The sequence below is a fragment of the Alteromonas sp. NFXS44 genome (assembly GCF_040148705.1).
GTDB lineage: Bacteria > Pseudomonadota > Gammaproteobacteria > Enterobacterales > Alteromonadaceae > Alteromonas.
On the sequence record NZ_JAGDEA010000008.1, the window covers coordinates 173,015 to 288,357 of the forward strand.

95 protein-coding genes (2 of these 95 running past the window's edge) are annotated in these 115,343 nt (G+C 49.2%); 49 read left to right on the forward strand and 46 right to left on the reverse strand.

Annotated features, from left to right (window positions below; translation table 11 throughout):
• Nucleotides 1–1,414: the 3' portion of a TonB-dependent receptor gene (locus J3369_RS11840; protein WP_349587030.1), read on the forward strand. The gene continues 1,280 nt to the left of window position 1, outside the view; 1,414 of the gene's 2,694 nt are visible here — the last part of the coding sequence; the start codon falls outside the window, past its left edge; the stop codon is at nucleotides 1,412–1,414.
• Nucleotides 1,415–1,494: 80 nt separating this feature from the next.
• Nucleotides 1,495–3,372 (forward strand): phytase, encoded by a 1,878-nt coding sequence (locus J3369_RS11845; RefSeq protein WP_349587033.1) that lies wholly within the window; start codon nucleotides 1,495–1,497, stop codon nucleotides 3,370–3,372.
• An 88-nt stretch (nucleotides 3,373–3,460) separates the two neighbouring features.
• Here J3369_RS11845 and J3369_RS11850 read toward each other — a convergent pair whose 3' ends face one another.
• Both J3369_RS11850 and J3369_RS11855 read right to left on the reverse strand, forming a co-directional pair.
• Nucleotides 3,461–3,883: a CBS domain-containing protein gene (locus J3369_RS11850; RefSeq protein ID WP_119501554.1), complete on the reverse strand. Its 423-nt coding sequence runs from the start codon at nucleotides 3,881–3,883 to the stop codon at nucleotides 3,461–3,463.
• Nucleotides 3,884–3,982: 99 nt separating this feature from the next.
• The gene (locus J3369_RS11855; protein WP_349587036.1) at nucleotides 3,983–4,999 is read right to left on the reverse strand and encodes an isoaspartyl peptidase/L-asparaginase family protein; all 1,017 of its coding nucleotides are present in this window, start codon (nucleotides 4,997–4,999) and stop codon (nucleotides 3,983–3,985) included.
• 130 nt (nucleotides 5,000–5,129) lie between these two features.
• Between J3369_RS11855 and sbcB the strand changes: the two genes are divergently transcribed.
• Entirely contained in the window at nucleotides 5,130–6,560 is a 1,431-nt protein-coding gene (sbcB, locus tag J3369_RS11860; RefSeq protein WP_349587039.1) for an exodeoxyribonuclease I, read from the forward strand.
• 87 nt (nucleotides 6,561–6,647) lie between these two features.
• Nucleotides 6,648–8,309 (forward strand): flagellar assembly protein A, encoded by a 1,662-nt coding sequence (locus tag J3369_RS11865; RefSeq protein WP_349587042.1) that lies wholly within the window; start codon nucleotides 6,648–6,650, stop codon nucleotides 8,307–8,309.
• Between the two features lie 14 nt (nucleotides 8,310–8,323).
• On the opposite strand, the gene J3369_RS11870 is transcribed toward J3369_RS11865, so the two are convergent.
• The 4 genes from J3369_RS11870 to J3369_RS11885 form a co-directional block, all read right to left on the reverse strand.
• The gene (locus J3369_RS11870; protein ID WP_349587045.1) at nucleotides 8,324–9,718 is read right to left on the reverse strand and encodes a transporter substrate-binding domain-containing protein; all 1,395 of its coding nucleotides are present in this window, start codon (nucleotides 9,716–9,718) and stop codon (nucleotides 8,324–8,326) included.
• A 253-nt stretch (nucleotides 9,719–9,971) separates the two neighbouring features.
• Nucleotides 9,972–10,505 carry a PEP-CTERM sorting domain-containing protein gene (locus J3369_RS11875; RefSeq protein ID WP_349587048.1) on the reverse strand — a complete coding sequence of 178 codons (534 nt, stop codon included), beginning with the start codon at nucleotides 10,503–10,505 and terminating at the stop codon, nucleotides 9,972–9,974.
• 61 nt (nucleotides 10,506–10,566) lie between these two features.
• Complete coding sequence (locus J3369_RS11880) at nucleotides 10,567–13,719, reverse strand: S8 family serine peptidase (RefSeq protein ID WP_349587051.1); 3,153 nt, start codon at nucleotides 13,717–13,719, stop codon at nucleotides 10,567–10,569.
• Nucleotides 13,720–14,116: 397 nt separating this feature from the next.
• Nucleotides 14,117–15,292: a thiolase family protein gene (locus J3369_RS11885; RefSeq protein ID WP_349587054.1), complete on the reverse strand. Its 1,176-nt coding sequence runs from the start codon at nucleotides 15,290–15,292 to the stop codon at nucleotides 14,117–14,119.
• A gap of 239 nt (nucleotides 15,293–15,531) precedes the next feature.
• On the opposite strand from J3369_RS11885, the gene J3369_RS11890 reads away from it, so the two are divergent.
• The 6 genes from J3369_RS11890 to J3369_RS11915 are packed head-to-tail and all read left to right on the forward strand — an operon-like array spanning nucleotide 15,532 to nucleotide 22,427.
• Nucleotides 15,532–15,939 (forward strand): MerR family transcriptional regulator, encoded by a 408-nt coding sequence (locus tag J3369_RS11890; RefSeq protein WP_119501562.1) that lies wholly within the window; start codon nucleotides 15,532–15,534, stop codon nucleotides 15,937–15,939.
• The gene (locus tag J3369_RS11895) at nucleotides 15,936–17,105 is read left to right on the forward strand and encodes an isovaleryl-CoA dehydrogenase (RefSeq protein WP_349587057.1); all 1,170 of its coding nucleotides are present in this window, start codon (nucleotides 15,936–15,938) and stop codon (nucleotides 17,103–17,105) included. The genes J3369_RS11890 and J3369_RS11895 overlap by 4 nt, the downstream gene beginning before the upstream one ends.
• A gap of 13 nt (nucleotides 17,106–17,118) precedes the next feature.
• Complete coding sequence (locus tag J3369_RS11900) at nucleotides 17,119–18,726, forward strand: carboxyl transferase domain-containing protein (RefSeq protein ID WP_349587060.1); 1,608 nt, start codon at nucleotides 17,119–17,121, stop codon at nucleotides 18,724–18,726.
• 12 nt (nucleotides 18,727–18,738) lie between these two features.
• Nucleotides 18,739–19,545: an enoyl-CoA hydratase/isomerase family protein gene (locus J3369_RS11905; protein ID WP_349587062.1), complete on the forward strand. Its 807-nt coding sequence runs from the start codon at nucleotides 18,739–18,741 to the stop codon at nucleotides 19,543–19,545.
• Complete coding sequence (locus tag J3369_RS11910) at nucleotides 19,538–21,520, forward strand: acetyl/propionyl/methylcrotonyl-CoA carboxylase subunit alpha (protein WP_349587065.1); 1,983 nt, start codon at nucleotides 19,538–19,540, stop codon at nucleotides 21,518–21,520. The genes J3369_RS11905 and J3369_RS11910 overlap by 8 nt, the downstream gene beginning before the upstream one ends.
• Nucleotides 21,510–22,427 carry a hydroxymethylglutaryl-CoA lyase gene (locus J3369_RS11915; RefSeq protein ID WP_349587068.1) on the forward strand — a complete coding sequence of 306 codons (918 nt, stop codon included), beginning with the start codon at nucleotides 21,510–21,512 and terminating at the stop codon, nucleotides 22,425–22,427. Before J3369_RS11910 ends, J3369_RS11915 begins: the two co-directional genes overlap by 11 nt.
• 1 nt (nucleotide 22,428) lies before the next feature.
• Here J3369_RS11915 and J3369_RS11920 read toward each other — a convergent pair whose 3' ends face one another.
• The 3 genes from J3369_RS11920 to J3369_RS11930 all read right to left on the reverse strand — a co-directional run bounded on the left by J3369_RS11920 (nucleotide 22,429) and on the right by J3369_RS11930 (nucleotide 25,275).
• Nucleotides 22,429–23,637: an MFS transporter gene (locus J3369_RS11920; protein ID WP_349587071.1), complete on the reverse strand. Its 1,209-nt coding sequence runs from the start codon at nucleotides 23,635–23,637 to the stop codon at nucleotides 22,429–22,431.
• A 79-nt stretch (nucleotides 23,638–23,716) separates the two neighbouring features.
• Nucleotides 23,717–24,250, reverse strand: a complete 534-nt coding sequence (locus J3369_RS11925; protein ID WP_349587074.1) for an SRPBCC family protein — start codon at nucleotides 24,248–24,250, stop codon at nucleotides 23,717–23,719.
• Nucleotides 24,251–24,291: 41 nt separating this feature from the next.
• Entirely contained in the window at nucleotides 24,292–25,275 is a 984-nt protein-coding gene (locus J3369_RS11930; RefSeq protein WP_349587077.1) for a nucleoside hydrolase, read from the reverse strand.
• A 136-nt stretch (nucleotides 25,276–25,411) separates the two neighbouring features.
• Here J3369_RS11930 and glgC point away from each other — a divergent pair, with 136 nt between their 5' ends.
• Nucleotides 25,412–26,683, forward strand: a complete 1,272-nt coding sequence (glgC, locus tag J3369_RS11935; protein ID WP_119501571.1) for a glucose-1-phosphate adenylyltransferase — start codon at nucleotides 25,412–25,414, stop codon at nucleotides 26,681–26,683.
• On the opposite strand, the gene J3369_RS11940 is transcribed toward glgC, so the two are convergent.
• The gene (locus J3369_RS11940) at nucleotides 26,680–27,471 is read right to left on the reverse strand and encodes an alpha/beta fold hydrolase (protein WP_349587080.1); all 792 of its coding nucleotides are present in this window, start codon (nucleotides 27,469–27,471) and stop codon (nucleotides 26,680–26,682) included. The genes glgC and J3369_RS11940 overlap by 4 nt on opposite strands.
• A gap of 90 nt (nucleotides 27,472–27,561) precedes the next feature.
• Between J3369_RS11940 and J3369_RS11945 the strand changes: the two genes are divergently transcribed.
• Entirely contained in the window at nucleotides 27,562–28,377 is an 816-nt protein-coding gene (locus J3369_RS11945; RefSeq protein ID WP_349587082.1) for an acyl-CoA thioesterase, read from the forward strand.
• A gap of 30 nt (nucleotides 28,378–28,407) precedes the next feature.
• On the opposite strand, the gene J3369_RS11950 is transcribed toward J3369_RS11945, so the two are convergent.
• On the reverse strand, nucleotides 28,408–29,253 hold the full coding sequence (locus J3369_RS11950; RefSeq protein ID WP_349587644.1) for an HDOD domain-containing protein: 846 nt from the start codon (nucleotides 29,251–29,253) through the stop codon (nucleotides 28,408–28,410).
• A 263-nt stretch (nucleotides 29,254–29,516) separates the two neighbouring features.
• Between J3369_RS11950 and J3369_RS11955 the strand changes: the two genes are divergently transcribed.
• The gene (locus J3369_RS11955) at nucleotides 29,517–30,770 is read left to right on the forward strand and encodes a glycosyltransferase (protein ID WP_349587085.1); all 1,254 of its coding nucleotides are present in this window, start codon (nucleotides 29,517–29,519) and stop codon (nucleotides 30,768–30,770) included.
• 38 nt (nucleotides 30,771–30,808) lie between these two features.
• Nucleotides 30,809–31,231, forward strand: coding sequence for a hypothetical protein (locus tag J3369_RS11960; protein ID WP_349587088.1), 423 nt, complete (start codon nucleotides 30,809–30,811; stop codon nucleotides 31,229–31,231).
• Here the strand turns inward: J3369_RS11960 and J3369_RS11965 are convergent.
• Together J3369_RS11965 and J3369_RS11970 are read right to left on the reverse strand one after the other, a co-directional pair.
• Nucleotides 31,224–31,607 (reverse strand): SufE family protein, encoded by a 384-nt coding sequence (locus J3369_RS11965; RefSeq protein ID WP_349587091.1) that lies wholly within the window; start codon nucleotides 31,605–31,607, stop codon nucleotides 31,224–31,226. The two genes, J3369_RS11960 and J3369_RS11965, sit on opposite strands and share 8 nt — an antisense overlap.
• Before the next feature lies 1 nt (nucleotide 31,608).
• Nucleotides 31,609–32,010 (reverse strand): DUF2750 domain-containing protein, encoded by a 402-nt coding sequence (locus J3369_RS11970; RefSeq protein WP_349587094.1) that lies wholly within the window; start codon nucleotides 32,008–32,010, stop codon nucleotides 31,609–31,611.
• Nucleotides 32,011–32,186: 176 nt separating this feature from the next.
• On the opposite strand from J3369_RS11970, the gene J3369_RS11975 reads away from it, so the two are divergent.
• Nucleotides 32,187–32,987: a hypothetical protein gene (locus J3369_RS11975; RefSeq protein ID WP_349587097.1), complete on the forward strand. Its 801-nt coding sequence runs from the start codon at nucleotides 32,187–32,189 to the stop codon at nucleotides 32,985–32,987.
• 11 nt (nucleotides 32,988–32,998) lie between these two features.
• On the forward strand, nucleotides 32,999–33,469 hold the full coding sequence (locus tag J3369_RS11980; RefSeq protein WP_349587100.1) for a hypothetical protein: 471 nt from the start codon (nucleotides 32,999–33,001) through the stop codon (nucleotides 33,467–33,469).
• Between the two features lie 5 nt (nucleotides 33,470–33,474).
• Here the strand turns inward: J3369_RS11980 and J3369_RS11985 are convergent, their stop codons facing one another.
• Both J3369_RS11985 and J3369_RS11990 read right to left on the reverse strand, forming a co-directional pair.
• Nucleotides 33,475–35,589, reverse strand: a complete 2,115-nt coding sequence (locus J3369_RS11985) for a two-component system response regulator (protein WP_349587103.1) — start codon at nucleotides 35,587–35,589, stop codon at nucleotides 33,475–33,477.
• A 99-nt stretch (nucleotides 35,590–35,688) separates the two neighbouring features.
• Nucleotides 35,689–38,241: an HWE histidine kinase domain-containing protein gene (locus J3369_RS11990; protein ID WP_349587106.1), complete on the reverse strand. Its 2,553-nt coding sequence runs from the start codon at nucleotides 38,239–38,241 to the stop codon at nucleotides 35,689–35,691.
• Between the two features lie 84 nt (nucleotides 38,242–38,325).
• Between J3369_RS11990 and J3369_RS11995 the strand changes: the two genes are divergently transcribed.
• From J3369_RS11995 to J3369_RS12010, 4 genes are all read left to right on the forward strand, one after another.
• Nucleotides 38,326–38,907 carry a biliverdin-producing heme oxygenase gene (locus J3369_RS11995; RefSeq protein ID WP_349587109.1) on the forward strand — a complete coding sequence of 194 codons (582 nt, stop codon included), beginning with the start codon at nucleotides 38,326–38,328 and terminating at the stop codon, nucleotides 38,905–38,907.
• A gap of 88 nt (nucleotides 38,908–38,995) precedes the next feature.
• Nucleotides 38,996–39,805 carry an exodeoxyribonuclease III gene (gene xthA / locus J3369_RS12000; protein ID WP_349587112.1) on the forward strand — a complete coding sequence of 270 codons (810 nt, stop codon included), beginning with the start codon at nucleotides 38,996–38,998 and terminating at the stop codon, nucleotides 39,803–39,805.
• A gap of 15 nt (nucleotides 39,806–39,820) precedes the next feature.
• Nucleotides 39,821–40,465 (forward strand): energy-coupling factor ABC transporter permease, encoded by a 645-nt coding sequence (locus tag J3369_RS12005; RefSeq protein WP_349587115.1) that lies wholly within the window; start codon nucleotides 39,821–39,823, stop codon nucleotides 40,463–40,465.
• The gene (locus J3369_RS12010; RefSeq protein ID WP_349587118.1) at nucleotides 40,437–41,060 is read left to right on the forward strand and encodes a DJ-1/PfpI family protein; all 624 of its coding nucleotides are present in this window, start codon (nucleotides 40,437–40,439) and stop codon (nucleotides 41,058–41,060) included. The genes J3369_RS12005 and J3369_RS12010 overlap by 29 nt, the downstream gene beginning before the upstream one ends.
• Nucleotides 41,061–41,087: 27 nt before the next feature.
• Here the strand turns inward: J3369_RS12010 and J3369_RS12015 are convergent, their stop codons facing one another.
• A complete protein-coding gene (locus J3369_RS12015) occupies nucleotides 41,088–41,654 on the reverse strand; it encodes a phosphoribosyltransferase (protein ID WP_119501586.1) in 567 nt (188 codons plus the stop codon).
• Between the two features lie 99 nt (nucleotides 41,655–41,753).
• Nucleotides 41,754–42,950 (reverse strand): lipoprotein-releasing ABC transporter permease subunit, encoded by a 1,197-nt coding sequence (locus J3369_RS12020; RefSeq protein ID WP_349587121.1) that lies wholly within the window; start codon nucleotides 42,948–42,950, stop codon nucleotides 41,754–41,756.
• 111 nt (nucleotides 42,951–43,061) lie between these two features.
• On the opposite strand from J3369_RS12020, the gene J3369_RS12025 reads away from it, so the two are divergent.
• The 3 genes from J3369_RS12025 to J3369_RS12035 are packed head-to-tail and all read left to right on the forward strand — an operon-like array spanning nucleotide 43,062 to nucleotide 48,633.
• Entirely contained in the window at nucleotides 43,062–43,655 is a 594-nt protein-coding gene (locus tag J3369_RS12025; RefSeq protein ID WP_349587123.1) for a PilZ domain-containing protein, read from the forward strand.
• 50 nt (nucleotides 43,656–43,705) lie between these two features.
• Nucleotides 43,706–47,197, forward strand: a complete 3,492-nt coding sequence (gene mfd / locus J3369_RS12030) for a transcription-repair coupling factor (protein ID WP_349587126.1) — start codon at nucleotides 43,706–43,708, stop codon at nucleotides 47,195–47,197.
• Between the two features lie 2 nt (nucleotides 47,198–47,199).
• Complete coding sequence (locus J3369_RS12035; RefSeq protein ID WP_349587128.1) at nucleotides 47,200–48,633, forward strand: CsiV family protein; 1,434 nt, start codon at nucleotides 47,200–47,202, stop codon at nucleotides 48,631–48,633.
• A 20-nt stretch (nucleotides 48,634–48,653) separates the two neighbouring features.
• On the opposite strand, the gene J3369_RS12040 is transcribed toward J3369_RS12035, so the two are convergent.
• On the reverse strand, nucleotides 48,654–50,024 hold the full coding sequence (locus tag J3369_RS12040) for an SLC13 family permease (RefSeq protein ID WP_303573999.1): 1,371 nt from the start codon (nucleotides 50,022–50,024) through the stop codon (nucleotides 48,654–48,656).
• Between the two features lie 199 nt (nucleotides 50,025–50,223).
• Here J3369_RS12040 and ybaK point away from each other — a divergent pair, with 199 nt between their 5' ends.
• Nucleotides 50,224–50,709 (forward strand): Cys-tRNA(Pro) deacylase, encoded by a 486-nt coding sequence (ybaK, locus tag J3369_RS12045; RefSeq protein ID WP_349587130.1) that lies wholly within the window; start codon nucleotides 50,224–50,226, stop codon nucleotides 50,707–50,709.
• Between the two features lie 11 nt (nucleotides 50,710–50,720).
• Here the strand turns inward: ybaK and J3369_RS12050 are convergent, their stop codons facing one another.
• From J3369_RS12050 to pheS, 4 genes are all read right to left on the reverse strand, one after another.
• Nucleotides 50,721–51,299 (reverse strand): hypothetical protein, encoded by a 579-nt coding sequence (locus J3369_RS12050; protein WP_349587132.1) that lies wholly within the window; start codon nucleotides 51,297–51,299, stop codon nucleotides 50,721–50,723.
• 121 nt (nucleotides 51,300–51,420) lie between these two features.
• Nucleotides 51,421–51,720: an integration host factor subunit alpha gene (gene ihfA / locus J3369_RS12055; protein ID WP_303574002.1), complete on the reverse strand. Its 300-nt coding sequence runs from the start codon at nucleotides 51,718–51,720 to the stop codon at nucleotides 51,421–51,423.
• A 3-nt stretch (nucleotides 51,721–51,723) separates the two neighbouring features.
• Nucleotides 51,724–54,111 carry a phenylalanine--tRNA ligase subunit beta gene (gene pheT, locus J3369_RS12060; protein WP_349587134.1) on the reverse strand — a complete coding sequence of 796 codons (2,388 nt, stop codon included), beginning with the start codon at nucleotides 54,109–54,111 and terminating at the stop codon, nucleotides 51,724–51,726.
• Nucleotides 54,112–54,123: 12 nt separating this feature from the next.
• Nucleotides 54,124–55,104: a phenylalanine--tRNA ligase subunit alpha gene (gene pheS / locus J3369_RS12065; protein WP_119501595.1), complete on the reverse strand. Its 981-nt coding sequence runs from the start codon at nucleotides 55,102–55,104 to the stop codon at nucleotides 54,124–54,126.
• Nucleotides 55,105–55,243: 139 nt separating this feature from the next.
• Here pheS and J3369_RS12070 point away from each other — a divergent pair, with 139 nt between their 5' ends.
• The gene (locus tag J3369_RS12070; protein ID WP_303574005.1) at nucleotides 55,244–55,372 is read left to right on the forward strand and encodes a hypothetical protein; all 129 of its coding nucleotides are present in this window, start codon (nucleotides 55,244–55,246) and stop codon (nucleotides 55,370–55,372) included.
• Here J3369_RS12070 and rplT read toward each other — a convergent pair.
• The 4 genes from rplT to thrS form a co-directional block, all read right to left on the reverse strand.
• The gene (gene rplT, locus J3369_RS12075) at nucleotides 55,369–55,725 is read right to left on the reverse strand and encodes a 50S ribosomal protein L20 (RefSeq protein ID WP_070123306.1); all 357 of its coding nucleotides are present in this window, start codon (nucleotides 55,723–55,725) and stop codon (nucleotides 55,369–55,371) included. The two genes, J3369_RS12070 and rplT, sit on opposite strands and share 4 nt — an antisense overlap.
• 18 nt (nucleotides 55,726–55,743) lie before the next feature.
• A complete protein-coding gene (rpmI, locus tag J3369_RS12080; protein ID WP_012518091.1) occupies nucleotides 55,744–55,941 on the reverse strand; it encodes a 50S ribosomal protein L35 in 198 nt (65 codons plus the stop codon).
• A 116-nt stretch (nucleotides 55,942–56,057) separates the two neighbouring features.
• Nucleotides 56,058–56,597 carry a translation initiation factor IF-3 gene (infC, locus tag J3369_RS12085; RefSeq protein ID WP_083272839.1) on the reverse strand — a complete coding sequence of 180 codons (540 nt, stop codon included), beginning with the start codon at nucleotides 56,595–56,597 and terminating at the stop codon, nucleotides 56,058–56,060.
• Nucleotides 56,598–56,674: 77 nt separating this feature from the next.
• Nucleotides 56,675–58,591, reverse strand: coding sequence for a threonine--tRNA ligase (gene thrS, locus J3369_RS12090; RefSeq protein WP_349587141.1), 1,917 nt, complete (start codon nucleotides 58,589–58,591; stop codon nucleotides 56,675–56,677).
• Nucleotides 58,592–58,798: 207 nt separating this feature from the next.
• Here thrS and J3369_RS12095 point away from each other — a divergent pair, with 207 nt between their 5' ends.
• Together J3369_RS12095 and J3369_RS12100 are read left to right on the forward strand one after the other, a co-directional pair.
• Nucleotides 58,799–59,734: a fructosamine kinase family protein gene (locus J3369_RS12095; RefSeq protein ID WP_349587144.1), complete on the forward strand. Its 936-nt coding sequence runs from the start codon at nucleotides 58,799–58,801 to the stop codon at nucleotides 59,732–59,734.
• On the forward strand, nucleotides 59,734–60,768 hold the full coding sequence (locus tag J3369_RS12100) for a DUF3080 family protein (RefSeq protein ID WP_349587147.1): 1,035 nt from the start codon (nucleotides 59,734–59,736) through the stop codon (nucleotides 60,766–60,768). The genes J3369_RS12095 and J3369_RS12100 overlap by 1 nt, the downstream gene beginning before the upstream one ends.
• A 26-nt stretch (nucleotides 60,769–60,794) precedes the next feature.
• Here J3369_RS12100 and J3369_RS12105 read toward each other — a convergent pair whose 3' ends face one another.
• From J3369_RS12105 to J3369_RS12115, 3 genes are all read right to left on the reverse strand, one after another.
• Nucleotides 60,795–61,415, reverse strand: coding sequence for a CAP domain-containing protein (locus tag J3369_RS12105; protein ID WP_349587149.1), 621 nt, complete (start codon nucleotides 61,413–61,415; stop codon nucleotides 60,795–60,797).
• A gap of 134 nt (nucleotides 61,416–61,549) precedes the next feature.
• Entirely contained in the window at nucleotides 61,550–62,098 is a 549-nt protein-coding gene (locus J3369_RS12110; protein ID WP_303574010.1) for a YaeQ family protein, read from the reverse strand.
• Between the two features lie 114 nt (nucleotides 62,099–62,212).
• Nucleotides 62,213–62,839, reverse strand: coding sequence for a CPBP family intramembrane glutamic endopeptidase (locus J3369_RS12115; RefSeq protein ID WP_303574011.1), 627 nt, complete (start codon nucleotides 62,837–62,839; stop codon nucleotides 62,213–62,215).
• A 259-nt stretch (nucleotides 62,840–63,098) separates the two neighbouring features.
• Between J3369_RS12115 and J3369_RS12120 the strand changes: the two genes are divergently transcribed.
• Nucleotides 63,099–63,917, forward strand: a complete 819-nt coding sequence (locus tag J3369_RS12120) for a MurR/RpiR family transcriptional regulator (protein WP_349587152.1) — start codon at nucleotides 63,099–63,101, stop codon at nucleotides 63,915–63,917.
• Between the two features lie 189 nt (nucleotides 63,918–64,106).
• A complete protein-coding gene (locus J3369_RS12125) occupies nucleotides 64,107–64,670 on the forward strand; it encodes a DUF924 family protein (RefSeq protein WP_349587155.1) in 564 nt (187 codons plus the stop codon).
• Between the two features lie 52 nt (nucleotides 64,671–64,722).
• Here J3369_RS12125 and J3369_RS12130 read toward each other — a convergent pair whose 3' ends face one another.
• On the reverse strand, nucleotides 64,723–65,118 hold the full coding sequence (locus J3369_RS12130; RefSeq protein WP_349587157.1) for a rhodanese-like domain-containing protein: 396 nt from the start codon (nucleotides 65,116–65,118) through the stop codon (nucleotides 64,723–64,725).
• A 353-nt stretch (nucleotides 65,119–65,471) separates the two neighbouring features.
• Here J3369_RS12130 and J3369_RS12135 point away from each other — a divergent pair, with 353 nt between their 5' ends.
• The 10 genes from J3369_RS12135 (at nucleotide 65,472) to J3369_RS12180 (ending at nucleotide 78,791) form a co-directional block, all read left to right on the forward strand.
• A complete protein-coding gene (locus J3369_RS12135; protein WP_502877439.1) occupies nucleotides 65,472–66,536 on the forward strand; it encodes an amidase in 1,065 nt (354 codons plus the stop codon).
• Nucleotides 66,536–68,149 (forward strand): gamma-glutamyltransferase family protein, encoded by a 1,614-nt coding sequence (locus J3369_RS12140; RefSeq protein ID WP_349587160.1) that lies wholly within the window; start codon nucleotides 66,536–66,538, stop codon nucleotides 68,147–68,149. The genes J3369_RS12135 and J3369_RS12140 overlap by 1 nt, the downstream gene beginning before the upstream one ends.
• A gap of 2 nt (nucleotides 68,150–68,151) precedes the next feature.
• Nucleotides 68,152–68,982 carry a sulfite exporter TauE/SafE family protein gene (locus tag J3369_RS12145; protein WP_349587162.1) on the forward strand — a complete coding sequence of 277 codons (831 nt, stop codon included), beginning with the start codon at nucleotides 68,152–68,154 and terminating at the stop codon, nucleotides 68,980–68,982.
• On the forward strand, nucleotides 68,979–70,205 hold the full coding sequence (locus J3369_RS12150) for a pyridoxal-phosphate-dependent aminotransferase family protein (RefSeq protein ID WP_349587165.1): 1,227 nt from the start codon (nucleotides 68,979–68,981) through the stop codon (nucleotides 70,203–70,205). The genes J3369_RS12145 and J3369_RS12150 overlap by 4 nt, the downstream gene beginning before the upstream one ends.
• Nucleotides 70,198–71,427 (forward strand): allantoate amidohydrolase, encoded by a 1,230-nt coding sequence (locus tag J3369_RS12155; protein WP_349587168.1) that lies wholly within the window; start codon nucleotides 70,198–70,200, stop codon nucleotides 71,425–71,427. The genes J3369_RS12150 and J3369_RS12155 overlap by 8 nt, the downstream gene beginning before the upstream one ends.
• 33 nt (nucleotides 71,428–71,460) lie before the next feature.
• A complete protein-coding gene (locus J3369_RS12160) occupies nucleotides 71,461–71,826 on the forward strand; it encodes an AraC family ligand binding domain-containing protein (RefSeq protein WP_119501609.1) in 366 nt (121 codons plus the stop codon).
• Between the two features lie 276 nt (nucleotides 71,827–72,102).
• Nucleotides 72,103–73,575 (forward strand): adenosine deaminase family protein, encoded by a 1,473-nt coding sequence (locus tag J3369_RS12165; protein ID WP_349587171.1) that lies wholly within the window; start codon nucleotides 72,103–72,105, stop codon nucleotides 73,573–73,575.
• Entirely contained in the window at nucleotides 73,559–74,995 is a 1,437-nt protein-coding gene (locus tag J3369_RS12170; protein ID WP_349587173.1) for a uracil-xanthine permease family protein, read from the forward strand. Before J3369_RS12165 ends, J3369_RS12170 begins: the two co-directional genes overlap by 17 nt.
• Before the next feature lie 195 nt (nucleotides 74,996–75,190).
• Complete coding sequence (locus tag J3369_RS12175; RefSeq protein WP_349587176.1) at nucleotides 75,191–77,626, forward strand: TonB-dependent siderophore receptor; 2,436 nt, start codon at nucleotides 75,191–75,193, stop codon at nucleotides 77,624–77,626.
• A 106-nt stretch (nucleotides 77,627–77,732) separates the two neighbouring features.
• Nucleotides 77,733–78,791: a purine nucleoside permease gene (locus tag J3369_RS12180; RefSeq protein WP_349587178.1), complete on the forward strand. Its 1,059-nt coding sequence runs from the start codon at nucleotides 77,733–77,735 to the stop codon at nucleotides 78,789–78,791.
• Between the two features lie 91 nt (nucleotides 78,792–78,882).
• On the opposite strand, the gene J3369_RS12185 is transcribed toward J3369_RS12180, so the two are convergent.
• Nucleotides 78,883–79,884: an adenosine deaminase gene (locus J3369_RS12185; RefSeq protein ID WP_349587181.1), complete on the reverse strand. Its 1,002-nt coding sequence runs from the start codon at nucleotides 79,882–79,884 to the stop codon at nucleotides 78,883–78,885.
• Between the two features lie 357 nt (nucleotides 79,885–80,241).
• Between J3369_RS12185 and J3369_RS12190 the strand changes: the two genes are divergently transcribed.
• Complete coding sequence (locus tag J3369_RS12190; RefSeq protein WP_349587184.1) at nucleotides 80,242–81,573, forward strand: NCS2 family permease; 1,332 nt, start codon at nucleotides 80,242–80,244, stop codon at nucleotides 81,571–81,573.
• A gap of 64 nt (nucleotides 81,574–81,637) precedes the next feature.
• On the opposite strand, the gene J3369_RS12195 is transcribed toward J3369_RS12190, so the two are convergent.
• Nucleotides 81,638–82,081, reverse strand: a complete 444-nt coding sequence (locus J3369_RS12195; protein ID WP_303574025.1) for a RidA family protein — start codon at nucleotides 82,079–82,081, stop codon at nucleotides 81,638–81,640.
• A gap of 135 nt (nucleotides 82,082–82,216) precedes the next feature.
• On the opposite strand from J3369_RS12195, the gene J3369_RS12200 reads away from it, so the two are divergent.
• Nucleotides 82,217–85,804, forward strand: a complete 3,588-nt coding sequence (locus tag J3369_RS12200; RefSeq protein ID WP_349587187.1) for a transporter substrate-binding domain-containing protein — start codon at nucleotides 82,217–82,219, stop codon at nucleotides 85,802–85,804.
• Between the two features lie 33 nt (nucleotides 85,805–85,837).
• Here the strand turns inward: J3369_RS12200 and puuE are convergent, their stop codons facing one another.
• From puuE to J3369_RS12215, 3 genes are read right to left on the reverse strand one after another with little or no spacing between them, the layout of a single operon-like run.
• Entirely contained in the window at nucleotides 85,838–86,758 is a 921-nt protein-coding gene (gene puuE, locus J3369_RS12205) for an allantoinase PuuE (protein WP_349587189.1), read from the reverse strand.
• Nucleotides 86,755–87,408 (reverse strand): TetR family transcriptional regulator C-terminal domain-containing protein, encoded by a 654-nt coding sequence (locus J3369_RS12210; protein WP_349587191.1) that lies wholly within the window; start codon nucleotides 87,406–87,408, stop codon nucleotides 86,755–86,757. The genes puuE and J3369_RS12210 overlap by 4 nt, the downstream gene beginning before the upstream one ends.
• A 37-nt stretch (nucleotides 87,409–87,445) precedes the next feature.
• Nucleotides 87,446–87,604, reverse strand: coding sequence for a hypothetical protein (locus tag J3369_RS12215; RefSeq protein WP_349587193.1), 159 nt, complete (start codon nucleotides 87,602–87,604; stop codon nucleotides 87,446–87,448).
• A 260-nt stretch (nucleotides 87,605–87,864) separates the two neighbouring features.
• Here J3369_RS12215 and xdhA point away from each other — a divergent pair, with 260 nt between their 5' ends.
• From xdhA to J3369_RS12250, 7 genes are read left to right on the forward strand one after another with little or no spacing between them, the layout of a single operon-like run.
• The gene (xdhA, locus tag J3369_RS12220; RefSeq protein ID WP_349587195.1) at nucleotides 87,865–89,304 is read left to right on the forward strand and encodes a xanthine dehydrogenase small subunit; all 1,440 of its coding nucleotides are present in this window, start codon (nucleotides 87,865–87,867) and stop codon (nucleotides 89,302–89,304) included.
• Nucleotides 89,297–91,654 (forward strand): xanthine dehydrogenase molybdopterin binding subunit, encoded by a 2,358-nt coding sequence (gene xdhB, locus J3369_RS12225; RefSeq protein WP_349587197.1) that lies wholly within the window; start codon nucleotides 89,297–89,299, stop codon nucleotides 91,652–91,654. Before xdhA ends, xdhB begins: the two co-directional genes overlap by 8 nt.
• Nucleotides 91,651–92,502, forward strand: coding sequence for a xanthine dehydrogenase accessory protein XdhC (xdhC, locus tag J3369_RS12230; RefSeq protein ID WP_349587199.1), 852 nt, complete (start codon nucleotides 91,651–91,653; stop codon nucleotides 92,500–92,502). The genes xdhB and xdhC overlap by 4 nt, the downstream gene beginning before the upstream one ends.
• Nucleotides 92,499–93,005, forward strand: coding sequence for a 2-oxo-4-hydroxy-4-carboxy-5-ureidoimidazoline decarboxylase (uraD, locus tag J3369_RS12235; RefSeq protein WP_349587201.1), 507 nt, complete (start codon nucleotides 92,499–92,501; stop codon nucleotides 93,003–93,005). Before xdhC ends, uraD begins: the two co-directional genes overlap by 4 nt.
• Before the next feature lie 9 nt (nucleotides 93,006–93,014).
• On the forward strand, nucleotides 93,015–93,338 hold the full coding sequence (gene uraH, locus J3369_RS12240; RefSeq protein ID WP_349587203.1) for a hydroxyisourate hydrolase: 324 nt from the start codon (nucleotides 93,015–93,017) through the stop codon (nucleotides 93,336–93,338).
• An 11-nt stretch (nucleotides 93,339–93,349) separates the two neighbouring features.
• Nucleotides 93,350–94,642 (forward strand): guanine deaminase, encoded by a 1,293-nt coding sequence (gene guaD, locus J3369_RS12245; RefSeq protein ID WP_349587651.1) that lies wholly within the window; start codon nucleotides 93,350–93,352, stop codon nucleotides 94,640–94,642.
• Nucleotides 94,643–94,644: 2 nt separating this feature from the next.
• The gene (locus J3369_RS12250; protein WP_349587205.1) at nucleotides 94,645–95,853 is read left to right on the forward strand and encodes a urate hydroxylase PuuD; all 1,209 of its coding nucleotides are present in this window, start codon (nucleotides 94,645–94,647) and stop codon (nucleotides 95,851–95,853) included.
• A gap of 35 nt (nucleotides 95,854–95,888) precedes the next feature.
• On the opposite strand, the gene J3369_RS12255 is transcribed toward J3369_RS12250, so the two are convergent.
• The 8 genes from J3369_RS12255 to J3369_RS12290 all read right to left on the reverse strand — a co-directional run bounded on the left by J3369_RS12255 (nucleotide 95,889) and on the right by J3369_RS12290 (nucleotide 111,385).
• The gene (locus J3369_RS12255; protein WP_349587207.1) at nucleotides 95,889–98,156 is read right to left on the reverse strand and encodes a xanthine dehydrogenase family protein molybdopterin-binding subunit; all 2,268 of its coding nucleotides are present in this window, start codon (nucleotides 98,154–98,156) and stop codon (nucleotides 95,889–95,891) included.
• Between the two features lie 10 nt (nucleotides 98,157–98,166).
• On the reverse strand, nucleotides 98,167–98,622 hold the full coding sequence (locus J3369_RS12260; RefSeq protein WP_349587209.1) for a (2Fe-2S)-binding protein: 456 nt from the start codon (nucleotides 98,620–98,622) through the stop codon (nucleotides 98,167–98,169).
• Between the two features lie 382 nt (nucleotides 98,623–99,004).
• A complete protein-coding gene (locus tag J3369_RS12265; RefSeq protein ID WP_349587211.1) occupies nucleotides 99,005–99,898 on the reverse strand; it encodes a LysR family transcriptional regulator in 894 nt (297 codons plus the stop codon).
• Nucleotides 99,899–99,976: 78 nt separating this feature from the next.
• Nucleotides 99,977–101,257: a GDSL-type esterase/lipase family protein gene (locus J3369_RS12270; RefSeq protein ID WP_349587213.1), complete on the reverse strand. Its 1,281-nt coding sequence runs from the start codon at nucleotides 101,255–101,257 to the stop codon at nucleotides 99,977–99,979.
• A 2-nt stretch (nucleotides 101,258–101,259) separates the two neighbouring features.
• Nucleotides 101,260–104,184 carry a glycoside hydrolase family 31 protein gene (locus tag J3369_RS12275; protein ID WP_349587215.1) on the reverse strand — a complete coding sequence of 975 codons (2,925 nt, stop codon included), beginning with the start codon at nucleotides 104,182–104,184 and terminating at the stop codon, nucleotides 101,260–101,262.
• Nucleotides 104,185–104,224: 40 nt separating this feature from the next.
• Nucleotides 104,225–105,919, reverse strand: a complete 1,695-nt coding sequence (locus J3369_RS12280) for a DUF5597 domain-containing protein (protein ID WP_349587217.1) — start codon at nucleotides 105,917–105,919, stop codon at nucleotides 104,225–104,227.
• Nucleotides 105,920–106,014: 95 nt separating this feature from the next.
• The gene (locus tag J3369_RS12285; RefSeq protein ID WP_349587219.1) at nucleotides 106,015–108,873 is read right to left on the reverse strand and encodes a TonB-dependent receptor; all 2,859 of its coding nucleotides are present in this window, start codon (nucleotides 108,871–108,873) and stop codon (nucleotides 106,015–106,017) included.
• 61 nt (nucleotides 108,874–108,934) lie between these two features.
• Nucleotides 108,935–111,385 carry a glycoside hydrolase family 95 protein gene (locus J3369_RS12290; RefSeq protein WP_349587221.1) on the reverse strand — a complete coding sequence of 817 codons (2,451 nt, stop codon included), beginning with the start codon at nucleotides 111,383–111,385 and terminating at the stop codon, nucleotides 108,935–108,937.
• A 321-nt stretch (nucleotides 111,386–111,706) separates the two neighbouring features.
• Here J3369_RS12290 and J3369_RS12295 point away from each other — a divergent pair, with 321 nt between their 5' ends.
• A complete protein-coding gene (locus J3369_RS12295) occupies nucleotides 111,707–112,888 on the forward strand; it encodes a helix-turn-helix domain-containing protein (RefSeq protein WP_349587224.1) in 1,182 nt (393 codons plus the stop codon).
• Nucleotides 112,889–112,913: 25 nt separating this feature from the next.
• Here J3369_RS12295 and J3369_RS12300 read toward each other — a convergent pair whose 3' ends face one another.
• From J3369_RS12300 to J3369_RS12310, 3 genes are all read right to left on the reverse strand, one after another.
• Nucleotides 112,914–113,996 carry a GDSL-type esterase/lipase family protein gene (locus tag J3369_RS12300; protein ID WP_349587226.1) on the reverse strand — a complete coding sequence of 361 codons (1,083 nt, stop codon included), beginning with the start codon at nucleotides 113,994–113,996 and terminating at the stop codon, nucleotides 112,914–112,916.
• Nucleotides 113,997–114,099: 103 nt separating this feature from the next.
• Entirely contained in the window at nucleotides 114,100–115,230 is a 1,131-nt protein-coding gene (locus J3369_RS12305) for an efflux RND transporter periplasmic adaptor subunit (protein ID WP_349587229.1), read from the reverse strand.
• 38 nt (nucleotides 115,231–115,268) lie between these two features.
• Nucleotides 115,269–115,343, reverse strand: the end of a protein-coding gene (locus tag J3369_RS12310; RefSeq protein ID WP_349587231.1) for an efflux RND transporter permease subunit. It continues 3,084 nt past the right edge of the window; 75 of the gene's 3,159 nt are visible here — the last part of the coding sequence; its start codon lies beyond the right edge, outside the window; the stop codon is at nucleotides 115,269–115,271.

Below are 115,343 nucleotides of genomic sequence, written 5' to 3' on the forward strand. Positions count from 1 at the left end.
CACCCGCATTCCGCAGCTCACCCAGAATGCAGAAGCCATGCAACTGGCCAATTATGATTTAGACGAAATCAGCTTTGAAGATAACTATATGAAGGATAGCGAGACGAGTGCAAAAATTGACTTTGTCCGCGGTATTACCTTAGGCGATTATCAGGGCGAGTTTAAATTTGGTAGCAAATACCGCAGCCGTGAAAAAGTGAATACAAGCCAGATATCCATTTATGATGGTGACTTTGATGGCATCACAGGTGAAGGATTTGCAGCAGCTTCTCCGGATTGGAATCCAGGTGATTTTGGCGACGGACTGGACAGAAACGCACTGCGAAATAACTTCAACAGTAACCGCAGTGCTCTTGAGCTGGCCGAACTGGACTCAGAAGTTGAGTCTAACGGGGCGTCTTATGTCAACAATGAAGATATCTTCGCGGCCTACGCCATGGTAACAGCCGACATTGATGCCCTCCGGGTAGTTGCCGGTTTACGTTATGAGCGCACGGACTTCAGCACTGACGGTATGCGGGTTGAACTGGTCGAAAATGAAGAAACGGACGTTGAAGAAGTGATCAACACCGCCTGGAATGCGGATCGTGATTACGATAACTGGCTTCCAAGTGTTAACCTCAGATACGACCTGAATGACAAAGTCGTGTTGCGCGGTGCATTTACACAAACTATCGCCAGACCTAAGTTTGAAGATGTAGCGGCATACCAGATCATCGAGAGCAAAACAGAAGAAGACGGCGACAGCTTTGTCACCGCACGGGAGGCCGAAGTGGGTAACCCGCAACTTAAGCCTTACGAATCTACCAACGTAGACCTGTCTGTTGAGTATTATCCCGGCGCAATCGGTGTGCTGTCTGCCGGTTACTTCTATAAAGACATAGATAATTTTGTCGTATATGCAGACGTAGCCGGTACAGAAGACTGGCAGGGCTATGACGAAGTGGTACAGCCTGTTAACGGTGAGTCTGCAAGCTTACACGGGCTTGAGCTGTCGTGGGTAAAAGCCTTTGATAACGGCTTTTTAATGTCAGCGAACGGTACGTTCTCGTCCTCTGATGCCACGACCCTGCTTGACGGTGAAACATTTGAAACAAGTCTGCCCAACCAGTCAGACACGGTGGGTAACCTTACGTTAGGCTACGAAAACAACCTGGTCAGCCTGCGTCTTACTATGACGTACAAGAGCGAGAACCTGGAAGAAATCGATGGCGATATGCTTCGTATGGAAGACGATCACCACCAGCTTGATTTCTCAGGCAAGTATTACATCAATGATGACATGTTGATTTATTTCAACGGCATTAACCTGAGCGACGAGCCTTACTACCACTATTTCGACCAGCGAAACCGCAATGCGCAGTACGAAGAATACGGCCGTACATTTGAACTTGGATTTACCTGGCAAATGTAACCTGCAGACACCGTGGTGCGGCTCATGCTGCACCTCGATTTTCTTCCCTCATACTGCTAACGATTTCAATGAGATTTAATGTGAAAAAACAACATACTCCCCTCGCCTTTCTGTTTGCCTCTCTGCTTATTGCGCCGGGAAAGGTAGTGGCCGATCCTGTCACCATTGATGCAAAGGCCTTTTCAATTAAAGGTAATCAGTTAACCCCGCTGGTCATTAACAATCAATTGCATTATCTGGTTACCAGCGAAACCCGGGGCCTGATTCTGACCGGTAAAGATCAGAATATAATCAGCACACTGCCCGGTCACTTCAGTCAATCCGATATTCTGCAGCATAACGGCACCCTGACCGTTGCGGCGCTTAACAACGATACCTATGGTGTTGAGCTGTACCGCTACAACACCGGTACTGACGAGTTTGAAAAACAGCAATCGCTGCAGGCAGATCTGGCTGACATTGAAGCGCTGTGTTTATCTGTTTCCGGTGAACATCTGACGCTGACCACAGCAGACGCCACAGGACAAATGAAGCAGCACTGGCTGACTGACGATCACTTTGTGGAAGTACGGACCGTTAACACGGGCCCGGGCATTAAAAGTTGCCAGGCTGATGTTCAAAACGGCTATGTGTATCTGGCTGATGAAAACACCGGATTGTGGCAATACGACCATCACGCCGAAGCCGGTGATGGCCGCTCCCTTATTCTGACGCAACAGCACGGCGTAACAAGCGAAGGCGTTGAAGGTGTCGGCCAGGCAGCCGGACTGACAGTGTTCGTTTCCCCCGACGCCCCGGTGATGAATGTTTTCCACAATGACAGCATCAGTGAATTTAAAATAAACGGAGAACATAAATGGGAAGCAGTAAGAGCTGCCCCGTTTAACAAAAAGACTGTACTCGGCCTTTATGACGATGACAGCGAAAACCTGTTTACCGCTGTATTACCGGTTTCAGCTTCGCAAACGACGACCCGCCGCACACAATCAGCAGATGGACATTTAACCGCATTCGCGGAAACCGATCCCGTTGCCCGCTTTGGTGATGCCGCTGACGATCCGGCTATCTGGTACAACGATAAAACCCCGGAATCCTCTGTGATAATCGGTACAGACAAAAAGTCGGGGCTGGACTTGTATGATCTTTCAGGCAAGCGACTTCAACATCTGAATGCAGGCAGGCTAAATAACGTCGATGTGCGATCCCGCTGGCAGGTAGCCGGACAGGAACTTGCCATTGCGGCAGCGTCAAACCGCACTACCCGCACGGTGGACATATTCCTGCTGGCTCCGGCAACCAGAAACGCTGTGCCTGCCGGTAAGCTGTCCTCGCAATTAAACGATCTTTATGGTCTGTGCCTGTATCAACATACAAATGGTGTTGACGTGCTGGTGAACGATACGGATGGCAGTTACGAGCGGCATCGCCTGTCATTTGAAAAAGACAAAGTAACGGGCAAGGTCATCGACCGGTTTACCGTTCCTTCACAGCCTGAGGGCTGCGTGGCAGACGATGAAAACGCCATGTTGTATTACGGCGAAGAAGATGCCGGCGTCTGGAAGCGTAGCCTGGATATCAGTAGCCCTGAACCGTCACTGATTGCAAAAGCAGACGGTGCGGTAAAAGACGATATTGAAGGTATGGGCCTGTTTGACGTGGACGGGGAACGTTATCTGATAGTGTCCAGCCAGGGCAATCACCGCTATGCCGTTTACGCCACATCGGATAACCACTTACTGGGCACGTTTGATATTGTGCCTGATCTTAAAAAAGGCATCGACGGGGTTTCAGAAACAGACGGTCTGGAAACCATGTCTCTGCCCTTCGGCGAAAACCTGCCTGATGGCTTGCTGGTTGTCCAGGATGGACACAACGTGATGCCCTCTCAGCAACAAAACTTCAAGCTGGTTTCAGGTTCATCGCTGGCAGAATTTATCCGCCAGCACCGCCGGAAATAACAGCTCACTGCAAAACGGAGAGCGGGCCCTTGCTATGGTTGGTAGCAAGGGTTTCTCTTATTGATTGTCCACTGTCGTTAGCGCTGATTTAAACAGCCATTTTGTCGTAGCCCGACTGAAGCTGCTTATCAATGGCTTTTAGCACAGCGGCACGGTTTATTACGCCAACGAGAGCACCGTCATCGTCAATAACAGGAAAAACCCTCGGGCGTTCGTTAATCAATCGCTGCGCCACTTCCAGTACAGAATTCCAGGGTTTCACCGCACTGACGGTAGTTTGCATAATGTCTTTCACCCGACACACTTGCTCACGATAATAACTCGACTCAATCATCATCTTCAGACAATCCTGTTCGGATAAGAATCCCGTCACCTGCCCCCGTGCGTTTTGGACAGCGCCACCAGTCTGGTTATTTGCCAGCAGTCTTTCAACGGCTTCGGCAACGGTCATGTCTTCGGTTAATTTCACCGGATGATGATTCATATAGTCGCTTACTTGCAAAGATTCCATGTTTAGCCTCCAGTACGTCACCATGACGTGTCGTTACTTTCAGCCTAGACCCTCCGTGTCCCGGACGCGAATAATTTCAGCCGGATTTGTACATAATTTTTACAATGTTTCCCACTGCTCAAAAATGCCCACGGAAAGGACCCCTTTACCGTCAATTTTCGCTCTGTACATGCCCGCTGAGTTAAACGGTGCTGCAATGTTGCCTTCTTTATCAATGGCAATAATGCCGCCGTCACCGCCCACCGGTTTGAGCACATCAAAAATAACTGTATCAGACGCCTCTTTTAACGTTGTGCCCTGATATTTCATACGGGTACAAATATCTGCTGCAACATGATAACGGATGAAAAACTCACCATGCCCCGTTGCCGACACCGCACAACTGTCGTTGTCAGCCCAGGTTCCGGCACCAATTACAGGCGAATCGCCGATGCGGCCATAACGCTTGGCAGTCATTCCGCCGGTTGAAGTACCTGCTACCAGATTGCCTTCACGGTCGAGCACAACCGCGCCTACTGTACCGAAACGTTCATTGCCTTTCTGACCGCCGTACAAACCAGCACTTTCCATACGGGCTTTCACTTTTTTGAGTGATTCAAGGCGTCTTTCAGTGTCAAAGATATGGTTATCCACCAGCGTCAGTCCCTGCTCTTCTGCAAAAGCTTCTGCCCCTTCACCGGATAGCATGACATGAGGAGATAGATGCATAACAGCCGATGCTGCTGCGATAGGACTGCGGATGGTTTTTACGCCCGCCACCGCACCGGCGTTATGAGTGCCGCCATGCATTAGTGAGGCATCCAGTTCGTGTTCACCTTCCCATGTATACACAGCCCCGATGCCGGCATTAAACAGCGGTGAGGTTTCCAGAATTTGAATGGCTGCAATTACTGCCTTTTCACCGGGTTCGCCCTGCTCAAGCAACGCGTAGCCTGCTTTTGCTGCTTCGCTGAGGGTATCTTTGTAGGCTTTTTCCAGTTCCGGCGTGAAATTCTTCTTTAGTATGGTTCCGGCGCCGCCGTGGATAACGATTGCCACCGGTTTTTCTTCAGCCGCCACTAACTGCGAACTTAATGTCAAAGCGCTGCACATCACAGCTGCGAGAAACTTTTTCATTCCTTTTCCTTGTTGTTGTTCGTGTTTTACATCGTCCGGAGGATCAGTTCATCAGCCGCAAACTGGCTTGCACCCTGCTGCGCTGGTATAGTGCCCCGCGTAACGTTTTTCTAATGGATTTTATTTACCAATGACACAATATGCGCCATCAATGCTATGGCACGATTACGAGACCTGGGGCGCTAACCCGCTCAAAGATACCCCTTCTCAATTTGCTGCCATCCGTACCGATGCAGAATTAAATGTTATTGGAAAGCCCGTTAATATCATGGCGCAAATTGCCAATGATGCATTGCCCCACCCTCAGGCTTGCCTGATCACCGGCATCACACCGCAGCAATCGCTGCGTGACGGTATGATTGAGGCTGATTTCGCCAGACGTATCCATGAAGAAATGAGCCAGCCAAACACCTGCGTGGTTGGTTATAACAGCATTCGCTTTGATGATGAAGTCAGCCGCACCCTCTTTTATCGCAACTTTTATGACCCTTATGGCAGAGAGTGGCGAAACGGCAATTCCCGCTGGGATATTATTGATCTCGCCAGAGCTTGCTATGCCCTGCGTCCTGAGGGTATTAACTGGCCGGTGAGAGACGATGACACACCGGTATTCAAATTAGAAGAACTGGCTAAAGCCAATGAACTGGAACATGGTCAGGCTCACGATGCACTTTCGGATGTCCGCGCTACTATCGCGCTGGCAAAATTGATACGGCAACATCAACCAAAACTTTATGACTATGCATTTTCATTGCGCAGTAAACATGCCGTGTTAAAGCAGATTAATCTGCAGCAACCTTCTGTGCTGTTGCATATTTCATCTAAAATTCCCGCCAGTCAGGGTTGTTGTACCTGGGTAATGCCAATTTCCATGCACCCCGTTAACAGTAATGCCATTATCGCCGTCGATTTGTCTCAGCCCATAGAACCGCTGCTAAACGATGATGCAGATACCATCCGGGAAAAGTTGTACACACCGGCGTCAGAGCTGGGGGATGAACCCCGTCCCGGTCTAAAGCTTATTCACATCAACCGGTCCCCTTTTGTCACAACGGCGAAAGCCATGACGGAAGAAAATGCTGAACGGCTGGGGCTGAACAGAGAGCAGTGCCTGGAAAATTACAAGCGTTTAGCGGCCAGCGATATCACACAAAAGTTGTCTGATGTATATAACACGCCTTATGATGACGCTGATAATGATGCCGATCATTCCCTTTACAGTGGTGGATTTTTATCAGATGAAGAGCGCCGCTGGTGTGAGCAGGTGCATGCCAGCGCACCGGAAGCGCTTGACCGGCTGGCATCACAAACACAGAACCAGACCTTAAAAACCCTGCTGTTCCGTTATCGTGCACGTAATTATCCTTACACGCTGAACGCTGATGAAATGCACCGCTGGCAGGCACACAGACAATACAGGCTGACTGATAAAGATTCGCCCGCCACGGTTACCCTCGAACTGTTTATGATGGAACTGGAAACGCTGGCGCATGAGCATCAGAACGATCCAAACAGACAAGCTATACTCAGGGCGCTATATCAATACGCTCAAAACCTTTGACCTCATCGCAACTGTCACTATAAAGTAGACTAAAGACGTAGTAGCAGTTTGCCGATATGGTATTGGCGTAGTCTCATGGAACAGAAGATGAAAGGTATTTCTTTCAGTTACAACAGCGATACTCAGTTTGTCACCCTTAGCTTACTTCCTGCCGAAATGGAAAAGGAAGCAGATCTGAGCACCATTAAATCTGAAATAGCCAGTGGTGCTTACAGCGATTTCTATCTGTCAGAAAAAGCCCTGAAATCAGCCTGTGACAAAGCAAACCTCTATCATAAAACCGGCGACAAGACGCCGGTTACCGCAGACATTGCTGAATTGCGCCATGCAGAAGTCGACTTTGTTGTCAGTGAAGATAACATGCATGCCACTTTGCGGCTTACCGCTCCCTACGGCGGCAGAATGCCTAATGCCATCACTATCCGTAACCTCGCCTGGAAACAGCGCATACGCCGTGGCGTGGGCATGCGCCACATTAATATGCTATTGAAAGAAGCGGAAAAAGCAGAACCCGGCCAGGTGCTCAAGGCTGTAGTGGCCAAGGGACTCCCTCCCAGAAACGGAAAGGGTTCAAGATTTATTCCGCTGGTCCCGAATGCACTTGAGCGGGTCCTCAAGCCTCAGACCAATGAGGGCGAAAAAGCGGATCTCCGGAATCTTGGCGACGTCATCTGTGTGAAAACCGGCACACCAGTAGTGCGCAGAACAGCACCGACTCAAGGCCGTAAAGGCTATGACGTTAAAGACACGGTACTTTACCCCAAGCCCGGTGAATGGCTGGAATTTAAAATGGGTTCCGGTACCGCCGTCAGTAATGAAGATGAGAACATGCTGGTAGCGACGATTTCCGGCATGCCGAAATACCATGAACACCGCATGAATATTGACGACACGTTTATTTGCAATGGTGTCAATGTGGGCAGCGGACATGTCACCTATGACGGTGCTGTTCTTGTGAATGGTGATGTTGCAGAGAAAATGAAAATCAAAGCAACCAAAGACATCACGATTAACGGCTTTGTTGAATCTGCAATCATTGAAGCCGGCGGCGATATCATCATCACTGAAGGTGCAATGGGTAAGGTTACCGATAACGCTGAAGGTTATGCATGCACGCTTATCGCAGGCGGCAGCATTCACGTTCAGCATGGCCAGGGGCTGGATATTATTGCCGGTAAGAATATTACCGTGGGCAGACAAATGGCCTACAGCCGCCTGAAGGCCGGTGGTTCTGTCACTGTAGGAAACATATCCAAACCAATGGGTAATCTGTTTGCCTGTGAAATTGTGTGCGAAGACAAAGTTGAAGCCGGCACACTGGGCGCGATTTCAGGCAGTACGCTGAAAGTTGATTTTACTGCAGGGATGAGTGCATTGATGGAGCGTAAAGAAACCATTGATGAACTTCTACGTCAATTACGGGAGAATAACTCCCGCCACAGAGAAAAGCTGGAGGTCATCTCCGGTCGTACCATTCACAAAGATTTAAAGCACAAGATAACCGAAGCAAAATCTCTTCTGAATAATGAAACAGCGTTATTAAACTGGCTGGAACTGAAAGCGTCGGAATTGAAGAAGCTGAAAACGCAATATGAAAACCGTATTCAGCTGAAGGCCAACAAACGAATTTACGCCGGCGTATCAGCCAAACTGAACAACCGTAACTGGCGCTCAGAACGGGAATACGAACGCTGCAAAATCCGCTATGAAGGTCATCAGTGGCACTATGAGCCGGATACCTCCGGCTAAGCCTCTGCCAGCGCCTACTCTGCTAACGCGACTACGTTACCGCCCTGACGACGGGAAGCACTCAATGCTCTGTTAAGGTCATCGTTCCATTCGGAATAACGTTGCCCGCTCTGCAATTCAGCCACACCGGTAATAAAAATGATCGTGGGATCTGCTTCCGCTTTCAGACACTCAAGTAAACGGTTTGCCAGACTGTCGCCTGCCGCAAGGGTCGTTTGTGGTGATAAAATCATAAACTTATCAGGCTCGCACCTTGCAGTTATATCCACATCTCTTACCGTGGTTAAACAAGCACTGGTGAGTCGTTTACATAAACTGTCTGTCTGTGCTCCGGCCCTGAGTTTATTACCGTTTTCAGTAATTTCAATTGCAATCAGTGTGCACGGACTCTGGAAACGCAGATGCCTGGAAATCTCTTCTTCAGCCTTTTGCATGAAATAATTGCGGTTATATAAGCCGGTTACTTCATCCCGCGTGGATAAAAACTCCAGTGTACGGTTCTTTTCGAGTAACGAAGACTGCAAGCTTTCAATTTCATCGTTTTTCTGGCTGATTTGGCGCTGGTAACTGCTAATTACCCGTTTTCGCCAGGCGGCTACAGCAACAAGTGCAATAGCGATAAATACGATACCGAGCACAAATCCATAGCGACCCTGTTTTACCTGACGAACAGCATTCCAGCGTTTATAAATATCAACTTTACGGGATTCAGGTATAGACGAAATCGCCTTATTCAGTAAAGGAACCAGTTCGGCATGATTTTTATTCACACCAAAGGAAAGCATATCAAAAGGCTCGGCAAAACCGACAATTTGCAGATCTGAAAAGTCGTGAGCGTTAATTGCAGAATAAACGCCCATCAGTGAACCCACCATCAAATCGATGTCACCTTTAGATAGCTTCTGTAACCCGCTCACCTCAGAATCAACATATTCCGTAAGCAAATCAGGATAGTAGCGGGCAAGGTATTCCGCATGCCTGAAACCGCTGACCACCCCGACGATACGATTGCCGACACCTTCAAACCCCTGAACCATAGGCGTACCATTACGGCCTACCAGCACGTTGGGGACTTCTATATACGGGGTAGTAAAGTTCAAAAAGTGGCTTCTTGAGGGGGTACGGTTGATCATTGTCGTCACCATACACGCGCCGGACTCTACGGCCGCAAGCGAATCCTGCCAGCTCTCCGTGGGGATGAGTTCGAACTTAAGATGAGAGAGCTTACTGATAACATCGAGATAATCTGCGGAGATCCCTATGTGTTTGCCGTTACGCATGGCTTCATAAGGCATCCAGTCCGGATCGATACAGTAGGTTACGACCTGTTCTCCGGCAGCATAGGCCGCCGGCACCTTGCCGGCTAAAGCGGCCAGGGCAAGAAACAGGAATAAATACCGTTTTGGCAAACAAACAACCTCGGGGAAAAGAAAAAACTACCGGTGGCAAACTCACTGAACGCCAACGGGTACAGGTTAACGACTTATTCTTAATAAGGAAAGTGCCGGTACAAAGATCATAGTATCTCCCGGCATTTACAAGTGATGCAACGGTTGCGCCGGACCGACCTGTTTATCTGACTGAGCAGATAAAATGGATGTAATTAATGAGGAATAAAAAAAGGCCTTCATCGGGAAGGCCTTAATCATAACAGTAAAATGCTTACGCGCGACGACGGCGTACCATCATGCCGCCGAATGCCAGAGCAAACAGTGCCAGCACTGAAGGTTCAGACAGACTTACTGAGTTAACAACCATTACGTCATCTTCAAATGCTTCTAACTGATAATCGCCGGCAAAGAAAATAGTTGCGTAATTATTAATTGTGGAGAATGCATCGTAAAAAACGCTGTAGTACCAGGGGAAATCATCCTCTGCATCTACATACAAAAATTCAACGCCTGCAAAGATGTTATCTACATCGATAACAGCTTCGAAATCGTTCATAACCGGGTTCCAGCCGTCTGCCAGAGGGATATAGAAATCAACCAGGTTAAACGCCAGGCCATCATAAGTGCTGATTGCACCCATGCCTGAATTGATCAGGCTGTTATCCAGTTCGAGGTCATAAGAAATGATTTCAAGACCACCAACATATACAGACTGAGAGATAATTGCAGCCTGACTTTGCACTGCAAACATCATTGAACAACAAGCCAGTACGGCTGCGCTAAAGAGTGCTTTTAGTTTTTTCATGTTACTTCTGCCTTTTTTAATGTGTGGGTACAGTGAAAATCACTGTACCCGTTTCCTCTGATTATTGTTTTACAGCTTCAACGATGGTGGTGCCCTGTTCCTGGCCATCACCATCGAAGAACGTCACGGTACCCATGTAAGGTACGCCTGACGCAAGACCGCGGGTAATGATACGAACGTCATTAAGGCGTCCGTCAACTGCACGGGATGACATGCTGAAACGGCTGCTGCTGTCTTTACCACCGGCTACCCATACAGGCATCTGGAAGTCAGTTTCCGTTGCGCCATTCAGATCCCAACCGTGAACCCAAACGATATAGACATCACCAACGCCAACATTAGCTGCCGGCTCAGGATTCATCAGAACAACATCTTCATCAGAACCACCGAATGCAGACACACCAACTTCTGAACATAACCAGCCTTCACAGCGGTAAACGTAAAGGTCAAGGTCAGTACCGCTTTGTTCTACCAGTTCGTCACGTAAGCTGAAACGGGCCATGGTGGTCCCTTCAGGGATGTGGAACAAGGTAGTAGACAAACCGTCTTCGTTGAATGCGAACGAGCTGTCAAGATCTTGCTCAACGGTGCTTGTAACCACTTCAGGTGCAACCAGACTTGCGTAGTCGATACTTGCACGACCGGTATAGTTCATACCCACTGAGAAGAAACCACGGCCACGGGAGTTCAGACCTACAGAAACGCTTTCAGGTGCAGAAATGTTCTCATCCGCTGCCGGCATAATTGCTACCGGGCTGCGAACAACTTTACCGTTATCACCCTCAAGTACTACAGCACCGAAGATCCATTCATCAAGAACAGTTTCTTCTGTTTTCGCTACTGTCAGTGCGAATGCTGAGGTGCCGTTTGCTGCAACTTCTACCACACCGCCCTGAACCGGCGTAAGGTCGCTGTTATAGCCCTGGACAGAAACATCCAGTGAATCCAGACCTTCAATTGAAATGGTGTAAGTACTGTCTGCACCAGTTACGTCAGAAACATAACGGTAGATAGTTTCAGCACCGGACAATTCACCGATAGCAATTGACGGATAGTTCAGCTGGCTTGGATCAGTCGGGAAGTAATTGGCCTCATAAGTGGCACAATCGTAGCCTGACTCGCTGATAACAAATGATTCTTCGTCCAGACCACACATAAAGCCCATGTAATCGAAGAAAGAAGCATCAAAGGTTAAGCCGGGTTCCATAGCAGAAACCGGTGCAGCATGACCAGCACCAAAATCAAACGGATCAGCCGGTGTGCTGCCGTCTTCTTTAGTGACATCCTGATAAGCAGTCGTCATTAGTGCAGATTTAACCTGAGCAGGAGTCCAGTCAGGGTGCTGATCGATAAGCAGCGCTGCCATACCGGCAATGTGCGGGGAAGACATTGACGTACCGCTTAAGTAAGCCACTTGCTTGCCCTGCTCGCCGAACATTGGCGTGTCAGAGGTTGCAGCCAGGATGCGAACACCCGGAGCTGTGATATCCGGCTTAATAACATCCAGTGTAGAGGCATTCGGGCCACGGCTTGAGAAATCAGCCATGATATTGCCTGTTTCCTCTTGTTCAACGTAGGTACCGGCACTCATTGTCACGGTCACATTGCCGCCTTCAACCGCTGAAGAGTTCAGCATGCTGCCCACAGCTTCAGTAACCATACCGCCGGGGATGCCGCCGACAAAATCGCCGCCCATTACGGTAACACCGCCGCCATTGTCATAAACCACGACAGCAGTCGCACCTGAATCCAGTGCACGGCTAACTTTTTGCGAAAATGCACAGGAACCACGCTGAATTAACGCAATGTTTCCTGAAATATCAGCAGCGTTATCAAGTGGCGTAGATGCTGCACCGTCAAAACAGGCCAGCAGTGGTTCTGCCACAACCAGTGAACCGGTCACAGGACCTGTTTCACTCAGTGGTTTTGTAATTGAACCTTCGGTAAACGCAACTGTACTGGTTTCATCGAACTGGGTGACTTCAAGACCATTTACAACAGTTGTACCGTCATAAGTCGAGGCGCCCACTGTGGTTACCCAGGGAGCAGGTGTGCCGGTGGTAGATGCTGCAGGGCCAGAGTTACCGGCTGAAACTGAAACAAATACACCAGCCTGTGCCGCACGTAACATGGCTGCAGTAGACGGCACGGTCAGGTCAGTCAGACTGCCACCGATGGAATAGTTGAGTACATCCACACCATCAACAATAGCCTGTTCAATTGCAGCCATACTATCGCCGTAGAAACAGCCGGCTTCGTCACCGCCTTGCGGGTTAACGTAGTCAGAGTTCCAGCACACTTTGTACATGGCAACACGGGCACGCGGCGCGATACCGGACATTACGCCAATTTCAGTGCCGTTCATTACAGCAGATACGCCTTCGTTACCGGCAGCAGTGCTGGCTGTGTGGCTACCGTGACCGTCTGCGTCACGGGGAGACATAAACTCACCTAACTCTGTTTGAATGTCATAAACAGACTGGAAAGTCTCAGGGAAGAAACGTGCACCGATAAGTTTGTTGTTACAGGCAAATGTGCCTGCCTGTGCTTCTTCACCGGTATCACAGGCACCCTGCCAACCGATGTCAGCCGGATCGGAGTAAGAGCCGTCATCAGCAAAACTTGGGTTTTCCGGCGTGATACCCGTGTCAAGAATACCGACAATCACATCTTCACCTTTAATACCCAGAGTATGCTGTCCCCCCGCGCCGGTAAGGCCGAGGAACTCAGGAGTATTAGCAGTATCTACTTTCACCATCTGGTCTTCCCAGACGCTGGCGACTTCAGGATTAGCGCGTAATGCTTTTGCCTGGGCAGGCGTTAACTTTGCTGAAAATCCGTTAAAGCTGTGAACATAGTTATGGATGATTTTAACGTTACCCACGGCGGCTGCTGCGGCACGCTGGTTGCGTTTTAATTTGCTGGTGTAATTGCGGATTTGTTTGGTGTCTGAGGCGTATTGGTTACCCCTCGATGCGACGTGTTGTTTATTTGGGATGAGCTCCCCGATTTCCTCTGCGTAGGTGATACCTGGTGCCTGCTTCATCTGGATGATGTAAACACCGGAACCCTTTTTGACATTAGCTTGGTTTCCTGAAACAGAAAACTTCGTCAGGTCCTGGGCTGGAATCTGCTGAGCAGTTACTGTGGTAGTCATACCCGCGGTAACAGCCATAGAAACCATTGTTCCCAATAGTTTTTTCTTAAATGTCATTTATTGCGTCTCCCATTGACACTTTTTTTGTTTTGCGGCTTCCTTCAGAAGATAAAACATCAGTTTTACCGCATCGGGAATTATTCCTGCCTGAATCTGCGTTAACGCATTTACAAACGTGGAACCCGCTTTCTGGATTTACTGCATTTATTATTATTCCCCGATGTTTATTTACTTCTTCCATGTCATCGGAGGTCTGATATTTATACAAAATTCACACCACGTGTTCTATCTTCCTGATCTTTATAAGATATATCAAGCAGGAATATATAACCTGTTGCTAATTTGTAAATTTTCTTGACGCTTAAAAGGTTATTTATTAATCAAATCATAGAGATAAAAAAAGGCAGTACATGACTGCACTGCCTTTATATTCAGTAACTAAGGTACGCAACCATCAGCACATTTCAACGGCAAGGGCTACACCTTCGCCACCACCGATACATAAAGAAGCAATACCTTTCTTCGCTCCTTTGTTAGCCAGTGCGTGGATAAGCGTCACCAGAATACGGGCACCGGATGCACCAATAGGGTGACCTAACGCACAGGCACCACCATTAATGTTCACCTTCTCTGCATCCAGACCCAGCTTTTGAATGGCCAGCATGGTTACCATGGCAAACGCTTCATTGATTTCCCAAAGATCGACTTCTTCTTTAGACCAACCGGCCTTATCGAGCACTTTTTCCATTGCACCTACTGGAGCAACAGTGAAGTTTTCAGGTTCAATGGCATTGGTAGCGTGCGCCACCACTTTGGCCAGTGGCGTCAGGCCAAGTGACGCGGCTTTCGATTCAGACATCACCAGCAGGGCTGCAGCACCATCGGAAATTGAGCTGGAGTTTGCCGCTGTTACCGTACCGTCCTTTTTGAATGCAGGACGTAATGACGGAATCTTATCAGGACGGGCTGAACCCGGTCCTTCGTCAGTATCAACCACCACATCGCCCTTACGGGTAGAAATGGTAATAGCAGAAATTTCATTGGCAAACGCACCGGTGTTGATAGCTTCGTTCGCACGGGAAAGTGAAGTTAACGCGTATTCATCCATCTGACCACGGGTCAGTCCTTCACTGTCAGCGGTATCCTGCGCAAAGCACCCCATGGCTTTGCCATCGTAGGCATTCTCAAGTCCGTCCAGCATCATATGATCAAGTACCTGACCATGACCCATACGGTAACCTGTGCGAGCTTTTGGCAACAAATACGGTGCATTACTCATACTTTCCATGCCACCGGCTACGACGACTTCTGCGCTGCCGGCTTTGATCAGATCGTGGGCCAGCATCACGGCTTTGAGTCCGGATCCGCACACTTTATTGAGGGTAATTGCACCGGCGGATAAAGGCAGGCCTGCTTTCAATGCAGCTTGTCTGGCCGGCGCCTGACCAAGACCGGCAGGTAATACACAGCCCATAATGACTTCATCAATCTGACTTACATCAACATCAGTACAAATTGAACTAATCGCTTCAGCACCCAGCTCCGTCGATGGCACAGAAGACAAACTGCCATTGAATCCACCCATAGGGGTACGTTTTGCTGCCACAATTACTACCGCTTCATTGCTCATAGTTGTATTGCCTCACTTATTTTAGGAAGTTCAGGTACTGCACAAATTATATTCAGTACATCATATATCACCGGAAAACGTAACATAAACTTTGCACTTATTGACGTTACAATTTTCTTACCTTACCTTAACGTTAACTACAATTTACGTTAACGTAAACCTGTATTAAGACAGTTTCTCAGTCGTCATGCCTGTTACGGGCCGGGCATACAGGTTAACGACACCGACAAGGCACAGACATGACAAACAGCAAAGAAGAGCAAACTTTTACCATCGGAGAACTGGCAAAGGAGTTTGATATAACACCCAGATCCATCCGTTTCTATGAAGAACAAGGACTTATTACACCTTCAAGAACCGGGCAGAACCGCATCTACAATAACAAAGACAGGGTGAGGTTAAAGCTAATTTTACGTGGTAAGAGGTTGGGCTTCTCACTGGCGGAAGTGAACAACCTTTTCGAACTTTACGACACAAATCCGGATTCAGCCATCCAGCTGGAAACGATGCTCAGCATGACGGAACAAAAGCGTGCGGTACTTCGTCAGCAACTCGAAGACATTCAGATGCTGATGGGTGAACTTGATGAAGTTGAAGCTCGCTGCCGTGAAGAGCTGGCAGAATTAAAACGAGGACACGACAGATGATAACACCCTACCCCACATTAAATTTTGGTCTGGGCGAAGAAATCGACATGCTCAGAGAACATGTGCATCAGTTTGCACAGCAGGAAATTGCACCGCTGGCGACAGAAGCGGATGAAGTAAGCCGTTTTCCCAATCAGTTATGGACAAAATTTGGTGACATGGGGTTACTGGGTGTCACGGTAGATGAGAGCTTCGGCGGCGCCAACATGGGCTATCTTGCACACACTGTCGCCATGGAAGAAATCAGCCGCGCTTCAGCCGGAATTGGCTTGAGTTACGGAGCGCACTCGAATTTATGCGTTAACCAGATTTTCCGTAACGGCTCTGAGGCACAAAAAGAAAAATACTTGCCGGCTCTGGTGAGCGGCGAGCATATCGGCGCACTGGCGATGAGTGAGCCCGGTGCAGGTTCTGATGTGGTGTCCATGAAGCTGAGGGCCGAAAAGCGAGGCGACAAGTACATCCTCAACGGCAATAAAATGTGGATCACAAATGGTCCTGATGCCCACACCTTTGTCATCTATGCAAAGACTGACACACAGGCTGGCCACAAGGGCATTTCAGCGTTCATTGTTGAGCGTGATTTCCCGGGATTCAGCCGTGCACAAAAACTCGACAAGCTGGGTATGCGCTCTTCCGATACCTGCGAACTGGTGTTTGAAGACTGTGAAGTGCCGGCAGAAAACCTGATGGGCAAAGAAGGCGAAGGTGTCCGTATCTTAATGAGCGGACTGGACTATGAGCGCCTTGTCCTGTCCGGTGGTCCGCTGGGTATCATGCAGGCTTGCATGGACATCGTCGTACCCTATATTCATGACCGGAAGCAGTTTGGTCAGTCTATCGGTGAGTTCCAGCTTGTACAGGGCAAAATTGCCGACATGTACACACAGATGAATGCCGCGAGGGCCTACGTGTACACCGTTGCTAAATCCTGCGATCGCGGCGAAACCACACGAAAAGATGCTGCCGGTGCCATTTTGTACTCGGCGGAACTCGCTACCCGTATGGCGCTGGACGCCATCCAGCTGCTGGGTGGCAACGGCTATATCAATGAGTACCCTACGGGACGTTTACTTCGTGATGCAAAACTCTATGAGATAGGCGCAGGTACCTCTGAAATCCGCCGGATGCTCATCGGCCGCGAACTGTTCAAAGAATCTGAATAAGTAAGGAGGGGTTATGCCCGTTCTGCGTACTACTATGAATTCTGCATCGGCAGAATTTAAAGATAATGCCGCCTGTATGCGCCGTCTGACAGACGATCTTAAAGCCAAAGTCGCTCAGATTTCCCAGGGCGGTGGCGAAAAAGCCGTGGAAAAACACCATGCTAGGGGGAAACTACTGGCCCGTGAGCGTATAAACGTTCTTCTGGATGAAGGCTCTCCGTTTCTGGAAATCGGACAGTTTGCAGCCTGGGAAGTGTACGACGATTACGTACCCTGCGCCGGCGTAGTCGCCGGAATCGGGCGCGTGGCCGGCCTGGAATGCATGATTGTTGCCAATGATGCCACTGTGAAGGGCGGTACCTATTACCCGCTCACAGTCAAAAAACACTTACGGGCGCAAACCATCGCGGAAGAAAATCACTTGCCCTGTATTTATCTGGTAGATTCCGGTGGCGCTAACCTGCCCCGTCAGGAAGAAGTCTTTCCCGACCGCGAACACTTTGGCCGGATCTTCTTTAATCAGGCCAATATGTCAGCGCAAAATATTCCGCAAATCGCCGTGGTAATGGGCTCCTGTACCGCCGGTGGTGCGTACGTACCGGCTATGGCCGATGAAAGTATTATTGTACGCGAACAGGGCACCATTTTTCTCGGCGGTCCTCCGCTGGTAAAAGCAGCAACCGGTGAAGTGGTCAGTGCTGAAGAGCTGGGCGGTGGCGATGTGCATACCCGTACTTCAGGCGTTGCCGACCAGCTCGCTAATAACGATCATCATGCACTGGAGCTGGCACGCAATGCTGTCGGTAGACTGAACCGGCAAAACCGGTATCAGGTGGCAGAACAACACTGGGAAGAGCCACGCTATCCGGCATCAGACATCTACGGCATCGTGCCGGAAGGCTCGCGGAAAACCTATGATGTCAGAGAGATAATAGCCAGGATCACAGACGGCTCTGAGTTTGATGAATTCAAACCCCTATACGGCACAACACTGGTTTGCGGCTTTGCCAGCATTTTCGGTATGGAAGTAGGTATTGTCGCCAATAATGGCATTCTGTTCGGCGAAAGTGCGCTGAAAGGCGCGCACTTTGTGCAGTTATGCGCAACACGCAAGACTCCGCTTATTTTCCTGCAGAACATCACCGGTTTCATGGTGGGTAAACAATACGAAGCTGGTGGCATTGCTAAACACGGGGCGAAAATGGTCACCGCAGTGGCATGCGCCAAAGTGCCGAAAATCACTGTTCTCATTGGTGGCTCGTTCGGTGCCGGCAATTACGGCATGTGTGGACGCGCTTATGATCCGCGATTTTTATTTATGTGGCCGAATGCCCGCATATCAGTGATGGGTGGTGAACAGGCTGCAGGCGTTCTGGCGCAGGTGAAACGTGACCAGAAAGAAAGTAATAACGAAAGCTGGACTGACGATGAAGAGCAGGCCTTCAAGCAACCGGTTATCGATACTTATGAAAAGCAGGGACACCCCTACTATGCTTCCGCGCGCCTGTGGGATGACGGTGTGATTGACCCTGCCGATACCCGCAAAGTGCTGGGAATGAGTTTGAAAGTCGCCCTGAATAAACCCGTTGAAGAAACACGCTTCGGCGTGTTCCGCATGTAAGGAGTCCGGATCATGGAACCTGTAACCGATTTCGTGACGTACCATATTGATGAGCCCGGCGTTGCCAGCATTACACTGAACCGGCCGGAAAAGCACAATGCGTTTGATGACACCATTATTGCAGCGTTATCTCATTACTTAGACACCGCCGCTCAGGACAATTACGTTCGTGTTTTGATCCTGCGGGCTGAAGGTAAATCTTTCAGTGCCGGTGCAGATGCCGGCTGGATGAAAAAAATGGCTGGTTATTCTGTAGAGGAAAATCAGCAGGATGCTTTCGCCCTTGCCACTTTGCTTAACAAACTGAATACCTTGCCAAAACCGGTTATTGCCAGAGTTCAGGGTGCAGCCTTCGGTGGCGCAATAGGTCTGATTGCCTGTTGTGACATGGCCGTCGGTACCAAACTCAGCAAATTTTGCTTAAGTGAGGTCCGGATTGGTCTTATACCCGCCACCATCAGCCCTTATGTCATTGAAGCGATGGGTGCCCGTGTGTGTCGCCGCTATTTCCAGACCGCAGAAGTATTTTCAGCCCGCCGTGCCAGACGACTGGGCCTGCTCAGTGAAGTGGTCACTGAAGACGAACTGGATGACACGGTAGAAACTCTCGTTTCTCAATTGCTTAAAAATGGTCCCGTGGCCATGGCCAGAGCTAAAGCACTGGTGCGCAATGTGGCATTCCGCCCTGTAGACGAAAACCTGATGCAGGAAACCAGTCAGGAAATCGCGGATATCCGCGTATCTGATGAAGGCCAGGAAGGGTTAACCGCTTTTTTGGACAAGCGCCCGGCGCAGTGGCAGGAGAGCAGTAATGATTAATAAACTTCTGATTGCGAATCGCGGTGAAATTGCCTGCCGTGTTATCCGCTCTGCTAAGAAACTTGGTATAGCAACGGTGGCGGTTTATTCCTCTGCCGACGAAAACGCCATGCATGTTGCGATGGCTGATGAAGCGGTAAAAATAGGCGAAGCCCCGTCAAAAGACAGTTACCTTCGTGGCGATGTCATTATTGATACTGCACTGAAAACCGGTGCAGATGCCATCCATCCCGGTTACGGCTTTTTATCTGAAAACGCAGCATTTGCCGAAAGCTGCCGAGCCAACAATATTATTTTTGTTGGCCCGCCGCCCGAGGCCATCCGTGCGATGGGTTCAAAATCGGCGGCCAAATCCATTATGGAGAAAGCCGGTGTTCCGCTGGTGCCGGGCTATCACGGCGATGACCAGGCGGATGCTGTACTACTTCAGGCAGCCAGAGAAATGGGCTATCCGGTATTGTTGAAAGCCGCCGCCGGTGGTGGCGGTAAAGGCATGCGAAAGGTCTGGAAGGATGAAGAATTCGCTGACGCTCTGAGTGCTGCCAGACGGGAGGCTATGGCCAGCTTCAGTGACGATATTATGCTGGTGGAAAAATACCTCACCCGCCCCCGTCACGTGGAGTTCCAGGTATTTTGCGATCAGCACGGCAATGGTGTTTATCTGTTTGAGCGTGACTGTTCCTTACAACGTCGTCATCAGAAAATCATTGAAGAAGCCCCTGCTCCCGGCATGACAGAAGCGCTGCGCACTCAGATGGGTGAAGCGGCACTGCAGGCAGCCAGAGCCATTGCCTATGAAGGTGCCGGCACAGTGGAGTTTCTCCTTGATGAAGACGAAAGTTTTTATTTCATGGAGATGAATACCCGTTTACAGGTTGAGCATCCTGTGACGGAAATGATCACGGGTGAAGATCTGGTGGAATGGCAATTTAAAGTTGCACAGGGTGAAGTGCTGCCGAAAAAACAGCAGGAACTTACGATAAACGGCCATGCTTTTGAAGCCCGTCTCTACGCTGAAGACCCCGATAACGGCTTTTTACCGGAAACCGGCATCCTCACAGAGCATACTCCGCCGCAACCCTCCCGTTATGTCAGGGTGGATACCGGTGTCCGGTGCGGTGATGAAGTCTCCATGTTTTACGATCCGATGATCGCAAAACTGATTGTGTGGGATGAAAACCGTGAACGGGCACTCAGACGCCTGGCGACAACTTTGAGGCAATATCATATTGCCGGAGTAACCACCAATGTGGATTATCTGCACAGGCTGGCCACTCACCCGGAATTTATCGCAGCCAATTTAACAACCACTTTCATCGACAAACACACTGCGTCGTTGCAGTTAAACAAAAAAGTAAGTGACGAACAGTTGGCGATGATGGCACTGCTCTGCGTGTTGCCACGGGAAGAGACCGCCGTTACATCCCCATGGGAAACATCCTCATCATGGCGGATGAACGGAACCTATCAGAAAACAGTGCAACTGGCTGTTGCCGGCACGGACAACTTCACGGTGGACATCCGCTGGCCTGAACAGGAAAGCGACGACTGGCTGATTACCATTGATGGCAACACACTGCGTGCAAACGGTAAATGGCTGAATGACACGTTAAAGTTAAACATTAACGATCATTTACAAACCTTCCGCGTTTCAGAGAACGGAGAAACCCGTACGCTCTTCACGCAACAAGGCAGCCTGATTTTTAATCAGATCAAACCGGATACAGGCTCTGATGAAGGAAGCGGCACTGAAAACACCTTTATTGCACCGATGAACGGCACGATTGTCGCCTGCCCTGTTAAAGCCGGGACCAAAGTAAAAAAAGATACCGTTCTGGTTATCATGGAAGCAATGAAAATGGAGCACAGCATCAAAGCGCCCTGCAATGGCACGCTGGAAACGCTTTTCTGCTCTCCGGGTACCATGATTAACGGCGGCAGTGTCTTGCTGGAGTTTACGCCTGATGAAAAATGAACTCCCCCGCAAGGTAACGCTGGTTGAGGTGGGAATAAGAGACGGGCTGCAGAATGAGTCCGCACCGGTGACCACTGAAGAGAAAATAGCATTGTTGGGGATGCTCACTGAAGCCGGGCTGACACGCCTTGAAGCAGGCAGTTTTGTTTCACCCCGTTGGGTACCGCAAATGGCAGACACCGCCGCGGTGTTTGCCGGACTGCCCGAAGTTAACGGCGTCACTTACAGTGCACTGACACCCAACGAAAAGGGGCTGGAAGCGGCACTGGCGGCAAATGTAAAAGAAGTGGCTGTTTTTGGTTCCGCATCAGAATCCTTCTCACGAAAAAACATCAACTGTAGCATTGGTGAAAGCCTTGCCAGATTTGAACCGGTTGTCAGCGAAGCCAAGGCGAAGGGGTTGAAAGTCCGGGGCTATGTCTCCTGTGTATTGGGTTGTCCCTATGAAGGGTACATTGCCCCTGCTGCCACCGCGCGGCTGGCTTCGGCACTCACTGCCATGGGATGTGATGAGATATCCCTTGGCGATACCATCGGAACCGGTACGCCGCTGGCAACAGCTGCAATGCTGGAAGCAGTCAGAGAGGTAGTACCACTGCCTCAACTGGCAGTGCACTTTCACGACACTTACGGACAGGCTCTGGCAAACATACTCGTGGCTCTGCAACAGGGCGTCAGTATCATAGACAGTGCCGTAGCTGGGCTGGGGGGATGTCCCTACGCCAAAGGCGCCAGCGGCAATGTTGCTACAGAAGACGTGCTGTATATGCTCAATGGCATGGGCATTGATACTGGCGTCGATATGACCGCATTACTGAAGGCAAGTCGCGCTGTAAGCCTTATCATCAACAGAAAAGCCCAAAGCAAAGTTGCAGCAGCACTACATTCTGATGAGCCGGAGCTTTGACTCAGTCCGGCGCTTTTTCCTGCGGTAAAATCAGTGTAAGCAACACACCGGCAATCAGAAAACCGGCCATGATGTAAACAACACTGAAGGGCAATACCTCTCCCAGTGCAGCATAAGTGGCCCCGAATAGCAGCAATATAATACCAATAGCGGTATTCGAGAAGGCCACCAGTTCCGTGCGTTGCTGCCCCTCCTTCACATCCAGACTGTAGGTTTTCCGGCCCGTACGCACGCCGGTGTGGGCAACGGATAACACGAAAAATAAGCTGGCTGGCCACCACAGACTGTTAATACTGAACATGAGCAGGCCGGCACAGGCAAGGACAGCCAGTATTCCTGCCAGTTGAAGGGTGAGTCTGGCACTTTTATCTGCCACCCTGCCCCAAACCAGCGAGGACAGCATGGTTGCAGCGGCCTGAGCAGCCAGATAAAACGGTAACAGCGATTGACTGTCAGCGTCGCCTTCCAGCATAAAAAACGGTGCGACCAGCGCTGAATGTACAAAGAGGCCTCTGACTGCAATGAAGCGGTACACCACAGCATCAAACAGAGAAAAAGAGAAGCCGGAGCTGTCCTGTTGCTCGTTTCCGACACTGACCCGGGTTTTCACCGGTAACAGAATAAACAACGATGCGACAAACCCGGCAAGAGCCAGTGCAATAATCATCAGTACAACGGTTTGCCCCAGTGCTGATTTGAAATAAATAAGCGGCACTGCAAGGCAAAGAGTCAGTACACCGGACACAGTAGAAGCTATCCCCAGTAAATCGCCCCGCTCTCCTTTATCAGCGACGTCCGCCTGGATGTCTTTCATCGTTAGTGAGCAGGCAGCCCGTCCCAGGCTCAATAAAATCAGGCTCCCCAGTACCACCGAACCGGCCAGGACGCCTTCGAAATACAGCGCACTGAGAAGCATTACGGTCACTGAAAGCGCCTGCACAATCATGCCGGAACGCCACACCTGATGCCTTGCAGGATAACGCCGCAGTAAAACACCGATGAATGCCTGTGGAAGTAAAGCACCGGATTCTCTCACAGGCACCAGCCAGCTAATCATCCATACAGGTGCAGACAATGACAAAAGTAATGCGGGCAGCGTTGTTTTGGCGGATATCAGCAAATCCGCCAGTTTGTTAGCAGCCAGTGAGGCGATGACGAGGATTTTATTTTTCGGGTACAACGCTGTAAGACTCCATGGCGGTCGTAACATTCACTATATCGCATGTAATGACCGCCATGTGCGTCATTCTTCCGGTTGTCGGATCAGTTTATCTACTCAGGTCTTTGGACTAACTCTGATTTTCCACAACGGTTTTCAGGTTTTCGAGCCCCAGTTCAAAGTCAGGGCCGATCATGCCGTCCATCATCAATCCCATATACCTGTTTACCGGGTTCATACCCATATCCCCGCTGTCGCTCCAGGTAACCAGTGTACCTCCTTCAACAGACTCCAGTGTGAATTCACCGGTCGACCCCATTTCGTACTCAGGAAAATAGAGCCGGTAGGTCATCGCACGGTTATGTTGCAAACCGGTAATCTCCATCTCACCGTCGCCCTGAGTTTCACTGAGCCAGGCCGTTTGCATACCGATGGCGCGGTCAGGGCCGCTAAACGAAACCTGCATCGCCGGGTCACGCATAAACCACACTGCCCACTGGGGCCATGCTTTTAAATTAACTACATTGGGATAAATGTCTTCAGCCGCGGCATTGATCATGATTTTGCGTTCGACATGATAATCTGAAGGTAACAGAAACCCGATGCCTGTCAGCACGAAAATGAGCACTATTATTCTCACCAGCGTTTTTTTCAGCCACGCCATTTTCAATCTCCGTGTTGATATTCACTCAAAATATATAACACTTAATTAACATTTGCAGCAGGAAATGTGTCAAACGTCCCGGAAAATTGCTGAACGACATATTTTCTGACGGCATCTGCGTCAACCCGGTCAATCCAATTTACTTTGTACCCCTCATTTTTTTCGCATCTGAAAATGCGTCCTGCATCAGGGGTCGAAACAGATGCGTTAACATACCCTGACGTTTTTGAAAATGCCGTTTCCGGTAATCCTGCGATGGACGTCGCCAGTATGTCCCACAGGAAATAGGTAAACTCGTAAGACGGGATAGCGGTGACCGTTGCAGCCCAGAACTGCCCTGCCAGATCCGCCACCGGGGTGCATGATTGAGCGAGCTGGATAAGGAACGCCCGGTCAACAGGGAGCGCATTTGTGGCGTCCAGAGGAACCAGACACACATTAACGCCACTTTGAATTAACGTACGGGTAGCACAGGGATCCCAATAAGCATTCCATTCTGCGGTACCGTTATGGTCATGCATTGCCACATTCCCCTTCACATCAATGGCACCCCCCATCCAAATCACTTCTTTGATAGCGGCTTTCAAAGCTGGCTGACGGGACAAAACTGCAGATAAGTTCGTACACGGTCCTGTCATCAGCACCGTTACCGGTGATTCTGCCTGCTTTAATGTTTCCTCAATCCAGATATCAGCCGCGACAGATTGCACATTATCTGTGGTTTCCTGTGTCCGCAGCATTTCCGGCATGCTGTGACAAACCCTTGGCTGAGCCCGCCATTCAGGGGGAAACGGATTAGGGCCCGGGATATTCCCTGTGGCTACCGGCACATGCCCGTTACCGGTAAGCGTTAAAATTTTTAAGGTACTTAACAGTGCGTCATCCGGATAGCAGTCTGCCGGGGTAATCGTCACGCCCAACAGATCCACATGGTCCATTGTCAGTAAAAGCATCAGAGATAATAAATCGTCGATACCGCCGTCGTGATCGAAAATCACCGGGGTTCTGGTTAATTTAGCCGGCATAAAAATCCTTATCTGGCGTTAAATTTTATCTTGTGTAATATGGAGTTAATCATTTGTGACAGTGTTGTCCAAATGTTACTTTTTGCTTTTGTCTTTCAGGCACAGCCGTAACGTGCTGATAAAATGGAGAACCAACATGGCTGATAACAGTTCACGCTATATCAGTAATTTGACCCGGGACACTTACGCGCTGATTCTTGCCGGCGGCAAGGGGTCAAGACTGCATGAACTGACTACCTGGCGGGCAAAACCTGCCCTTTATTTCGGCGGCAAATTTCGCATAATCGATTTTCCGTTATCTAATTGTGTTAATTCCGGTATCCGCCGGATTGGTGTGGTAACGCAGTACAAATCACACTCACTCATCCGCCACCTGGTGCGGGGCTGGGGACACTTTAAAAAAGAACTAGGTGAGTCCGTCGAGATTCTACCAGCATCCCAGCGGTTTTCCGATAGCTGGTATGAAGGGACTGCAGATGCGGTTTTCCAGAACATCGATATTATCCGCGATGAGTTACCCAAATATGTGATGATCCTTTCCGGAGACCATATTTACCGTATGGACTACGGCCCGATGATTGCCCGCCACGTTGAAAGCGGCGCAAAAATGACGGTGTCCTGTATGTCGGTACCGGTTCAGGAAGCTGCCGGGGCATTTGGAGTCATGTCGGTTGACGAAAATATGCGTATTCTGGGCTTTGAAGAAAAACCTGAACACCCTACTCCTCTGCCCGGTGACAGCACTCGCTGTCTGGCATCTATGGGTAATTATATTTTCGATACAGAGTTTTTGTTCGAGCAATTGCGCCGTGATGCTGAAAAACAAGGCTCTCAACGTGATTTCGGTAAAGACATTATCCCTTCTATCATTAAAGACCATACGGTAATTGCCTACCCGTTTGAAACATCCGGTGATGAGCAGGCTTACTGGCGCGATGTGGGTACTATTGATTCTTTCTGGGAAGCCAACATGGAAATGGTTGCGCCGGTTCCGCAACTGAATCTGTACGATCGTTTATGGCCAATCTGGACGTACCAGGAGCAATTGCCCCCTGCGAAATTCGTCTGGGATGAAGACGGCAGACGGGGTGAAGCCATTAATTCCGTCGTGTCAGGCGGTTGTATAATTTCCGGTTCAACGCTGCGCAGAAGTCTGTGCTTCTCAAATGTCAGGTTGCACTCTTACAGCACCATTGAAGAAGCGGTTATCTTGCCTGATGTTGAAGTTATGCGTAACTGCCGGCTGAAGAAAGTCGTCATTGACCGGGGTTGTGTGGTGCCCGAAGGCACTGTTATCGGCTACGACCATGAGGCAGACCGTGCCCGGGGCTTCCGTGTGTCTGATAAAGGGGTTGTACTGGTAACCCGCGAAATGCTGGGCATGCCTGTTGGTGGTTTAGGGGGTTAGCCCGCCTGCCAGCGCTGAATCGTGGTTGAAATGATTTCAGCGACTTTTTCCGGTTGTTCGAGGGGAAACATATGACCGCCATCGAACATCCGGAATTCCAGAGCATTGTCTTTAACGAATCTGGCTCTGTCTGACGGTTTTGCCACATCCGATCCGGAACCGGCAACCATCAACCCCGGGCACTGCAATTTGCCTGAAAACTGGTGCAGATTATGGGGGAAATGACGGAAGATCTCAGCTTCTACCTGTCTGTCAAAAGTCAGTCTGCGGTTTTCTCCGTCCTTCACCGTGCCTGCGACGACATAATCCCGGATACAACGTTTATCCATATTTCTGAACAGTGCTTTACCGGCAAAGTATCCTTCCAGATCATCATCCTTATGCCAGTGCGTCCGGCGAATTTTCGCAAGCCGTGACGGCGTTATTCTGTCCATCAGATTCAGTTTTTTCGCCCCGCGCACCAGCCATTGTTTAGCCCCGTACACCATCGGGGGATCCAGCATAATCACCCCCTTTACTCTTTGCGGATAACGGCAAGCGGTCATATAAGACAACATGGCTCCGAATGAATGACCGGCGAGCCAGACAGGTAGATATTGCTCCTGCGAATCCAGATACCAGACAAGTTCATCAACCTGTTTTTGCCAGTTACCGGCTACAGGAAATTCTGGCTTGTGGCCAAACTGAGGATTCGCCAGCACGTTCCAGTCTGCCGGTAATGCTGAAAACAGAGTATTGTATGTGGCTGCCGGGAACCCGTTGGCATGGGCAAAATGGATTGTTGTCATAAGTCGTCCGGACTCTTCCTGAAACCGTAAAATTGGCGAAGTGTAAAAACTCTGCTAGGATACATCAAAACTCATCCGACCAGAAGAATTATGCACGTAGATGAATTACTTGCTGTACCGGTAATGTCTGCTATCACCGAAAATCAGTGGCAGAGTGAACCATTAATCATACCAAAGGACTGGGCCCAGGGCCGCACTGCATTTGGCGGGATCTCCGCCGGCATGGCCTATCAGGCCATTTCAAAACAGGTTCATGATGACCGTGTTTTACGCTCTTACACCACTAACTTCGTCGGTCCTTTGTCACTGAACGAGCCCTTTACTATTCTGGTCACCTGCCTGCGTACCGGAAAAAACGTATCCCAGTACACGGGTCAGATTATACAAAACGGTCAGACATGTGTGTTTGTGCAGGCATGCTTCGGCATGGCACGGACCTCAAAGATTCGGGTAGACAATATTGAAACCCACGAAATGCCCTGGCCACAAAAGGCAAAATTTATCCCGCAAATACCTAAGGTCACGCCTAAATTTTTCCAGCATTTTGATTTGGCTATCGACGATGGCGGCATGCCTTTCACAGGAAAATCAGGCAGCCATTACCACGGTTTCATGCGTTTTAAGAAAGCGCCTCAAAGCATCAGTGATGCACATCTGATCACTATGATCGATGCCTGGCCTCCTACTTTGCTGCAGATGCTGCGATGGCCTGCACCGGCAAGTACTGTGAGCTGGAATCTTGAATTTATTCACCCTCATCACGAGGTCAGTGGTACAGACTGGTTCGCATATAAGGTACATACCCGTCAGGCTGCAGACGGATACGGTCACACAGAAGCGACCATCTGGAACAGTCATAATGATGTTGTTGCCCTTAGCAGGCAAACGGTGGCGGTATTTGATTAGCAGACGGCGGCCGCCGGAGGAAACCGGCGGTCAGTAAAGGATAAATGAGTTCGGATTAAACAGTGACATTACACTGATACACTGCAGGTTAGTGATATCCAGCGCATCTTCCAGGTCTTCCCGCTTTAACGCCAGTCGGTCGTGCAGCTCCGGCGAGAGATTGTGATAGCTCGGATACACCTCTGGATTTACGTTATCCAGGGCCAGTACGTAACTGAGTTGCAGAATAAGGGTATCGGAATCGTCCACTCCGCTGTCGACGTCGTGGATCAGCGATACCGGACGATAAATAGATTCAGGGATCCCCCAGCACTGTACCAGAGCAGACGACAATTCAGCATAGGTAAAACCGAGAATGGCTTTTTGCAATTCAGCGGGACTGACTCTGGCATTAAACGCCAGGCATCGTTTCGCTTCCTGAGGCACCTCTGATGCAATCACCAGCTCTCCGATGTTATGCAGTAAACCGCACACAAACAGTTTCTCAGGTTCGCGGATGCGTTTATTTTCAGCAAAATATTTTGCCAGCAAGCCGCAACTGACGCTCTGTTCCCAGAATTTGTCCAGGTCGATAACTTTGGCGTTGATATCACTAAATGCGTGGGTAATACCGTAGGCGAGCGCAAGATCGTAGGCTGAACGTGTCCCGATGACTTGCAGTGCACGGCTGATGGTTTCAATTTTATTGGGGAAGCGGTACAACGCACTGTTAGCGACTTTCAGCATCTGGCTGGTAAGCCCCGGGTCAAAAGCAATGATTTCAGCAATGTCATCAATGCTGGCTGCGTTGTCATCCATACACTCTTTTAACCGGGTCACTGCATCAGGCAGTACAAACACCCCACTCGCTTTTTCTGCAATATCTTGTGCATTCATCACAACAATACTCCGGCAATATCCTGTAGACCTTGTTCAGCAGGCGTTCCTTTTTTCAGCTCGCTGTTTACATGTATAGGCCAGGAAATCGTAACATGCCACACTTTTTCAGTTTAAGGCCTTAAATAATACGGGCCCGGGAATTATTTGAAGTTTAACGTAAAGGTATAGAAGAGACGACGTATGACCAGATACATAAGTCTTAAAATGCATACCCTGCCCCGAGTCTGGTAACATACCGTCTTTTGTTAGCGGAACACCTTGTGAGCACTGCGTTTTCATCTTCCCGGCCTGTGGCTGTGATTATCGGTTTTGTGTGGCCAGAGCCTGACTCTTCAGCAGCGGGACAGAACATGATGGGTATTATCACCGGCTTCCTGAATGATGGCTGGCGGGTGGTATTTATGACTGCCGCCAACGCGTCTGAACATTGCGCTAATCTGAATTTAGACGGGTTGACGACAGAAAGTGTGGCACTGAATTGCAGCAGTTTCGATGAGCGTATTGCCGCTATTTCGCCGGATGTGGTAGTGTTCGACCGCTTTATGACTGAAGAGCAGTTCAGTGCAAGAGTGCGCGGCGCTTGCCCGGACGCCATGCGCATACTGAATACTGAAGACCTGCACAGCCTCAGACATCAGCGTCACGAGCAGGTTAAAAGCGGCCACAAATCAGACAACTTTCCCGCCACATTCAGTGACATGACTATCAGGGAGGTCGCCGCCATCCTGCGCAGTGACCTCACGCTTATCATTTCTGACCGGGAGTTGAACTGGCTGCAAAGCAATTTCCCGATCCCCCGGGAGCAATTGCTGCACCTGCCGCTACTTACGACCGGGTGCCGGACACCTTTGCCAGAGTTCCATGCCCGCTCAGATTTTGTTTTTATCGGTAATTTCCGGCATGCCCCGAACTGGGATGCGGTACTTCAGTTACAACAACTCTGGCCGGCTGTCAGAAAGCGTCTGCCGGGCATTAACCTGAATATATACGGCGCGTATCCTCCTAAAAAGGCAATGGCTTTGCATAATCCGGCCAGAGGATTTCACGTCAGGGGATGGGCTGAGAATGCAGACGAAACCATTGCATCTCACCGGATAATGCTGGCCCCCGTAAGATTTGGCGCCGGCGTAAAGGGAAAACTGGTGAAAGCCATGCAATGCGGTACGCCCTCTGTTACCACAACAACCGGTGCGGAAGGGATTGGTACACATAAAACCTGGCCCGGCATGGTTACACATACCAACGAAGACTTTGTTGAATCTGCTGTCACACTATATACTGATGAAAAACGATGGTTGAAAGCGTCAGAAGATGGCAAACGTTTTGCTGCCAATCATTTTGACTCAGTAAAACACCAGCGAATGCTCCTCGATGAAGTTAATGCCCGCCGCGACCGCCTTCACGCCTATCGCCGGCAGTGGTTTTTACAGGCGATGGTATGGCACCAGTCACTGCGGGCTTCACAATTTATGTCACAATGGATAGAGGCAAAAAATAAACATCACGGGCAATAGTTGCTATGCTTAACTTGCCAGTCTCTCAGGAAAGATGAATGAAAACACTGATCAGCACCATACTACTTACCCTGTTGTCCTGCTTTGCCAGTGCACAGGAAGATGACAATGTATATTTTTGTCAGGGAGTGGCTGAAGCTGTCAGTTCCATCCAGTACGGGCGGGCGTACGGTTTAAAAGATGAAGCCAACGACGCAGTTAAATATATCGCCAGCTTGTCTGCTGAGGCTGAATACGACTTATTGCCTTATATTGACGCATTTATCCGTTCCTCTTCACCGTTACCTTCCGTATGGACGGAAATTCTGTTCACTCACGCCTGTGTATACAGCTATGTAGATGATACCGAACAGGTAAAACGCATTTCGCGGCAACTACCCTTTCAGTGCGATGTTAACGAGCCGGATATTGACTGTTTTAACGGCGTGTTAGAACGCATCCGGGACAATCGTGTCATTTAGTATCTGCAAGCACGGCAATGACATAGCGCAAACCACTGGTGCGTGACTCACTGAGATAGCGTTCAAGACCTGCCTGCTGCAAGAATTCCTGCCACTCACCGACGGTGAGAGGTCCGCTTAATGCGGCTTTTTCAAGCATTACCGCCAACAAGCCTCTGATCACCTTCGAATCAGACCACGCCAGAAATGGCGCGGCGCCGTCTTCAGTATTTACGTCCAGCCACACATTACTCTGACAACCGGCAATTTTGTTGCCGGCAGAGCGTAAAGATTCAGGCAACACCGGTAAATGCTTGCCTGCCAGCATAATGTGGCGCATGACATTATCCCAACCACGGGCCTCACTAACCCCGGCGGCAAGTGGCGGCAGGGTCATTTTACTTTGTCTCTTCTTGCAGACTGTCTGCCAGTTCAGAAGCTGTCATGATAATGCCTGCATCGTCACTGGTAAGAGGGAAAACGCACACATGGGTATTGTTAGCAGCCATGCCGGGCAGCCAGGTTTCCATAAACGTGTCCAGCGCCACTTTTTCCGCTGTTAATGTGGTGTGTGCTGCCACTTCCCATGTATTGATCAAATCTTTATGGGGCCATACGGGCAACACCACCGCACCGTCATTTTCGAACATCACGAAGCCTTCTTCTCCTTTTACCAGCCACACTGACTGTGCTTTAGTAGAGTACTGAAGAAACAACGCGGTACGTTCTTCCGGTGACAACAATGCGGCCTGGCTTTGTACAATTTCAGGTAAAGTTTCAGATACGGTATCCGGGAACATAATTTTCTCACATAAATAATTTCCGGCGGATTATACCCACAGAGAGACTCGGAAACTAATATAAACGCCGGCCTTTTCGTGCTAATCTGCTAAATTGTGATTAAAGACTGCGTTAACTGGGTAACGTATTGATGAGCTCATCCTATTGCATCCTTTCGGCGGCACATGCCGCCTCAATGCCTCTTGATGAAGAACAATTCCGGGAATTAAAGCGGGCAAGAAAACGTTTATCTTCAGCTTATGCTATCCGGCATAAATACAAACTGGTCAAAACCAATTACGGTCTGATCACAGAAGCACTTAAGGCCGTGGGGACTGCCTACCTCGACGATGCTCACCCTGAACGATTAATTGACGCAAAGACCCGGCTTAACGCCGCTGTGAATAATTATATTCTTAGTGGCCGGACGTTTACGGCACAAATCAAACGGCATGTGCAGGCCAGCATCCAGGACCGCTCCGAAATCAACCGGATCACCAGGCGCATGGAAATTGAATATCAGCGTTCTTTCGCCTACCGGTTTGTAGACAGTTTGTACGACTATGTATCTTATTACGGGATCAGCGTCCACGAAATTGAAATAAGCGGGCAACCTGTATCTGACACACCTGACGCTGTCCGCCGCTACGAAATCAAAGCGTATATCGACCGTGATTTTCTCGGTGGCCCCACGGATTTCAGGGCGTCGGTTTTGAAAGAAACGCCACGAAGCATAGAGCTGGGTTCGTTACTGGACGAATTCATGGGATGCCTGGACCGGATCAATGATTTGGCCAGGCAGATCACAGACGAGACTACAATTAACAGCCACGTACTGGTGAAAGAATTTATTAATGTTTTTGCCGGTTCAAACGGCGTACCGGTAAACAACTTGTTTGTTGTTCATTCTATGCATGGAGATGACAACAATATTTATGATAAATTTCCTATCTCCATGTACTTGGACCAGCAAAACTTAGAAGACGAATACCGGTAAGACAAAGTAAGATGGAAATAACAGCACCAGACAGTCAGTTTTGTTCATTACTGCCCGATGACTTTCTGACATTACACCGTATATCATTTAATGAAAGAGCTTTCATTTTGTACCGGGCTGCACTCCCTGCCGTCGCACCATTGCAGAAAACCATTGCGGTGCAGTTTCCCTGGCTGGACATCACTGAAAATGCGTTTTCCGATATTGATTTACAGTTTCAGACACTGATAAACACAGCACTGGTCTGCTTTAAAGAACTGCAAAATTACTTAGATCAACATGAGCCTGTGGTAGATTTTTGTCTGTTTATGATGGAAACCAACCCGTCATTCTGCACGTTTTCAATATCTACCGGCCATGAGCAGGCATTGTTCAAAGCGTTACATGATATGCCCTGCCCCGATTGCTTCGGCTATCCCCGCATTCAAAATACGACGATAACTCCGCAGCAATCATTGACAGCTATCAATCCTTTAGAATAATCACTTTAATAAGCAACACGTGCCTCTTCAGGCGCAAGCATTCTGAGGATTTCCGTCAGAGACTTTGGCCTGGCATATAAAAAGCCCTGGAATAAATCTGCCCCTACCTCTCTGGCAAATGCCGCCTGTGCGGGAGACTCTATGCCTTCAAAAATAACTGATTTACCCAAACGCTTATTTAAATCCACCAGCGACGCCGCCAATAACCGCATTGGTTCATCTTCCAGTCTGGCCAGCCAGGTACCGTCGAATTTTATCACCGACGCCCGGTTATCCGTTAATTCGGATAAGGCCACAAGGCCATGTCCGAAATCATCCAGCGCCACTGTAAACCCATAATCTTCCAGCGCCCGGATAATACGCTTAGCGCCGGCATCGACGATAGCCCGCTCTGAAATTTCGATCACCACGGATGATGGCGATACATTGAAATCCGCAAAGTAGGTGACAAACTGATCCACCAGCGCTGTTGAACTGAGCTGCAACAACGACACGTTAATGTGGATCCTGATGTGACTTAAGTCCTGTGCTTCAAGCATTCCGCTTGCAATGCATACTTCCCTCAACATTTTTAAACCTAAGGGATTTATCAAACCCGTCTCTTCGGCCACGGGAATGAACGTATCCGGCTGCATGTCTTTTACATCTTTCCCCCGCCAGCGGCAAAGGGCTTCAAGAGCGACAACATTGCCTTCACCGTCAACAATAGGCTGAAAACTGGCGTATAAATCCTGATTTTTAATAGCAGCCAGCAAACTCTCTTCCACCAGCAAACGGTATTCAATAGCAGTTTCGTGGTCAGAGGAATAAACCACAGTCTGGTTCTTACCCTGCTTTTTCGCCTCATACATAGCGATATCAGCGTGTTTCAGCAAATCTTCTGTGCTGTCCTGCATATCAAAATCAGCGACACCAATACTGGCAGTGACAAAAAGTGGCACACTGTGACAATGATAAGGTTTGGCCAGAGACACCAGCATTTTTTGTGTCAGCGCTAATATGTCAGCGTTGTCCTGAACAAGCACAACAAATTCATCGCCACCATGGCGAATTAATGTATCTGTGTTTCTCAGTTCAGACTGCAGGCGTTGAGCGCAGGTTACCAGCAACGCATCGCCAATATCATGACCGTAGCGGTCATTAATTTGTTTAAAACCATCCAAATCAATAAAAATCAGAGACTGGATACAGCGTGAAAATTTCACCTCATCCAGCAACAGCTTCATATAATTGCGGTTTCCTGTCCCGGTAAGCGGATCCCGGAAGGCCAGTTCCTCAAGCTTACGCTCTGCACGGGACAAATCTGATATGTCAGAAACCGTAAGGATGTATTGCTGCCTGTCCGTTCCGGCATCCAGGCATGACAGGGTAATAAAAGCGGGAAACATCGCTTCCGTGCCGTTTCGCAGTGATAATTTATGACGATATACACGGTCAGACTGTGCCAGTTCATCGCAACGTGAAAAGAGTTCAGGGTTAAAACCATATCGGGTGATGTCCTGCCCTTTCAGGGTAGACACAGCACCGGTCAACAAGGTTGCCAGTGAGCGGTTTGCCTCCGTGACTATAAAGGCGTCATCAATAATAGCGACCCCTTCGGATAACTGATCGAAGATCACGTCAGAAAGGCGGTGCTTCTTCTCAGTTTCATTTGGTAAGACTCCACCGCGACTGACTGGTGCCGCAGTTTCGCGCTGGATTTCAGGCAGCACCGTGTTGAACACGATTTTCTGTTCCAGTTCAAACCGCTTTAATGCAGTTTCACAACAGACTTTCAGTGTTTTAGTATTGAATGGTTTAACAATGTAGCCATATGGCGACGTTTCCAGAGCCTGGCTTAATGTAGTGTCGTCAGAAAACGACGTCGTATAAATCAATGGCGCAACAATTTTGCTGGCAATGATCCGCGCGGCTTCAATACCACTTCCACCATCGGCCAGATGGATGTCCATCAGAATAAGTTCAGGTTCGAGTTCCTCAGCCATTTCAACGGCCTGCGACTCTGAGCGGGCAATCCCGACGACTTCAGCGCCCATATGAGTAAGTTCGCGGGCCAGATACGTTGCCGCAATAGTGGTATCTTCCACCACCAGCACCTGCTTATTTTCCAGTAAACTCATCACTACTCCTGTTATCACCGCCGGATACGACTGAAGACGACGGTTGACGCTAAGTTACACATTACTCTTAATCATGAATGAAGACTGCGTCAATCAGTCTTACAAGATTTGCGCCAAAGTAGTCATTAAATCCTGCCCGGTGACCGGCTTGGTTAACACCGGTACATGCTTTATTTCATCCGGGATGTCTACATCCTCACCATAACCACTGACGATAATGGCAGGAATACCTTTGACCGAAAGCTGTCTGATAAGGTCAAAACTGGTTTCATTACCCAGATGCACGTCAAAAACAGCCAGGCCGGGTTCGCGCCCTTCAACAGAACGGCGTGCTGCGGCAAGCGTACCTGCTACAGCGACATTCTGAACACCAAGCGCCTTCAGCTTTTTTTGCATATCAAGGGCAATCACCAAACTATCTTCGACTACCAGAGCATGTTCCGGCACGCTCAAAGACGTATCGGGTTGTACAATCGCTGCTTCATTTTCACTGTCCGCTGAGTTGTCTTTAATGACAAGATAACGGTGGGGGATCACCAGTGTCGCTCTTACGCCGCCCGGAGAAAACTCAATGTCCACTTCGCCTTCAAGCTCATGAGGAATGACATTCCGTATCATTGTCATACCAAAACTGTCTTTACCCGGCAGCGACACAGGAGGACCGCCGGTTTCTTCCCAACGGATGATTAACTCAGATTTTTTCGATACAGACCAGTGGACAGACACCGTGCCCTTTTCACCTGAGTTCGAAAGCGCGCCATATTTCGCCGCATTGGTAAACATTTCATGCATTACCAGCACCAGAGGCGTGGCAGCATAAGGCGCTATCAACACATCCTCACCATGGAGCTCGATGCTGTTAGATAAATTCACATAGGCCTGAATTTCAGTTTCCAGTAATTTACGGAATGAAATATCAGTCCAGTCTGACGCAGTAAGTTGATCATGAGCGGATGCCAGAGCAACCAGGCGGCCACTGAGAACCTGAATAAATTCATCAAGTGTTCTGCCGGCTTGCTCAGTTTGCATCACAATAGCGTTGACCAGATTCAGAATGTTCCGTACCCGGTGATTCAGTTCCGATATCAGAATTTCATGTTTTCGTGCAGCCTGCAGGCGGATACTGTCCCTTTCCTGAATGTGTCTTATCATTACTTCAAGAAGGGTCACCCGCAAAGAATCTGCGTCATTAAGTTCCTGCTCAAGCCATTCGTGACAACTGTCACTGTGGGTTTGCTGCCAGACGTCGAAACTGCTCCTTGGCATGAGTCTGGCGCCATTCGGGCCGGCTACCACCGGTTTCTCCGGATTACCTGCCCAGCTTACGGTTTTAGTCTGTGCCTGACGGTAAAACAGCAAATAATCTCTGGGACTTTTTGAAACAGGGACTGCCAGCACACCGGCAATGCCATGAACATCAGTCTGATAACCACTCATAAAATCCGCAAGGGTATCAATAGCGGCAATTTCACTGGGTGCCAGTGCGTTCAACTGACGGCACAACCTCTTGAGGTTATCCGGTTCCAGAATATGCCCTTCGCTGCGTACTTCACCGTCTACAATGACGCAAATACCGTCACATTTTATCAGGTCACGCATGACAGGAAACTGATCAGCAATGCCCTGTGCCAGCGAACCGGAGGTCGGAATGGTCGACATTATTCGATTGTGAACATGCCGCACTCTGTCCCGCTCTACACCTTGTTCCGTCATTAAACGTGACGACAACTCCAGGGAAAATACCTCAGCAAACAGTTCCAGTTCCGTCCGTTGATAATACGACGGTACTTTAGGGCTGTAGTGGTGGCAGGCAAACAGCCCCCACAGCTTACCGTTGATGACAATGGAAACAGACAGTGAGGCTTTCACTCCCATGTTTTTCAAATACTCGATATGGATGGGAGAGACCGCACGCAGAGTGGAAAATGACATATCAATTTGACTGTCAGCCCCCTTTACAGCAGGCAACACCGGCACCGTTGTGTCATCCACATCAGCAATCACTCTCAGCAGGTTTTTCACATACAGAGCACGGGCCTGCTTAGGGATATCAGAGGCGGGGTAACGCAAGCCAAGAAAAGGCTCCAACTTAAATTGCTTACTTTCAGCCACCACTTCTCCTGACCCGTCCGGCAGGAACTTATACACCATCACTCTGTCATATCCGGTGATAAGCTGTATTTGCTGGGCAACCTGATCAATGAGTTCTTTACTGTCGGCGGCACGGTAAAATTGCGTCAGCAGAGATCGCACAAACTGCTCATCAGCTTTACGTTCACTGTGCACTTCTTCCAGCTCTATCAGCGTATAAAGACCGTTATGATGAACAGAGATATCAACAGTCAGTCCGGTAGCCACAACTTTTTGTGCAAACAACCGTTCATTTCTGCCGGTAATCATGGAAGACTGTAAGGAAGAACGGATATGGTGTAACGTCGTTTTGTCAAACCAGTTTTTCAGCGGTTCTCCGGCAAGTTCATCCGCAGGTACACCCAGATAATGTTCAGTATTGGCTGAGCAAAATGCAATCAGCCAGTCGGCGCGCACAGCAATCAGACAACCAAAGGATTGTATGCTGCCCGGCAGATGAATGGGTTCTCTGTCGCAATTAGTCAGATCGACAGTGAAGTCTGATGAAGTGGCGTTATCCATGTGTTTGAACCGTGCTTATGACTTTTAGAATTTTTTACGGCTTAATGTCTTACAACGTTTTCAGAATATCAGATCAACTTATTGATGAATATAAATAAACTATTTTTAACACTCAGAGAATCATCGTCAGAACCTCACAAGCGGTTAGAAGCCACCTACCCGTTTTGTTACCAGATGCGCAGTGAAGCGTTCAGTCCGTTGCATTATGGCAGAGCCTTGTCTGTACTAAGTGCTTTTCACATTTATGCCGCGCCTTTCGTGGCCCGCTTACCTGATGAAATACGTCACCTGATTATAGTCGATGATGTCATTGATGCACTCAACCTGGACCTGCAAATTTTAGGTGTGCAGGAAGAACAGCCTGAGTTTAAATCTGCATTATCATCTCAGTCACCCATCAGCCTGCTGGCATTCAGTTATGTGTGGATGGGATCGTCCATGGGCGGCAGTATTATCAGTCGCTGGTTGCAGTCACGCCATCCCGGTTTACCGCAGCAATACTACCGTGCCATAGCAGAAACCGGGGCAAACTGGGAAACGTTTAAAGCAGGCGCTACTGACTGGGCCGGGGCCAATAATATCAACGAAGATGATGCGGGAGACGCTGCCAGACAGGTTTTTGAAAGTATCATTAATACTGCCTCACACTACAGTGAACCTGCTTAACTCAAACGCTGCAAAATCGCCTGCGCCTGTCTTCAGGCAGCACAGCGGTTTTGCTATGATTGCAATAAATTAATTAACAGTGAATTTCATGAAAGTAGTATCTTTTAACATTAATGGGATCCGTGCGCGGTTGCACCAGCTGTCTGCACTGATTGAAAAACACCAGCCGGATGTCATCGGTTTGCAGGAAATCAAAGTGCATAACGAGCAGTTTCCTGTCGCTGATGTGGAAGCGATGGGTTACCACGTTTTCTTCCACGGACAAAAGAGTCACTACGGTGTGGCTATGCTCACAAAAGAGAAGCCGCTGGATGTGCAATACGGTTTCCCCACTGATGAAGAAGACGCTCAACGCCGCATGATCATGGTGACGTTAGCAGGTAAGAATGGTCAGCCGGTGCGGGTACTGAATGGCTATTTTCCTCAGGGCGAGAATGAAAAGCATGAAACCAAGTACCCGGCGAAGCGTAAATTCTATGTCGATTTAATGGGGTATCTCAGTGGCCACCATAGTCAGGATGACAACGTCATCATTATGGGTGATCTGAACATTTCACCGGCAGACAATGATATCGGCATTGGCGAGGATAACCGTAAACGCTGGCTGAAAACCGGCAAATGTTCTTTTTTACCGGAAGAACGTGAGTGGATTAACACACTCTACGACTGGGGCGTGACCGACAGCTTCAGAGCACAAAATCCGGAAGTAAGCGACCAGTTCAGCTGGTTCGATTACCGCTCAAAAGGATTTAACGACAACCGGGGTTTGCGCATTGACCATATCCTGGCAACAAAGCCTGTCCATGAAGGGCTTCAGGAAACCGGCATTGATTACGAATTGCGCGGCATTGAAAAGCCGTCTGATCATGCTCCCATCTGGACGGTGTATGATATTTAACTAACGAGGTCATCATTGACAAGCCTGCAGACATTCGCACTTATTCTGTTCACCGGACTGATGATTGTGATAATCAGGAATCTGTCCTGGCAGGTTCTGTTAAAAGATAAGAGACAGCAGCATGTGTTATTCGGTTATACCGCGCTGCTGTTTTTTTTATGGATTTTCCGTGCCGGGATTTATCAGGGGCTGGATGTCCATTTTTTATGGCTGAGTGCACTAACGCTGACACTCGGATTCAGAAAGGCGCTGATTGCCGGAGCCGTGGCCCTTACCGGTATAACATTAACCGGTACTGAACAATGGCATATGATTGGCGTAAATGGTCTGCTTGGCGTTGTCATGCCTGTGTGCGTCAACTACGTCATCTTTATGACCGCATTTCACAAAATCCCCCGTAACCTGTTCGTCTACATATTTGCCTGTGCATTTTTCCCGGGCGCCATAGTCATTGCTTTGAAAATGGGTTTGCTGGGGGGATATTACCTGGCTGACGGTTTATATGACTGGCAAACCGTAAGAGATAACTACCTAATTCTTATCCCCTTACTGCTCTTCCCGGAAGGTCTGTTAAATGGTATGACTATGACATTGCTCATCGTCTATAAACCTGAACTGGTCTACACCTTCCATGACAAATTCTATATCGACGGAAAATAACCGACAGCCATTACGTTTTGCCATTGTGATTTACCCCGATGCTGAAGTACTAGATTTCGCCGGGCCCTACGAAGTTTTCACTACGGCTGTGCGGACCCACCAGTTTAACTGGCAGGTACAACTGGTAGCAGAAACAGCCATGATTAAAGCCCGTGCGGGTTTTATGGTACAGAGCCACGCTACATTTGCAGATGCAGAGAAACCGGACATCCTGGTGGTGGTTGGCGGCGATCATACCCGCGAAGTGAACAATCCTGTGTTGCTGGCATGGATCAAACAGGCATCTGCCAGTGCAAAGATAGTGGCGTCAGTGTGTACCGGTGCATTCTTGCTAGCCGAAGCAGGAATTGTGGATACTCATAATATAACAACACATTGGGAGGACATTGCTGATTTGCGCAAGCTTTATCCGTCACTCACTGTGCATGAACATTGCCGGGTAGTGAATCAGGGCGCGCTTTACAGCAGTGGCGGTATATCAGCCGGCATCGACATGGCGTTAACGCTGGTAGCTGATATTACGAAGAAAGCTGATGCTGAAGCAACAGCCAGACAAATGGAATACCAGTGGGACGACAGCTGTCTGCGCATATAGCGCAGACACATTTAACAGCAGGATCTACTAGTCTTTCTTGTAAAGAATATCCATCACACCGGCCAGTTCGGTTTTACCTTCCCGCACTTCTTCCTCACTCAAACCGGCGATTTCGTGAGGAAATACCAGCCACTCATCGCTCTGATTTACATAATAGTCAGGAACAATTTCCGTCTTGTTGTTCTGTGGCTTGTACCAGGGGCAGGCAATACGGATATCTTTCGGCATATTCAGACGCATCAGTTTACGCACCTGGTTGATAAGCGCATCCACACTGCGGCCGGAATCAAATACATCATCAACAATCAGCAGTTTGTCGTCAGCATTAGCATTCTCGACCAGATAATGCAGACCGTGAACACGGATTTCTTTCGACTGTTTGTTGATACCGTAGTAAGACGATGTTCTCACTGCGATGTGGTCAGTGGGGGTATTTTTGAATTCAAAAAATTCCTGAACGGCGATACCAATAGGCGCACCACCACGCCAGATACCGATAATGAAGTCCGGCCGGAAGCCATCTTCATATACCATAGCCGCTAAACGGAACGAGTCTTCCAGAAGAGATTGGGAGGTAATAAAGTTTTTGTTCATAGCATTTATCCGGCCAGATTTGAAAGGCGGGAAGTATAGTGAAAATTAAGGTTATTTGCACGCAAAATTAACCACATGGTCAACATAGTGCAAGCCAGTTTATTCGTTCTGCAGCGCCGTAGCAGGATGCACTTTCATCGCTCTCACAGCAGGGTAAACACTGGCCAGCAAACACAGAACCAGTGAAAACAGTGTCACCATGATGACCTGATGCCAGCGTAAATCCACAGGGATCCCCTGCCCGTCGGCAGACAATGCCAGCTGAATATCCAGCAGTGCCAGCAAATTATTCAGTTGCAGTACCACCACAACACCCAGTACAAGACCAAGTATAGCGCCCTTCACACCGTTAAACAGGCCATTAAGTAAAAAGACTGTCCGTATCTGACCGGCTTCCATTCCCTGAGTTTGTAAGATGGCAATGTCACCCTGCTTTTCAGTGACTACCATCACCAGCGCAGAAACAATATTAAATGCAGCAACTGCAATGATGAGCAGCAGCATCATAAACATCATGTTTTTTTCCATTTTCACGGCATCGAACAAGGGACCCTGACGTTCCCGCCAGTTATCGGATGAAAAGCCCTGCCCGTCTAATGTGTTTATGACCGCACTGTAATTAAAGGCGTCGTTAAGGAAAAGGCGGGTATCTGAGGGCGCATTCTGAGGTTTCCTTAATAACCTTTTCAGATCGTCCAGATGCATAAAGATGACCTTGTCATCCATCTGAGAATTAACCCCGTACAACCCTGCTACTTTTACAATACGCTGAGCCGGCATGCGTCCCAGCGGGGTGTATACACTGGCTCCAGCCACAAGAAGACGCATTGTATCTCCCGGTCTGAGATCGAGTTGAACAGCCAGCGCCTGACCGGCAATCACATTAAAACTGCCGCTTTCCAGACCGGTGAACTTACCGGCCACCATGTTTTCTGCCACCACAGAGTCCTGCATATCTTCAGGCACAACGCCCTGAATTTGCACACCTCTCAGCCCGCTTCTTGCCTGTAAAACCCCTTCTGTTTCGATAAACGGCATGACATGGTCTACACCGGCAATGCTTTCAAAGGGGGCCGCAGACGGTTCCGCATGTACAACCACATGAGGCAGAATACCCAGAATGCGCTGCTTCAATTGCCCTTCAAACCCGTTCATCACCGATAACACAATGATCAGCGCCATCAAACCCAGCGCAATCCCGGCGACTGAAAAAAAGTTAATGAACGAAACAAAGCTATTTTGTTTATTCGCAGTAGAATAGCGCAGCGCCAGAAAGGCAGAGACTGGTTGAAACATGAAAACCCGGCGTCGGAAAAAGTAAATGGCGTAATACGGCAACCGTATTAGTAAAGTTGTTAGTCTACGTGTAAGCTTTACTACGTACAAGATTGATGTAGCAGGATTTAAATGAGCAACGAGACACTGGCAGATAAACAGGCACAATTTGACGAGTTCTTCATGATTACCAGTGAACTGCCGGTAAACGTAGTGCCGCTGGAAGCGGGTAAACCCGTTCCTGCCAGTGATGATCTTGAATCCGTCATGCCCTATGCATTCAGAATTGCCGGGGAAATGGCAGCCATCGAGGCACAGGCATTAAGACCGCTACGTAACCTCGGAGACCACGCTGCAGCGCTGACTGATTATCTGAACCATCAGGCCAGAAAAATCGACCTGATGATGTCTTATATACTGCACCAGCAGGATGATGAGACATGTCACTATCAAACCGTTAAGTTTGGCGGCGGCGGTATAATCGTCAGTACCGCATCGCCTTACGAAACCGGTACGCTGGCTGAACTGAAGCTGTTTCTCAATCAGGAAGCGGCGGCTGTTTATTGTTTCGGTGAAGTTATTGCTTGCCAGCAGCACGGAGATGATTACCATATATCCTTCATTTTCCGCAGCATCCGTGAACAGGATCAGGAATTGCTGGTGCGCGCCAGTTTGCATTTGCAAACCCAGCAGCTGCGCAAACGCGCTCAGGACAAACAGGAATAGTTCGCTCTCACGCAACTCCATGATAACCAGCCAATAGTTTTCAAGGTGACATGACAGCCACAATTTTTTCTTTACCACTGCCGAAGGCAAAAAAGGCCGGCAGCACAGGTGATCACCAGCAATGGGGTCAGTTAAAAGGCAGTAGCCGCGCTCTGGCCGTCAGCCAGGCATACAAGCAGCATAAAGGACCGGTGGTTGTTATCACCGCTGACACACCGTCAGCCATGAAGCTCCAGCGGGAACTTGCATGGTTTTTAGATAACGACCGAAGTGTTACCACCTTGTTCCCTGATTGGGAAACTCTGCCTTATGATATATTTTCGCCCCATCAGGATATTGTTTCCCAGCGGATGGAAACTTTGTACCGGATGGCGAACGAGCCCCGCGGTATCTTCATCGTTCCCGTAAACACGCTGATGCAACGGCTGGCACCGGTAGATTATTTGAATAAATATCTGCTGATGGTTCATAAAGGCGATACCCTCGACCGTGAACAGTTCCGGCGCAATCTCGAACAAGCCGGCTATCTGCATGTAAACCAGGTAATGAGCCACAGCGAATTTTCCATTCGCGGTTCAATTATCGACCTGTTTCCCATGGGCAGTGACAGACCATTCCGCATTGATTTATTCGATGATGAAATTGATTCTATCCGGTATTTTGAAACAGAAAATCAGCGCTCTGCGGATGCCGTAGATGAAATACGGTTGTTACCGGCGAGAGAATTTCCCACCGACAAAGCTGCACTTTCAGCCTTCAGAGCCCGTTATCTGGAAACCTTCGACAGCAACAGTTCGCAGGAATCGGTATTAAGTCTGGTATCCAAAGGCACCATGCCCGGGGGTATCGAATACTACCTGCCGCTGTTTTTTGACCATACCGCTACCCTGTTTGACTATCTCCACGATAATGCCGTCCTGATGCTGCATGGCGATGTCATGGACGCCAGCGAGTTTTTCTGGGCAGATGTGGCTGAGCGTTACGAACAGCGCAGATACGACTTATCACGCCCCCTGCTCAGCCCTGAAGCACTGTTTCTGCCGGTTAACCAACTTTTCGAACAGGTAAAAAACTGGCCGCGGATTACGCTGCACGCAGACGCTTTAGAAGAAAAAGCGGGAAAATCCAACCTCGGATGCGAAAGCCTTAAAGACATCGCGTTTAATCCACAGAAGAAACAGCCGGCTCAGGCGCTGACGGAAAAAATGAAAGCCGCACGGAATGCCGGCAGCCGTGTGCTTTTCAGTGCTGAATCTCAGGGACGGCGGGAAAACCTGCTGACTCTGCTGAATAAAGCAGGGATCCGCCCTGAGGCCGTTCAGCAATTCAGTGCCTTCATCGACAGTGATGTTGCTACAGGTATTTGCGTTGGTCTGGTTGAAAACAGCTTCGAGTGGCAGCGTGAACAGGGCAATATTCTGTTTATTACTGAAACAGAACTGCTGGGCCATAAGGTCAGTCAGCGCCGCTTACGTGACAAACGGCAGGCAACGGATGAAAGTGCAATTATCCGCAACCTCGCCGAACTGTCGGTTGGACAACCTGTGGTACATTTTGACCACGGCGTGGGCAGGTATACGGGTTTGAAAACCCTGGATGCCGGCGGCGTGATGACCGAGTACGTTTGCATTGAATATGCAAAGCAGTCAAAACTCTACGTCCCCGTGTCTTCTCTGCATCTGATTTCACGCTATACCGGCGGCGATGTGGATCATGCACCACTGAACTCACTGGGCTCAGATGCGTGGACAAAGGCGAAACAAAAAGCTGCCGAGAAGGTCCGCGATGTGGCTGCGGAACTGTTGAATGTCTATGCCAAACGGGCAGCGAAACCGGGTTATGCCTACGACATCAACTGGGAAGATTACCAGAGTTTTGCCGACAGCTTTCCTTTTGAAGAAACACCGGATCAAATTCAGGCCATCAATGCGGTTATTCAGGATATGGGTTCACCGCAGGCCATGGACAGACTGGTTTGTGGTGACGTGGGCTTCGGTAAAACAGAAGTAGCCATGCGGGCAGCTTTTCTGGCTGCCAATCACGGTAAACAGGTGGCCATACTTGTGCCAACCACTCTGCTGGCACAACAACATTTTGAGAACTTCAAAGACCGCTTTGCAAACTGGCCGTTTAATATTCAGGTAATGAGCCGTTTTGTCAGCGGTAAAGCGCAGAAATCCGTTGTCGACGGCATCAAAGAGGGCCAGGTAGACATCGTGGTGGGCACTCATAAACTGCTCAGCAGTGACATTGAATTTAATGATCTTGGCCTTGTGATCATTGACGAAGAACACCGCTTTGGCGTGCGTCAAAAGGAAAAATTCAAATCCCTGCGTGCTGATGTGGATATCCTGACCCTTACCGCTACCCCCATACCAAGAACGCTGAACATGGCATTGTCCGGTATGCGTGATTTATCCATCATCGCTACGCCGCCAGCACGCCGTCTATCGATAAAGACTTTTGTGCAGCAACGCAATACGTCCGTGATCCGTGAAGCGGTTATGCGTGAAATTCTTCGCGGTGGTCAGGTTTACTTCCTCCACAATGAAGTGGATACCATCGAAAAAACCGCGAAAGAAATTGCCGAAATTGTCCCGGAAGCGCGCATTGCCACCGGTCACGGACAAATGCGTGAACGGGAACTGGAAACCGTGATGAGTGATTTCTATCACCAGCGCTATAACGTGCTGGTGTGTACCACTATCATTGAGACCGGTATTGATGTTCCTACCGCTAACACTATCATTATGGACAGAGCCGACCACCTCGGTCTGGCGCAGCTTCACCAGTTACGCGGACGTGTGGGCCGTTCTCACCACCAGGCTTACGCATACCTGCTTACCCCGCATCCGAAGCGGATGACGAAAGATGCGGCCAAGCGTCTGGAAGCCATCGCCAGCCTGGAAGATCTGGGTGCAGGCTTCGCACTGGCTACCCATGACCTTGAAATTCGCGGTGCCGGTGAATTGCTCGGCGATGATCAATCGGGTCAGATTGCCTCTATCGGTTTTACGCTGTACATGGACATGCTGGACCAGGCTGTGACAGCGTTGAAGGAAGGCCGCGAGCCCAGTCTGGAAGATGCTTCAGCCAATCAGACGGAAATTGAGCTGCGTATTCCTGCGCTGTTGCCCGATGACTATATTGCAGATGTGAATCAGCGTCTTTCACTCTATAAGCAACTGGCAAGTTGTCAGAGTAAAGATGCCATTGATGAATTCCAGGTTGAGTGTATAGACAGATTTGGTTTACTGCCGTTGCCGGCAAAACAACTTATCAAAGTCGCTGAACTTAAACTCATCGCAAAACGGTTGGGTATAACAAAAATCGACCTGACCAGCATTGGCGGCACCATTGAATTCAGAGAAAATACGCCGGTGGATCCGGGGTATATCATCCAACTGGTACAAACCCGTTCTGATACGTTCCGTTTTGAAGGCAGCCAGAAGTTGCGTCTGGTGAAGAAAACCGAAACAGCAGAAGAACGGTTATCCCTGATTGAAAATGTACTGAACGACTTTGCCATGGAGACAAAGTAAGCATGAAACGGGTAGTCGCTTTAGCAGCAGGACTTCTTTTAAATACCGCTTCACCAGTATTTGCTGCGGATGACTGGTGGTTTGATGTGGAAGTGATCATTTTCGATCGTAACCTCAGCATCAGTGAGCTCAATGAGCAATTTGCTGAAACACCACTGGCTCAGTCTGTGGCTGAATTAAATCTGATTGACAACTATCTTCGTCCTGATATCAGTTACATTAAGCAAGGTCTCGCCACCTGTGGTGTGCCCTCCTCCCCTTTGTGGATGGATACGCCGTCACTGGAAGACATTCAGGCTGACTATGCGCGCTGGAAAGCCTCGCAGTCACTGTTATCAGAGAATACCGGTACAGGCACTGATAACACAGGGTTGTCAGACAGCCGTGCATCTGATTTTGATCAGGCGACGGACTTATCTGATGAAACAGAACTGTCTCAGCAGAACCGCGAAGATGCGCTGGCAGAAGCGTTCAGCGAAGAAACCGGCAATGACGGGTTCTCATCCGGTGAAATGGCCGTTGCAGACGAGGAACCGGTTACGCCGGCTTTTGAACCTGTCACAGATTCAGAAATCGCTGAGTACTGGATTGCTTTTTCCGGGATCAATACGGTTAAACCCGTCACTGTGCCCCGTTTCAGCTACTGTGAATCGCCGCAGGACTGGTTAAGCTGGCAAAATGGTAAATGGCAGACATACAAACCGGATAATTCTCTTCCCGCACCGGATGTTGTGCCGGAGTTTCTTGACGGTCGGGATACAGAATTCGCCCGGTTCGCACACTTGCTGCCTTACGACAGTCTGGAACTGACTAAACTTTCACGGCAGATCCGGCAAACCCGGGGCTTAAACCGTATGCTCCATATTGCCTGGCGTCAGCCAGTGAAGTTCGGTGAACAAAAAGCTGCAGCCATGCGGATCATCGCCGGCGACAATTATGCAGACAGCTTCACAATGAACGGTGAAGCCATTAAACCGGTATTACCGCAACCCGCCGAACCGGCAGAGGCACAGGAAGATTTAACGCTGACACAGGATGATTTCTTTACGCAGTTGTCTTTACGTCTGAACCGCGCCGGCAAGGTGAGTTTCGACGACATGATGACAGCGGGACCTGAACTAATCATGCAGACGGATACAGCACAAAATACGACTGTCGCACAGGCTAACGAAGGCCTTACTCCTGCCATCTGGCAATTAGATGGTTTTCTGAAAGTGTATCTGAAATATATTAACCGGGTACCTTATCTGCACATCGACAGTGAGATGCAGTACCGTCAGCCGGTAACGACGGGAGAGAGCGAAAACGGGCAGCCTGAATTTGAACTGCAGGCAGTACCTTTTCATCAGGTACGCCGGGTGATCAGTAAACAAATACACTACTTTGACCACCCCATGTTTGGCATGATTGTGCAGATAAGAAGACATCAGCAATAGCTGATGTCTTTCACCGGCAGCTAAAGGCGTGTGACAATGACCACGCCGGTAACCACAAATGCTACCAGTATGTTTAGAATGGTGCCCTCTCTTACCATTGTCTGCATATTAATATGACCACTGCCATAGACAATTGTATTTGTCGGCGTGGCAACCGGCATCATAAACGCGCAACTGGCACTGATAGCAGCAGGCATCATTAGCACCACAGGGTCGAGGTCGAGGGCAATAGCGGCACTGGCCAGAATTGGCATCAACAAAGTAGCTGTGGCTGTATTGGACGTCACTTCAGTCACAAAGCTCACTGCAAGACACAGCACCAGGATCAGCAGCATGACCGGTAATACCGATAAACTGGTCAATGCTTCCCCCAGCACCACACTTAAGCCTGATACAGTGAAAGCTTTAGCCAGACAAATACCGCCGGCGTAAACCATCAGCAGGCCCCAGGGGATCTGAGCTGCAGTATCCCAGTCGAGAATTTGTCCCGGCTTTTCCTTATTGCCGTCCGGAATAAGACACATCATTACCACACCGGCCATGGCGATGGTACTGTCACTCACATTCGTCATGCCCAGCCACTGTGTCCAGAACGGCCGGAAAACCCAGGCCAACGCAATAATTAAAAATGAAATCAGCACCCGTCGTTCAGCCGGTTTCCAGTCACCGGTGTCCGGTAACACCACCGTAGGGATCTGACCAAGATGACGTGTAAGCCACAGCGCCATCACCGGAATAGCCAGTATGACTACCGGAATACCGGTTTTCATCCAGTCAAGAAAGCTCAGCTCAGTGCCGGTAGTTTGCTGATACACACTCATAAAAATGATATTCGGCGGCGTACCAATCGGTGTACCTACCCCTCCGATACTGGCGGCGTAGGCAATACCGAGTAATATCGCAGATGCCAGACGGGGAGAATCCACAGAGCTGATTATCGCCAGTGCAATGGGCAGCAGCATCAGCGTAGTGGCAGTATTTGATATCCACATACTGAGAACCGCAGAGGTAAGCATAAAACCGAGCACCAGACGCTTAGCATTTGAGGCTCCGGTAAGCTTCAGCATATAAACTGCCAGCCTGCGGTGTACGCCGGATTTTTCCAGCGATTTGGACAACATAAAGCCGCCCATCAACAACAAGATAACATGGCTTCCCAGCGCCGATGAAGCCTCCTGATAGGTCATCACTCCCGCCATGGGAAAGGCAAAAAAAGGAATAAGAGACGTGACGGGAATAGGCAATGCTTCGGTCATCCAGAGCATAGCGATAAGAATAGTAAGACCGGCCGTCAAACTCATGATCTGGCCGAACTCATTACTCATCATAATGACAAAAATACTCAGACTTGCCAGTACTGACAAGGCAATAAAGCGTGATTTAACTTGCATACATACATTTCCGGGCGCGCGATGCACCGACTACGTGATGAAAGAAACTGATGGCAGGCGTTTTCGCAATTGAGTCTTAATCCGGTTTATTTTTATTATTTGATTAAGTTAGCGCGTTGATATTGATATCATAAAAAGCGGTATTGATGCAAAAATCAAAACGCACAAAACTCTTTTTATCTTCCTTAGTTGAGGCCCTATGACGCCGGCGATTAATCTTCTGAAAAAAAAGAAAGTGACACATCAGGTATTAAAATACGAACATGATCCCGCTGCGCCTTCATACGGACTGGAAGCCTGCGAAAAACTGCACCTCGACCCTGCAACGGTTTTTAAAACCCTGGTAGCAGAAACGGATAAGCAGCAATGGGTTGTCTGCATTATACCCGTGGAAGATAAGTTGAGTATGAAAGCTGTGGCGAAAGCAGCCGGCGCGAAAAAAGCAGCCATGGCCGCCCCTGCAGACGTCGAGCGGACTACAGGCTATATTTTGGGTGGAGTGAGCCCGTTGGGACAAAAGAAAAGACTACCGGTCTTCATTAACCATTCAGCGCAGAAACTGGATAAAATGCATGTCAGTGCCGGCCGCAGAGGGCTTGAAGTCGGTTTGAAACCGTCTGATTTAAGTGCACTGACCGCTGCAACATTTCACCCGCTGACCGTCAGCAGCGAAGATAACGGGTGAAACCATGCTGATTATTCGCCGGTACCCGGCCGGACAGCATTCCGGTCCCCGTTGTTTGCTCCGGCATAGCGTGACTGCCACATTTCTCTGGCTGCCTCACGTTCTTTCTCTCCGGCTGCCTGACCTGACGACAACGTGACAGCAATCTGCTCAATGATCTGATCCCGCTTGGTGATCAGTGCTTCCACTTGCGGGAACAAATCTTTCGCTTCCGGATACTTCACCTTCAGACTGCCGATGTCTTCAAGAGCATAGTAACGTTCTTCAAACTCATCATTGAACAAGCTGCGTTTGGCATTGAACTTTACGTATTCAACCGCCTGAGATGACGCAAGATACTGCATGTCAGTTGAACTCAGACCGGCCTGTTCAGCCACTTCCTGCGCCCGGTTCATCCATTTTTCAAAGGCCTCACTGTCGCCATCAGCAACTGCCTGCTTAATACCGGCTTCCAGATCAGAAGCATGAAGAATATCCATCACCGTAATCACCGGTACCGGGGCCTGTTCTGAAGAAGAATCGGACAGATAAATGAAATACCCCGCCACAGCAACAAGAATCAATGCTGCGAGGAATCCTGCTTTTTTCATTGCAACTCCTGCATTAAATGCAATTTTAAAAACGAAAAAGGCAATACGCAGCGCGCATTGCCCTAATAAAGAACATCAATACCTGACAGACGAGGCACTGCTAACAGGTGCCGTAACGACGTTACTCTGTCGGAGGCTTTGAGTTTTCAACCCGGCTTTTGAGCTTCTGGCCGGGACGGAATGTAACCACCCGTCTGGCTTTGATTGGAATATCTTCACCGGTTTTCGGGTTTCTTCCGGGCCGCTCATTCTTATCACGCAGGTCAAAATTACCAAAACCTGACAGTTTCACTTGTTCACCAGATTCTAACGCTTCCTTGACTTCCTCAAAGAAGGCTTCCACCAAATCCTTAGCGTCTTTTTTATTAATACCCAGTTTTTCGAATAAGTGTTCAGCCATTTCGGCTTTGGTCAATGCCATAATCTACTCTCTTAACGCTGCCCCAAACTCTGATTCCAGCCCTTTAACTACGGTGTCCACTGCTTGTTGTATTTCAGCTTCTTCCAAAGTTTTATCAGGATCCTGTAGTACAAGAGACAGTGCGAGGCTCTTATAGCCGGGCTCGACACCCTTCCCTTTATACACATCGAACAAGTTTAGGCCAACTAGTTGATTTACGCCAATTTTTTCTACGAAAGAAAGAATCGCTCCAACGGTAATTTCATCTTTGACCGTAATTGCAATATCACGACGGTTCGCCGGGAACCTGGAAATTGCTTTTGCCTGTGGCAGGATACGCTCAGAAATTGCTTTAAGATCAAGCTCAAAGACGAAAACGCGACCATTTACACCTAACAGTTTAGTAAACTGTGGGTGAATTGCACCAACATAACCGATTGATTTGCCATTTAAAAGCACTTCTGCAGTCATACCCGGATGCAATGCGCTGTGTTCGCCTTTTACAAAGGTGACTGACTGCCCGCCGGCTTTGAGTGCCAGCAACGCTTCCACGTCCCCTTTGGCATCAAAGAAATCTACCGCACTGTCGTCGCTCAACCAGCTTTCGTCATAACGGCGACCGGCAATCACACCGGCAATCACCTGCTCCTGGCGCACACCCTGCGGCGCATCGCTGTCAGGAATAAAACGTAAACCAGTTTCGAACAATCTGACCCGCGCTTGCTGACGTTTCTGGTTGTAAGCCGTAGCGCCCAGTAATCCCGGCCACAGGCTTAAACGCATAACAGACATATCCGCCGAGATAGGATGTGGTAATACCATACCTTCCTGAGACGGGAATAAGCCGCTTTGTACTTTAGGGTCAACAAACGAATACGTAATGGCTTCGACGTAACCCCGTGCAGTAAGTTCAGATTTAAAACGGGAAACCGGAATCGCTGACTCGCTGCTGTCCAGCAGCTTCAGGCTGCCTTTCGGTGCCTGGTCAGGAATATTGTTATAACCGTAAACACGGGCCACTTCTTCAATCAGATCTTCTTCAATGGCAATGTCAAAACGGTAGCTTGGCGCTGTCGCTTCCCAGCCTGATTCCGTTACCGTGACATCCAGGCCCAGACGGGTAAGAATATCGGTCACTTTATCGTCAGCAATATCAATACCCAGCACACGGTTTAAACGTGCACGGCGTAATACCACATCAGATGACACTGGCAGTGATGCCTCATTTACGGCTTCTACAACCGGACCCGGTTGACCGCCACAAATATCCAGAATAAGTGCCGTGGCTCTTTCCATCGCTTTACGTTGCAGCAACGGATCCACACCACGCTCATAGCGATGAGATGCATCGGTATGTAAACCGTATTGACGGGCACGACCGGCAATGGCATTACGGCTGAAGAAGGCACTTTCCAGCAGAATATGTTTTGTTTCTTCATTTACACCCGAGTGCAGACCACCGAAAATTCCAGCCATGGCCAGTGCTTTGCTGTCATCTGCGATGACCAGGGTGTTGTCTTTCAGCTCAACGGTGTTCTCATCAAGCAGAGTCAGTTGCTCTCCGGCATGCGCAAGACGAACGTTGATATTGCCGTCGATGGCATCCAGGTTAAATGCATGTAACGGCTGCCCCAGCTCAAGCAGAACGAAGTTAGTGACGTCTACGATAGGATCAATTGAACGGATTCCGCAACGACGCAGCTTTTCTTTCAGCCACAGTGGTGACGCTGCTTTTACGTCAACATTGCAGATAACACGGCCCAGATAACGTGGACACGCTTCAGGTGCGCTTAGGGTAATCGACAGTTTGTCATCAATAGACGCTTCCACGTCTTCGATAGCCGGCTCAGTGACATCGGCACTGTTCAGTACACCGACTTCACGGGCCAGGCCACGAATACCCAGACAGTCCGCACGGTTAGGTGTTAAATCGACTTCAATGATATTGTCATCGAGATTCAGATAATCGCGAATGTCCATGCCAAGCTCTGCGTCTGCAGGAAGCTCAATGATGCCGCTATGATCCTCTCCCATGCCAAGCTCAGAAAAGCTGCAAAGCATACCGTGAGAAGGCTCGCCACGAAGTTTGGCTTTCTTAATTTTGAAATCACCGGGAAGTACTGCTCCGACTTTCGCTACTGCAACTTTCAATCCTTCGCGACAGTTAGGCGCACCGCATACGATGTCCAGTAATTCCTCTTCACCGACATTAATTTTTGTCACTCTGAGTTTGTCTGCATTCGGATGCTGACCACACTCAACTACTTTACCCACTACCACACCGGAAAATTCCGCTGCAACGGGCTCGACGCCATCCACTTCCAGACCAGCCATGCTGAGCTGCTCAGATAAGGCACCGGTAGAAACCTGTGGGTTAACCCACTCTCTTAACCACTGTTCACTAAATTTCATGATTGCTTTGCCTTAATTGAACTGCTTCAGGAAACGAAGATCGTTTTCGAAAAATGCGCGCAGGTCGTTAACGCCATAGCGCAGCATGGTCAGACGTTCAACGCCCATACCAAAAGCAAAGCCGGTGAATTCTTCAGGATCAATGTGTACTGCTTTCAGTACATTCGGGTGCACCATACCGCAGCCCAGTACTTCCAGCCATTTACCACCTTTACGACGCACATCCACTTCAGCAGAAGGCTCTGTAAACGGGAAATAAGAAGGACGGAAACGCACTTCCAGTGACTCTTCGAAGAAGTGTTCCAGGAAGTCATGAAGAATACCTTTCAATTCAGCAAAGCTGACATTGCGGTCAACCATGAGACCCTCCACCTGATGAAACATCGGAGTGTGTGTCTGGTCGTAATCATTACGGTAAACACGGCCCGGCGAAATAATACGCAGTGGTGGCTTTTCCGTTTCCATGGTACGAATTTGCACACCGGAAGTCTGGGTACGCAGCATCACATCAGGATTAAAATAAAAAGTATCGTGATCAGCCCGTGCAGGGTGATTGGCAGGAATATTCAGTGCATCAAAGTTGTGAAAGCTGTCTTCCACTTCCGGTCCGGTTTTAACAGCGAACCCTAGCTGACCAAAAAAACCTTCGATTCGCTCAATCGTGCGGCTGACAGGGTGTATGTTCCCCGGCACTTCCTGACGACCGGGCGCTGACACGTCCACAGCTTCTTCAGACAGCTTTGCATTCAGTTCAGCGGCACGTAACGCTTCGCCCTTAACACTGATAGCCTGCTGAATTTGCTGTTTGGCCTGATTAATTTTTTGTCCGGCTGCAGGACGTTCTTCGTTAGACAGTTTGCCCAACCCTTTTAACAGGTCAGTCAGCTTGCCTTTCTTACCCATAAACTCGACGCGCACATTATCGAGCGTGGCTGCATCTTCGGCAGCGTCAATCTGGCTTTGTGCCTGACTGATGATCGCTTCAAGCTCCATGTTATCCTCAATTTGGCATGGTAGTGGTGGAAAAACAGCGTTGCTGCTCAACCAAAAATTCTAAACCCGTAGTTTACACGACAGACAAAGAATACGGCTACCCTAAGAGGCTGAATATTCCAACATTTACAGGATTAATTTGCGATTTGAGCGTTTATTGCCAGAGGTGGCGGAAGAATGGAAAAATTTTTGCGCTGAAACGAAAAACGGCGAGCATCCTGCTCGCCGTTTCCCGAAAGAACTTAAACTTAATTTGTTAAAAAATTAAGCTAATGCGCCTTTAGCCGCTTCGACTAATGCGCTGAATGCTACCTTGTCATGTACCGCGATGTCGGCAAGGATCTTACGATCGATTTCAACAGACGCTTTCTTCAGACCATTGATGAAACGGCTGTAAGAGATACCATTTTGACGAGCCGCAGCGTTGATACGTGCAATCCACAGTTGACGGAATTGACGCTTACGCTGACGACGGTCACGATATGCATATTGACCAGCTTTAGTTACAGCCTGTACTGCTACGCGATAAACACGTGAACGTGCACCGTAGTAACCTTTTGCCTGCTTGAGGACTTTTTTGTGACGAGCACGTGCGATAGTGCCGCGTTTTACTCTAGCCATTAATCAGTCTCCTAAGTCTTATACGTAAGGCAGCATGCGCTGAACTAATTTAGTATCAGAGTCATGAACCAGTTTTTTGCCACGCAGGTGACGTTTACGCTTAGAGCTCTTCTTAGTCAGAATGTGACGTAAGTGAGACTGTTTGCTTTTAAAGCGGCCAGAACCCGTTTTCTTGAAACGTTTGGCGGCACCGCTTACAGTTTTCATTTTAGGCATTGCTAAAACTCCGCATTGTTTAATAACGACGCTCAGTGTGCAGTCACTGTTTGTCGACTAATGTTTGCAGCAGGGTGTTTCAAAGGTGCAGATTCTTTGAAAACTTTAGACCACTACTACCTCTTGATTGGGGCAAGCACCATGATCATCTGACGGCCTTCCACGCGACGTGGAAAAGACTCGCAGACTGCAATGTCTTCTAAATCGGTTTTAACGCGATTCAGTTGCTCAATGCCGATCTCCTGGTGGGCCATTTCACGTCCGCGGAAGCGAATCGTGACTTTAGCCTTATCCCCACTTTCCAGAAAGCGACGCAGGTTGCGCAGTTTTACCTGGTAATCGCCTTCATCAGTGCCAGGGCGAAATTTAATCTCCTTGACCTGAATTTGCTTCTGTTTTTTCTTCTGCTCTTTCTGAGCTTTACTTTTCTCAAAGAGGAATTTGCCATAGTCCATAACTTTACAGACTGGCGGCTCAGCATTTGGACTGATTTCCACAAGATCAAGAGTTGCCTGTTCGGCGTTCTGCATCGCTTCCGCGAGCGTCACGACTCCGATCTGTTCGCCATCTTTACCGATTAATCGTACTTCGCGAGCACGGATTTCATCATTAATGCGGGCTTTATCGCCCTGAGCCTTATTATTAGCGCCTTTAATGTGCTAATCCTCCAAAAATTAAAAACTAATGCCCGCTCGTTTCTCATGCGAGCGAACTGAATTTGATACACTCACCATTACTTAATGGTTTTATCCGCGATTTCCTTTTGTGCCAGTTCGATGAAAGCGTCAACTGACATTGAGCCTAAATCTTCACCTTTACGTGAACGAACGGCAATGTGACCCGCTTCGACTTCTTTGTCACCACAAACCAACATATAAGGAACGCGCTTTAAAGTGTGCTCGCGGATTTTAAAGCCTATCTTCTCATTTCTCAAGTCAGACTTTACTCTAAATCCCGCATTTTGCAGTTTTTGTACAGTTTTTTGCACATATTCTGCCTGATTGTCCGTAATATTCATCACTACCAGCTGCTGAGGTGCTAACCAGAGCGGGAAGAATCCGGCGAATTCTTCAGTAAGAATACCAATGAAACGTTCAAGTGAACCTAAAACCGCACGGTGGATCATCACCGGAACACGACGCTCGCCGTCTTCCGCAACATAGGTTGAACCTAAGCGGCCAGGCATAGAGAAGTCGAGCTGCACAGTACCGCACTGCCATGCACGGTCCAGACAATCATACAGAGTAAATTCAATTTTAGGGCCGTAGAAGGCACCTTCACCCGGCAACCAGCTAAATTCAATGCCTTTGCTGTCCAGCGCTTCCGCCAGAGCTTTTTCTGCTTTGTCCCAGATTTCGTCACTACCAACACGCTTTTCAGGGCGGGTAGACAGCTTAACTTCAATTTTTTCGAAGCCGAACGCTTTGTATGCGTCGTAAATCATGTCGATACACAGGCCCACTTCACTGAGAATTTGTTCTTCAGTACAGAAGATATGCGCATCGTCCTGGGTGAAACCACGAACACGCATCAGACCATGCAGTGCACCAGAAGGTTCATTCCGGTGACAACAACCGAACTCAGCCATACGCAGCGGCAGGTCGCGGTAGGATTTCAGGCCCTGATTAAATATTTGTACGTGACCCGGGCAGTTCATTGGCTTAATGGCATATTCACGCTTTTCTGATTCTGTGGTGAACATGTTTTCGGCGTACTTGTCCCAGTGACCCGATTTTTCCCACAATACGCGGTCCATCATCAGCGGACCTTTTACTTCGTCGTAGGAATAGCTTCGCAGCATTTTACGCACGAACTGCTCAAGCTCAGTGTAAATAGACCAGCCGTCGTTGTGCCAGAACACCATGCCCGGCGCTTCTTCCTGCCAGTGGAACAGATCCAGGGTTTTACCGATTTTACGGTGATCACGCTTCTCTGCTTCTTCCAGACGTTGCAGATAGGCTTTCAGCTGTTTCTTGTCTGCCCAGGCTGTACCGTAAATACGCTGCAACATTTTGTTGTCGCTGTTACCGCGCCAGTAGGCACCCGCCACTTTCATCAGTTTGAAATGTTGACAGAACTTCATGTTCGGTACGTGAGGTCCACGACACATATCGATGTATTCTTCGTGGTGATACAAACCCGGGAAAGAATCCTTTGGAATGTTCTCGTCGAGAATTTCCATTTTATAGGTTTCGCCGCGGGCTTCAAAAGTATCCCGCGCTTCCTGCCAGCTTACGTTTTTCTTCACTACGTCGTAGTTAGTTTTAGCCAGCTCCAGCATACGCTTTTCAAGCTTCTGCAAATCTTCCTGCGTCAGGCTGTGTTCCATATCCACATCGTAGTAAAAGCCGTTGTCGATAGTCGGACCGATTGCCATCTTTGCATCAGGCCATAACTGTTTAATAGCGTGGCCGGTTAAGTGCGCGCAGCTGTGACGGATGATTTCAAGACCATCTTCGTCTTTTGCGGTGATGATTTGCAGCGCTGCGTCAGACTCAATCAGGTCGCAGGCGTCTACACGGTCACCGTTAACACGGCCGGCAATGGTCGCCTTGGCGAGACCGGGGCCGATGTCAGCAGCAACATCCATTACCGAAACAGCAGAATCGAAAGCGCGCTGGCTTCCGTCAGGAAGTGTAATTACAGGCATGTTATATCCTTTACAGTGGTGACGCCTACTCTGCGCCACTTGCATTAATTTGTGGTGTACAGCGTTAAAATAACGCAATGAAAAAGTATTCAGATGCCTACCTGCATCTGACAAAAGAGACCGAATTATAACGGCTTAAATGCTGTGCGCAATGACACATTACTTTAATTGTGAATACAGCAGTTTTCGTTGCTGGCATTCACAGTAATGTTTGCCATAATTTCTCCATGGTTCACCTGGCGGTCAATGACGTTTATTCCTATGTGGCATTTCATCTGCGAACATATAAGCGATGCAACACAGACATTTTTCAGTTACACAAAACGTGCAACGATCAGCGGCGGTGATACCCACTCTGCCTTTGTTATCAATGATGAAACCCACCGGTACTTTGTAAAAATCAACCCGCTGTTGAATGGCCATAAGCTGCGTTACGAAATGGACGGACTGAAGGCTTTATCCCGGTCCGGCGCGCTGTATGTACCCGCCGCAGTGTGTCACGGACAAATCGACGAAGATGACCAGCATTTTGAATATCTGGTGCTGCAACATCTCAAGTTGCGCCAGCCCAGCAAAGGCGAATGGTCTGTGTTCGGCGAGCGGCTGGCAACGCTCCACCGTACAGCCCTCACCCAACAGTTTGGCTGGCACGAAGACAATTACATTGGTCAGACCCGGCAACACAATACGCTAAACAAAAACTGGTCTCGCTTTTTTGCCGAAACCCGGATTGGCCTGATGATGGAAGATTGTGCCCGTCACGGGATTCGCCTCACCAATATTGATGTACTGGTGACGCAAATCCATACGCTGTTAAAAGAACATCAGCCACGTGCGTCATTACTGCACGGCGATTTATGGAGTGGCAATGCCGGTTTTTGTAAGTTCGGCCCGGTCATTTACGATCCGGCGGTTTACTATGGTGACCGTGAAGCAGACATTGCCATGACAGAGCTTTTCGGCGCGTTTCCACAGGAATTTTACGCCGGATATAACCAGACATGGCCACTGGATAAAGGTTACCGGAACAGAAAGCACATCTATAATCTCTATCATTTGCTCAATCATGCATTACTTTTTGGCGGACACTATATACAATCGTGCAAAGAGCAAATTTCCGCTATCCGGCAACCTGTTGAGTAATGCCAAAGATACTCCTGACATTCCTGAAAATACTGCTGTCTGTTATCGTCATCCTGATTTTGAATGGCTGCGGACTGACGCCCCCGCTGACGACGGACCTTGAAGAATACGCCTCCCGCCTGGCACGGGTGCTCGATAGCAGCTTCCCTGATGTGAGATCTGACACAACGCTACCCTATCCTTCCCGGCAAACGTTGTTTAATCCCCTTGAAGAGGCTGAAATAACCTTACCCGATTTTTATTCTATTCAGTCCTGTGAATTAGGGACGCTGGTAGCAGAACGGAACACCACGCTTGGAAAACAACAGGATGCCGCTGCGAGCTGGGTATATGAATCCGCACTGGTAACGGCGCTGGAAAATTGTGTCAGAAAACTAAAACAAACTGATGAAAACCCGTCACTTGCCAACCGGCTGGATGAACTTCGGGCAATGAAAGCCACACAACTGCAGAAAGTGTGGGCGAACCTGATCCAAACCAGTACCGAAACCCGCCAGGCGTTCTCTCAGAGCAAGGAATTGATAACCGCTGATAGTAACCGCGATGCCGAAAGCGGTATTAATGCTCTGGCCTGGTTAACAACCCTGCCTGATGCCGGCAGCGTCACATCAGAACAAATTAACGGGCAACTTAAGATTCTCGAATCATCCCGCATTCCGGCTAAAGTCTGGAAATCTCAAAAAGTCTTCTCGGCACATTTATCTGCTCTTAACCGCTTGCTCCCTGCTCATCTTGCAGACATTAACTGTGATAACGGTAAAGCCTCTGAAGAAGCAGAAATACTCAGAAATGTTTTTTATCTGTTCTTCATTGAACGCATACAACCTGCCGGCAGCCAGTTGAATCAGTACATGTATAAACTGCAGCCGGCACTGAATGCGCTTCAGACATCCCCTTATTTGTCTGAGGCATTCAAAGACTATTTAATTGAGCGTGAACTGGAGTTCCGGCAATACCGTGAGGTAATGGCAGAACATATCGGATTGTGGCAGCACTTCCTGGGACGTTGTAATTTATCGCCACAGGCCGGGTAATGTTACAGGGAATAAGTGTCCATCAGTCACTGTGGCGAAGATAAGTTAATTTCAGGCTTAACCTGCTGTACAACAAAAATGCCTTTGTCGGGTATAAATTCAAAGTCCGGCACCGGCAGATTGTCCGCAGCCTTCGTAACGTAAACAACCCAGTATTCCACGTGAGGCGCATGACGGTCGGAATAAAATCCTACGCCGATAAACTGCTGTTCCCGATAAAAATCAAGCTCACCGAGCAGGTGTTGCCGGTGAGACTTTGAGCCTTTAAAAGCACGCCAAACTGAATCCGGTGTTGTATAGCCCCCGGCAATAGCTTCCACCTGATTACCCATAACACCGCTATAATAGCGTGGCAGCGGAAAACCGATTTCCCGTAAACGGCTGTTAGGACTGCCTCCCACATTGTGCATGACCATGCCAACCTCAGCCATGACCCGTGCTTTATCATCGGCGGCCTGGGCAAGCAGCGGATGACATTGAATGTAAGCGCGCTGCTGTAACGGATCCTGCTGTATGAGTTTTGCCAGAGCAATGGCCTGCGGGCTGAAGCCGCAAGCCGTTACGTCGTTGTCTGCAGTTTCCTCTGCCGGCATTACAGCAAAGGGCACGAGTAACATGGTAAGGAAAATTGACCTGAATATTTGCAATGCACTTCCTCATGACAAGGCCCATAAAACGGCGAAGCGTATCGTCTAACATATCCGGTCTGTCTACCCAGTCAAGTCTGAAGCTCGAAAAACTAATCGCAGAGACGGGGCGGACAGAAAGTTCTGCCCTGGCTTTACATCCGCTGTTCTGTTGATACTTCAACACTTTCTGTTATACCGCCACCTTCAATGTTAAGCCACATCTGGCCATCCTGAACAGTAACCTGAATTTGCATTGAGCGCTGAACTGCGTTTGCCAGCCGGGTCACCACTGATTCAGGCAAGGTGAAAACAGATAAATTTTTCCGGCTCTGCAGTTTGTTTTGCTCTTTTTTCCACCACACTTCGAAACTGTTATCGGCGCAGGCGTAAATAAGCATTTGCCGGCTCTGATTACAGCCTTTTTTAATCCGTTGTTCTGAGGGCTGGCCCAGTTCAATCCACAGTTCAATTTCATCACTCAGGCTTTTTTGCCACAAATCAGGTTCATCATCATCAGACAAGCCTTTGGTAAATTGCAGCCGCTCATGGGCATTGGCGATAAATGCGATAATACGCAACATCATACGTTCATCGTTTTCAGAGGGATGACGGGCAATGGTCAGGTTGTGGTTGTTATAATAATTGCGGTCCATATCCGTTATGGATAGTTCTGCTTTGAAGATAGTCGCTTTCAGTGCCATGGGTATTCCGGATAATCTGACGATGCCGGCAGCAAAATTACAGACTGCCAGACAATAATTTCCGGCTATCTTAACAGCTTATCCCGTTGACAGTGCGACTTCTTTAACACGTCATCAGGGAGGAGAAATCACCAGGTAAGATCCCAGACCAATAGTGAAAATAAAGCTGCCCCAAATCGCATGTTCAACGACGACAACCGGTGTAGAACGCGTCTGCATATACCGGTAACCAAACAGCGCACCACCGAACCACGAAAGTATCATGGCAATCCAGTTACCATAAACAAGATGCACCAGTCCGAAAACGAAGGTACTGATCCCCCAACGCATCATTTTTGACGGCAAAATGGTCTTATAACGATGAAAAAAATACGTGCGGAAGATTATTTCCTGAGGGATCACCGAGACAATGGGATAGATCAGTAATGTCAGCATCCATAATTCAGGTTCGTTTAGTGGCCATTGCAGAAACAGTTCCGGCTTTATCAGATAAACCAGTGCGCCCAGCAGGCAGGCCCAGGGAATGAACAATTTTAATGTAGTACGAAGGTGGATGAAAAAATCCTGCCAGTGCCATAATCTGAAACGCTTGAACTGTTTATCCGCGAGCAGTACAGCAAGGCAGGCAACACCGGTGAGCCCCAACAAAGGCATAAGGTATCCGGCGACCTGATTAACCCAATAGGCAATTGCCAGCGGTAACATAAAGAACAGCGCAATCATTTCCGCCCACAAACGCATCTGAAAAGCCCCTAACAAATTAATATGACAGTACCATGACATTATAATGCTATTCGTCCCGTTATGGTGAAAAAATCAGCGTTTATTTATCAATAATTGGTATGAAAAAAAGACAGCAGAAACGAAAGAGGCTTGGCGGCATTACAATATCATTCAAGGCTGCTCCCTTTCCGGAAAAGGATTGATTTGCTAAAAGGTTGGCTCTGAAGCAATTTTGCATTACCTTTGTCCCGGTAATGATTAGAAAAGAGCGGGTTAAATGGCATCGCCAAAAGATTTATTAGGCCTTATTGAGCAGCAATACCCTTCTCTGTCGCCTTCAGCCAGGCAGATTGCCGCCTACGTTCAGCAACATCCCATCGCACTGGTGAGTAAAAGTACTGCTGAAATCGCCAGACTCAGCGGCACATCTAAAGCTACCGTCAGCCGTTTTTTCCGTCAGTTAGGGTTTGAGTCTCACCAGGACGTGAAAGACGCCATGCTGTCGATGCGTGAAAAAGGCCTGCCATTACCGCTGGACGAAAATCAGCCGGATCATTATCAACAGGAAATCCGCAATTTAGCCATGACTTTCGACGGACTGAAACCGGATACCGTGGATCAGGTAGTGTCATTGCTGGCAGATTCTGAACGAATTACACTGATAGGTTACAGGAACGCTTATCCGCTGGCCTTGCATTTCAGACAGCAACTGAAACAGGTACGTAGCACGGTAAGACTTTTGCCTCAACCCGGTCAGTCGCTGGGTGAAGATCTTATTGATATTCCGGAAAATGAAGTGGTGATCTTGTTGGGCTTCCGCAGACGCACCCGTATATTCTCCCGGATTGTAGATGCGCTGAATGCCCATACCACCGTTCTGATCACCGACCCCACGGGCCAGGTGTATAACCAGAAAGTGTCTCATCTGCTGGTTTGCCATCCAGGCCAGCAACATGCCTTCGACAGCTATGCAGCACCTATGAGCCTGATCTCTTTTCTCGCTAACAGAGTATTTGAAAGGCTGGGTGATAAGGCTGTGAAACGCGCAACCCGCATTGCCAATATGTATGATGACCTCGACGAGCTTGAACCTTAATGCGTTTTCAGTAGTCGAACTAAAATGCGACTAAATGCGTAAAAAATTGTCTTTTTAAATTGATTATTTTTTAACCTTTGTGACAGTATAAAAAGTACTGGTCTGATAAGGCAGTGCCTGCCGCATTTGAACAGTGTATGGACGACAAGCAATTACCTGCGCACAACGGACGTGATAAACAGGAGTAACATGCAAACATCAATTATCCCTTTGGAAGAAGCTTCCAGCGTTCTCGCTTTCTGGTTCGACGAACTGGAATCAGAACAGTGGTTCCGTGCAGATGAAGGATTAGATAATTTAATCCGGTCCCGGTTCGGGAAAGTTCACAACGCAGCAGCAAACAGTGAATTATGGCCCTGGCGTGCAACACCGTCAGGCAGACTGGCCGAAATTATTGTGCTGGATCAGTTCTCACGTAATATCTACCGTAACGATGCCCGCGCCTTCGCATGCGACAGTATGGCGCTGGCCCTGTCCCAGGAAGCGTTGAGAGTAGAAGCGGATAAAGCACTCACCGTAGCTCAAAAGACCTTTTTATTCATGCCCTTTATGCATTCCGAATCACTGGCTATTCATGACATGGCCATGGAACTGTTCAATATAGACGGGCTGGAGCTGGAATTTGAGTACGAGCAGGAACACCGGGATTTATTGCTGAAATTTGGCCGCTATCCACAACGCAATAAAGCGCTGAAGCGCAAATCGACCAAAGAAGAAAAAGCATTTCTTAGCCAGCACTTCATCGAAGCCTGAAGTAACGCAATTCGGATACAACAGTTTTCAGTCTGCTGTATCCGGCTCCCCTTTAACGGGTATAAGGTTCCACCGGTAAACCGGCCACTTTCCATGCATCGAAGCCGCCTTCAATGTGGACGACATCTTCAAACCCCATATCCATCAGAGTTGCTGTTGCCAACGTGGAACGCCATCCCGACTGACAATACAAAACAAAACGCTTACCACCACCAAATACCGGTTTGTAATATGGACTGTCCGGGTCGACCCAAAACTCCAGCATACCGCGGGGAGCGTGAATGGCTCCCGGGATCTGCCCTTCCCGCTCAAGTTCTCTGACGTCACGAGTATCCACCAGTACAACGTCCGCTTTGTACACTGTTTCATTTGCCTGCTCAGGGCTTATGGTTCCGATGCGCGCTGAGGCGTCTTCCAGTAACGACTTAAAGCCTTTTTTTAATGCCATGTACTTCACTCCTGAATGAAACCGTATAAACGGACGGATCATTTGTAATTCCTATGCCACACCAGTGTGAACATAAGTGTCAAACATACTGCAGTGCAGCATAATTTTACAAATTCATAACAAAAATACTCGCCATCAATTTGAAAACATGTGGAAAAAAGCATTCGTTTCTATTGACAGATCGGTGAAACGATTGTTTCATAGAACAACGCAATCCGACCGTTCCAGTCATGCATACCACAACAAACCCGTTTATGACTTTACCGCAAAAGTCAGGTGCACCACTGTGCATACAAAATAATACCGCTGTGCCTCTTGCCAGCTATCGACTTGCCGTTAAGGATCTTTTCCATATGGCTGGGCTTCCCACATCTGCAGGCAATCCGGACTGGCTGAGCAGCCACCCTCTTCCTTTAGCAACGTCGCCGGTGGTAACTGACTTAATTCAGCATGGTGCCAGGTTTGTGGGCAAAACGCTTACAGACGAGCTGGCTTACAGTCTGAACGGACAAAATAAGCATTATGGTACACCGGAGAACCCGGCGGCTCCGGACCGGCTGCCCGGTGGTTCCAGTTCCGGTTCAGCCACAGCAGTCAGCCTGAATCTTGCAGATATCGGGCTCGGTACTGACACCGGCGGCTCCATTCGCGTTCCGGCCAGCTATCAGGGTTTATTTGGATTACGTCCTACACACGGTGAAATCAGCACTGACCACATGGTGGCGCTGGCGCCATCCTTTGACACCGCAGGAGTGATGACCAGAGATCTGACAACCCTTGAAAACACCGTTGCGGTGTTGCTCCCCCACCTCCTGGATACTGAGACACTACCACTAAGTCTGGTAACCAACCTGACGGACGGTTGCGGGCATAAAGAAGCCATTCTGCAGTGGCATGAAACACAAGCTTCACTGCATGCTGAATTGTTTATGCCGCCGTGCGAACTGACCACAGAAGTCTGGCAGACCGGTGAAACATTCAGAGTCATCCAGGGCCATGAAATCTGGCAACAACACGGACACTGGCTGAGTTATAACCGGCCGGACATCGCATCGGACATTCAATTGCGTCTGAATAGTTGTGCTGCGTTAACCAGCCATGAAGTTACTGAAGCGAAACAGCGCAGAGAGGCGTTCAATGCCTGGTTTTCAGAGGTGGTTTCAAACTGCATTCTGGTGATGCCGACAACCCCCGGCATCAGTCCGCTAATATCTACACCGGCGGAATCATTAGCCGGATACAGAAACCAGCTACTCTCACTGACATCCCTGGCAGGTTTAAGCGGATGTCCCCAGTTACACCTGCCTCTGTTCAGTTTACACAATGCTCCCTGTGGCCTTTCTCTTCTGGGCCCGCGGGGAAGTGACAGGCAACTGCTGAAAATTGCCCGTACCCTATTATCAGGAAAACAACAATAATGACTAAAAATACAATGAGCGGATTCACTGCCCCTCACTATGCTGCAGCGCAGGTGGGGAATGCCATCCTTGAAAAAGGAGGCACAGCGATTGAAGCCATGGTAGCGGCTGCCGCCTCTGTTGCCGTTGAATACCCCCATATGAACGGCTTAGGCGGTGATGGTTTCTGGTTGATCAGCGAACCCGGCAAAGCGCCGGTAGGCATTGATGCAGCAGGCATTGCGGCAAAGAATGCAACGCCGGCGTATTATAAAGGGCTGAACGCCATCCCTGAACGGGGAGGTAAAGCGGCACTGACTATGGCAGGCGCTGTATCAGGCTGGCAGAAAGCGCTTGAAATCAGCGCACAATGGCAAACACCTTTACCACTGGGCACCCTGTTAGACACAGCTGTCAATCAGGCAATCTGGGGCATTGAAGTTACTCAAAGTCTGAGTGATGCCAGTTTCAAAACTTTTGACACACTCGCCGGCGATCCGGCTTTCGACCAGTTTCTGATTAAGGGGAAGGCCCTGAAGAAAGGCAAGATAGTTAAATTGCCGAAACTGGCCGAAACCTTAAAGCATCTGGCTGAAGCCGGTCTCGACGATTTCTACCGGGGTGAAACCGCAGCAAAACTGGCTGCCGATTTGAGGGCTGCAGGGTCTCCTGTCACCCTTGAAGACTTTCACAACTATGAAGCGAAACTGGTTGAGCCCCTGAGTGTCACCACTTCTAAAGGGACTTTATACAATCTTCCCGCGCCTACACAGGGTATTGCTTCGTTACTCATTCTCGCGTTGTACGACAGGGTGTGGCAGCAAGGCTCTGATGATGCCGACATGGTGCATTTACTGATTGAATGCACCAAACAAGCTTTCATCAAACGAAACCGCTATGTCACCGATCCAAGCCGTCTCAGCGTTGATTTGCAGACTTTGCTTTCGCCGGAATCGCTGCAAGATATGCAACAGCATATTCAACTGGAAAGTGCACAGGCCTGGCCACATCCGGCTATTCCCGGTGACACCATCTGGATGGGCGCATGTGACAGCGAGGGCCGGATGGTGAGTTATATTCAGTCTCTTTACTGGGAATTCGGCAGCGGTGTAGTCAGTCCGTCTACAGGAATAGTGTGGAATAACCGCGGGACATCATTTTCTCTGGATACCTCCAGTCACCAGTATCTGCAACCGGGACTGACCCCTTTCCATACGCTGAACCCTGCCTACGCAGAGCTCAACGATGGCCGGCGCATCAGTTACGGCACCATGGGAGGCGAAGGGCAACCGCAAACCCAGGCAGCGCTGTTTGCCCGTCACGTTTATCACAATCAACCGCTGGATAAATCCATTGCACTGGGTCGCTGGCTGCTGGGCCGGACCTGGGGTGATGTGAGCCATAATCTGAAAGTTGAACGTGACGTCAACGACTATGTGGGCGAAGCATTACGGTCCAGGGGACATGACATGGTTGTTGTTGAAGCCTGTAACGAACTGATGGGCCATGCCGGCGCAGTTGTCAGACATCCTGACGGCAGTACACAAGCAGCCACCGATCCCCGCAGTGACGGTAAAGCCTTTGCTACGGCGTCATCTGTTTCAACAGTATCAGCCGGTCAGGGAGAAATATAAAAATGGAATTTATCAGTGAAAATTCAACCATTATTTTGGCCATGATGGGCACCGGTGTTTTCGCCGGACTACTGGCCGGGTTACTGGGTGTCGGAGGCGGCATTGTCATCGTACCGGTGTTGTTTTTTCTTTATCAGGCCCTGGGAATAAGCGCTGATACTGCCATGATTGTGGCAACGGCCACATCACTGGCCACCATTGTTCCTACATCGGTCAGTTCAATTATGGCCCATAACAGGAAAGGCAATGTCGACTTTGAGTTACTTAAACACTGGGCAATTTTCATATTGCTTGGTGTGCTGGCCGGCAGCTATCTGGTGACAAAAACCGACGGAAAATGGCTTGCCATGATGTTCGGTATCATCGCTACCCTGTCGGCACTGAACATGCTGATTGGTAAGAAAAATGCCATCGCACAATCGCTGCCCGGCAAGGGCGGTCAAAGTATTATGGCTACCTGTATCGGCTTTTTCAGCAGCATGGTTGGCATCGGGGGCGGCACGTTAACTGTTCCCACTCTGACCTTTTGTAACTATCCCGCCCACCGTGCGGTAGGAACAGCCGCAGCAGTGGGACTGATCATTTCTCTCCCCGCAGCGTTAACTATGTTGATTGTGGGTGAACGCCCTGCTGACGCACCGTTTGCCACTTTCGGGCTGGTTAACCTTCCTGGCTTCGCCTGTATTGTTCCCCTTACAGTGCTGTTTGCACCTGTTGGCGCAAGCATCGCGAACAAACTCAATCCTGCAATGCTTAAAAAAGTCTTTGCCCTTGTTCTTATCATCACCGGCGTGCGCATGCTCGCGCAGACGCTTATCCAGGAATTCCTATGAAACCGTTGTCCCTCCCTCCCCGCTTACTCATGGGCCCCGGCCCGATAAACTGCTATCCGCGTGTATTGCAGGCCATGTCTACCCAACTGGTGGGTCAGTATGACCCTGTGATGACAGGCTACATGAACGAAGTGATGGCCTTGTACCGGCAGGTGTTTAATACCCGAAATAAACAAACGCTGTTAGTTGACGGTACATCACGGGCCGGTATTGAGGCTGTGCTGGTGTCCTGTATCGAACCCGGTGATAAGGTGCTGGTGCCGGTATTTGGCCGCTTCGGCCACTTACTGGCTGAAATTGCAGAGCGGGCCGGCGCGGAAGTTCATACTATCGAAACGCCGTGGGGCACGGTGTTTGAACCTGAACAAATTGAAGCAGCGATTCGTGAAGTCCGCCCGAAAGTACTGGCAATAGTGCAAGGCGATACATCCACAACGATGTTGCAACCACTTGAGCATTTGGGTGAAATTTGCCGGAAATACGATGTACTGTTCTACAGTGACGCCACAGCATCGATTGGCGGCAACCCTTTCGAGACTGACGCCTGGGGCTTAGATGCGGTATCAGTGGGACTGCAAAAATGTTTAGGCGGCCCGAGTGGCAGTGCACCTGTGACTCTGAGTGAAAAATACGTAGCCTGCGTGCGCAAGCGTCACCACGTTGAAGCCGGAATACGGGACAGTCATCACCAGGCGGCCAGCGGCTCCAGGATCCGTTCTAACTATTTCGACCTGCCTATGATCATGGATTATTGGGGGGAAGAACGCCTGAATCACCATACTGAAGCAGCATCAATGCTCTTCTGTTCCCGCGAATGTGCCGTGAATTTGCTGGAAGAAGGACAGGATCAGGTGCTTAAACGCCATCAACTGGCGGGTAACGCCATGCTGGCCGGCGTAATGGCAATGTCTCTGAAGCCTTTTGGTGATTTGAAAAACAAAATGACCAATGTCGTCGGCGTGACCATTCCTGACAACGTGGATGGCGAAGGGATAAGGCATACTTTGCTTAACACCTTTAACATCGAGATTGGCACCAGTTTCGGCCCTCTGAAAGGTAAAATATGGCGTATCGGCACAATGGGCTATAACGCCCGTGAAGATGCGGTCTATCACACTCTTCAGTCTTTAGAAACCGTACTTCGCCGTGCCGGATTTGCCCTGCAGCCGGGCGCCGCGGTAGACGCAGCCATGGACGTTTATGCAGGTCAGCAACATGTCTGAATATCAGAGTCTTGCACAACTTGTGATGGCCAGACTGGACGAACTCGGGCAAATCAGTCAGTCACCTGACTACCTGGACAGACGCTATCTGACAGCCGGACACCAGCAGGCAAACCGGCTTGTTGCCACCTGGATGAGTGAAGCCGGTATGATCACCTGGCAGGATGCCGCCGGCAATTTGTGGGGACGACTGGAAAGTTCAGTCCCCGATGCGCCCCGGTTTATTATCGGCAGTCATCTGGATACCGTTCCTAATGGCGGCAAATACGATGGCATGCTGGGAGTCATAGCGCCTGTTGCCATTGTGCAAATGCTTCAGGGCACACAATTCCCGCTGCCGTTTCACCTCGACATAGTCGGTTTCGGCGATGAGGAAGGCTCCCGTTTCGGCTCTACGTTACTGGGTAGCCGGGCACTCACAGGACAATGGCCGGACTCCTGGTCGAAACTTAAAGACGAAAATGGCCTGAGCCTGCCGGATGCTCTCCGGTCTTTCGGACTGGATTTCGACAATGTGAAGCAGGCAGACATTACCGCCAGCCGTCCGCTGGGTTATCTGGAGCTGCACATTGAACAGGGGCCGGTGCTGGAAAGTGCCAATCTGCCGGTAGGTGTGGTAACCGCTATATCCGGTGCCCGCAGATTCAACATTGATGTTGCCGGTATGGCGGGACATGCCGGTACCGTGCCTATGAACATGCGGCTGGACGCGCTGGCAGCAACCAGTGAAATGATTCTGGCCGTTGAAAATCAGGCCAGGACTCACGGCGTCGTCGCGACGGTAGGAAAAATTGAAAACCGCCCGAATGGCGTAAACGTGATATCAGGGAATACCCGTTTTTCACTGGATATCCGCAGTGAAGACGACAGCCACCGTGATGCTGTGCTGGAACAAATCATGCAGCAATTTAATCAGATTGCTGCCCGCAGAAAACTGACTCTGCATGTCGAGCAAACCCATAGTGCCGGCGCCGTGCAGTGCGATCACCGGCTGCAGTCCATTTTAAAAACGGCCATCGGTGAATGCGGGATCCCACCCTTTTCTCTGCCATCCGGTGCCGGACACGATGCCATGGCAATGGCCCTTATGTGTCCTGTTGCCATGATGTTTTTACGCTGCGACAAAGGGATAAGCCATCATCCCGGGGAGTCCATTTTAACAGAGGATGTGGCAGTGGCGCTTGCAGCGTTACATGCAACCATTAAGCATTTAGCAAACTAAGATTTTTTGACCGTAAACCACGTTGGAGTGACGATGATTATTAAACGTATCTATAATGATGAAGAAGGGAAAAGTCACTTTGGAGAAGTGGAAATACCATTGTCAGACGGCGGCCCCATTGGCCTTTTATCTGAACGTTTTGACGCCGGTACTGTGATTTTCAGGGAAACCCCCGCCGATTACGATTTTAAATGGCACCCTGCCCCTGCGCGGCAACTGCTGTTTATCATTAAAGGTCGCGCAGAATTTAAAGTCTCCAACGGTGAGCGTCATGTATTCGGTGCAGGCGATGTACTGCTGCTGGAAGATACAGAAGGTGAAGGCCATTGCAGCCGCGCTATGTACAACGAAGTACGCCATTCTATTTTTGTCACCCTGCCGGATCATGTGACATTCTGATCTACGGGTTATTAGTCGCAGGGCCTGTTTTATTTCCGCCCTGCAACGCCTCTACATGTCCTGAGTAGAGTAAACTCCCCAAAGAAGAGCAAATTCACCAAACAAGTGCACCCGTTTTCTGTACATTTCCCCCTTTACCTGAATTGACTTATTAAATAAAAAATTTACTCATATTTTTCAATGAGATAAAAACTTGCTCCACAACATGACCACTTGGTCAGTTTATTGCAATCCTGTCATGCAAATTAACGCTCAATTACCCGAGAATTTGCTACTGTGTTTCGTCGTTCTTATCACATTGTTTTTTGTCTGATTATTCTTCTGCAGGCAAACCTGTCTTTTGCGCAATCGTCCCCTCCGGACATGAACAACTGGTTCAGAAATTTTAAACAAACCGCTACGCCCGCAGAACTTTACCGCTTTCTTCATGCCATGCCTAAAGGCGGCGATTTACATCATCATCTTACCGGCGCTGCTTTTAGTGAGTGGTGGTGGGAACTGGCGACTGATACTAAGCGTAACGGTGGCTATGAGTACTTCACCCGAACCCGTCTGACATTATGTGACGGCTTCGACGCCAATGCCTTTTCACCGGCATCCCCTTACCTGCTGTTTAAAACCATACAGGCATCAACTTTTGCATCCCTCAGTGAATGCGAAAAGAAAGGTTATACACCCCTTGCTGCATTAACCGTTAGTCAGAAAGAAGCTTTCCTCGACAGCCTGCGACTGGATAAAGATGGTGAAGGCCGTGATGAGTTCTTTCAGACCCACTGGCAACGGTTAAATGATCTGACCCGCAATCCTGTTCTGATCAGTGAACTATTGCTGCTGAACATGGAAGCCTATGCCAGAGAAAATGTGCAGTATCTGGAAACGCAGGCCGGCGTGCACGGCATGCTCAAATCCGACGGGACCGGCTACTCTGCCGAAGAGGCTTTAGCCATTATGCAGGCAGCCCTTAACAGTGAACGGGCTGTCAAAACCGGCGTGACAGTGAAATTCCAGTATGCGCTGCTGCGGTTTCTGCCCGACGCTGAAGACACCCTGAAGTCGCTTTACGCATTTGTAGACGCTCACCGGGATATCTACAGAGGCATTAACCTTGTCGGCCGTGAAGACAACGACAAAGGCTACCCCCTGCGTTTCCTGTCTGCCTTCCGGGCACTGCGCCAACAGTATCCTGCTATCCCGCTGTCAATTCATGCCGGTGAAGTGGATGAGCCTAACCGCCATGTCCGCGATACACTCTTACTGGGCGCTGACAGAATTGGCCACGGTTTAAATACCATTACCGATCCGGACACCCTGCTATTGATGCGTCACGGTCCTTACCTGATTGAAATTAATCTGATTTCGAATTTGTTACTTGAATATGTCAGCCAGTACAGCGAGCACCCCTTCGCCGAATATCTCCGCACCGGTATTCCGGTTGCCTTATCAACGGATGACCGTGGTATGTGGGATTCTACGCTCACCGATGAATTCTATGTCGCCGTGTCTCAGTTTAACCTTTCATGGCAGGAACTGCGTGTTCTGGTGAATAACTCTGTTCAGTTCAGTTTTTTAACAGATGAAGAAAAGACACCCCTGCTTAGCCGTCTAAACCAGCATCTGGATGCATTTGAGAAAAAAGTCATCAGTCAGCAAGCTCTGCCCGGTTATGCCGCACCCCGCCAGTTCATTTGCAAATTTGAACCACAAATATGCACGTCACCTCAAGGAGAGGACAGTGTCAGCAAACCCTGAATTGTTGTATGGTCTTGAAGACCGCCCTAACCTTCTGAAAACCTCCACGGCTGCATTTCAGCATGTCCTGGCGAGCTTTGTAGGGGTTATTACCCCCACACTGATTATCGCCGCAGCACTGGGTTTAGAATCACACATCCCGTTTCTGGTCAGTATGGCATTGTTTGTCTCTGGCCTCGGAACGGTGATCCAGACCAAGCGCATTGGCCGCATCGGCAGCGGGCTGGTTGCCGTTCAGGGCACCAGTTTTGCTTTTGTCAGTGCGCTTATACTGGCCGGCACAACAGTGCGCAGCCGCGGGGGCAGCGACAACGATGTAATGGCTATGCTAATCGGCATTTCTATGGCCGGCGCCCTGGTAGAGGTGGGCTTAAGCTTTTTTATTCACCGTCTTAAACGTCTGCTGAGCCCCGTCATCACCGGCATTGTGATTACATCTATCGGCTTGTCGCTGATTAAAGTAGGTATGACAGACCTTGCCGGCGGTTTCGGTGCCACTGATTTCGGTCAGATCAACCATGTTGGTCTGGGTTTATCCGTGCTGTTCATCATCATTTTCCTTAATGCATCATCGAACTTATGGTTGCGGTTAAGCGCCATTTTTATCGGCATGGCACTGGGCACTTTGTGTGCGTGGAGCTTTGGCAATGTGTCATTTGCTCATTTGTCAGACCTGCCCGTTCTGGCGTTTCCGGCTCCTTTTCAATACGGTATTGCTTTCGACTTCAGCCTGTTCCTGCCCGTCGCATTGATTTACCTGTTCAGTGCTCTGGAAACCGCCGGCGATCTCACGGCTAACAGCGTATTTTGTAATCAGCCCATTAAAGGCCCGGTTTATATCAAACGTATTCAGGGCGGCATATTGGGTGATGGCATAAACTCAGTGCTGGCAGCCTGCTTCAACACATTTCCCAATACCACTTTCGGTCAAAATAATGGTGTGATTCAGTTAACCGGTATTGCCAGTCGACGCGTCGGCATTGCTATCGGCATTTTCTATCTGCTGTCAGGCATCTTTCCCGTTATTGGCGGTATTCTTCAGGCGATTCCCAAAGCCGTGCTTGGCGGCGCCACACTGGTCATGTTCGCAATGGTGGCAGTGGGCGGTCTGAAAATTCTGATGCAGCAAACCCTGGACAGACGGACCAGTTTGATAACAGCGTCGGCGCTGGGAATGGGGATGGGTGTGATGATGGTACCGGCGATGACAAATGGTTTTCCGGACTGGCTGGCAAACATCATTGCCTCACCGGTCACCATGGCGGGGATCACTGCGGTATTTCTTGATGTGATTTTGCCGGAAACTGGCAAACCCTTACCAAAAAAACACGTTTTTGACAATTCACCAAAAGAACAAAAGAATTTAGATCCCGATCTGGTGCAGAATACGCGCCTTTCGCACCATGAGGGTGCAAATTAACGCATCTGAAATCAATTTGCACGATAAATTTTCTGCCAAAATAATAATAACTACAAAATAATTATAAAAATCATTAAGTTAAACTAAATAACCTTCTTGACCAATCGGACAACTTATTGGCACCTAATGTGCTTCTGCTGGTCTGGCAACGTTTAAGCCGCCCGTAGAGGCTGATTACTAAAACAGAGGAAAAACATGAAACACACTCTTTTTGCGGTATCTCCGCTTGCTAAAGCCATTGCATTTGGCCTGGTTTTAGCCCCGGCGTCGGTATTTGCTCAGGAAGCAAATACTCCTTCCGATGAAGAAGTTGAAAAAATTGAAGTGACCGGTTCACTGGGCAGCTTACCTGGCCAGGACGTTGAAGCCGTATTTGGTTTCGGTAAATCAATTTTAGAGACACCGCGTTCGGCTTCAACCATCAGCTCTGAGCAAATGGAGCGTTTCAATGTGTCAGACATTGATGAACTTGTGGCCTTCGCACCGGGTACATTCACCCAGTCATTCTTCGGTGTTGCAGGTTCACTGGATGTGCGTGGTAACCCGGGTGAAGCTTATTTCCGTGGCATGAAGCGTCTTGATAACCCGGGTAACTATCCTACCCCTATCGGCGCATCAAGCCGTATAGATATTGTTCGTGGTCCTGCTTCTCCCATCTACGGCCCGTCTAAAATTGGTGGTTACCTGAACTTTAACCCTAAATCAGCCCGTGCATCATCCGGTCAGTATCTGGATGCACCTACCGGCGCGATGTCATATACCCACGGAACATGGGATAAAAGCATTGTAACTGCTGAAGTTGGCGGTCCTGCTTCTATTGCAGGCAAAGAAATGGGTTATTACGTATATGGTGAAGTTGAGAATTCAGGAAGTTATTACGAAAACTCAGCCACAGATCAGTCTATCCTGCAGGCTTCATTCAACATTGATTTAACTGATAATCTGCGTGTTGAATTCGGTGGCATGTACCATAAGTACGATGGTAACCAGGTAGCAGGTTGGAACCGCCTGACTCAGGAGCTGGTAGACAACGGTACTTATATTACCGGTACTGCTCAACCTCTGGATACAGACGGTGACGGTTCAATCTCCCATGAAGAATACGGCGCAGTGAATCTGGCGGGTAACAGCTTCTTCTATGTACCGGCAGCTTCTTTCACTGATTCAGAAGCCACAGAGTTGATGGCGCTGGAAAACGTGGGTACTACCACACTAAGTGGTTCACAAACGCTGGTAGCGCCTGACGACCAGCTGGTCAATGAAGCCAACACCTTCTATTTCGATGTTATCTATTACGCTGACAGCTGGGAAATTAAGAACCAGTTTTTCTACGACGGCTATGACAACATCAACGAAAATGCCTACGGTTTCTCTCAATTCCACGACAGCTGGGTAATTGAAGACAAAGTAGTATTCTCTACGGAATATGAAACCAACTCACTGCTCGCACAGTTCCAGGTATCGCCTTCAATCCGATATACCGACTTCCTGCACGGTGATGATTTCACTTATGAATATTTCAACCGTCGCGACCTGACCATGCCGTCTTCTGCACTGGACCGCCGTTTACTGGCAACCCGCAGTGGCATGAACTACGACAACTATGACGAAGGTAACTACCTGGACTTAGGTTTTGCAGCAATGACGGACCTGACCTGGGACTTCGGTCTTAACATCGTATTGGGTCTGCGTTACGACACTATTGATATCGAAAGTACGTCCCGCGAAGATTTGAAACTGCCTGCAGAACAGATTGTAGCTGGCAGCACTACGCCAATCACTGAAGAAGAAACGGTTGATGGCGTGTCCTGGAACACCAGTATCTCTTACACTACCCCATGGGGCCTGATCCCGTACGTTACAGTGGCTGAGCAGGCAACACTGGTTGCCGGTCAGGGTGCTGAAATTACTGTAGGTCAGCTTAACAATGCTGATGGCAGTGGTGCATTTGATACATCAGACCTGTTCGAATACGGTATTAAAGGTTCATTCCTGGACGACAGCCTGTACTTTGCATTGTCTGTTTACGAGCAGGAACGTACTGACTACAACAGCCAGGCTATCGTAACAAATGCGACAACTCACAACGAAGGTGTCGAGTTAGAACTGCGCTGGGTAGTGAATGAAAACCTGGTTGTTTCTGCCGGTTACACCAATGTTGAAGTTATCAACCTGACAGCCCGTGAAAATGGCAGCCAGTTTGGCTTCCTGGGTCTGGAAGACCTCACCGGTCTGGAAGATCCTTCACTGGTACTGGGCGGTAATGTTATCGGTCTGAACCTGGTGGGTGAAGGTACGAGCAACCCGAAAGCCAAAAAAGCCGGTATCCCGGATAACATCTACACACTGACAGCCACCTATGACTTCCAGAATGGTTTTGCCAGCAGTGTCAGCATCATTGATGCAGATGAAGCACCTTCCGGTTTCTCGGGTTCAGTGATGTTGCCGGCTTATACGCTGGTAAACGCAGGTCTGTCTTACCAGACAGAGCAATGGGATATCAACTTCACTGTTAAAAACTTAACGGATGAGCGCTACTTCCGCGCGAACTTCCCTGACCTGTTCGGTAGCCAAATCGTGTTACCTGAACTGCCTCGTCACTTCAACGTGAAGTTTGGTTATAAGTTCTGATCAAACTGACACGTACCGCAACGGCATGCATTCGCATGCCGTTTTAATATGTGCAGTACCTTCTGTTTTATTCTGAGGCAATTACTGCATCAACAAGGAGTTATTTGTGAAAAATACTGTGTCAGCCATTCTTGGTTTCTGCCTGCTCAGTCTTACCAGCCTCAGCCACGCTGCTGCCCCGTTAAAAGTGAAAGCCGTGGTCGTTACGATGTTTGAAATCGGTGAAGACGAAGGTGACAAAGCCGGCGAATTTCAAATGTGGAAAGAACGTTATGGCCTGGATACCCGTTTTCCTTTTCCCCAGTCTTTCCACGACATCTACGCCAATGAAGACAAAGGTGTGCTTGCCATCGTAACAGGCATGGGCACTGCACGTGCTTCTGCAGCCATTATGGCACTGGGGCTGGACCCCCGATTTGACTTAACCGAAGCCTACTGGCTGGTTGCCGGTATTGCCGGTATGGATCCGCTGGACGGTACAATCGGTTCTGCAGTCTGGACACGCCACCTGGTGGATGGTGATCTTGCCCATGAAATTGATGCCAGAGAAATATCTGCTGACTGGCCTTCAGGCTATTTCCCTTTATTCGCAAACGCCCCGCAAACCGATGCCGGCCGCCCGGCTGTTAACGGTGAAATGTACAAGCTGAATACCGGTTTAAGTGAATGGGCATTCAATTTGACGAAATCGCTGAAACTTATAGACACTGAAGCCATGGCTGAATTACGTGCACGTTATAAGAATTATCCCAACGCCCGGACCACGCCCAAAGTCATGATCGGCGATCACCTGGCGGCTTCCACTTTCTGGCATGGTAAACTGCTGAATGACTGGGCTAACGACTGGGTATCATTATGGACCCGTGGTGAAGGCAACTTCATGACTTCCGGTATGGAAGATACCGGCAGTTACCAGTCGATGATTTATCTGGACCGTGCGGGTAAAGCCGACAAGAACCGTTTTATGGTGCTGCGCACGGCAAGTAACTTCACAATGCAGCCGGAAGGACTGACTGCCGCAGAGAACCTGGCGATGGAGCGTGAAAACGGCGGCTATGCGGCGATGGTACCGTCACTGGAAGCGGCCTATCTTGCTGGCAGTACAGTGATAAATGAACTGGTTGAAAACTGGGATAAATATCAGAAACACATCCCGGGAGAATAAAACGGCGCGCTAAACCCGGACGTCAGGCATTAAAACGAACAACGGCGCAGTCATTACTGCGCCGTTTTTGATTGTTGATTCCGTTAACGTGCTACTGCACTGCATCTACAGCATTGTGCCAGTGAAGTTTTTCTTCCTCAGAAAGAAAACTGGCTGTAAAACTGTTTTTCACCAGCTTACGTAACTGCTCTTCATTCATCCCCAGTGCAGATTCCAGTGCGTCAAAGTTCTCATTCATGAAACCACCAAAATACGTGGGGTCGTCAGAATTCACTGTTACCAGCAGTCCTTCTTCAAGCAACGACAGAATATTGTGCTTCGCCATATCATCTATGACACATAGTTTCAGGTTGCTCAGCGGACAAACTGTCAGGGGGATTTGTCTGTGCTTGATGAGCGCCAGCAGCTCATCATCTTCGCTGCACCGCACACCGTGATCAATCCTGTCGATATTGAGCAGATTGATAGCTTGCCAGATATACTCTGCCGGACCTTCTTCACCGGCATGAGCGACGACTTTAAAACCAAGAGAGCGGGCCTGACTGAAGACACGTTCGAATTTTTCAGGAGGATGCCCCAGTTCTGAACTGTCCAGACCCACTGCATCAATATTGTCGTACCAGGGCTCTGCATCCTGCAATGTCTGAATGGCCGACTTTTCACTCAGATGGCGTAAGAATGAGAGGATGAGTTTCACACTCATTCCCCAGCCTTCCTGCGCCTCTCTGATGGCTTTCAGGAACCCCGTCATAAATGTCCGGTAAGATACATGACGTTCCGTGTGAGTTTGCGGATCAAACATGATCTCAGCATGAACAATGTTTTCTTCCTTACATTTAAGCAGGTACGCCATCATCAGTTGATAGAAATCATCCTCAGTACGCAGCACATCCGCACCGGCGTAATACAAATCAAGAAAGCTCTGTAAATCTGAAAATTGATAAGCAGCTTCGATATCCGCAACTGACTGATACGGCAATTCCAGGCCATGGCGTTGTGCCAGCTCCCACATCAGAGACGGTGACAATGTACCTTCGATATGTAAATGCAGTTCTGCTTTAGGCAGAGCACGAATTAACGATTTTAGCGACATAATGGATTTTCCTCTCCGTTAGCATAACGGCAATGCACGGAGTATTTTTTCTTAGCGGTTTGCACCAAAATAACACAATATTGCACTCGTGGTGCAACTTCACCTGTTGTCGTGACAGTATTGTATCTGTAACAACTGAAAATTTGCTACAATCCCGCCCCTTAAGTTTATGAATTGCCTGCTGCTTTCCGGTACCGCCTTCCATAAACTTCCGGCAAATCAATCACTGGCCGGACTGCACTACTGTATCAAGCTGAAAAGCAAGCACAAAACGAACCATTTATGACTAAGTGGTCAGGATTTTGCTTTATCCGGCTTCAGATAATACGCATAAATAGAATAATCCGGGGAGACCCCATGTCACACGCTTTATTGGAACGCCTGTTTAAGCTGCAGGCACATGGTACAAATGTTAAAACCGAAGTCATCGCCGGTTTAACAACCTTTGCTGCGATGTCTTATATTCTGGTCGTAAACCCGGGCATTCTGGGGCTAAGCGGTATGCCCGTAGAAGGCCTTATTACTGTTACCGCCCTCGCCGCGTGTGTGGGTAGTTTGCTGATGGCTGCCATGACAAATTACCCGGTGGCACTGGCTCCCGGCATGGGCCTGAATGCGTTTTTTACTTTTACCATTTGTATGGGTCGTGACGTTCCCTGGGAAGCGGCGTTGGGTATCGTGTTCTGGAACGGCATTTTGTTCCTTCTGCTTACATTGACCGGCGTCCGGACGAAGGTTGCCGAGGCCGTGCCCCCCTCACTGAAAGTCGGCGTGCAGTGTGGTATCGGTCTGTTTATCGCTTTTATCGGATTAAAAAATGCCGGTCTGGTGGTGGATAATCCGGCGACGTTCGTCAGCTTAGGAGATTTATCCGACCCTGCTGTACTGCTTGCTTTTGCCGGTATTCTTCTGACCATCGTGGTAGTAATGCGCAACGTTACAGGGGGCATTCTGCTCTCTATTATTATTCTTTCCGTTGCCGGTGCGTTCATCCCGTCCGGTGACGGTTATCTCACCAACCATCCCGATGCTTTCTTCGGCATGCCGGATCCCATTGACGATACTTTCTTTGCTATGGATATCTGGTATCCCATCGAACATTTTGGTGAAACCTGGGACCTGATTTTTGCATTAATGTTTGTGAATATGTTCGACACCATCGGCACCCTCATCGGCGTATCCCGACGTGCAAATCTGCTGGATGAAAAAGGCAAATTGCCCAAAATTGGCAGTGCGATGACCGCTGATGCGACAGCCAGTGTAGCCGGTGCGGCACTGGGTACATCACCGGTCACCAGTTATGTGGAATCGGCTGCGGGTGTTTCCGCTGGAGGCCGTACAGGTTTAACTGCCATCGTCACTGCACTGTGTTTTCTGTTTGCGTTATTCCTGACCCCGCTGATGAAAGTCATCCCTCTCATGGCAACGACACCGGCACTCATCATGGTGGGGATCCTGATGATGGATTCCATCCGCCAGCTTGATTTCGATGATCTCGGCGCTTTGGCAACCGCTTCAGTAGCCTTGCTGGCAATGCCGCTAACATTCAGTATTTCAGAAGGTATTGCATTGGGATTCATCACCTATGTGGTCACCATGGCCGGCAGTGGCAGATACAAAGAGGTGAGCAAAATAACCTATATTCTCGCGCTGGTTTTCCTGCTCAGATACATCTTTGATTTGAAATAAAAGAAAAAAGGAGTCCCTCAGCGGACTCCTTTGTGTTTTCACCCTACCGTCGCGGACAACGCGTTTATTCCATGTGCTTGTAGCCCATACATTCCACTTCCAGCATAGCTCCCATCGCCAGACCGTCAGCGCCGAAAGCGCTGCGCGCAGGTAACTTGCCTTTTTCAAAGTAGGTAACGTATACCTTGTTGAAGTCTCCCCATTGACTGATATCGTCAATCATTACCGTGCATTTAAAAATATCATTCATTGTCAGGCCGGCAACCGCTGCAGCCGACTTAACATTATCCATGACCTGACGGGCCTGAGCCGTCATGTTGCCGGCCATCTTGCCTTGCTTATCCAGAGGGAGCTGACCGGACAGATACACGGTATTGCCCACCTGAGTGGCAACAGAAAAAGGCGCATCCGGCGATGATGAGGCAAAACGGGTGATACCGGCTGCCATGGAACTGGTTACCAGGGGAAGAGTGAGGAGTAAGGTGACCATACTGCGGGTTTTAAACATACATTTTCCTTGATGAGATAAAAGTGCTGCCAGCTTTTTATTAAACCTTATCTAAAAAAACTTTTAATTTTCGATAAGCCAAACTATGTTTAAAAGTTAACAACAGGGAAATAAGTTAAACAGACAGGATTAATTGTGCAGTGCAAAATTCCGGGAGCCGGTCCACTCATCAAACGTGAACACGTTCCGTTTTTTATTCCGGCATTTTTATTGTTTCTTATCTGTTTACCATTCTTTGCACCAGCACAGGATGCAAAGATTGCGCCTTCTGCAAACAGTAACGACCTCCCCCCTCTTAGAATTGCTTTACTCATCCCTGACAGTACCCCTTTCTGGAACAGAGTTGCCAGCATGAGCGAACGGGCCGCTGCTGATCTGGGAGTTGAGCTTGCTATTTATCCCTATGCGCTGTCGGCTGATAAAATGCGTGAACAAGCTGAGAAAGCCCTCAACAGCAATTTAGACGGTCTGATATTTCAAGTGTGGACTGGTGCAGAAAGAGACGTGTTGACTCTGGCTGAAGCACACAGAGTACCTTCGATTTTAATCAACAATCGTATGCAGAATACAAACCTCAAGCCCCGTAAGCAGTTCCGGTATTGGATTGGCAGTATTACGGCCGACGACTATTCCATTGGCGAGCGATTAACAAGTGCTCTTATCCGGCATACACATCTCCATCGCAAACAAGATAACCATCGAATACTTGCCATCGGTGGTGACCCTGTTGATGCATCATCTTCCCGCCGCCTGAGCGGATTAGATGCGTTTGTTGCCAGACATCCTGAAATCACCCGCGTTCAAACAGAATACGCTTACTGGAGTGACGCCGAAGCCGGTGAAATTTTTGAGAAAGCCTGGATGGATAATCCGGATATCACAGAAGTGTGGTGTGTGAGCGATCTGATAGCAAAAGGCGTGGCGGATAAAATAGCTGAAATGGGGATCGATGACCCGCCGGCAGTCGGCGGTGTCGACTGGGATACACCGACGGCTGACTATCTCGAATCGGGCCAGATCGTGGTCAGTATAGGTGGTCACTTTATGGATGGCGCCTGGGCAGTCGTGATGTTGCATGATTATCTTAACGGAGTAGATTTTGACAGCCAGAGAATTGAATTTGATTCTCTGATGATTACAGCGACACCGGATGATCTCACCCGTTACCTGCCCTTTTTTCAACTGCAACCGGACGGTATTCATTTTGACGGTCGTTCCCTGATCAGAAACCCGCGCCTGATCAGCCACGATTTTACCCTCAGCGGGATCCTGAACACAGATGCCGTTTCAGAGCCACTCCGGCTGACTGAACAGGAAAAAGCCTGGTTAGCGGCAAATCCGGTGATAAACGTTGCCGGTGAAACCAACAATGTGCCATTCAATTACACAGATGAAAGCAACAACAGCACAGGTTTTGCCATTGAATTATTGCGCTATGTGGCCAGCCAGACAGGTTCGCAAATTAATATAATCCGCAGTGACAGCGCCGAATACCTCAAAGAGGCTACCGCTAAGGGGCAAATCCATGTGATGCCGGTAATAAATCCGAAAGACACCCGGCCTGATAGTCTGCTTCTGTCCGACAGCTATTTGTCTTTATCGCAGTATTTTTTTTCAAGACCAAATACAGCGCAAATAAGTCGTCTGCAGGATACCGGAAACCGCACACTGGCAGTACCTGAAGACGATGAGGCCCTTGCGGCCCGCGTAGCCCTGCTCCCTGATCTTCGCATTATCGAAGTGCCGGATTTAGAAGCAGCCATTATGGCTGTTTCCTCAGGGCAAGCGGATCTGCTCGTCAGCAATTATGCATCTGTAGCCTGGTATCTGGATAAACATTTTATTTCCAATATTACAGTGAATGGTCTTCTGACTGAATATGGCAATGCAGAACTTCATATGGCTGCCGGTCCTGAGGCCGCACCGTTTATGCAGGTTGTCAATAAAGCCCTTGCCACTATGCCAGCCAGTACGCGCAGTGCGCTGATTTATAAATGGCTGAGAGAAAACTCCAACGATTCATTTTATGCCGCTGAACAAATCAGCCTGACAAGAGAAGAGCGTGACTGGTTAAAAACCAAAGAAACCATAAGACTAGGCGATGATTTTAAGACCCGGCCGTTAAGCTTCCTCAACAAAAACGGAGACTTCAGTGGTTTAAGTGCAGATTTCATCCGTCATTTTACCCGCCAGTTAGGAATACCGGCAGAACTGACAATAACTAAAACCGGTGTACCTGCAGAACAGCGTCTGAAAGAAAAGTCTCTGGACATCATGCCGGCTCTGATTAAACCTCTGCAGCCTGCCACAGATATCCTTTATACCGATCCGTACTTGCTTTTTCCTGTGGTCATAGCCACCAGCACCAGTCAACCGCCGGTAAACAATCTGTGGCAACTTGCCGGAAAAGAAGTGGGCATTACGAATAACCATCTTGCAGAGAAGCTGGAAAAAGAGCACGCAGACCTCACATTCAGGCGCTTTAAAACAACCGGACAGGCGTTCTCTGCGCTCTCAGCCGGTAAGATTGATGCTGTACTGGGCAATCTTGCGGTGATCAGTGCAGCAGCGGCTGACAGCGAAAATCAAAGCTTTGCAATAACCGGAGCCACAGGTTATGCCGATGAAATAGTCATAGGCGTCAGAAGTGACTGGCCTGAATTTGTCAGCATGCTGAATAAAGCCATTGCCGCCATGGATATGCAGGAACGGGAAGCATTAAAAAATAAATGGCTGCGTGTGAACGTTGAGATCGGCACCGATACCCTGACCATTGTTATGTGGGCGATGCCTGCCACTATACTGGCCTGCTCTGTCATCTTTTACATCTATTTGTCGAACCGCAGACTGAGCCAGGCTAAAGCCCAGATATCTGCCAGAACAAAAGAGCTGGAGAATACGAATCAGTCTCTTGAAGACACACTGTCAGAACTGAAGTTTTCACAAAAACAGATGCTTGAACAGGAGAAAATGGCATCGTTAGGCAGCCTGGTTGCCGGCGTATCTCATGAAATTAATACGCCCCTTGGCATATCGGTAACGGCAATCAGTCATGTTGAACACCTCCTCGCAGAACTTGAACAGCGTTTTGACAGCAACAAGGTGACCAAAACCTTCATGCAACGGTTTATCAAAGAAGCGCAGGAAGGCAGCCTTGCCACGTCACTGAATTTATCCCGTGCCGCAAACCTGGTAAAAAGCTTTAAAAATATTTCCATGGACCACAATCAGGATTCGGTAAGAACCATTGACCTTGACCAGTATCTCAATGAAGTTCTCACCTCGTTACAGCCGCAGATCAAAAAGTCCGGTCATGAAATCGTGTCCGGTTGCGCTGAAAATATTATCAGTGAGACCAGACCCGGTGCCATCGCACAAATTCTGACAAATCTCATTATGAACTCCCTCACCCACGCCTTTTCATCCAATGAAAAGGGCATGATTACACTGCATGCCAGACAAATTGGAAGCACCATTGAGCTGATTTACAGTGATAACGGCTGTGGTATGAATGAAGAGCAATTAAAGCGCATCTTTGAGCCTTTCTTCACCACCAAACTGGGTGCTGGCGGCAGCGGGCTTGGCGCCCATATCATTTATAATCTTGTCACCAATGCACTTCAGGGGACAATAAAAGTGGAAAGCTCTCCGGGTATGGGAGCCAAATTTGTGATTTGTTTTCCGGTCAGACTGAATCAAACAGATAACGGCGGCACAGACTGAAGCGGTATGACGCCGTTATGCAGTCACAACACTTTAATCTCCGCTATACGGGAAGTGTGTTTGCCAGTGTTTTGCAATCTCTTCCCGCGTTGCCAGCCATACATTGTCATGACTTTGCACGTATTCAATAAACCGCTTTAAAGCTGCCATACGGGCCGGACGACCCACGATACGGCAATGCAAGCCGATGGACAGCATTTTAGGCTGGCTGGCGCCTTCTTCGTAGAGAACATCGAAAGCATCTTTCAAATATTCAAAGAACTGCTGACCACTGTTAAATCCCTGCGGCGTGGCAAACCGCATATCGTTGGTATCCAGCGTGTAAGGCACCATCAGCAGCGGCGCACCGTTTTGGGTATCGTAGTAGGGCAAATCATCCGCATAAGAATCTGCGCAGTAGAGAATATCGTCCCGCTCTGCAATCAGCTTTAACGTGTTGGGGCTGGTGCGGCCTGTATACCAGCCTGCAGGTTTTTTGCCGGTGAGTTTTTCATGCAGGTTTACCGCTTCTTCAATTTGCGCCCGCTCGGTATCGATATCCATATCCTGGAAATGAATCCAGCGCATGGCATGACTGGCAATTTCCCAGCCGGCATTCAGCATTGCCTCAACCGCTTCCGGATGACGCTCCATTGCCATAGTGACGCCAAACACAGTGACCGGTACCGCTTTTTCTGTCAGCAACCGGTGCAGACGCCAGAAGCCCGCACGGCTGCCGTATTCATAAAGCGATTCCATGCTCATGTGACGGTCAGGATACGGCTGCGCACCGACAATTTCTGACAGAAAAATTTCAGAATGTGCATCACCGTGAAGCACGCAGTTTTCACCACCTTCTTCGTAATTCAGGACAAACTGTACTGCAATTCTGGCTTTACCCGGCCACTGTGGATCAGGAGGATTGGCACCATAGCCTTTCAGGTCACGGGGATAACTGTTGCTAACATCACTCATGCTGTCACAATCCTGTATTTTTCCGGTACCGTTAAACCGCAACCGGTTAATGTAACGGTTACCAGATTTCTGGTGGCTTCTTCAAAATCTGCTTTTTTCATTTTCGCGCCGCGAAGACGGGTAATTTGCGTTGAAAAGTCAGCGTAGTGCTGGGTGCTTGCCCAGATATTGAAAAGCAGATAATGGGGGTCAATGGCCTGCATTTTCCCCAGCTCTGTCCAGGCTTTCAAAATAGCCACACGACCGGCCATCCAGTCGCTGTGTTCATCATCAAAATAGTGATTCAGGTTTGGCGCACCATTGATAATTTCCATGGCAAAAATCTTCGAAGCCAGCGGGTGTGTTCTCGATAACTCCATTTTTTCGGCAATGTAATCTGCCAGCATTTGCGCAGGATCATCATCTGCAGTGGCTTTATCGAAACTGGAATTCCATAACGACATGGTTTCCTTAAGGACTGCCAGATAAAGTTCCTGCTTGGACTTGAAGTAATACAAAACATTGGTTTTAGGGAGTCCTGCTTTATCTGCTACCTGCTGGACAGATGTCCCTCTGAATCCCTGAGCAGCAAATGCTTTCTCTGCTGCTGCCAGAATGATTGCCCTGTTACGGGCTCCCACACTGGCATCCACTTTTGATGCTTGAGTCATGACGCCTTTTTGTTCCTTTTGAAATGGTCAAACCTGACTATTCAGTCATAGTGCCACAGTTGCTTAAATCAGTGATAAATTTTTCATTTATAGAATATTCTTGCGCGTATAAAACATTGCGCATACATCTTGCAGCGATTTTTAAAACAAAGGTCAGACGGGCTTTGTAAGGGTGAGTTAATTGCTGCGTACTCATCTTTTAAACAGCTTCTGAACAGCAGTTGGTTAACAGAACTTGATTTTTAGCCGCTGGCGATACGCTGACTAAAGAACAACCAACTTTGTTGGTGCGCACTATAAAAGTGCACAAAATCGTGCAAATTGCACCGTAAAAATACACGCCACTCGCAATGGCCTTTTTTTAACATAAAAATCTGACCATATGGTCTACTTTTTAATTTACAATACAGATATAGTAATGCATTCAAGCATTTTGAAATCTACATGGAGTTCGGTATGGTCCGTTTTCTGTTGAACAATGAACCTGTCGAATTGCAGGTGAGCAACCCGAATATGACGGTGCTGAATTACCTTAGGGAACAGCAACGAAAAACGGGGACAAAAGAAGGCTGTGCAGCCGGCGACTGCGGCGCCTGTACGGTAGTGGTAGCCAGTCCTTCCGACGATGGCAACAGCCTTACCTACACCACCATCAACAGCTGTATTGCGCTGATGTCTTCGTTGCATGGAAAACAGCTCATCACCGTAGAAGATTTAGCCTCTTTGCAAGCACAGCATCCTGTTCAGACAGCGATGGTGAACCATAATGGTTCCCAATGCGGTTTCTGTACGCCGGGTTTTGTGATGTCGGCCTTTGCTTTTTACCATTCTGATAATGCACCCGAACGGGAAAATGTGATAGATGCGTTATCAGGTAATCTTTGCCGGTGTACAGGTTACCGTCCCATTATTGATGCCACCATTGATGCCTGTTCAAATAAAACAGCAGACAAGTTCGATGCACAACAGGCAACAACCCTTGCCAGGTTATATGCGCTTAGCCGGGAAGACGTCACAGAGGACAGTCAGTTACTTATGCCTGACAGCCGCGAAGCATTGCAAAAAGCCATTGCCGGCAACCCGGATGCAACGCTGGTTGCCGGTAGTACCGACCTGGCCCTTGAGATCACGCAAAAGCATCAGTCTTTCAAAACACTCATCAGTTTAAGTCAGATGCGTTGCCTGCAGGAGGTTGACGTTACCGAATCGCATATCATCATCGGCGCGGCTGTGCCTTTGTCCCGGGCAATGAAAACGCTGGTGAGCCACTATCCGGCATTAAAAGAATTATTCACCCGCTTTGCTTCTCTGCCTGTGCGTAATCAGGCAACCATGGGCGGAAACGTTGCTAACGCTTCACCCATCGGCGATACACCGCCGCTGCTGCTGGCGCTGAACGCTGACATTGTGGCAGATAATGGCAGCGACACCCGCAGCATTCCGGCAAACGCCTTTTTTACCGGCTATCGCCAAACTGCGCTGCAAAGCAATGAATGGATCAGCGCCATTCATATCCCCTTACCTCAACCGGCTCAGTATCTGGCAGCGTATAAAATATCGAAGCGCATGGAAGATGATATTTCCGCCGTGCTTGCCGTATTTAACGTGGGGATCAGCGATGGTGTGATCACCTCTGTTGCCAGCGGATTCGGTGGTGTGGCAGCCACACCTGTGGAGTGTACCGCTTTAGCGGCGTCTCTGGTGGGTAAGCCCTGGCGCGACGCACAAACACTGTCAGAGGGGAAAAATCTTCTGACGCACGCTTTTAATCCTATTGATGATGTACGCGCTACGGCAGCATACAGAAAGCAGGTCTTGGGCAATTTATGGCACCGGTTCTGGCTGGAGAATCAGCAGGACAACCTTATTCCGACGCGGGTGGTACATCATGCGTAAACTCATTCAAACCCCGGCGGTTGCAGACGCCCGTCAGGTACCTGCATCCAGCCCGTTAGGTAAAAACAAAGCGCACGAAAGTGCAGAACGCCAGGTAAGCGGTCAGGCAAGGTATGTGGACGATATGCCCGAACCGGCCAACACCGCTTACGCGGCCATCGGCGTAAGCAACTGCGCTGCCGGTGAAATTGAACATATTGATTTAGAGGCCGTCCGTGACAGCGAAGGTGTTATTGATGTTATTACCGTCAGCGATGTACCCGGACATACTGATATCGCGCCGGTATTTGACGGCGATCCTGTGCTTGCAGACAAGCAAATCCTGTTTCACGGCCAGCCTGTTTTTGCGGTTTTAGCCACAACCACAGAGCTTGCCCGGCGCGCAGCACTTAAGGGCACCATTACCGTGAAGCCGGCATCTGCCGTGCTCTCAGTGGACGAAGCCCTTGAAAAACAGTCCTTTGTACGCCCTACACATGCTTTCGGTAACCCGGACGCCATCCATACGGTTAACGCTTCACCTTACAAAGTGTCCGGCAGCCTGAACATTGGTGGTCAGGAGCACATGTATCTGGAAGGTCAGGTCTCACTGGCCGTGCCGGAAGAAGAAGATCGCATGATGATCTACACCTCCAGCCAGCATCCCAGCGAAGTGCAAAAACTGGTGGCAGAAGTGCTGGGCGTAAAGCTTCACCGGGTCACGGTTGACATGCGCAGAATGGGCGGCGGTTTTGGTGGTAAAGAAAGCCAGGCCGCACAGTGGGCGTGTATCGCCGCTATTCTTGCGCAGCGCAATCAGCGCGCAGTGAAATGCCGCCTGCCCCGTTCACAGGACATGAGTGTCACCGGCAAACGCCACCCCTTTGAAAACCACTGGCAAACCGGTTTTGATGAAGCCGGCATTATCCAGGGTGCGGACATCACTGTAAACGGCAATTGTGGCTACAGTGCTGATTTGTCTGATGCCATTGTCGACCGCGCCATGTTTCACGTGGATAACGGCTATTTTTTAGGTGACAGTCATGTTGTTGGTCACCGCCTGAAAACCTCTTATGTATCCCATACCGCTTATCGCGGATTTGGCGGTCCTCAGGGCATGATTGTGGCCGAAGCCATGATAGATGGCATCGCAAGAACTTTAAAAGAAGACCCGCTCACTATCCGCAAGCGTAACCTTTATGCCAAAGCGACGGGGAATATCACCCCTTACGGCATGGATATTGGCGATAATCTGCTGCCGGAAATGATTGGCCAACTGGAAACATCCTGCGAATACTGGCAGCGCAGAGAAGCGATCACCGGTTTTAATCAGTCCAGTCCGGTAATTAAAAAAGGGCTGGCTCTGACGCCGGTGAAATTTGGTATTTCATTTACTGCCAAACACCTGAATCAGGCTGGTGCGCTGGTGCATATTTATACCGATGGCAGCGTACAGGTTAATCATGGCGGTACGGAAATGGGCCAGGGACTTCACACCAAAATTGCCCAGATCGCAGCCCATGAATTTGGTATCGATCTCGCAGATATTGAAGTTACCGCTACACGCACTGATAAGGTGCCGAATACCTCACCTACTGCCGCATCATCGGGCACCGATTTGAACGGTAAAGCCGTGCAAAATGCCTGTCTTGAATTAAAAGCCAGACTGGTTACCTTTTGGGCGAAACAAAAGGGTCTGCCCGCAGAAGAGGCGGTGTTCGCCGACGGGCACCTGATACTGGGTGATGAGCGTATTGCGTTTTCAGATCTTATTCAGGCGGCTTACATTGGCCGGGTTTCTCTGTCTTCTACGGGCTATTACAAAACTCCTAAAATTTTCTACGACCGGGCCACAGGTTCCGGTCGTCCTTTCTTTTACTTTGCTTATGGTGTTGCCGCATCAGAAGTCTCCGTTGATACCCTCACTGGTGAATACAAAGTGGACCGTGTAGATATTCTTCATGATGTGGGCGCCAGTCTGAATCCGGCTATCGACAAAGGCCAGATCGAAGGCGGCTTTATTCAGGGCATGGGCTGGCTGACATCGGAAGACTTGAAATGGAATAAAGAAGGTAAATTGCTGTCGAATAACATGGCGACCTACAAAATCCCCGCCATTGGTGATACACCGCCGGTGATGAACGTGGATTTATTCGACCGTCCTAACGACGAAGACAGTATTTATCATTCAAAAGCGGTGGGCGAGCCCCCCTTTATGCTGGCAATATCGGTGTGGTGTGCGTTGAAAGATGCCATTTCATCACTCAGTGATTACACCGTTGACCCTGTTCTGCCAACGCCGGCCACCCCGGAAAATGTGCTCAATGCCATTACTGATTTGCAGCAGGCTGAAGCGGAGACATTATCATGAGACATCCCCGTAACTGGTTTGATGCCGTAAGCTGGTGCCACCGTCATGCACAGGGTTACGTGCTGATCACCGTACTCACGGTCGCGGGTTCTGTGCCAAGAGAACAAGGCGCGAAAATGGTGGTTACCGGCGACCGTCAGTTCGATACCATCGGCGGTGGTCATCTGGAATTTGATGCGGTAAAAAAAGCCCGTACTTTTTTAGCCACCGGCCAGTCACAACAACATATCGAATCCTACCCGCTTTCAAGTAAATTAGGGCAATGCTGTGGCGGAGCCGTTAAGGTGCTGTTTGAAATCAACGTCAGCCATTGTCAGACACTGGCCATTTTCGGTGCCGGACATGTCGCTCAGGCGCTGATCCCTGTTCTGGCACAACTGCCTCTGAATATTAAGTGGATAGACAGCCGCCCGGATGCCTTTTCAGAACTGGATGTGCCGCCAAATGTGACGACAGTCTGCGATCCCCAGCCAGAAGGTGAAATCCCTCTTCTTCCGGCCCAAAGCTGGCTGCTTATTCTTACTCACGATCATCAGTTGGATTATTTACTGGCAGAAACAGCGCTGAAGATAAATCAATTTCCTTATGTGGGCATGATTGGCTCTGACACAAAAGCCAGACGCTTTCGTACCAAACTCGCCCATCGCGGACTTGGCGAAGCTGCAGATAACCATTTTGTTTCACCGGTAGGTAACCTGGCTATTCCCGGCAAAACGCCCATAGAAGTTGCTGTGTCGGTCAGCGCTCAGATTATTGAACGCCTGCACAGCCGGCCGGTGCCCGTTGCACCTGACGTCACACAAAGCCGTACGCTGGAAAACGATAACAAGGATAACGTATCAGCATGAACGTAAACACGCTAAACGCCCTGCCCTGGCAGGACGCCATGCGCTGGTTTTCACAAACCTGTGCAGCAGAAAAATGGGCATCCATGATGACGGACAAACGCCCTTATTGTGATGTGGCCGATATACAAAATCACGGGAAGGCAGTCTGGGAGACCATGGAAAAGGACGATTTGTTGCAGGCATTTGCCGCCCACCCCATGATTGGTGACATTAATTCATTACGCAGCAAATATGCCAGCACCCGCGCTTTAGCTGCCGGAGAACAAAGCGGCACGGCTGACGCTGACGATGCCACCCTTTATGCGCTGAAAGAAAAAAACGAAGCGTATCTGGCCAGGCACGGCTTTATTTTTATTATTTGTGCATCAGGTCTGCCGGCAACAACCATGCTGGAGGCGCTGGAAAACAGGCTGAACAACAGCACGGAAGAGGAGCTTAAACATGCCGCAGCAGAGCAGATTAAAATTACCTGCCTGCGTATCAGCAAAGCGATTAACAGTTAAGGAACGGTTATGATTTCTTTATCCAGTCATGTTCTGGACACCACATCAGGTAAACCCGTAAGCCAGTTACCACTGACACTGACTTTTCCCGACGGAAAACAGGTTAATGGCATGACTGACAGCGACGGTCGCTGTAAAAGCTGGGGTGACGCAGATTTCTCTCAGGGGACTTACTCATTACGGTTTCACTGCCAGGATTACCTGACAGAAAAACACGGCGAAAGCTTTTACCCGTTTGTCGATATTGCTTTTACCATGCAGGAAAGTGGCGGTCATTATCATGTACCTCTGCTCATTTCACCCTTCGGCTTCAGCAGTTACCGGGGTAGTTAGTGAGTAATACGATTCAACTATTCCGTGCGAAGATACTGCATTTCCCGCAGCAAACAGATTCACCGCAACAGGATGCGGTGTGCTACCCCGACGGCGCTCTGGCGGTTCGCGGCGAGCGGATCCTGGCCATTGGTAACTTTGCCGATGTAGTGTCCGACTACCCCGATGCCACATTGCACGATCACAAAAATCACTGGATCATGCCCGGTCTTATCGACAGCCATCTGCACTTTCCGCAAACAGAAATGCTGGCCTGTTATGGCGAACAGTTACTTACCTGGCTGGAAAATTACACCTTTCCCACCGAAAAGAAGTTCGCCGACCCGGACTATGCATCCGCGATGGCGGACGTATTTTTGCGTCAGCTTTTAAAAAACGGGACAACAACCGGATTAGTTTACCCCACCGTACACACCAGTTCCGTCGATGCGCTTTTTGCTGCAGCATCAGCAAAAAATATGGCGATGATAACCGGTAAGGTGTGTATGGATCAGAATAGTCCTGCCGGCCTCGCCGATTCGCCTCAGCAAGCGTATGAAGCATCACAGCAACTGATTTCATCCTGGCACAATAAAGGGCGTAATCTGTACGCGATTACCCCCAGATTTGCTCCCACCAGCAGCCGTGAGCAATTGTCTTTACTCGGGTCACTGGCCGCTGAACACAGCGACGTATTTATTCAGACCCATTTGTCTGAAAATCAGAAAGAAATTCAGTGGGTACAACAACTGTTTCCCGAACGTAACGGCTATCTGGACGTATATGACCATTATGGTCTGGTGCGTGAGCGCAGCGTGTTCGGACATTGTCTTCACCTGACAGAGCAGGAATGGCAGCGAATGGCAGACGCGCGGGCGACTATCGCCTTCTGCCCAACGTCAAACCTGTTTTTGGGCAGTGGCTTGTTTGATTATCAAAAAGCGAAGAGCTTGAAAGTCCCCGTTACCCTGGCCACTGATGTGGGCGCAGGCACAACCTTTAACCTGTTCAGAACCTACGGTGAAGCCTACAAAGTGTGTCAGATGCAGCAACAGGCATTGTGCCCTTTAACCGGTTTATACCTGATGACCCAAGGTGCAGCCGTGGCACATAAACTTCAGCACGAAATTGGCAATTTAAACCCCGGCACTTTCGCCGATTTTATTATTGTCGACGCCGCCTTTGATGAATTGACGTCCCACCGGTTACATGACCGTGATACCGCAGAAGAGGTGCTGTTTGCACTGTCCATGCTCGGTGATGACCGGATGATAATAGAAACCCGGGTTGCCGGCACTGCGCAATACCGCAAAGAGGAGAGATAAGTATGGAAGGACTCGACTGGTTATCCCTTTTTGTCCGCTGGTTTCACGTGATTGCAGGCGTTGCCTGGATTGGCGCATCGTTTTATTTTATCTGGTTAGATAACAGTTTGCGCACACCACCTGAATGGAAGCAGGAAAAAGGTATTAAGGGCGATCTCTGGGCGATACATGGCGGCGGCTTTTATGAAGTCGCTAAATATGCCTATGGCCCTGAAAGCATGCCTGCGACATTACACTGGTTTAAATGGGAAGCCTATACTACCTGGTTAAGTGGCTTTGCCCTGCTCATCATCGTTTATTACTTCGGAGCGTCTGCCTATCTTATCGATCCCTCCGTAAATGCACTGAGTCCGCAAACGGCAATTTTGTCGGGCCTCGGGATCATTTTTGGCGGGCTGGCCCTGTATGAACTGGCATGCCGCAGTCCGCTGGCTAAATCGCCCAAACTGTTTGCATTGTTTTTAATCATGATGATTTGCTTTGCCAGCTGGCTGACCACCCAGCTGTTCAGTGGCCGTGGCGCTTATATTCATGTAGGCGCACTGGTGGGCACCATCATGGTGGCAAATGTATTTTTAAACATCATGCCCAATCAGCGAAAAATGGTGGCAGCGGTGGCAGCAAAAGGTGAAATCGACCCGGCCTGGGGCGCCAGCGCAAAATTACGCTCTGTGCACAACAACTACCTGACGTTGCCGTTACTGTTCATTATGATCAGCAACCACTATCCGATGACATATCAGCATCCGCAAAACTGGCTGGTACTCATTGCCATCATGGCCCTGTCTGCCTGGATAAGACACTTTTTTAATTTAAAACATCAGGACATTAAAAAGCCGTCTATTCTGGTATCCGGTGCGGCGGGCATGTTGTTACTGGCAATTTGGGTATCTATGCCCGTCAGCCAGCAGGAAAACACGGCAGCGGCTTCAGCGCCACAGAATGACCAGACGGCACTGTCTGCTGATGACAAAGCCGTTCAGACGCTTATTACCACGCATTGCACAAGTTGCCATGCTGCGAGCCCGACAGATGATATTTTCAAGGTTGCGCCACTGGGAGTGAAATTTGACAGCTGGCAGGATATTAAGCGTTATGCGCCGCAAATTTATCAGCGCTCAGCCGTGAGTAAAGACATGCCCTTTATGAATAAAACCGGCATGACAGACGAAGAACGTCAGGTCATTGCTAAATGGTTCAAAGCGCAATAAAGCAAAACGCCCGCATTTCAGCGGGCGTTTACTTATCAGTCTTTCAGCGATTCAAGCTTATGCACAAAGGGTTGCTCATAGAACCGCTCGCCGGTGTGCTGATACAGGGCGTTAGCCAGTGCAGCAAAAATTGGCGGGAACGGCGGTTCGCCTAACCCGGTTGGATCGGTATGACTTTTCACAAAGCTGACATCAACAGATGAAGGAATTTCGTTCATTCTGATCATGCGGTAGCGGTTAAAATTGTCCTTATCCGCCTGACCGTCTGTAAACGTCATTTCCCCGAACATCGCATTACCGATACCGTCGATAACTGCGCCCTGTACCATGTTAGATGCCGCTATGGGGTTCACCACAATGCCGCAATCCACACAACTGAACACTTTATCAGCCCGTGGCGACCCGTTTTTCTCAGTCACGGTAACAACGTGTGCAGCATAGGAGTTGTGGCAATAATAAGCGCCGACGCCTTTTTTCACCGATGCCGGTAACGTATCCCAGCCGGATTGCTCCCGCACCTGCTTTAACACGCCGGCATAACGGGCTGCATCGTAATCATTGTGCTCGCCCACCGGTGACGATATGGCTTTCTCAAACAGTGCCAGCCTGAAATCAATGGGATCTGCGCCGGCAAGTTCTGCCACTTCGTCAAGAAACGCCTGCTCAGATGCCCCCATGAAATTAGAACGCGGTGCCCGGAATGCGCCGGTAGTAATATTCGACTGTACCGCATCACCACGGGCCAGATAATTGGGTACCGCGCCTGCCGGGAACCGGTCTGCGTGAACAGAATGCTCAGGCACACCCACTCCGTCGACCTGATAAGCAATTAACTGATTGTTCTCATCCAGCGCCGCTTTGAAACGTGCCATGTAGGTTGGCCGGTAAATGCCCATGGTCATGTCATCTTCCCGGGTATACATCAGCCTCACCGGCTTTTTGACTCTGGCTGAAATGACCGCCGCTTCTACCAGATAATGGGAATAGGCACGACGACCGAATCCACCGCCCATCCGGGTCATTTCGATACGCACTTTGCCCGGCGGCACATTTAACCGGCTGGCCAGAGAGTTGACGATAAAGCCGGGTGCTTGCAGCGGGCCCGCTACGTGAACAGCGTCATCAGTCACATTCGCATAGAAATTCATTGGCTCCATAGTATTGTGAGCCAGGTATGGCGCATAGTAAGTACGCTCTATGACTTTTTCATTGTTTGCAAATGCAGCTGCCGTATCGCCATCCTGCCGTAATACCGGCAAATCAGACGCTAACAGGGCTTCCATTTTTTCACGATGGGACGCCGTGCTTTCCAGTCCGCCGGGAATAGCCGTATCGACCAGTGTACCGAAACGGTCCATTTTCTCTGAATAGCTGTCGAAGGTTTTCCACTTAACCTGCAGGGCTTTTTTCGCTTTCAATACCTGCCATGTTTTCTCACCCACAATAGCAATGAGTTTGGTAAACGCCGTGGTATCAAAATAGTTGCGGGTGTAATCCGGCTCCATGGCATCGAACACAAACGCATCCACAATGCCGGGCATGGTCTTAATGGTTTCCAGGTCCGCGCTGTCAAGGGTTTTACCAAACGCAGGCGGGTGGACTAAACCGGCAATTAACGTCCCTTCTGTTTTATAGTCAATACCAAACAATGGCTGGCCGGTGACCACTTTATGCCCTTCCAGATTGGTTTTCGACTGACCGACAATGGAAAAATCTTCAGGCGCTTTCAGTGCAATTTCTTCAGGTAAAGTCAGTAATGCGGCGTCCTGCGCCAGTTCTGCAAAGGTTGCTGACTTTCCACCTGGACCGGATACCACGCTGTTTTTGGCTGTCAGTGAGGCAACAGGCACTTGCCACTTCGCGGCGGCCGCCATCAACAGGAGTGTCTTTGCACCCGCGCCGGCCATACGCAAGCTTTGCCATCCCTGCCGGATGGACTGGCTGCCACCGGTAAACTGGCGCTGATAATCATCAGGGCTGTAATCCGCTGTTTTCGCAGTAATATCTTCCCAGTTTGCGTCCATTTCCTCAGCCAGGATCATGGGCATTGATGTCATCACGTTCTGGCCAAACTCCGGATTCGGGACCATAGCGGTAATGCCGCCGTCCGGTGAGACAAGAATATAAGCATTTAAACGCACAGGTTGAGCGTCTGTGGCCGTTTGCGCCTGTGCAGTTCCCAGCCAGCTGAAATTAATCATCAGGCCGCCAGAAGCTGCCGCAGAGGCTTTAAGAAATTGACGGCGCCCCATTGAGGTACGGAATAACCGCTGGCCCGTTTTTGACATAATGTTTTCTGACATAACAGGCTCCTTATGCTTTTGCTGCGGTTTTAATGGCTTCTTTGATCCGCAGATAAGTACCGCAACGGCAAATGTTCCCCGACATAGCATTGTCTATTTCTTCATCGGAAGGATTCGGGTTACGTTTTAACAGTGCTGCTGCATTCATGATCTGTCCGGTCTGACAATATCCGCACTGGGCAACATCCTGCTCTACCCAGGCAATTTGCAACGGGTGATCGCCTTTCTCTGACAACCCTTCAATCGTGGTGACAGCATTACTGCCTACGGCAGAAACCGGCACAGAGCATGAGCGGACAGCATTCCCCCCCACATGAACAGTGCAGGCACCACACATCGCCATACCGCAACCGAACTTGGTGCCGGGCAAGTCCAGGTCGTCTCTCAAAACCCAGAGCAAAGGGGTGTCTGCGTCAGCATCCACTTCTCTGGACGCGCCATTTACGTTGAATTGATAGGTAGGCATTAAAAACCTCATTTTTTTGTGGTGGTAACCTGTTGTTAACAATTTACTGTTTTGTATCACAGTCTCAATTGATATTAATGGCATGAGTTAATGAATAAAGCTCATAAATAAAATACGTCTTTATCGCTTTGTTCTTTTGAGAGTTCAGACGGATTAATCTGAAAAATTCATTACTGCTTTCACAATTCATCACTAATACTTCAAACCAGTACACGCTAGTGTAGTTAACAATTTGTGAAACGTCTCAATACAGGAGTCATGATGTCAGATAACCCGGTTAAACCAGAGAACACAGGTCGTCGCCAATTTATGAGAACCGCGTCGATGGCCACTGGTGGATATACGCCCTGATGACGCGGCCTTAACTGATAAGTAAGCCAGTTTACTCCGGCTTTTCTCTCATCGCTTCTACAAACAGAGAAAATGCCGGAGAATACTGACTCCGGTTGGGGAAGTAGAGGTAGTAGCCCGGGAATTCATCACACCATTCATCTAAAACACGTTCCAGCCGGCCAGCTTTAATATCTTCCAGCACCATGCCTTCCGGCAAATAAGCAATACCCACTCCTGCTAACACAGCATCATGAATGAAAGTGGTTTTATTCGAGGTAAATTGCCCTTCAACCCGCACGTTTACGTCGTGGCCATCTTTTTCAAAATCCCACACCAGCAGCCGTCCGTAGGTTGGCAAACGTAAATTAATACAGTTGTGATCTGACAAGTGGCGGGGTTCAGCAGGCTTCCCCGCTTTTTCGAAATATTCCGGTGTGGCCACCACCGCCATGCGAAGCGGCGGCGAGATGCTCACCGCAATCATGTCTTTTTCTACACTTTCTCCCAGGCGGACGCCCGCATCATATTTTTCCGCCACTATGTCAGTCAGGGAATAATCTATAGAAAGTTCGATATTGATATCCGGATACTTCACCATAAAACTGCGGACTTTGGGCCAGATGACGGTGCGGGCCGCATGTTCTGCGGCTGAAATTCTGATGGTACCGGCAGGCTTATCTTTCAGGGCGTTCAGTGAATCCAGCTCGTTCTCAATTTCGAGTAATCTGGGCGCCACGGAATCGTACAATTTTTTACCGATTTCAGTGAGGGACACACTACGGGTTGTGCGGGTAAGCAGACGTAAACCCAGCCTTTCTTCAAGCCCCTTTATGGTATGACTTAACGCAGATTGAGAGACGGATAAACGCGCCGCTGCACGGGTAAAACTTTCTTCCTCGGCAACGGCGGTAAAAGCAATAAGATCGTTCAGTTTTGTTTTCATAATTCAGATAGTTATCCGGAATTAGCTGGAAACCTGCAAGACCCGAATTTTAGCACAAAACCGTGTTTTCTCTTATCGTTATTTGTCCAAATTTTCCTTTTTCAGCGCAGAAAACCAGGGAACAAGCGCCTGTGCCCAAAGCCGGTATCCGGCTTCATTCGGGTGGAGTAAATCGGGCATAATATCTTTACTCAATATATCGTCTTCGCTCAAAAAAACATCGTTTATATTGGTATAATGAACGCCTTTTTCTTTAGCAAGATGTGCCAGAAGACCATTTGTTTTCTGATTATTAATCCGTTCGGGAGACATGGCATTTTCTCCCCTGGGAAATATGCCGGTAAGTAAGACAGCACTGTCCGGCATTTTCTGCTTTATCCGGTCAATAATGTTACTTACCCCACGGGCAATGTATTCCGGTGGATCCATCCGGTGACCCGTATTGTTGGTGCCGATCATCACAACCGTGATGGCCGGCGACAGGCCGTCTAATTCACCCTGTTCAATGCGCCAGAGCACATTTTCGGTTCTGTCGCCGCCGAAACCCAGATTTAACGTGGTAACATCCGGAAAATACGCTTTCCAAACCGTTGCGCCCTTGTCTTCCCAGCCATGGGTAATTGAGTCGCCAATGAGCACAACCTCTGGCCGGATGATCTGCTTTTCTGCCAGTTTCTGGTGATGGCGCTTCATCCACCAGTCATCAGCCCAAAATGCACGCAGCGGGGCCGGCGTAATACTTTGGGTATCCTGATCCGGACACAGGATATTTCCCGGCTCATTCGCGGTAATTTTCACCCCTGACACGGCAATATCACCAGAACCATAAAAGAATAATCTGAAAGGCTCATCCACTTTTGTAAAGTCGGCAAATTTGCCGGAAAAACACTTAACCGGGATGCTAACGTGCTGCCATCCTGCACCTTTCCATTTTACTGCGTCAGGCCATAAATCGACGACATAGTGGCAGTTCTCACCACAATCTATGCCCGCCTGCAACCCGGCCTTGCTGACATCGTCTACCCTTAAGTCAAACGTCAATGCTGCCGCTTCCGGTTGAGGTATCAGATTAAGGTTAACAGGGCTATTCACTTTAAGATAAGCCCGTCCCTCCCAGGCTTCAGTGAACACGATCCTGCTGACCGGTTGTCCGGCCGGATGGCTACTTTCCTGTGTAACGGTCACTCCGGGGATCTCAGTGGTGAGGCCGGATACCGCCACGCTCTCACCGCCGTTTTTTATTTGCAAATCGGATAACGAAAAGGTGACTTCTTCCGGTACTTCATGGGTGTCGGCACTCCTTTGCGCCGCACAGGCACAAAGGAGCAGTACCCCGCTATGACAAATTAACGTCCGCATGGTTACTTCGTCCGTTCTACAGTAAGGGCGTCCCCGGAATAAGTGACAGTGACGTCCGGCTTCGCTTCGTAATCCAATAGTGTTTCACCTTCGGAAATAAACCTGACATGCCAGGTACGGGAAGTGACCATACTATCAAACTGCCCTTCACGTTTGCCGATGGTGAGCTTACCTTCACTGTCATCATACTCAATGCGGGTGTACGAATACGCCCCGTTCTCGTAGTCGTATGACTTGCCGTCATCGTGATAGAGTTCAAATTCGCCGTCAGCACCGGTAAATACGTTTATGGTATAGGCGCCATCCGGCTTATCGTAAACATATTGAATGGCTTCACCCGCCGGAATAATTGATCCGGCTTTTACGTACAACGGCATTTGCGTTAACGGCGCACTCGCCGTAATCGTTTGCCCTCCCTGATACGTTTCACCGGAGTAAAAGTCGTACCAGCTCACGCCTGCGGGCAGATAAACATCCCGTTCCCGCGCCTTGTACTCATACACAGGGTTAACCAGAATGGCCGGCCCGAACATGTAGGCATCATCGATATCCTGCGCTTTTTCATCTGCGGGAAAATCCATCACCAGACCGCGCATCAAGGTACCGTCTTTATGGAACATGTCCCCTGCCTGCGAATAAATATACGGCATCAGGCGGTAGCGTAATTCGATGGTGGAAATCAGTGCGTTATACACTTCCGATCCTTCATCGGCCAGATTAAACACTTCCCGGAAAGGGTTTTGGCCGTGGGAGCGGAACAGTGGCACAAATGCGCCGAACTGGAACCAGCGCATATTCAGCTCCTGCCATTCCTGCTGATATTGTTCAGCCATTTCACTGTAATGACCCACAACCACATCGCCGTTGTAACGATAGTGATCTTCCGGTGTGAAGCCACCGATATCCATGGTCCAGTTCGGCATACCGGACAATCCTGTACCTACACCGGCAGCAATCTGCTCCTTAAGATTTGACCACCGCGGCACGGTGTCTCCGCTCCAGATGGCACTGCCCGTGCGCTGAATACCGCCGAAACCGCTACGGGTAAGAATAAAACTGCGCTTGTCAGGATCTGACTGCCGCTCACCTTCATACACGCCTTCGGCATTTGCCAGCGCATAGGAGTTAAAATACTCAGCACCCGAACCTATCGCCAGCGGCGTCATAATTTCTTTGCGTTTGGTATACGACAGGTTCGAATGGATGTCCGGCTCGGATGCGTCCAGCCACCAGGCATCAATGCCGAGCACATTCAGATTTTCGTCTAATTGCCGCCAGAAAATTGCCTGTGATTCTTCAGGGTAAGGGTCGTAAAACCCGTTCAGATAACCCTTCCCAATCCAGTCCAGATTGCCCTCCTGCTCCACGTTCTTATTCAGCATGTAGCCTTTGGCATTCAGCTCTTTGTAATTGTCAGTTGTGCTGTAGAATTTCGGCCAGACGGAAATCATAATATTAGCGTTTAGTGCATGAACTTCGTCTATCATGCCTTTAGGATCGGGGAAACGGGCCAAGTCGAACTTATGGCTTCCCCATGCATCTTCCGGCCAGTAAGACCAGTCGAGCACAATATTATCAATGGGGATCTGCTTTTCACGGTAGGTATTCAGCGCCCCTAACAGTTCATCCTGCGTCTTGTAACGTTCACGACTTTGCCAGAATCCATAGGCCCATTTTGGCAGCATCACGGCTTTGCCGGTAAGTTTGCGGTAACCGCCTATTACCTCGTCGGTGTTGTCACCGGCTACGATGTAATAATCCAGCGACTTACCGGTTTCTGATGCCAGCGACAGGCTGTTCTCATCGGCCTTCGATTGAGGATTATTGTGTAACAGACGGAAGTATCCGCCCTGCGAATCCCAGTCGACTTCAATGTCCACCTTTTCACCGGCGGAGAGCGTCATTTCAGTATTGTGAAACCAGGGATTCCAGTTCATCCGCCACCGGTCCAGCAGCTTTTCACCGTTTATGGTCAGTTTGGCATAGCCGCTGGAGTACATACGGAACTTGTGAAGTCCGCTTTGCTTCGCGCTTATCTGCCCTTTCCACACGACCCGGGGCTGGCTGACATCACCAAGCTCTGCAGGAAACGGTATTTCCCTGGTGGTGTTGTGAGCAAGAAACTGATAATCAAGATCAGCTTCTGTGCGTTTAAGCAGCAATTTGTCTTTATCGTAGTAATACGCGGTTAATCCCCCGGCGTTGCCGTCTTCATCATAAAGGGCAAAGCCTGCGTTAAGTGGCGCTGACTCCACCGGGTTTCCGAATCGTGTAATGGCCGCGTTGTCCCATAAAATCCCGTAATGTTTGGTTGAGACCAGGAAAGGGATAGAGATTTGCAGGTTATGGGTGCTCAGCTCAACATTATCTCCGGCGTGATTAATACGGCCATCCTGATGCTGCCCTAACCCGTAAAACCCCTCATCTGAGCCGGTATTCCACTGCTGGTGAATAGCAAAATTGTACTTACCGGCACCGGCAGGATCAGCGGTAACCGGCGCAAATTCGCCGCTGTTCACACTCTTCAGCAATACCTCTCCGGCACGATTTTTTACCACCAGATTACCGTCAGTCAGCGATACTGAGGCTGTCATAGCGGGTGTAGACAGAATCACCGAACCGGCTGATTCTTTGATATCGTATGGGGTATTCCCCGCAGAGGCAGTCACCATCAGGCTCTCTGCAACCCGACTGAAATCGTCGTGTGGCAGCGCCGTGACGCGGATGATTCCTTCATCAAATACTTGTAAGCGCACGGCTTTAGCCTGCCCCTGAGCAGGCAAAACAAGCAGGCCGTGTTCTGTCGCCTGATAGCTTCCCGCGCGAACAACTTCAGCAGTGCCGGTACTGTTTTCGCACCCGCCGAGTACGGTTGCTGACATGAGCGCGACGGCCACACTGGCTGCAATTCGGTGTATTTTTTTCATGGTGTTATTCCTTTTACCTTTGTTCATAGTTGCAAGGTATTCATTCTTGCCAGGTGGTCATTTTTACTTTGAGAATATGCGGCTCATCGTTGAAGTTAAGTCCCCAGTCAGTTTGATCGCCATTCCAGACGCGCTCAAATATCCAGTTACCTTGATCATCAAAATGGCCTTCTTCCACCCTTTCAATCATTACAGGGAGTGATGCGATTTCTTTTGACGGTGTAAAGGTGACACGTGCACGCAGCGCAGTGACTAAAAACTCGTCGTCGGATAATTTAGCGATAAGTGCGCCGCCGGACGCCGGATGATTGCCTGCAGGCGGGTCGATCCAGAACATAGGTCGTCCGTAGGAAACTTCTGCATCCCAGTTTCCGAGATCCAACTGCTGACTGTAGGCGGGAGACTCTCCTTCTGCTTGCGACACATTGGCATTCCACACTTTTTCATCTTTTGACGAGTCGTAAGGCTCTGCGACTCCCCAAACCTGGTGTTCAAGACTGAGCGTTGCCCATACGCCGGACCATGACTGCATCAGCCCGTATATTTCAGCAAAAGGAGCAATGGTGTCGTCGTTAACGGTTTTCGCGCCCAGAGGATAATTAGCATAACCGGTGTAATCCATGCCGAATGGCGCAAACCCGATCCCCTGATGCCCCAGGGTACTGAAAAAATAGCGGGCATAGGGCTGGTCGTTACCAATCTCTGCCACAAATAAAGGGTTATCTTCACGGCTGTACAATTCCAGCACACGCTTTACCGTTTTATGATCACGAAAATAAATATCCGGTGAAATCATATCAATGTGCGGGGCACCGGCTTTCCAGACGTCGATAACATTGTCAGTGGGGCCGCCCATGGAATAGCCCGTGCCGGGATTGAAAGGATTTCTCAGCGCCACATTAACGTTCATGGGCAAAGGTTTAATGGCTTTACCGGCCTGTGCAATCTCATCGACGTAACGGGCAATAGACCAGGCATGAAAGGTTTCATCAGCGTCATCACCGAATACCTCAGCCCATGTACCAGGCTGTTTGTTCATCCGGGCCAGTAACGTGTCAGGGACAGGCTGATTAAAAAGAGAATTTGCCAACGGGGAGTAATCACGTTTTGAGCCGTAGGTGCCGGTTTCATTTTGCACCTGTACCATGATGACCTGATGAGCCGGATCATTATCACGCAAATATGTCATCAAGGCTTTAAAGGCGCGCTTGTCAGCGGCCAGCGTCTGTTCGCCGTGAGGCGACAGAGAGTTCAGGGTTCGCCCGTCGCGTGTGATCACTCTGGGGAAACGCTGATTATTCAGTTTGATCCAGGCCGGCGCGTAATGAGGCGCGTTGTTTTTCCAGGTGGCAAACCACAGCAATACCACTTTTACTTCCCGTTCTGCGGCCTGTCGGATCAGGACATCAAGGTAGCTAAAATCAAACTGCCCCTCTTCCGGTTCGATTTGCTCCCAAGCAACCGGAATACCCAGGGTGTTAGCATGCATGGCATCAACAACCGGCCACACTTTATCCAGCGCCGCCGGATAATTAGCGGAATTATTCGTTTGCGCACCCAGCATCAGAAAAGGCTTACCGTCAACGAGAAAGGCATGGCGGCCGTTTTGAGTGACCACTTGAGGTAAGTCGTGCCGGGAATGAGAAGCTGCGGCGGGCTTTACCCCCGCACTCTGGCAGGCACTTAGCGCATACATTGCACAAAGAAGAAGACCTGCAAAATAATAGATTTTCATAGTGTCCAAATATCAATTCAGGGTTGGGAAAAGCGTTACACTGCACCGGCAGGAAAAACCAATACAAAACCGGTGCAGTGCGATACGCGCGGGTACTAGAAATTGCCCCGCAGGGACAGCGCATAACGGATATCGTTCACGTGATAAGCACTGTAGTGATTACCCGGGCCGTTCTGACGCATCTCATTTTTGGTCACCGCATCATTGAGATTGTTAGCTTCCAGAACCACAGCGTAATTGTCGTTGATACGGTATGTCACAGAGCCGTCCAGATAAGCAGTCGCCGCATTGAACAGCGGTAAGCCATAAGTGATGCCATTTTCCGTGCCAGTGAAACCATTTGCATTAGTTGCAATTAAAAACTCATCCCGCCAGTTGTAGGCCAGGCGCGCGGAAAACGGACCTTTCTCGTACATTAATACCAGGTTTACCGCATTTTCCGACAAGCCTCTGAATGGCATGTCGCCGTAGCCGGAACCGTCTGTATCCACCGGCTGAGAGCTTGAGTCAGCATCAATTTCACTGTCTATCCAGGTGTAGTTCATTTGCACGCCGAAACCGTCGAAGGGAGCCGGGAGTGAAGAGAAAAAGTGATTCAGAGAAAGCTCGACACCCGTGATTTCAGCATCAGCGCTGCTGACTGGCCAGCTGGCATTATAGGTATAACCACCAAATTCAACCTGAGACAATTGGGGCACCTGATAGCCGGAAATATCTTTAGTAAATAACGCTACATAGGCTGAACTGTCTTCGGCGTAATACCATTCAAGAGACACATCAAACTGGTTGGACTCCATAGGGTCGAGATATGGATTTTGTGTGGAGTCCAGTGTCAGCACGTAATCTTCCACTTTAGGCGGATTACCGGCATTCTGGCTGGCCTCTCCTGCACTGGATAAATTCGCGTTCAGTACAATATTGGCGCCTAAATCTGCAAAATTTGGCCGCGCCATCGCTTTGGCGGCAGCAAAACGCAGAAGCAAATCATCGGTCAGTTCTACTTTTACGTTTAAGCTGGGAAGCCAGTTACTGTAATCATGCTCCGCATCCATGGCGGTGAAAGCACCGTTACCAAACAGCGCATTGTTCGGATATTGCAGATAACCATGAGCAGTATTTTCGGTTTTAACGTAACGCACGCCCACATTGCCCGACACGGGTTTGCCCAGTGCGTCAGTAAAGAAATCGAGCATCACATAGGCGGCGGCCGTTTCCTCTGTCTGGTCATTGGTATACTGATCATCATTTAAATCACGGCGGTTCCAGTACGCCCATGAAGACCAGTCTGCATACACGAACCGGTCCTGTAACGCCTGAAAACTCTGCGGATAGCCAAACGCAAAACTGGCATCAGGTGCATACACGTTTGCCGGCGCCGGCACATCACCACCAAAGAAGTTATCAAAGGAGTTCAGATTCAGCTCACTGACATCAGGGACAATATTCTCCTGGCCTTCCACAATGGCAGCTTGTAACCAGCTTGGTGCTAACGGACTCCAGTTATAACCGGTATCGGCGTTATCAGATGATGTTTTACTGTAGCGGGCGCCAAACTTCACTGCTTCGAAGAAACCGTCAGATAAAAAGTACTGAATATCAATATCTGCCGCAGTCATATCCGCCTGACGGTCGTACTGATTATCCATGATGAAATTCCAGACATAGTTGTCCGGGTTTCCCAGATAAGAAGCATCTGATGTCACAGTGGGCAAGCTGCCGGTTAAATCGACATCTATGTAAGGTACGCTAATCTGTGTGGCCACCGTGTTATCAAGCCCTGCAGAATCAGAACTTACCCGCTGCAGCGAAGTTTCCACCAGAAATTGCTCACCGGCGTAGCGGTAACGCAGCGCGATATCTTCCGTTTTCGCCTGCTGGGAAGAGGCCCTGACATCGGCCCCCATGGGAATACCGCCTTCCTGTACCAGCCGTCCTTTTTCCAGTACGCCGCTGTCACTGAACTGTGCACCGCTTTCCACCTGCACACCATAGGGCCAGTTATCTACGAATATGGCATCCTCATTCCACTGCATATCGTAGTCGCTGGAAAAGTATGTCAGGGTAAATTCGTGTTTTTCAGACGGAGCATATTGCAGGGCCGCATAAGCGCCGTTACGTTCGCGGTTAAAATACATGGTACGCCAGTCTGCACCTCTGGGCACATAGACCGTTGACCCTTCGTATCCGGCAATGTCATCACGGTAGAAAAAAGGTCTTACGTACATGGAATCGTTACGGGTAGACAATTCAGAGACGGCAATATCAAACAAAAAGCCGACTTTACCGGCAGAGGTATCCCAGTTATTGGAATATAAAAATGAATAGCCCGGCTTGGTTTCTTTTATCACATCGCCATAGTTGGCACTGATATCAAACGCGATTTGCTGACCGTCGCGGTGAAAAGGCAGACGGGTCTCCAGATCGATGGTACCGGCAAGGCCGCCTTCGATCTGATCCGCCGACGGACTTTTATACACATTCACTGCATTTAACAGTTCAGGCGGCACATCACCAAAGCTCAGCGTCCGGCCCCCGTCAGCACTGAACGTTCCCCGTCCGTTCAGTTCCGACCGGACCTGGGTAAGCCCGCGCACAATCACGCCGTTACCTTCCACCGAGAAATGTTCGGGATCACCTAACGACATGTATCGGTCGATAGCAACCCCCGCCACCCTTTGTAAGGTTTCAGTGATACTGCGGTCAGGCAGTGCACCGATGTCATCGGCACTGATCCCGTCCATAATTTTATTGGAATTCATTTTAGTTGCCTGAGCAGAAATGACGCTGGCCCGCATGCCTTTTACTTCTATAACTTCCAGCGCCTCACTGTCTTCTTCCTCAGTGTCAGTCTGTGCCAACCCTGTGACGGGACAGGCCAAACCTAAGGATGCCAGTAGATATGCGGTAAGTTTTGCGTGCTTAAACTGTTCAAGTCCTGAATGTGTAGTTTTCATATTTTAAAAGTCCATGTTGCGTTGAACCATGCCACTATGCACCTCTTCGTGGCTATTGTTTTTACTCTGCAGCAGAAACGGCATACTCCTGCTGCGCTGAGGTGGTGAAACTAATGACGCCCTGCTGAGGCGAAGTAAAAGCAACGTATTTTCCGTTAGCTGTTACTATAATCTTGTCGTCAAAACTGTCACAACGAATGCGGATTTCGCCGTCTGTGAAGGTTTTAATAATTGCAGTATTCAGGCGCCCGTCAGACCATTCCATACTGACTTCACGATTCCCCCGCGCCTTGAGGCCGGTGACTCTGCCCTGCTCCCACGCTTCGGGCAGCGCTGGCAACAAATGCAGTTCACCTCTGTGACTTTGCAGCAGCATTTCCGCAATACCAGCCGTCGCCCCAAAATTACCGTCGATCTGAAAAGGAGGATGAGAACTCCAGAGATTGCTTAACGTGCTGTCCCGCAATTGTGTCTGCAGCAATTTAAGAGCACGGTTTCCGTCTGCCAGGCGGGCCCAAAAGTTAATTTTCCAGGCACGACTCCAGCCTGTGCCGGCATCACCTCTTGCGTTTAGACTTACCGCAGCGGCTTTCGATAAGGCCGGTGTATCAACCGGTGAGATATGATTACCCGGATGCAATGCAAACAGGTGGGAGATATGACGGTGGCGATTTTCGTTATCATCAATATCCTGACGCCATTCCTGCAACTGACCCCGGGCGCCAATCCGCAGACCGTGCTCAAGCCTTTCAAGTGCGCTCTTCAACGCAGCGGCAAACTCTTCGTCGCCAACCTGTTCTGCAAGTGTTAGCGTGTTTGCAAGCAGATCCGTCACGATTTGCTGAGACATAGCCGCACCGGCAGTAAAATCACCATGTTCCGGAGAATAAGAAGGAGAAATCAGTAGCGTTTCTGAATCCGCGCTCTTAACCATGTTGTCCAGCCAGAACTGACTGGTTAATTTGAGAAGCGGCCAGGCCCGTTCTTTCAGGAAGCTTGTATCAGCATTGAATGCGACTTCTTCATAAAAATGTCTTGCTATCCATGCAGCCGCCTCCGGTTGCCAAAATGCGGTGGGCCAGTCAATTAAACCCGTTGACCCCCAGGGATTGGTATTCAGAAAGACCACCCAACCTGCTGCACCGAATAAGCTTCCGGCGGCTTCCCGTCCGGGTATAGTGAGGTTCTCTACAAAATCGAACAGCGGTGGCAGTGTTTCGGGCAGGTTTGTGGTGTGAGCCAGCCAGTAATTCATCTGTAAATTGATATTCAGATGATAGTCAGCACTCCAGGGAGCCTGAATGTCTTTATTCCAAATACCCTGCAGATTAGCGGGCAGCGAGCCCGCTCTGGATGAGGCAATTAAAAGATAACGACCATAGTGAAAATACAGACTTTCCAGCGCGCGGTTTTGTGCCTCGTCATCCGACGGATAAGCTTTGAGCGCTGCTTTCAGTTCACCGGTTTCACCATCACTAAGGTCCAGTTTGACGCGGTTAAATAAAGGCTGATAATCGTTTAGGTGGCGGGTTAGAAGCTCATCAAAAGAGAAGTTTCGAAGATGAGAGAGTTGCGAGGTGACTTTATCTTTTGCATGTCCCAGCCGGTAATCCGGGTGACGTAATGCATAATTGGTGGCCGCGGTAAGCAGAATAGTCACGCTGTCAGCGTTTCTCACGCTGAATTCTGCGTCTTTCACATCTGTGGTGCCACCCTCATGCAAAATACGCATGCCGGCTGCAAATTCAAGCCCGTTGTCTGTTAATGCTCCGCTGTAGAGTAACGTATCCTGACCGCTCCCCTCTGCCGACCAGGTTCTGTTTACAGGAAAGCGTAACTTGCCGGATACGTTCAGCGCGCCTTTTTCAGATGCCGTCAGCCTGATGACAATGCTGTTGTCGGGATAAGTAACAAAATAATCTCTTTTGTAGTCAATTTTGTCTGCGGAATAACTCACTGTCGCCACAGCCGTTCTCAAATCAAGGCTGCGATGGTAATCGTGAATTTCCCCCGTCATGTCAGGAAACGACAGCACCAGATCAGCGAAGCTCTGATAGCTGCCATAGTCCGGCTGCTGATGACCCAGTTTGCCAGCCACATACTCAGGTGACAGCGAGCCTTTTTCTGCAATCTCTTTGACGACGGCTTCTACCTGCTCAGCAAAACCGGATGTATCGTAAGGTAAGCCGGATTGATACGGACCGTTTTTGCCGGGACCGCCTGTCCAGAGTGTTTTTTCATTAAACTGAATAACATCTTCTGTTACACCACCGGCTATGGTTGCGCCGAGTAAACCATTGCCCAAAGGAAGAGACTCAGACTCCCAATCTTCGCCGGGAGAATTAAAAACAAGAACTGCATGTTGGTTAATAGCGGTTTTATCCGGAGGGCTGACCGGCGAATTCTGCCCGTAGCTTAGCGGCGAACCGGACGCAAAAAAGAAAGCGATGGCAACGGCGATAAGCAGATGACCATTGTTTACTTTTTCTTTAAAGGCTTTTGCTTTTTTCATTTTATTTGCCAGTAAACCCAAAACATAAAAGTTACCTTTGAACACGTATCGCTTTCATGTTGTTACCACGATCGGGATACGATGTTTGTTTTTTGTTAATGACGATAAAACTAATGAGAATGCGGGTCCGGAGATATCTGAAAACGCAAAAAAGCTAGCAATGTGCAAAAAATAGAAGAAATTGTGGCAGAAAATATAACTATGTTTAGCATGTAAATATTCTTACATGTCGCACCCTTGCGCTCATTGACGAATGGTTGTGAGTTTGATTATATAAACCTATCCCTATTTGCAGACTGGCACGTGGTTACAACGGAAAGTATGTTTGGCTACCATAAAAAAGTTATTTATTCGTTAACGGCATACGCTATTTTCGCCGTAATACTGGTAGCCATTGCATATCATCAGTCTTTCCCCGAAGAGTCTCTGCTTCCCCGCGCCGCTGAGGAAAACAAACTGAAGTGGAAAAGCCTGACTTACGATGATTCCCAGGAAGGTGGCGCATCCACTATTTCGGTTATCGATGACGGGTTCAGTTACACACTCAGCATGTTACTGAACGAACAGAAAGACTATCCCTTTGCCATGGGCGAAATGCTGTTTCTGAACAGTCAGGGACAGCCTGATCTCGTGGACCTGAGTCCGTTTGATACCTTGTCGTTTATGGCAAAATGTTCACCGGAAAGTACCCTGACCTTCTCTTTATTCACTCTCGATAAAAATGCCAGCAAAATTGATGATGCAAGGTCTGATCGTATTTCCACCCGGTATTTTCACTGTAAAAGTGAGTGGCAGCGTTACGACATTGATATCACCCGGCTGGAAACACCGGAATGGTGGTACAAGTGGTATAATCAGGCGCTCAGTGAGCAGGAATACAGCCTGGCAAGAGTAAAGAAAATTTCATTTGGCAGTTCCATTCAGAGTCCGCTGAATGTGCAGTCCACCATCAGTATCCGCGAAATTGTGTTTAACGGTAAAGACTGGTCTTACTTATATACTTGCGCTGCTATTTTACTTGCCTCAGGTGCAATGCTGGTCGCATGGCTGTTTAAAGCCCACAGCAAATATCTGATGAAAGAAGTGAAAAATAAACTTCAGAAGGATCGGCCGTTAATTGACTGCGAACACCTTTCACTGGAAAACCACAGAGACAAAGATAAAACGGCCATTTTGAAATTCCTTGCCAAAGAGTACGCAAATCCAGGGCTAAATCTGGAGTTTATTGTCCGGGCGTTAGGCATTAACCGGAATAAAATTAACGACATTCTGAAAAGTGAGTGCGGGTACACGTTTTCAACCTATTTAAACAAGTTGCGGCTGAACGAAGCGGCACGCCTGCTGACGGAAAACAAGGACGCCAACGTTTCTGAAATCGCATACTCGGTAGGTTATAAAAACGTGCCCTATTTCAATAAGCTTTTCAAAAACGAATACGGATGCAGCCCCGGCAATTTCCAACATGGAAGTGACCATTTCCACGCCAAAACGGCATCCGGATAAACGGATCCGCGAAATCGCAAATACGTTACCAGTTCATCATTTCTTTCAAATAATCCGTCAGCTTCGCGGCATTTTCTCTGTGTTGTTCCACACGCGGATGAGCACCGTAACCCGTAAAATCAAAGACCAGGTTATGGACTCTTTGCCCGTCTCCGGGTAAATCAGGTGATGCTTTAATTGCATCAACAGCACTGGCAATGTAATCCGGCCACACGCTGGTTTTTGTTGCATCCATACTGCCGATAGCGCACACGAACTCAGCATCAGGATGATGCTTCAGCAACGTGCGGATGAATTCTTCATAGGATTTTTTGATCTCCTCGGGCCCGGCGTTTAAACGCTTTTCGTTTTCAATCAACCAGCGATCATTCTGGCCGAGATTGACCACCACCACATCCGGTTGCCAGTCATCAAAATGCCATGAAGAGTTGTTGTTACTTTCCGCTGTAAGCTGGTCATAATATTCCGGCATCGTAAAATCAAACCAGCTGATCATAAAGCCAATACCGCTTTTCGCAATTGAATGGAATTCCGCATTGAGATGCCGGGCTGTGATAGCCGCATAGGAAAGATAGTGATTTTTCTCAGAAGGCTTATTATCCGGGTCATTATGGGCAGCTTCATTGCCCATGCCGACGGTAATCGAATCGCCATAAAACAGGATGCGTCTTGACGGCGGCACCGGTTTTGCCAGGAGCTTCCCGCCGTCTGCCAATGTCACGCCCTGAAAATAGGTTCCGCCTTCTTCACCTTCAGTACGTTTAAACAGTGTCACTTGCGTTGTATTGTTGCGTACCCTATGACTCAGATCGTACTGATGCAGTCCCCTTTGCGTATGAATGACATAGGGTGAAATGTCCTGACCATTAAAAATGATGTTGTAATAATTCCTGCCGGTTTGATCGTCTAACGCTAATATCAATTTTTTGCCGGAGAAAGAAAAGGTAACACTGTTACCCGGCCAGCTTAAAAATGCTCCCTGCTCTGTGTAAGCCACTCTGCCAGAGTAAGTAAACCCGTCATTTGCAGAAGTGACGAAACGATCAGCGAAAGCCCGTACAGGGTTAAACAGTATGAAAAAAAGAAACAGAAGGTGTGAGTAACGCATTGTTGTAAGTCATTCCCTTAGCGACTGAGAAATACGAAATACTATCGTTACCCGCATCGACTTACCATACACAACCACTCACATCCCGTTTTAGTTTCTTATTTTAACCCTGCTGCCCGTTTACCACGCGAACCAGGTCACCATTTTCAATGCCATCAGGTGGATTGGTGATCACCCGGTCAGTGGCATTTATCCCGCTGGCAATTTCAATATCGCGGCCTAAATCTCTGCCGGGTTCAATGGTTTTAAGTGAAACAGTGGTATTATCGCCGGCACCGGACACAGTCGCCACAGATAAGCCGTTCGCGTTAAAAATTAAAGCACTCACGGGGACGGTGAGCATGGCTGCATTAGCCGGTAAAGGCAATTTGACACTGGCATAGCCCCCCGGCAATAAACTGTTATCCTGATTATCGAGCATTAACTGCACAAGCATGGTTCCGGTCAGGCGGTCCACCGCTGAGTTCGAGCGCACCACTTCCGCCTCATAACGGCTTCCCGGGCTTTCCGGTACTGACACCTGAGCCTGAGTACCTTTTTGGATTTGACGGGCAAATTTTTGCGGCACCTGAACATTCAAACGCAACGGGTGGGTTGAGGCCAGCATAAACAAAGGCTCGCTTTCATCCGAACCGGCATTAATAAGATCGCCAATATCCTTATTTCTTGCCACCACGACACCATCAAAAGGCGCAGGGATCATGGCTAAATCTTTTTGTACCTGCAAACGATTAACATTGGCTTTGGCTGATGCCAGCTGCGCCTGTGCAGCGCGGTAACTGTTTTCACGCTGCTCCAGTTCCTGAGCAGTCACGGCATTGGTCGCCACCAGCTTTTTCCATCTGTCCAGCGTTGACCGGGCAAGAGCAACATCAGCGCTGAACCTGTCTACACCGGCCTGCGCCTGGATAAGCTGCTGATCCAGCTCTGGTGTGTCGAGCTCTGCCAGCACTTCGCCTTCTGATACAAGCGCGCCGATATCGTGATGCCACTCTTTCACATAACCGTCCACACGGGCATAAATAGACGCCTGTTTAAACGCCTGAAGCCGTCCGGCAAGGGTTAACGACTGTGTTGCCTCGCCGGTTGCCGGCTGCGTCACGGAAACAGCCGGGATCAAACGCGCCTGCGTCCATTCAGCGACCTGTTCACTGTTCGCCTGACGGCTCATGATCCCCGTTACAACAACAATGGCGGCTACCAGCAGTAAACCAATAAATGCAATTTTTCCCATAACCGTTCCTGATGTATGTCTGTTCGTGCCGGTCATGCTTAGTCCTGCCCGGTGTGTGTGATTGATTCGTCGTTATCGTTGCGGTGTAAGACGCTGAAGATAACGGGTACAAA

Excerpts from the sequence above, each read along its gene's own strand:
- pheT (WP_349587134.1), bottom strand. The coding sequence starts at position 54,111 with ATGAAATTTAGTGAACAGTGGTTAAGAGAGTGGGTTAACCCACAGGTT.
- J3369_RS12270 (WP_349587213.1), bottom strand. The coding sequence starts at position 101,257 with ATGCGGACGTTAATTTGTCATAGCGGGGTACTGCTCCTTTGTGCCTGT.
- J3369_RS11950 (WP_349587644.1), bottom strand. The coding sequence starts at position 29,253 with ATGAATGCACAAGATATTGCAGAAAAAGCGAGTGGGGTGTTTGTACTG.
- J3369_RS12110 (WP_303574010.1), bottom strand. The coding sequence starts at position 62,098 with ATGGCACTGAAAGCGACTATCTTCAAAGCAGAACTATCCATAACGGAT.
- rpmI (WP_012518091.1), bottom strand. The coding sequence starts at position 55,941 with ATGCCTAAAATGAAAACTGTAAGCGGTGCCGCCAAACGTTTCAAGAAA.
- J3369_RS12010 (WP_349587118.1), top strand. The coding sequence starts at position 40,437 with ATGACAAATTCTATATCGACGGAAAATAACCGACAGCCATTACGTTTT.
- J3369_RS11980 (WP_349587100.1), top strand. The coding sequence starts at position 32,999 with ATGGAAATAACAGCACCAGACAGTCAGTTTTGTTCATTACTGCCCGAT.
- J3369_RS12215 (WP_349587193.1), bottom strand. The coding sequence starts at position 87,604 with ATGAGTACGCAGCAATTAACTCACCCTTACAAAGCCCGTCTGACCTTT.
- J3369_RS12160 (WP_119501609.1), top strand. The coding sequence starts at position 71,461 with ATGATTATTAAACGTATCTATAATGATGAAGAAGGGAAAAGTCACTTT.
- J3369_RS11890 (WP_119501562.1), top strand. The coding sequence starts at position 15,532 with ATGACAAACAGCAAAGAAGAGCAAACTTTTACCATCGGAGAACTGGCA.
- glgC (WP_119501571.1), top strand. The coding sequence starts at position 25,412 with ATGGCTGATAACAGTTCACGCTATATCAGTAATTTGACCCGGGACACT.
- pheS (WP_119501595.1), bottom strand. The coding sequence starts at position 55,104 with ATGGAGCTTGAAGCGATCATCAGTCAGGCACAAAGCCAGATTGACGCT.
- J3369_RS12100 (WP_349587147.1), top strand. The coding sequence starts at position 59,734 with ATGCCAAAGATACTCCTGACATTCCTGAAAATACTGCTGTCTGTTATC.
- J3369_RS12210 (WP_349587191.1), bottom strand. The coding sequence starts at position 87,408 with ATGACTCAAGCATCAAAAGTGGATGCCAGTGTGGGAGCCCGTAACAGG.
- uraH (WP_349587203.1), top strand. The coding sequence starts at position 93,015 with ATGATTTCTTTATCCAGTCATGTTCTGGACACCACATCAGGTAAACCC.
- J3369_RS11855 (WP_349587036.1), bottom strand. The coding sequence starts at position 4,999 with ATGAAAAAGTTTCTCGCAGCTGTGATGTGCAGCGCTTTGACATTAAGT.
- J3369_RS12035 (WP_349587128.1), top strand. The coding sequence starts at position 47,200 with ATGAAACGGGTAGTCGCTTTAGCAGCAGGACTTCTTTTAAATACCGCT.
- J3369_RS12130 (WP_349587157.1), bottom strand. The coding sequence starts at position 65,118 with ATGGCATTAAAAAAAGGCTTTAAGTCGTTACTGGAAGACGCCTCAGCG.
- J3369_RS12185 (WP_349587181.1), bottom strand. The coding sequence starts at position 79,884 with ATGTCGCTAAAATCGTTAATTCGTGCTCTGCCTAAAGCAGAACTGCAT.
- J3369_RS12195 (WP_303574025.1), bottom strand. The coding sequence starts at position 82,081 with ATGTTTAAAACCCGCAGTATGGTCACCTTACTCCTCACTCTTCCCCTG.
- J3369_RS11850 (WP_119501554.1), bottom strand. The coding sequence starts at position 3,883 with ATGGAATCTTTGCAAGTAAGCGACTATATGAATCATCATCCGGTGAAA.
- J3369_RS11990 (WP_349587106.1), bottom strand. The coding sequence starts at position 38,241 with ATGGATAACGCCACTTCATCAGACTTCACTGTCGATCTGACTAATTGC.
- J3369_RS12290 (WP_349587221.1), bottom strand. The coding sequence starts at position 111,385 with ATGAAAAAAGCAAAAGCCTTTAAAGAAAAAGTAAACAATGGTCATCTG.
- ihfA (WP_303574002.1), bottom strand. The coding sequence starts at position 51,720 with ATGGCATTGACCAAAGCCGAAATGGCTGAACACTTATTCGAAAAACTG.
- J3369_RS12255 (WP_349587207.1), bottom strand. The coding sequence starts at position 98,156 with ATGTCAGAAAACATTATGTCAAAAACGGGCCAGCGGTTATTCCGTACC.
- xthA (WP_349587112.1), top strand. The coding sequence starts at position 38,996 with ATGAAAGTAGTATCTTTTAACATTAATGGGATCCGTGCGCGGTTGCAC.
- J3369_RS11920 (WP_349587071.1), bottom strand. The coding sequence starts at position 23,637 with ATGTTACGACCGCCATGGAGTCTTACAGCGTTGTACCCGAAAAATAAA.
- J3369_RS12285 (WP_349587219.1), bottom strand. The coding sequence starts at position 108,873 with ATGAAAACTACACATTCAGGACTTGAACAGTTTAAGCACGCAAAACTT.
- J3369_RS11970 (WP_349587094.1), bottom strand. The coding sequence starts at position 32,010 with ATGTTCCCGGATACCGTATCTGAAACTTTACCTGAAATTGTACAAAGC.
- thrS (WP_349587141.1), bottom strand. The coding sequence starts at position 58,591 with ATGCCTGTAATTACACTTCCTGACGGAAGCCAGCGCGCTTTCGATTCT.
- J3369_RS12015 (WP_119501586.1), bottom strand. The coding sequence starts at position 41,654 with ATGAACAAAAACTTTATTACCTCCCAATCTCTTCTGGAAGACTCGTTC.
- xdhB (WP_349587197.1), top strand. The coding sequence starts at position 89,297 with ATGCGTAAACTCATTCAAACCCCGGCGGTTGCAGACGCCCGTCAGGTA.
- J3369_RS12125 (WP_349587155.1), top strand. The coding sequence starts at position 64,107 with ATGCAAACATCAATTATCCCTTTGGAAGAAGCTTCCAGCGTTCTCGCT.
- xdhA (WP_349587195.1), top strand. The coding sequence starts at position 87,865 with ATGGTCCGTTTTCTGTTGAACAATGAACCTGTCGAATTGCAGGTGAGC.
- J3369_RS11880 (WP_349587051.1), bottom strand. The coding sequence starts at position 13,719 with ATGACATTTAAGAAAAAACTATTGGGAACAATGGTTTCTATGGCTGTT.
- J3369_RS11910 (WP_349587065.1), top strand. The coding sequence starts at position 19,538 with ATGATTAATAAACTTCTGATTGCGAATCGCGGTGAAATTGCCTGCCGT.
- J3369_RS11995 (WP_349587109.1), top strand. The coding sequence starts at position 38,326 with ATGAATATAAATAAACTATTTTTAACACTCAGAGAATCATCGTCAGAA.
- J3369_RS12280 (WP_349587217.1), bottom strand. The coding sequence starts at position 105,919 with ATGAAAATCTATTATTTTGCAGGTCTTCTTCTTTGTGCAATGTATGCG.
- J3369_RS12120 (WP_349587152.1), top strand. The coding sequence starts at position 63,099 with ATGGCATCGCCAAAAGATTTATTAGGCCTTATTGAGCAGCAATACCCT.
- J3369_RS11945 (WP_349587082.1), top strand. The coding sequence starts at position 27,562 with ATGCACGTAGATGAATTACTTGCTGTACCGGTAATGTCTGCTATCACC.
- J3369_RS12140 (WP_349587160.1), top strand. The coding sequence starts at position 66,536 with ATGACTAAAAATACAATGAGCGGATTCACTGCCCCTCACTATGCTGCA.
- J3369_RS11885 (WP_349587054.1), bottom strand. The coding sequence starts at position 15,292 with ATGAGCAATGAAGCGGTAGTAATTGTGGCAGCAAAACGTACCCCTATG.
- J3369_RS11865 (WP_349587042.1), top strand. The coding sequence starts at position 6,648 with ATGAAAGGTATTTCTTTCAGTTACAACAGCGATACTCAGTTTGTCACC.
- J3369_RS12295 (WP_349587224.1), top strand. The coding sequence starts at position 111,707 with ATGTTTGGCTACCATAAAAAAGTTATTTATTCGTTAACGGCATACGCT.
- J3369_RS12145 (WP_349587162.1), top strand. The coding sequence starts at position 68,152 with ATGGAATTTATCAGTGAAAATTCAACCATTATTTTGGCCATGATGGGC.
- J3369_RS12025 (WP_349587123.1), top strand. The coding sequence starts at position 43,062 with ATGAGCAACGAGACACTGGCAGATAAACAGGCACAATTTGACGAGTTC.
- mfd (WP_349587126.1), top strand. The coding sequence starts at position 43,706 with ATGACAGCCACAATTTTTTCTTTACCACTGCCGAAGGCAAAAAAGGCC.
- J3369_RS11960 (WP_349587088.1), top strand. The coding sequence starts at position 30,809 with ATGAAAACACTGATCAGCACCATACTACTTACCCTGTTGTCCTGCTTT.
- J3369_RS12250 (WP_349587205.1), top strand. The coding sequence starts at position 94,645 with ATGGAAGGACTCGACTGGTTATCCCTTTTTGTCCGCTGGTTTCACGTG.
- J3369_RS12155 (WP_349587168.1), top strand. The coding sequence starts at position 70,198 with ATGTCTGAATATCAGAGTCTTGCACAACTTGTGATGGCCAGACTGGAC.
- xdhC (WP_349587199.1), top strand. The coding sequence starts at position 91,651 with ATGAGACATCCCCGTAACTGGTTTGATGCCGTAAGCTGGTGCCACCGT.
- ybaK (WP_349587130.1), top strand. The coding sequence starts at position 50,224 with ATGACGCCGGCGATTAATCTTCTGAAAAAAAAGAAAGTGACACATCAG.
- J3369_RS11875 (WP_349587048.1), bottom strand. The coding sequence starts at position 10,505 with ATGAAAAAACTAAAAGCACTCTTTAGCGCAGCCGTACTGGCTTGTTGT.
- J3369_RS11895 (WP_349587057.1), top strand. The coding sequence starts at position 15,936 with ATGATAACACCCTACCCCACATTAAATTTTGGTCTGGGCGAAGAAATC.
- J3369_RS12260 (WP_349587209.1), bottom strand. The coding sequence starts at position 98,622 with ATGCCTACCTATCAATTCAACGTAAATGGCGCGTCCAGAGAAGTGGAT.
- J3369_RS12135 (WP_502877439.1), top strand. The coding sequence starts at position 65,472 with ATGGCTGGGCTTCCCACATCTGCAGGCAATCCGGACTGGCTGAGCAGC.
- uraD (WP_349587201.1), top strand. The coding sequence starts at position 92,499 with ATGAACGTAAACACGCTAAACGCCCTGCCCTGGCAGGACGCCATGCGC.
- J3369_RS11925 (WP_349587074.1), bottom strand. The coding sequence starts at position 24,250 with ATGGCGTGGCTGAAAAAAACGCTGGTGAGAATAATAGTGCTCATTTTC.
- J3369_RS12115 (WP_303574011.1), bottom strand. The coding sequence starts at position 62,839 with ATGCGTTTGTGGGCGGAAATGATTGCGCTGTTCTTTATGTTACCGCTG.
- J3369_RS12305 (WP_349587229.1), bottom strand. The coding sequence starts at position 115,230 with ATGGGAAAAATTGCATTTATTGGTTTACTGCTGGTAGCCGCCATTGTT.
- sbcB (WP_349587039.1), top strand. The coding sequence starts at position 5,130 with ATGACACAATATGCGCCATCAATGCTATGGCACGATTACGAGACCTGG.
- J3369_RS12265 (WP_349587211.1), bottom strand. The coding sequence starts at position 99,898 with ATGAAAACAAAACTGAACGATCTTATTGCTTTTACCGCCGTTGCCGAG.
- J3369_RS12190 (WP_349587184.1), top strand. The coding sequence starts at position 80,242 with ATGTCACACGCTTTATTGGAACGCCTGTTTAAGCTGCAGGCACATGGT.
- J3369_RS11965 (WP_349587091.1), bottom strand. The coding sequence starts at position 31,607 with ATGACCCTGCCGCCACTTGCCGCCGGGGTTAGTGAGGCCCGTGGTTGG.
- J3369_RS12050 (WP_349587132.1), bottom strand. The coding sequence starts at position 51,299 with ATGAAAAAAGCAGGATTCCTCGCAGCATTGATTCTTGTTGCTGTGGCG.
- J3369_RS12300 (WP_349587226.1), bottom strand. The coding sequence starts at position 113,996 with ATGCGTTACTCACACCTTCTGTTTCTTTTTTTCATACTGTTTAACCCT.
- J3369_RS11900 (WP_349587060.1), top strand. The coding sequence starts at position 17,119 with ATGCCCGTTCTGCGTACTACTATGAATTCTGCATCGGCAGAATTTAAA.
- J3369_RS12175 (WP_349587176.1), top strand. The coding sequence starts at position 75,191 with ATGAAACACACTCTTTTTGCGGTATCTCCGCTTGCTAAAGCCATTGCA.
- rplT (WP_070123306.1), bottom strand. The coding sequence starts at position 55,725 with ATGGCTAGAGTAAAACGCGGCACTATCGCACGTGCTCGTCACAAAAAA.
- J3369_RS12150 (WP_349587165.1), top strand. The coding sequence starts at position 68,979 with ATGAAACCGTTGTCCCTCCCTCCCCGCTTACTCATGGGCCCCGGCCCG.
- J3369_RS11915 (WP_349587068.1), top strand. The coding sequence starts at position 21,510 with ATGAAAAATGAACTCCCCCGCAAGGTAACGCTGGTTGAGGTGGGAATA.
- J3369_RS12095 (WP_349587144.1), top strand. The coding sequence starts at position 58,799 with ATGTTTGCCATAATTTCTCCATGGTTCACCTGGCGGTCAATGACGTTT.
- J3369_RS11930 (WP_349587077.1), bottom strand. The coding sequence starts at position 25,275 with ATGCCGGCTAAATTAACCAGAACCCCGGTGATTTTCGATCACGACGGC.
- J3369_RS11985 (WP_349587103.1), bottom strand. The coding sequence starts at position 35,589 with ATGAGTTTACTGGAAAATAAGCAGGTGCTGGTGGTGGAAGATACCACT.
- J3369_RS11975 (WP_349587097.1), top strand. The coding sequence starts at position 32,187 with ATGCCTCTTGATGAAGAACAATTCCGGGAATTAAAGCGGGCAAGAAAA.
- J3369_RS11940 (WP_349587080.1), bottom strand. The coding sequence starts at position 27,471 with ATGACAACAATCCATTTTGCCCATGCCAACGGGTTCCCGGCAGCCACA.
- J3369_RS12275 (WP_349587215.1), bottom strand. The coding sequence starts at position 104,184 with ATGAAAAAAATACACCGAATTGCAGCCAGTGTGGCCGTCGCGCTCATG.
- J3369_RS12020 (WP_349587121.1), bottom strand. The coding sequence starts at position 42,950 with ATGTTTCAACCAGTCTCTGCCTTTCTGGCGCTGCGCTATTCTACTGCG.
- puuE (WP_349587189.1), bottom strand. The coding sequence starts at position 86,758 with ATGAGTGATGTTAGCAACAGTTATCCCCGTGACCTGAAAGGCTATGGT.
- J3369_RS11905 (WP_349587062.1), top strand. The coding sequence starts at position 18,739 with ATGGAACCTGTAACCGATTTCGTGACGTACCATATTGATGAGCCCGGC.
- J3369_RS12040 (WP_303573999.1), bottom strand. The coding sequence starts at position 50,024 with ATGCAAGTTAAATCACGCTTTATTGCCTTGTCAGTACTGGCAAGTCTG.